General features: G+C 30.1%; 115 protein-coding genes, 11 tRNA genes and 1 riboswitch (2 of these 127 running past the window's edge). Of the genes, 29 read left to right on the forward strand and 97 right to left on the reverse strand.

Annotated features, from left to right (window positions below; all coding sequences use genetic code 11):
- The 3 genes from I0K12_RS02690 to I0K12_RS02700 all read left to right on the forward strand — a co-directional run.
- On the forward strand, nucleotides 1-900 hold the 3' portion of the coding sequence (locus tag I0K12_RS02690) for a DUF58 domain-containing protein (protein WP_196885351.1). Its footprint begins 24 nt before the window's first position; 900 of the gene's 924 nt are visible here — the last part of the coding sequence; the start codon falls outside the window, past its left edge; it ends in the stop codon at nucleotides 898-900.
- 64 nt (nucleotides 901-964) lie between these two features.
- Nucleotides 965-1,038: transfer RNA gene (locus I0K12_RS02695), tRNA-Asp, on the forward strand.
- 240 nt (nucleotides 1,039-1,278) lie between these two features.
- Complete coding sequence (locus tag I0K12_RS02700) at nucleotides 1,279-2,574, forward strand: anthranilate synthase component I family protein (protein WP_196885352.1); 1,296 nt, start codon at nucleotides 1,279-1,281, stop codon at nucleotides 2,572-2,574.
- Here I0K12_RS02700 and recJ read toward each other — a convergent pair.
- The 9 genes from recJ to I0K12_RS02745 all read right to left on the reverse strand — a co-directional run bounded on the left by recJ (nucleotide 2,571) and on the right by I0K12_RS02745 (nucleotide 12,032).
- Entirely contained in the window at nucleotides 2,571-4,274 is a 1,704-nt protein-coding gene (recJ, locus tag I0K12_RS02705; protein WP_196885353.1) for a single-stranded-DNA-specific exonuclease RecJ, read from the reverse strand. The two genes, I0K12_RS02700 and recJ, sit on opposite strands and share 4 nt — an antisense overlap.
- A gap of 103 nt (nucleotides 4,275-4,377) precedes the next feature.
- Nucleotides 4,378-5,427 (reverse strand): tRNA preQ1(34) S-adenosylmethionine ribosyltransferase-isomerase QueA, encoded by a 1,050-nt coding sequence (gene queA, locus I0K12_RS02710; RefSeq protein WP_196885354.1) that lies wholly within the window; start codon nucleotides 5,425-5,427, stop codon nucleotides 4,378-4,380.
- A 90-nt stretch (nucleotides 5,428-5,517) separates the two neighbouring features.
- Nucleotides 5,518-6,726, reverse strand: a complete 1,209-nt coding sequence (locus tag I0K12_RS02715; RefSeq protein ID WP_196885355.1) for a 3-phosphoshikimate 1-carboxyvinyltransferase — start codon at nucleotides 6,724-6,726, stop codon at nucleotides 5,518-5,520.
- Nucleotides 6,727-7,066: 340 nt separating this feature from the next.
- On the reverse strand, nucleotides 7,067-7,321 hold the full coding sequence (locus tag I0K12_RS02720) for a hypothetical protein (protein WP_196885356.1): 255 nt from the start codon (nucleotides 7,319-7,321) through the stop codon (nucleotides 7,067-7,069).
- Between the two features lie 4 nt (nucleotides 7,322-7,325).
- Nucleotides 7,326-7,652: a nucleotide pyrophosphohydrolase gene (locus I0K12_RS02725; RefSeq protein WP_196885357.1), complete on the reverse strand. Its 327-nt coding sequence runs from the start codon at nucleotides 7,650-7,652 to the stop codon at nucleotides 7,326-7,328.
- 4 nt (nucleotides 7,653-7,656) lie between these two features.
- A complete protein-coding gene (gene aat / locus I0K12_RS02730; protein WP_196885358.1) occupies nucleotides 7,657-8,325 on the reverse strand; it encodes a leucyl/phenylalanyl-tRNA--protein transferase in 669 nt (222 codons plus the stop codon).
- A 145-nt stretch (nucleotides 8,326-8,470) separates the two neighbouring features.
- Nucleotides 8,471-8,836: a DUF3127 domain-containing protein gene (locus I0K12_RS02735; protein WP_196885359.1), complete on the reverse strand. Its 366-nt coding sequence runs from the start codon at nucleotides 8,834-8,836 to the stop codon at nucleotides 8,471-8,473.
- An 11-nt stretch (nucleotides 8,837-8,847) separates the two neighbouring features.
- Nucleotides 8,848-9,708: a flavin reductase family protein gene (locus tag I0K12_RS02740; RefSeq protein ID WP_196885360.1), complete on the reverse strand. Its 861-nt coding sequence runs from the start codon at nucleotides 9,706-9,708 to the stop codon at nucleotides 8,848-8,850.
- A 137-nt stretch (nucleotides 9,709-9,845) separates the two neighbouring features.
- The gene (locus I0K12_RS02745) at nucleotides 9,846-12,032 is read right to left on the reverse strand and encodes a glutamine synthetase III (RefSeq protein WP_196885361.1); all 2,187 of its coding nucleotides are present in this window, start codon (nucleotides 12,030-12,032) and stop codon (nucleotides 9,846-9,848) included.
- 407 nt (nucleotides 12,033-12,439) lie between these two features.
- On the opposite strand from I0K12_RS02745, the gene I0K12_RS02750 reads away from it, so the two are divergent.
- Together I0K12_RS02750 and purE are read left to right on the forward strand one after the other, a co-directional pair.
- Entirely contained in the window at nucleotides 12,440-13,588 is a 1,149-nt protein-coding gene (locus I0K12_RS02750; RefSeq protein WP_196885362.1) for a 5-(carboxyamino)imidazole ribonucleotide synthase, read from the forward strand.
- 35 nt (nucleotides 13,589-13,623) lie between these two features.
- Nucleotides 13,624-14,112, forward strand: coding sequence for a 5-(carboxyamino)imidazole ribonucleotide mutase (gene purE, locus I0K12_RS02755; protein ID WP_196885363.1), 489 nt, complete (start codon nucleotides 13,624-13,626; stop codon nucleotides 14,110-14,112).
- Nucleotides 14,113-14,187: 75 nt separating this feature from the next.
- Here the strand turns inward: purE and I0K12_RS02760 are convergent, their stop codons facing one another.
- From I0K12_RS02760 to I0K12_RS02790, 7 genes are all read right to left on the reverse strand, one after another.
- A complete protein-coding gene (locus I0K12_RS02760) occupies nucleotides 14,188-14,859 on the reverse strand; it encodes a hypothetical protein (RefSeq protein ID WP_196885364.1) in 672 nt (223 codons plus the stop codon).
- A gap of 321 nt (nucleotides 14,860-15,180) precedes the next feature.
- Complete coding sequence (locus I0K12_RS02765; RefSeq protein WP_196885365.1) at nucleotides 15,181-16,101, reverse strand: SDR family NAD(P)-dependent oxidoreductase; 921 nt, start codon at nucleotides 16,099-16,101, stop codon at nucleotides 15,181-15,183.
- Between the two features lie 179 nt (nucleotides 16,102-16,280).
- Nucleotides 16,281-16,871 carry an SRPBCC family protein gene (locus I0K12_RS02770; protein WP_196885366.1) on the reverse strand — a complete coding sequence of 197 codons (591 nt, stop codon included), beginning with the start codon at nucleotides 16,869-16,871 and terminating at the stop codon, nucleotides 16,281-16,283.
- 21 nt (nucleotides 16,872-16,892) lie between these two features.
- Nucleotides 16,893-17,291 carry a DUF4345 domain-containing protein gene (locus I0K12_RS02775; RefSeq protein ID WP_196885367.1) on the reverse strand — a complete coding sequence of 133 codons (399 nt, stop codon included), beginning with the start codon at nucleotides 17,289-17,291 and terminating at the stop codon, nucleotides 16,893-16,895.
- 82 nt (nucleotides 17,292-17,373) lie between these two features.
- Complete coding sequence (locus I0K12_RS02780) at nucleotides 17,374-18,213, reverse strand: helix-turn-helix domain-containing protein (RefSeq protein WP_196885368.1); 840 nt, start codon at nucleotides 18,211-18,213, stop codon at nucleotides 17,374-17,376.
- A 112-nt stretch (nucleotides 18,214-18,325) separates the two neighbouring features.
- On the reverse strand, nucleotides 18,326-19,087 hold the full coding sequence (tpiA, locus tag I0K12_RS02785) for a triose-phosphate isomerase (protein WP_196885369.1): 762 nt from the start codon (nucleotides 19,085-19,087) through the stop codon (nucleotides 18,326-18,328).
- A 30-nt stretch (nucleotides 19,088-19,117) separates the two neighbouring features.
- Nucleotides 19,118-20,194, reverse strand: coding sequence for an ABC transporter permease (locus I0K12_RS02790; protein WP_196885370.1), 1,077 nt, complete (start codon nucleotides 20,192-20,194; stop codon nucleotides 19,118-19,120).
- Between the two features lie 112 nt (nucleotides 20,195-20,306).
- Here I0K12_RS02790 and pyrF point away from each other — a divergent pair, with 112 nt between their 5' ends.
- Both pyrF and fabD read left to right on the forward strand, forming a co-directional pair.
- Nucleotides 20,307-21,131, forward strand: coding sequence for an orotidine-5'-phosphate decarboxylase (gene pyrF / locus I0K12_RS02795; RefSeq protein WP_196885371.1), 825 nt, complete (start codon nucleotides 20,307-20,309; stop codon nucleotides 21,129-21,131).
- 496 nt (nucleotides 21,132-21,627) lie between these two features.
- Nucleotides 21,628-22,521, forward strand: coding sequence for an ACP S-malonyltransferase (fabD, locus tag I0K12_RS02800; RefSeq protein WP_196885372.1), 894 nt, complete (start codon nucleotides 21,628-21,630; stop codon nucleotides 22,519-22,521).
- A 60-nt stretch (nucleotides 22,522-22,581) separates the two neighbouring features.
- Here fabD and I0K12_RS02805 read toward each other — a convergent pair whose 3' ends face one another.
- Nucleotides 22,582-23,004 (reverse strand): Rieske 2Fe-2S domain-containing protein, encoded by a 423-nt coding sequence (locus tag I0K12_RS02805; RefSeq protein ID WP_196885373.1) that lies wholly within the window; start codon nucleotides 23,002-23,004, stop codon nucleotides 22,582-22,584.
- Between the two features lie 155 nt (nucleotides 23,005-23,159).
- Here I0K12_RS02805 and greA point away from each other — a divergent pair, with 155 nt between their 5' ends.
- Entirely contained in the window at nucleotides 23,160-23,636 is a 477-nt protein-coding gene (greA, locus tag I0K12_RS02810; protein WP_196885374.1) for a transcription elongation factor GreA, read from the forward strand.
- Between the two features lie 244 nt (nucleotides 23,637-23,880).
- Nucleotides 23,881-24,279 (forward strand): HIT family protein, encoded by a 399-nt coding sequence (locus tag I0K12_RS02815; RefSeq protein WP_196885375.1) that lies wholly within the window; start codon nucleotides 23,881-23,883, stop codon nucleotides 24,277-24,279.
- Between the two features lie 28 nt (nucleotides 24,280-24,307).
- Here I0K12_RS02815 and I0K12_RS02820 read toward each other — a convergent pair whose 3' ends face one another.
- The 8 genes from I0K12_RS02820 to I0K12_RS02855 form a co-directional block, all read right to left on the reverse strand.
- Nucleotides 24,308-25,489, reverse strand: a complete 1,182-nt coding sequence (locus tag I0K12_RS02820) for a sensor histidine kinase (protein ID WP_196885376.1) — start codon at nucleotides 25,487-25,489, stop codon at nucleotides 24,308-24,310.
- 136 nt (nucleotides 25,490-25,625) lie between these two features.
- Nucleotides 25,626-26,840, reverse strand: coding sequence for a hypothetical protein (locus I0K12_RS02825; RefSeq protein ID WP_196885377.1), 1,215 nt, complete (start codon nucleotides 26,838-26,840; stop codon nucleotides 25,626-25,628).
- A 152-nt stretch (nucleotides 26,841-26,992) separates the two neighbouring features.
- Nucleotides 26,993-28,537, reverse strand: a complete 1,545-nt coding sequence (locus I0K12_RS02830; protein WP_196885378.1) for a hypothetical protein — start codon at nucleotides 28,535-28,537, stop codon at nucleotides 26,993-26,995.
- 47 nt (nucleotides 28,538-28,584) lie between these two features.
- Nucleotides 28,585-29,448, reverse strand: coding sequence for a hypothetical protein (locus tag I0K12_RS02835; protein ID WP_196885379.1), 864 nt, complete (start codon nucleotides 29,446-29,448; stop codon nucleotides 28,585-28,587).
- Between the two features lie 332 nt (nucleotides 29,449-29,780).
- Nucleotides 29,781-33,434 carry an efflux RND transporter permease subunit gene (locus tag I0K12_RS02840; RefSeq protein ID WP_196885380.1) on the reverse strand — a complete coding sequence of 1,218 codons (3,654 nt, stop codon included), beginning with the start codon at nucleotides 33,432-33,434 and terminating at the stop codon, nucleotides 29,781-29,783.
- 20 nt (nucleotides 33,435-33,454) lie between these two features.
- Nucleotides 33,455-34,621, reverse strand: a complete 1,167-nt coding sequence (locus tag I0K12_RS02845) for an efflux RND transporter periplasmic adaptor subunit (protein WP_196885381.1) — start codon at nucleotides 34,619-34,621, stop codon at nucleotides 33,455-33,457.
- A gap of 19 nt (nucleotides 34,622-34,640) precedes the next feature.
- On the reverse strand, nucleotides 34,641-35,987 hold the full coding sequence (locus tag I0K12_RS02850) for a TolC family protein (RefSeq protein ID WP_196885382.1): 1,347 nt from the start codon (nucleotides 35,985-35,987) through the stop codon (nucleotides 34,641-34,643).
- Nucleotides 35,988-35,994: 7 nt separating this feature from the next.
- A complete protein-coding gene (locus I0K12_RS02855) occupies nucleotides 35,995-36,594 on the reverse strand; it encodes a TetR/AcrR family transcriptional regulator (RefSeq protein WP_196885383.1) in 600 nt (199 codons plus the stop codon).
- A 144-nt stretch (nucleotides 36,595-36,738) separates the two neighbouring features.
- On the opposite strand from I0K12_RS02855, the gene I0K12_RS02860 reads away from it, so the two are divergent.
- The 3 genes from I0K12_RS02860 (at nucleotide 36,739) to I0K12_RS02870 (ending at nucleotide 38,244) form a co-directional block, all read left to right on the forward strand.
- Nucleotides 36,739-37,710, forward strand: coding sequence for a polyprenyl synthetase family protein (locus I0K12_RS02860; RefSeq protein WP_196885384.1), 972 nt, complete (start codon nucleotides 36,739-36,741; stop codon nucleotides 37,708-37,710).
- Complete coding sequence (locus tag I0K12_RS02865) at nucleotides 37,703-38,068, forward strand: hypothetical protein (protein WP_196885385.1); 366 nt, start codon at nucleotides 37,703-37,705, stop codon at nucleotides 38,066-38,068. Before I0K12_RS02860 ends, I0K12_RS02865 begins: the two co-directional genes overlap by 8 nt.
- A gap of 102 nt (nucleotides 38,069-38,170) precedes the next feature.
- A tRNA-Ile gene (locus I0K12_RS02870) sits at nucleotides 38,171-38,244 on the forward strand.
- Between the two features lie 178 nt (nucleotides 38,245-38,422).
- Here I0K12_RS02870 and I0K12_RS02875 read toward each other — a convergent pair.
- Nucleotides 38,423-39,286, reverse strand: a complete 864-nt coding sequence (locus tag I0K12_RS02875; protein WP_196885386.1) for a hypothetical protein — start codon at nucleotides 39,284-39,286, stop codon at nucleotides 38,423-38,425.
- Entirely contained in the window at nucleotides 39,283-39,816 is a 534-nt protein-coding gene (locus tag I0K12_RS02880) for a hypothetical protein (RefSeq protein ID WP_196885387.1), read from the reverse strand. The genes I0K12_RS02875 and I0K12_RS02880 overlap by 4 nt, the downstream gene beginning before the upstream one ends.
- A gap of 339 nt (nucleotides 39,817-40,155) precedes the next feature.
- Here I0K12_RS02880 and I0K12_RS02885 point away from each other — a divergent pair, with 339 nt between their 5' ends.
- Nucleotides 40,156-40,944 (forward strand): sensor histidine kinase, encoded by a 789-nt coding sequence (locus I0K12_RS02885; protein ID WP_196885388.1) that lies wholly within the window; start codon nucleotides 40,156-40,158, stop codon nucleotides 40,942-40,944.
- Between the two features lie 211 nt (nucleotides 40,945-41,155).
- Here I0K12_RS02885 and I0K12_RS02890 read toward each other — a convergent pair whose 3' ends face one another.
- The 27 genes from I0K12_RS02890 to I0K12_RS03020 form a co-directional block, all read right to left on the reverse strand.
- On the reverse strand, nucleotides 41,156-41,965 hold the full coding sequence (locus I0K12_RS02890; protein ID WP_196885389.1) for an ABC transporter substrate-binding protein: 810 nt from the start codon (nucleotides 41,963-41,965) through the stop codon (nucleotides 41,156-41,158).
- A gap of 122 nt (nucleotides 41,966-42,087) precedes the next feature.
- A complete protein-coding gene (locus I0K12_RS02895) occupies nucleotides 42,088-42,279 on the reverse strand; it encodes a hypothetical protein (protein WP_196885390.1) in 192 nt (63 codons plus the stop codon).
- Nucleotides 42,280-42,334: 55 nt separating this feature from the next.
- Nucleotides 42,335-43,615, reverse strand: coding sequence for an argininosuccinate lyase (gene argH / locus I0K12_RS02900; RefSeq protein ID WP_196885391.1), 1,281 nt, complete (start codon nucleotides 43,613-43,615; stop codon nucleotides 42,335-42,337).
- Nucleotides 43,616-43,619: 4 nt separating this feature from the next.
- On the reverse strand, nucleotides 43,620-44,687 hold the full coding sequence (locus I0K12_RS02905; protein WP_231372687.1) for a M20 family metallo-hydrolase: 1,068 nt from the start codon (nucleotides 44,685-44,687) through the stop codon (nucleotides 43,620-43,622).
- 2 nt (nucleotides 44,688-44,689) lie between these two features.
- The gene (gene argB / locus I0K12_RS02910; protein WP_196885392.1) at nucleotides 44,690-45,463 is read right to left on the reverse strand and encodes an acetylglutamate kinase; all 774 of its coding nucleotides are present in this window, start codon (nucleotides 45,461-45,463) and stop codon (nucleotides 44,690-44,692) included.
- On the reverse strand, nucleotides 45,444-46,400 hold the full coding sequence (locus I0K12_RS02915; protein ID WP_196885393.1) for an N-acetylornithine carbamoyltransferase: 957 nt from the start codon (nucleotides 46,398-46,400) through the stop codon (nucleotides 45,444-45,446). The genes argB and I0K12_RS02915 overlap by 20 nt, the downstream gene beginning before the upstream one ends.
- Entirely contained in the window at nucleotides 46,397-47,530 is a 1,134-nt protein-coding gene (locus tag I0K12_RS02920; protein WP_196885394.1) for an aspartate aminotransferase family protein, read from the reverse strand. Before I0K12_RS02920 ends, I0K12_RS02915 begins: the two co-directional genes overlap by 4 nt.
- Nucleotides 47,531-47,539: 9 nt before the next feature.
- Nucleotides 47,540-48,514 carry an N-acetyl-gamma-glutamyl-phosphate reductase gene (argC, locus tag I0K12_RS02925; RefSeq protein WP_196885395.1) on the reverse strand — a complete coding sequence of 325 codons (975 nt, stop codon included), beginning with the start codon at nucleotides 48,512-48,514 and terminating at the stop codon, nucleotides 47,540-47,542.
- Entirely contained in the window at nucleotides 48,511-49,707 is a 1,197-nt protein-coding gene (locus I0K12_RS02930) for an argininosuccinate synthase (RefSeq protein WP_196885396.1), read from the reverse strand. Before I0K12_RS02930 ends, argC begins: the two co-directional genes overlap by 4 nt.
- Nucleotides 49,697-50,317 carry a GNAT family N-acetyltransferase gene (locus I0K12_RS02935; protein ID WP_196885397.1) on the reverse strand — a complete coding sequence of 207 codons (621 nt, stop codon included), beginning with the start codon at nucleotides 50,315-50,317 and terminating at the stop codon, nucleotides 49,697-49,699. Before I0K12_RS02935 ends, I0K12_RS02930 begins: the two co-directional genes overlap by 11 nt.
- A 452-nt stretch (nucleotides 50,318-50,769) precedes the next feature.
- Nucleotides 50,770-51,753: a hypothetical protein gene (locus tag I0K12_RS02940; RefSeq protein WP_196885398.1), complete on the reverse strand. Its 984-nt coding sequence runs from the start codon at nucleotides 51,751-51,753 to the stop codon at nucleotides 50,770-50,772.
- 234 nt (nucleotides 51,754-51,987) lie between these two features.
- Nucleotides 51,988-52,176, reverse strand: a complete 189-nt coding sequence (locus I0K12_RS02945) for a hypothetical protein (protein ID WP_196885399.1) — start codon at nucleotides 52,174-52,176, stop codon at nucleotides 51,988-51,990.
- 321 nt (nucleotides 52,177-52,497) lie between these two features.
- Entirely contained in the window at nucleotides 52,498-53,562 is a 1,065-nt protein-coding gene (locus I0K12_RS02950; protein WP_196885400.1) for a Fic family protein, read from the reverse strand.
- Nucleotides 53,563-54,100: 538 nt separating this feature from the next.
- On the reverse strand, nucleotides 54,101-54,577 hold the full coding sequence (locus I0K12_RS02955) for a hypothetical protein (RefSeq protein WP_196885401.1): 477 nt from the start codon (nucleotides 54,575-54,577) through the stop codon (nucleotides 54,101-54,103).
- A gap of 190 nt (nucleotides 54,578-54,767) precedes the next feature.
- Nucleotides 54,768-55,196: a hypothetical protein gene (locus I0K12_RS02960; RefSeq protein ID WP_196885402.1), complete on the reverse strand. Its 429-nt coding sequence runs from the start codon at nucleotides 55,194-55,196 to the stop codon at nucleotides 54,768-54,770.
- Between the two features lie 11 nt (nucleotides 55,197-55,207).
- Nucleotides 55,208-55,696 carry a hypothetical protein gene (locus tag I0K12_RS02965; RefSeq protein ID WP_196885403.1) on the reverse strand — a complete coding sequence of 163 codons (489 nt, stop codon included), beginning with the start codon at nucleotides 55,694-55,696 and terminating at the stop codon, nucleotides 55,208-55,210.
- Nucleotides 55,697-55,706: 10 nt separating this feature from the next.
- Nucleotides 55,707-56,195, reverse strand: coding sequence for a hypothetical protein (locus I0K12_RS02970; protein ID WP_196885404.1), 489 nt, complete (start codon nucleotides 56,193-56,195; stop codon nucleotides 55,707-55,709).
- 11 nt (nucleotides 56,196-56,206) lie between these two features.
- Nucleotides 56,207-56,692, reverse strand: a complete 486-nt coding sequence (locus I0K12_RS02975; protein WP_196885405.1) for a hypothetical protein — start codon at nucleotides 56,690-56,692, stop codon at nucleotides 56,207-56,209.
- Between the two features lie 10 nt (nucleotides 56,693-56,702).
- Nucleotides 56,703-57,191, reverse strand: a complete 489-nt coding sequence (locus tag I0K12_RS02980; RefSeq protein WP_196885406.1) for a hypothetical protein — start codon at nucleotides 57,189-57,191, stop codon at nucleotides 56,703-56,705.
- A gap of 88 nt (nucleotides 57,192-57,279) precedes the next feature.
- Complete coding sequence (locus I0K12_RS02985) at nucleotides 57,280-57,747, reverse strand: SMI1/KNR4 family protein (protein ID WP_196885407.1); 468 nt, start codon at nucleotides 57,745-57,747, stop codon at nucleotides 57,280-57,282.
- 93 nt (nucleotides 57,748-57,840) lie between these two features.
- On the reverse strand, nucleotides 57,841-58,278 hold the full coding sequence (locus I0K12_RS02990) for an SMI1/KNR4 family protein (protein WP_196885408.1): 438 nt from the start codon (nucleotides 58,276-58,278) through the stop codon (nucleotides 57,841-57,843).
- Between the two features lie 93 nt (nucleotides 58,279-58,371).
- Nucleotides 58,372-58,755: a hypothetical protein gene (locus I0K12_RS02995; protein ID WP_196885409.1), complete on the reverse strand. Its 384-nt coding sequence runs from the start codon at nucleotides 58,753-58,755 to the stop codon at nucleotides 58,372-58,374.
- 63 nt (nucleotides 58,756-58,818) lie between these two features.
- A complete protein-coding gene (locus I0K12_RS03000; protein ID WP_196885410.1) occupies nucleotides 58,819-59,190 on the reverse strand; it encodes a hypothetical protein in 372 nt (123 codons plus the stop codon).
- 501 nt (nucleotides 59,191-59,691) lie between these two features.
- Entirely contained in the window at nucleotides 59,692-60,126 is a 435-nt protein-coding gene (locus I0K12_RS03005; RefSeq protein WP_196885411.1) for an SMI1/KNR4 family protein, read from the reverse strand.
- Between the two features lie 139 nt (nucleotides 60,127-60,265).
- Nucleotides 60,266-60,700: an SMI1/KNR4 family protein gene (locus tag I0K12_RS03010; protein WP_196885412.1), complete on the reverse strand. Its 435-nt coding sequence runs from the start codon at nucleotides 60,698-60,700 to the stop codon at nucleotides 60,266-60,268.
- Between the two features lie 262 nt (nucleotides 60,701-60,962).
- Entirely contained in the window at nucleotides 60,963-61,991 is a 1,029-nt protein-coding gene (gene galE, locus I0K12_RS03015) for a UDP-glucose 4-epimerase GalE (RefSeq protein ID WP_196885413.1), read from the reverse strand.
- 3 nt (nucleotides 61,992-61,994) lie between these two features.
- Nucleotides 61,995-63,131: a DegT/DnrJ/EryC1/StrS family aminotransferase gene (locus I0K12_RS03020; protein WP_196885414.1), complete on the reverse strand. Its 1,137-nt coding sequence runs from the start codon at nucleotides 63,129-63,131 to the stop codon at nucleotides 61,995-61,997.
- A 451-nt stretch (nucleotides 63,132-63,582) separates the two neighbouring features.
- Between I0K12_RS03020 and I0K12_RS03025 the strand changes: the two genes are divergently transcribed.
- The 3 genes from I0K12_RS03025 (at nucleotide 63,583) to I0K12_RS03035 (ending at nucleotide 66,787) form a co-directional block, all read left to right on the forward strand.
- On the forward strand, nucleotides 63,583-64,098 hold the full coding sequence (locus tag I0K12_RS03025; protein ID WP_196885415.1) for a DinB family protein: 516 nt from the start codon (nucleotides 63,583-63,585) through the stop codon (nucleotides 64,096-64,098).
- 65 nt (nucleotides 64,099-64,163) lie between these two features.
- Nucleotides 64,164-66,542: a penicillin acylase family protein gene (locus I0K12_RS03030; protein WP_196885416.1), complete on the forward strand. Its 2,379-nt coding sequence runs from the start codon at nucleotides 64,164-64,166 to the stop codon at nucleotides 66,540-66,542.
- A 5-nt stretch (nucleotides 66,543-66,547) separates the two neighbouring features.
- A complete protein-coding gene (locus I0K12_RS03035; protein WP_196885417.1) occupies nucleotides 66,548-66,787 on the forward strand; it encodes a CDGSH iron-sulfur domain-containing protein in 240 nt (79 codons plus the stop codon).
- A 37-nt stretch (nucleotides 66,788-66,824) separates the two neighbouring features.
- On the opposite strand, the gene I0K12_RS03040 is transcribed toward I0K12_RS03035, so the two are convergent.
- Complete coding sequence (locus I0K12_RS03040; RefSeq protein WP_196885418.1) at nucleotides 66,825-67,301, reverse strand: hypothetical protein; 477 nt, start codon at nucleotides 67,299-67,301, stop codon at nucleotides 66,825-66,827.
- A gap of 209 nt (nucleotides 67,302-67,510) precedes the next feature.
- Between I0K12_RS03040 and I0K12_RS03045 the strand changes: the two genes are divergently transcribed.
- Nucleotides 67,511-68,128: a porin family protein gene (locus I0K12_RS03045; RefSeq protein ID WP_196885419.1), complete on the forward strand. Its 618-nt coding sequence runs from the start codon at nucleotides 67,511-67,513 to the stop codon at nucleotides 68,126-68,128.
- A 58-nt stretch (nucleotides 68,129-68,186) separates the two neighbouring features.
- On the opposite strand, the gene thiH is transcribed toward I0K12_RS03045, so the two are convergent.
- The 4 genes from thiH to I0K12_RS03065 all read right to left on the reverse strand — a co-directional run bounded on the left by thiH (nucleotide 68,187) and on the right by I0K12_RS03065 (nucleotide 71,783).
- Nucleotides 68,187-69,296 carry a 2-iminoacetate synthase ThiH gene (gene thiH / locus I0K12_RS03050; RefSeq protein WP_196885420.1) on the reverse strand — a complete coding sequence of 370 codons (1,110 nt, stop codon included), beginning with the start codon at nucleotides 69,294-69,296 and terminating at the stop codon, nucleotides 68,187-68,189.
- A 344-nt stretch (nucleotides 69,297-69,640) separates the two neighbouring features.
- Nucleotides 69,641-70,411, reverse strand: coding sequence for a thiazole synthase (locus I0K12_RS03055; RefSeq protein WP_231372688.1), 771 nt, complete (start codon nucleotides 70,409-70,411; stop codon nucleotides 69,641-69,643).
- Nucleotides 70,408-71,031 (reverse strand): thiamine phosphate synthase, encoded by a 624-nt coding sequence (thiE, locus tag I0K12_RS03060; protein WP_196885421.1) that lies wholly within the window; start codon nucleotides 71,029-71,031, stop codon nucleotides 70,408-70,410. The genes I0K12_RS03055 and thiE overlap by 4 nt, the downstream gene beginning before the upstream one ends.
- Nucleotides 71,028-71,783 (reverse strand): hydroxymethylpyrimidine/phosphomethylpyrimidine kinase, encoded by a 756-nt coding sequence (locus tag I0K12_RS03065; RefSeq protein WP_196885422.1) that lies wholly within the window; start codon nucleotides 71,781-71,783, stop codon nucleotides 71,028-71,030. Before I0K12_RS03065 ends, thiE begins: the two co-directional genes overlap by 4 nt.
- 198 nt (nucleotides 71,784-71,981) lie before the next feature.
- A riboswitch (TPP riboswitch) is annotated at nucleotides 71,982-72,074 on the reverse strand.
- A 358-nt stretch (nucleotides 72,075-72,432) separates the two neighbouring features.
- Here I0K12_RS03065 and I0K12_RS03070 point away from each other — a divergent pair.
- Together I0K12_RS03070 and I0K12_RS03075 are read left to right on the forward strand one after the other, a co-directional pair.
- Nucleotides 72,433-73,086: a response regulator gene (locus I0K12_RS03070; protein ID WP_196885423.1), complete on the forward strand. Its 654-nt coding sequence runs from the start codon at nucleotides 72,433-72,435 to the stop codon at nucleotides 73,084-73,086.
- A gap of 141 nt (nucleotides 73,087-73,227) precedes the next feature.
- The gene (locus I0K12_RS03075) at nucleotides 73,228-74,919 is read left to right on the forward strand and encodes a tetratricopeptide repeat-containing sensor histidine kinase (protein WP_196885424.1); all 1,692 of its coding nucleotides are present in this window, start codon (nucleotides 73,228-73,230) and stop codon (nucleotides 74,917-74,919) included.
- A gap of 2 nt (nucleotides 74,920-74,921) precedes the next feature.
- On the opposite strand, the gene I0K12_RS03080 is transcribed toward I0K12_RS03075, so the two are convergent.
- The gene (locus I0K12_RS03080; protein ID WP_196885425.1) at nucleotides 74,922-75,416 is read right to left on the reverse strand and encodes a metallophosphoesterase family protein; all 495 of its coding nucleotides are present in this window, start codon (nucleotides 75,414-75,416) and stop codon (nucleotides 74,922-74,924) included.
- A 120-nt stretch (nucleotides 75,417-75,536) separates the two neighbouring features.
- On the opposite strand from I0K12_RS03080, the gene truA reads away from it, so the two are divergent.
- Genes truA through I0K12_RS03095 form a run of 3 tightly spaced genes read left to right on the forward strand, consistent with a single transcriptional unit; the run spans nucleotide 75,537 to nucleotide 78,328 of the window.
- Nucleotides 75,537-76,289, forward strand: a complete 753-nt coding sequence (truA, locus tag I0K12_RS03085; RefSeq protein ID WP_196885426.1) for a tRNA pseudouridine(38-40) synthase TruA — start codon at nucleotides 75,537-75,539, stop codon at nucleotides 76,287-76,289.
- Nucleotides 76,282-78,051 carry an ABC transporter ATP-binding protein gene (locus I0K12_RS03090; protein WP_196885427.1) on the forward strand — a complete coding sequence of 590 codons (1,770 nt, stop codon included), beginning with the start codon at nucleotides 76,282-76,284 and terminating at the stop codon, nucleotides 78,049-78,051. The genes truA and I0K12_RS03090 overlap by 8 nt, the downstream gene beginning before the upstream one ends.
- Nucleotides 78,052-78,058: 7 nt before the next feature.
- The gene (locus tag I0K12_RS03095) at nucleotides 78,059-78,328 is read left to right on the forward strand and encodes a hypothetical protein (protein WP_196885428.1); all 270 of its coding nucleotides are present in this window, start codon (nucleotides 78,059-78,061) and stop codon (nucleotides 78,326-78,328) included.
- A 21-nt stretch (nucleotides 78,329-78,349) separates the two neighbouring features.
- Here I0K12_RS03095 and I0K12_RS03100 read toward each other — a convergent pair whose 3' ends face one another.
- The 4 genes from I0K12_RS03100 to I0K12_RS03115 form a co-directional block, all read right to left on the reverse strand.
- A complete protein-coding gene (locus I0K12_RS03100; protein WP_196885429.1) occupies nucleotides 78,350-79,030 on the reverse strand; it encodes a hypothetical protein in 681 nt (226 codons plus the stop codon).
- A 119-nt stretch (nucleotides 79,031-79,149) separates the two neighbouring features.
- Nucleotides 79,150-80,067 carry an LLM class oxidoreductase gene (locus I0K12_RS03105; protein ID WP_196885430.1) on the reverse strand — a complete coding sequence of 306 codons (918 nt, stop codon included), beginning with the start codon at nucleotides 80,065-80,067 and terminating at the stop codon, nucleotides 79,150-79,152.
- Between the two features lie 7 nt (nucleotides 80,068-80,074).
- On the reverse strand, nucleotides 80,075-80,548 hold the full coding sequence (locus tag I0K12_RS03110; protein ID WP_196885431.1) for a RidA family protein: 474 nt from the start codon (nucleotides 80,546-80,548) through the stop codon (nucleotides 80,075-80,077).
- Nucleotides 80,549-80,620: 72 nt separating this feature from the next.
- A complete protein-coding gene (locus tag I0K12_RS03115) occupies nucleotides 80,621-81,646 on the reverse strand; it encodes a zinc-binding alcohol dehydrogenase family protein (RefSeq protein WP_196885432.1) in 1,026 nt (341 codons plus the stop codon).
- A gap of 94 nt (nucleotides 81,647-81,740) precedes the next feature.
- Here I0K12_RS03115 and I0K12_RS03120 point away from each other — a divergent pair, with 94 nt between their 5' ends.
- Nucleotides 81,741-82,601, forward strand: a complete 861-nt coding sequence (locus tag I0K12_RS03120; protein WP_196885433.1) for a LysR family transcriptional regulator — start codon at nucleotides 81,741-81,743, stop codon at nucleotides 82,599-82,601.
- Here the strand turns inward: I0K12_RS03120 and I0K12_RS03125 are convergent.
- Nucleotides 82,595-83,317, reverse strand: coding sequence for a hypothetical protein (locus I0K12_RS03125; protein WP_196885434.1), 723 nt, complete (start codon nucleotides 83,315-83,317; stop codon nucleotides 82,595-82,597). The genes I0K12_RS03120 and I0K12_RS03125 overlap by 7 nt on opposite strands.
- Before the next feature lie 91 nt (nucleotides 83,318-83,408).
- Here I0K12_RS03125 and I0K12_RS03130 point away from each other — a divergent pair, with 91 nt between their 5' ends.
- Nucleotides 83,409-83,633 carry a hypothetical protein gene (locus tag I0K12_RS03130; protein ID WP_196885435.1) on the forward strand — a complete coding sequence of 75 codons (225 nt, stop codon included), beginning with the start codon at nucleotides 83,409-83,411 and terminating at the stop codon, nucleotides 83,631-83,633.
- An 86-nt stretch (nucleotides 83,634-83,719) separates the two neighbouring features.
- Here the strand turns inward: I0K12_RS03130 and I0K12_RS03135 are convergent, their stop codons facing one another.
- On the reverse strand, nucleotides 83,720-84,259 hold the full coding sequence (locus I0K12_RS03135; RefSeq protein WP_196885436.1) for a hypothetical protein: 540 nt from the start codon (nucleotides 84,257-84,259) through the stop codon (nucleotides 83,720-83,722).
- A 208-nt stretch (nucleotides 84,260-84,467) separates the two neighbouring features.
- On the opposite strand from I0K12_RS03135, the gene I0K12_RS03140 reads away from it, so the two are divergent.
- Nucleotides 84,468-85,676, forward strand: coding sequence for a multidrug effflux MFS transporter (locus I0K12_RS03140; RefSeq protein WP_196885437.1), 1,209 nt, complete (start codon nucleotides 84,468-84,470; stop codon nucleotides 85,674-85,676).
- A 61-nt stretch (nucleotides 85,677-85,737) separates the two neighbouring features.
- Here the strand turns inward: I0K12_RS03140 and I0K12_RS03145 are convergent, their stop codons facing one another.
- The 5 genes from I0K12_RS03145 to I0K12_RS03165 all read right to left on the reverse strand — a co-directional run bounded on the left by I0K12_RS03145 (nucleotide 85,738) and on the right by I0K12_RS03165 (nucleotide 88,340).
- On the reverse strand, nucleotides 85,738-86,058 hold the full coding sequence (locus I0K12_RS03145; protein ID WP_196885438.1) for a heavy-metal-associated domain-containing protein: 321 nt from the start codon (nucleotides 86,056-86,058) through the stop codon (nucleotides 85,738-85,740).
- Between the two features lie 10 nt (nucleotides 86,059-86,068).
- Nucleotides 86,069-86,431: a hypothetical protein gene (locus tag I0K12_RS03150; RefSeq protein WP_196885439.1), complete on the reverse strand. Its 363-nt coding sequence runs from the start codon at nucleotides 86,429-86,431 to the stop codon at nucleotides 86,069-86,071.
- A gap of 10 nt (nucleotides 86,432-86,441) precedes the next feature.
- Nucleotides 86,442-87,416 carry a permease gene (locus I0K12_RS03155; RefSeq protein ID WP_196885440.1) on the reverse strand — a complete coding sequence of 325 codons (975 nt, stop codon included), beginning with the start codon at nucleotides 87,414-87,416 and terminating at the stop codon, nucleotides 86,442-86,444.
- A gap of 7 nt (nucleotides 87,417-87,423) precedes the next feature.
- The gene (locus I0K12_RS03160) at nucleotides 87,424-87,663 is read right to left on the reverse strand and encodes a thioredoxin family protein (protein ID WP_196885441.1); all 240 of its coding nucleotides are present in this window, start codon (nucleotides 87,661-87,663) and stop codon (nucleotides 87,424-87,426) included.
- 83 nt (nucleotides 87,664-87,746) lie between these two features.
- Nucleotides 87,747-88,340 (reverse strand): sigma-70 family RNA polymerase sigma factor, encoded by a 594-nt coding sequence (locus tag I0K12_RS03165; protein ID WP_196885442.1) that lies wholly within the window; start codon nucleotides 88,338-88,340, stop codon nucleotides 87,747-87,749.
- A gap of 139 nt (nucleotides 88,341-88,479) precedes the next feature.
- On the opposite strand from I0K12_RS03165, the gene I0K12_RS03170 reads away from it, so the two are divergent.
- A complete protein-coding gene (locus tag I0K12_RS03170; protein ID WP_196885443.1) occupies nucleotides 88,480-89,391 on the forward strand; it encodes a helix-turn-helix domain-containing protein in 912 nt (303 codons plus the stop codon).
- Between the two features lie 70 nt (nucleotides 89,392-89,461).
- Here the strand turns inward: I0K12_RS03170 and I0K12_RS03175 are convergent, their stop codons facing one another.
- The 9 genes from I0K12_RS03175 to I0K12_RS21935 form a co-directional block, all read right to left on the reverse strand.
- Nucleotides 89,462-90,283 (reverse strand): MipA/OmpV family protein, encoded by an 822-nt coding sequence (locus I0K12_RS03175; protein WP_196885444.1) that lies wholly within the window; start codon nucleotides 90,281-90,283, stop codon nucleotides 89,462-89,464.
- A 33-nt stretch (nucleotides 90,284-90,316) separates the two neighbouring features.
- Nucleotides 90,317-91,546, reverse strand: coding sequence for a metallophosphoesterase (locus tag I0K12_RS03180; protein ID WP_196885445.1), 1,230 nt, complete (start codon nucleotides 91,544-91,546; stop codon nucleotides 90,317-90,319).
- Between the two features lie 171 nt (nucleotides 91,547-91,717).
- The gene (locus I0K12_RS03185) at nucleotides 91,718-92,809 is read right to left on the reverse strand and encodes a cytochrome-c peroxidase (protein WP_231372689.1); all 1,092 of its coding nucleotides are present in this window, start codon (nucleotides 92,807-92,809) and stop codon (nucleotides 91,718-91,720) included.
- A gap of 26 nt (nucleotides 92,810-92,835) precedes the next feature.
- Nucleotides 92,836-94,359, reverse strand: coding sequence for a DUF6850 family outer membrane beta-barrel protein (locus I0K12_RS03190; protein WP_196885447.1), 1,524 nt, complete (start codon nucleotides 94,357-94,359; stop codon nucleotides 92,836-92,838).
- 101 nt (nucleotides 94,360-94,460) lie between these two features.
- Nucleotides 94,461-95,792, reverse strand: coding sequence for a DUF4876 domain-containing protein (locus I0K12_RS03195; RefSeq protein WP_196885448.1), 1,332 nt, complete (start codon nucleotides 95,790-95,792; stop codon nucleotides 94,461-94,463).
- Between the two features lie 21 nt (nucleotides 95,793-95,813).
- Nucleotides 95,814-98,528: a TonB-dependent receptor domain-containing protein gene (locus I0K12_RS03200; protein WP_196885449.1), complete on the reverse strand. Its 2,715-nt coding sequence runs from the start codon at nucleotides 98,526-98,528 to the stop codon at nucleotides 95,814-95,816.
- A 265-nt stretch (nucleotides 98,529-98,793) separates the two neighbouring features.
- A tRNA-Arg gene (locus I0K12_RS03205) sits at nucleotides 98,794-98,867 on the reverse strand.
- A 102-nt stretch (nucleotides 98,868-98,969) separates the two neighbouring features.
- Nucleotides 98,970-99,203, reverse strand: a complete 234-nt coding sequence (locus I0K12_RS03210; protein ID WP_196885450.1) for a putative signal transducing protein — start codon at nucleotides 99,201-99,203, stop codon at nucleotides 98,970-98,972.
- Between the two features lie 13 nt (nucleotides 99,204-99,216).
- Complete coding sequence (locus tag I0K12_RS21935; RefSeq protein ID WP_231372697.1) at nucleotides 99,217-99,366, reverse strand: SsrA-binding protein; 150 nt, start codon at nucleotides 99,364-99,366, stop codon at nucleotides 99,217-99,219.
- Nucleotides 99,367-99,493: 127 nt separating this feature from the next.
- Between I0K12_RS21935 and I0K12_RS03215 the strand changes: the two genes are divergently transcribed.
- Complete coding sequence (locus tag I0K12_RS03215) at nucleotides 99,494-100,426, forward strand: calcium/sodium antiporter (protein WP_196885451.1); 933 nt, start codon at nucleotides 99,494-99,496, stop codon at nucleotides 100,424-100,426.
- Between the two features lie 78 nt (nucleotides 100,427-100,504).
- Here I0K12_RS03215 and I0K12_RS03220 read toward each other — a convergent pair whose 3' ends face one another.
- From I0K12_RS03220 to I0K12_RS03285, 14 genes are all read right to left on the reverse strand, one after another.
- Entirely contained in the window at nucleotides 100,505-100,942 is a 438-nt protein-coding gene (locus I0K12_RS03220) for a hypothetical protein (protein WP_196885452.1), read from the reverse strand.
- A gap of 181 nt (nucleotides 100,943-101,123) precedes the next feature.
- Complete coding sequence (locus I0K12_RS03225; RefSeq protein WP_196885453.1) at nucleotides 101,124-102,365, reverse strand: hypothetical protein; 1,242 nt, start codon at nucleotides 102,363-102,365, stop codon at nucleotides 101,124-101,126.
- A 19-nt stretch (nucleotides 102,366-102,384) separates the two neighbouring features.
- A tRNA-Cys gene (locus tag I0K12_RS03230) sits at nucleotides 102,385-102,456 on the reverse strand.
- 6 nt (nucleotides 102,457-102,462) lie between these two features.
- Nucleotides 102,463-102,535, reverse strand: a tRNA-Val gene (locus I0K12_RS03235).
- A gap of 6 nt (nucleotides 102,536-102,541) precedes the next feature.
- Nucleotides 102,542-102,613: transfer RNA gene (locus I0K12_RS03240), tRNA-OTHER, on the reverse strand.
- 47 nt (nucleotides 102,614-102,660) lie between these two features.
- Nucleotides 102,661-102,730, reverse strand: a tRNA-Gly gene (locus I0K12_RS03245).
- Nucleotides 102,731-102,802, reverse strand: a tRNA-Glu gene (locus I0K12_RS03250).
- 5 nt (nucleotides 102,803-102,807) lie between these two features.
- A tRNA-Glu gene (locus I0K12_RS03255) sits at nucleotides 102,808-102,879 on the reverse strand.
- Between the two features lie 9 nt (nucleotides 102,880-102,888).
- Nucleotides 102,889-102,961 (reverse strand) — tRNA-Gly (locus I0K12_RS03260).
- Nucleotides 102,962-103,040: 79 nt separating this feature from the next.
- Nucleotides 103,041-103,113 (reverse strand) — tRNA-Gly (locus tag I0K12_RS03265).
- 45 nt (nucleotides 103,114-103,158) lie between these two features.
- Entirely contained in the window at nucleotides 103,159-104,535 is a 1,377-nt protein-coding gene (locus I0K12_RS03270) for an SDR family oxidoreductase (RefSeq protein WP_196885454.1), read from the reverse strand.
- Between the two features lie 271 nt (nucleotides 104,536-104,806).
- Nucleotides 104,807-105,796 carry an ABC transporter ATP-binding protein gene (locus tag I0K12_RS03275; protein WP_196885455.1) on the reverse strand — a complete coding sequence of 330 codons (990 nt, stop codon included), beginning with the start codon at nucleotides 105,794-105,796 and terminating at the stop codon, nucleotides 104,807-104,809.
- 1 nt (nucleotide 105,797) lies between these two features.
- Entirely contained in the window at nucleotides 105,798-107,423 is a 1,626-nt protein-coding gene (locus tag I0K12_RS03280; RefSeq protein ID WP_231372690.1) for an ABC transporter permease, read from the reverse strand.
- Between the two features lie 117 nt (nucleotides 107,424-107,540).
- A complete protein-coding gene (locus I0K12_RS03285) occupies nucleotides 107,541-108,593 on the reverse strand; it encodes a Fe(3+) ABC transporter substrate-binding protein (RefSeq protein WP_196885457.1) in 1,053 nt (350 codons plus the stop codon).
- A 160-nt stretch (nucleotides 108,594-108,753) separates the two neighbouring features.
- Between I0K12_RS03285 and I0K12_RS03290 the strand changes: the two genes are divergently transcribed.
- Nucleotides 108,754-109,509 carry a DUF4145 domain-containing protein gene (locus tag I0K12_RS03290; protein ID WP_196885458.1) on the forward strand — a complete coding sequence of 252 codons (756 nt, stop codon included), beginning with the start codon at nucleotides 108,754-108,756 and terminating at the stop codon, nucleotides 109,507-109,509.
- An 86-nt stretch (nucleotides 109,510-109,595) separates the two neighbouring features.
- Entirely contained in the window at nucleotides 109,596-110,255 is a 660-nt protein-coding gene (locus I0K12_RS03295) for a helix-turn-helix domain-containing protein (protein WP_196885459.1), read from the forward strand.
- A gap of 118 nt (nucleotides 110,256-110,373) precedes the next feature.
- Here I0K12_RS03295 and I0K12_RS03300 read toward each other — a convergent pair whose 3' ends face one another.
- The 3 genes from I0K12_RS03300 to I0K12_RS03310 all read right to left on the reverse strand — a co-directional run.
- Complete coding sequence (locus I0K12_RS03300; RefSeq protein WP_196885460.1) at nucleotides 110,374-112,836, reverse strand: TonB-dependent receptor domain-containing protein; 2,463 nt, start codon at nucleotides 112,834-112,836, stop codon at nucleotides 110,374-110,376.
- Nucleotides 112,837-113,583: 747 nt separating this feature from the next.
- Nucleotides 113,584-114,684, reverse strand: a complete 1,101-nt coding sequence (locus tag I0K12_RS03305) for an imelysin family protein (RefSeq protein WP_196885461.1) — start codon at nucleotides 114,682-114,684, stop codon at nucleotides 113,584-113,586.
- Nucleotides 114,685-114,794: 110 nt separating this feature from the next.
- Nucleotides 114,795-115,343 carry the 3' portion of a DUF4856 domain-containing protein gene (locus I0K12_RS03310; protein WP_196885462.1) on the reverse strand. Its footprint extends 663 nt past the window's final position, so only the last 549 of its 1,212 coding nucleotides appear in the window; the start codon falls outside the window, past its right edge; the stop codon is at nucleotides 114,795-114,797.

A 115,343-nucleotide genomic window follows, 5' to 3' on the forward strand; every position in this document is an offset into this window, starting at 1 on the left:
ATTTCCGAACTAAAATATCTAGACCTTCTAGCAAAACAAGTTGTAGAAGGATTTATTACAGGAATGCATAAAAGTCCATTTCACGGATTTTCTGTAGAATTTGCCGAGCATAAACTTTATAATAAAGGAGAAAGCACAAGGCATATTGATTGGAAATTATTTGCAAAAACAGGAAAGCTTTACACTAAAAGATACGAGGAAGAAACAAATCTGAGATGTCATATTATTGTTGACAATTCGGCTTCGATGCATTATCCTGATATCAAAAATCCGAACATCAAGAATTTGAATAAAATCAGTTTTTCTGCAATTGCAGCTGCTGCGCTTACAGAAATATTGAAAAGACAAAGAGATGCTGTAGGATTGAGTGTTTATAGCGATAAATACGATTATTATGCTCCAGAAAAAGGAAGTGAGCGTCATAGACGAATGTTATTGACCGAACTTTCTAATATGATTTCTAAAAAATCGACTGCAAAAACGGATACGTATAAATTTTTACACCAAATTGCAGAAAACATCCATAGAAGATCTCTGATTTTTCTTTTTACGGACATGTTTCAGGTGGATAAAGACAAAGAAGAATTATTTGAAGCACTTCGTCATTTGAAATATAATAAGCACGAATTAGTACTTTTTCATACGTACGACGGAAATTTAGAATATAATTTTGATTTTGATAACAAACCGAAGAAATTCGTGGATGTAGAAACAGGAGAATCTATCAATTTATTCGCTGAAAACGTAAAAGAATCCTATAAAGAATTGATAGATAATTACTTCCAAGACTTAAAAATGACTTGTATGAAGTACAAAATCGATTACATTCCGGTAGATATTCACCAAGGTTTTGAACAAATTCTAATCTCATATTTGATTAGTAGAAAAAAAATGTTGTGATTTTTTTCAAAAAGCCTTGCAGATATAAAAAAAGCTTGTATATTTGCACCGCAATCAAGCAAACGGTCTGGTAGTTCAGCTGGTTAGAATACCTGCCTGTCACGCAGGGGGTCGCGGGTTCGAGTCCCGTCCAGACCGCGAAAAGCTCCTCAATTTTTGAGGAGCTTTTTTTTGGTTTAAAGATTCCCTTTACTTCAAATAATCAAAACTTATCATTCCCCCTACTCTCATTAAAATTTTCCCCAGCCAAAATACTTTTTCAAAGCAATTAAAGTTTCAGATGAAAATTTGAACAGATATTCATTATTTTTTAGAATAAAAAAATCGTACTTTCAAATTAGTTTCTAATTTTGCAGTCTGAAATCTAGCGAATCGTATATGGAAAGAATTTGGTTGAAGAAAGAACTTTCAGAGGTTTCTGAGTTTAAAGAGAAAATGTTGTTTTGGGCACAAAAGTTTGCCCATATTTGCTGGTTGGATAGTAATTCACATCAGGCGAAATATGGTTCTGTAGATGCTGTTTTGGCTGTAGATGCTGAAAGAGTATTAGATTGCAATTATCAAAATGCTTTTCAAAAACTGACTGATTTTAGAAATGAAGTAAACGACTATATCTACGGATATTTAGCTTATGATCTAAAAAATGATGTCGAAAAACTTACTTCCTCTAATTTAGATGGATTACATTTTTCCGATTTAGTTTTTTTTCAACCTAAAAAAATATTTTCACTACAAGGAAATACGCTTTCTATTGGATATTTAAATCCACAAGAAATTGAAAAAGATTTGGAAGAAATCTCAAACATTTCTTTACCAAAGAATCAAAAGATTTCAGAGAAACAAATCGAAGTACAACAAAGAATTTCGGAAAGTGAATACAAAGAAAAACTAGAACAAGTTTTATATCATATTCATCGTGGTGATATTTATGAAGCTAATTTCTGTATGGAGTTTTTCGCTGAAAATGTAGATTTAAATCCATTTGCTGCTTATCAAAAATTAAATTCGATCTCTACACCTCCTTTTGCTACTTTTTTCAAAACAAAAAATAATTATCTAGCCTCTGCATCGCCTGAGAGATTTGTAAAGAAAAAAGGGGGGCAAATAGTTTCGCAGCCAATAAAAGGAACTTCAAAACGTGGAAAAAACAAAGAAGAAGATTCGAAATTAATTTATGAATTAGAAACCAATATCAAAGAGCGAGCTGAAAACATCATGATTGTAGATTTGGTTCGAAATGATTTGTCTAGAAAAGCAAAAAAAGGAACTGTAGAAGTAACGGAACTTTGTAAAATATACACATTTGAGCAAGTACATCAGATGATTTCTACAATCGTTTGTGAAGTGGAAGAAAAAGAGGATGTAGTTGGAATTATTCGTGATTTATTCCCAATGGGAAGTATGACTGGAGCTCCAAAAATTTCGGCAATGCAAATCATGGAACGACTGGAAGAATCTAAGCGTGGATTGTATTCTGGAGCTGTTGGATATTTTACACCTGATGGAGATTTTGATTTCAATGTGATTATTCGAAGTATTTTGTACAATGCAGAAAATAAATATGCATCCTTTTCTGTTGGTGGTGCAATTACAGCAAAATCGATTATCGAAAAAGAATACGAAGAGTGTTTTGTAAAGGCAAATGCCATGAAAAAAACGTTGGAAGAAGGTTAAATTTCTTCCAAACTATTTTCTTTAATATCTTTTAAAATCAACTGTAATTCCTGTTTTCCATTCCAAGTATTCAAATCCACTTGAAAAGCTGCGGAAAACTCTGAATTCTCAGCAATATCTAATTTTTCTCCTAAATTAAAACCTACTGCTTGTAGTTCTAGATTTTTCTGAAAATCGGCTATTTGTAATTTTAAATGATTTGCATCTGCTCCTATTTTTCTAGCAATATTCGCTTTCAAATGCGAACATTTAAAAACAGGTTTCATATTCGCAGGTCCAAAAGGTGCAAATTGCCTTAAAACAGCATAAAATCGTGGTGTAATCTCCTCAAATTCGATTTCTGCATCAATACTTATTTCTTCAGTTTTTAATTCTTCTGGAAGCGTTTCAGAAACTACTTGTTCAAATTTATTTTTAAAACTCTCATAGTTTTCTTCCAAAATAGTCAAACCAGCAGCGTATTTATGTCCTCCAAATTGCTCGATAAACTCTGAACATTGATCAATTGCTTCATACACATCAAAACCTCTTACAGAACGAGCAGAAGCAGTTAGTTTCCCATTACTTTTTGTAAAAACAATCGTAGGACGATAATAAGACTCAATCAATCTTGAAGCAACAATTCCAATAACCCCTTTATGCCAGTTTTCGTCATAAACTACTGTGGTCATCTTTGAGGTTTCTTCATTTTTGACAATTTGTAAAAGTGCTTCTTGCGTGATTTGTTTATCTAAATCTTTTCTTTGTTTGTTGAAATAATTGATTTCTTTTGCAAAAATTCTAGCATCGTCTTCATTTGTTTCTGTCAGAAGCTTCACAGCATTTAATCCATGTTTGATTCTTCCTGCTGCATTAATTTTAGGAGCAATTCCAAAAACAACATCTGTAATCGTCATTTTTTTATTTGAAACATCTTTTAAAGCTTTAATTCCAATTCTTGGCTGCTCATTTATTATTTTTAAACCAAAATGCGCTAAAGTTCTATTTTCTCCAGTCATCGGAACAATATCAGCTCCAATACTCACAGCAACCAAATCCAAATAAGGATATACTTCATCAAAACTTTGTTTATAACTTTCATTCAAAGCTTGAATTAATTTAAAACCAACACCACATCCCGAAAGCTCATCATAAGGATAATGACAGTCTTTTTGCTTTGGATTTAAAATAGCATCTGCATCTGGCACAATTTCTCCAGGCCTATGATGATCACAAATAATAACAGAAACGCCATTTTCTTTTGCATATTTGACTTTATCCATTGCTTTAATTCCACAGTCAAGAGTGATCATTAAAGAAAAATCATTGTCTATCGCAAAATCAATTCCTTGAAAAGAAACTCCATAACCTTCCGTATATCGATCTGGAATATAACTAGCAACATTTGGTGTCAAAGTTTTTAAATAAGTAGACATTAAAGAAACCGCCGTAGTTCCATCCACATCATAATCTCCATAAACCAAAATATTTCCATTTTTAGAAATCACTTCTTGAATAAGATTTACAGCTTTCTCCATATCTTTCATTAAAAAAGGACTGTGTAAATCTTCTAAAGATGGTCTAAAAAACTGTTTTGCTTGCTCAAAAGTTTCAATTCCTCTTTGCACCAATATTTTAGCTAAAGTATTACTTACATTAATTTCTTTCGAAAGTTGTTCAATTTTTTCAGGATTTGGTTCTTCTTTAATAGTCCAACGCATATTTTTTAGTTTTTGCAGAAATCCGAAGATACTTAATATTTTACATAAAAAAAACTCTAGAATTGTCTAGAGTTTTTTAAATAATTTATGTTGTAATGAATGATTATAAAATCAACATTGCATCACCGTAAGAATAGAAATTATATCCTTCTTCTACAGCTTCTTTATAAGCTCTCATTAATAAATCATAACCAGCAAAAGCAGCAGTCATCATCATTAAAGTAGATTGTGGTGTATGGAAGTTTGTAATCATACAGTTTGCGATACTAAACTCATAAGGAGGGAAAATAAATTTATTTGTCCATCCAGTATAAGGATTCAAATGTCTATCTGCAGAAACTGAACTTTCGATAGCTCTCATTACTGTTGTTCCAACAGCACAAACTTTTCTTTTACTATCAATAGCACTATTTACAACATCCGCTGTATCTTGTAAAATTTCGATTTGCTCAGAATCCATTTTATGTTTAGATAAATCTTCAACTTCTACTGGGTTGAAAGTTCCTAAACCAACATGAAGTGTTAATTCTGCAAAGTCAATTCCTTTAATTTCCAAACGCTTCATTAAGTGCTTAGAAAAGTGCATTCCAGCAGTTGGTGCTGCTACAGCTCCTTCATGCTTTGCATAAATTGTTTGATATCTTTCTTCATCTTCTGGCTCAACATCTCTTTTGATATATTTTGGAAGAGGAGTTTGTCCTAACTCCTTTAATTTAGCTCTAAACTCTTCGTATGAACCATCATATAAGAAACGTAATGTTCTTCCTCTTGAAGTAGTATTGTCGATTACTTCTGCAACTAAACTTTCATCTTCTCCGAAGAATAATTTATTACCAATTCGGATCTTACGAGCAGGGTCTACTAATACATCCCAAAGTCTTCCTTCTGCATTAAGCTCTCTTAATAAGAAAACTTCAATACGAGCTCCAGTTTTTTCTTTCAAACCATATAGCCTTGCAGGAAATACTTTAGTATTATTCAAAATCATTAAATCTCCCTCATCAAAATAGTTGATCAAATCCTTGAATGTTTTATGTTCAATTGTTTGTTCTTTTCTATTTAAAACCATTAAACGAGCTTCGTCCCTGTGTTCTGCAGGGTGCTCAGCTAATAATTCTACAGGTAGATCGAATTTATAATCTGATAATTTCATAAAATGAATGTTTTTTCAAAATGTGAGCAAATATACAACTTCAAAATAGGCGTTGTCAAGTGTTTAGGCTTAAAAATTATTATAAATTTTTTATTTTGTTAATTTACTAAAATCTTTCCAGAAATCCGTATATGATTTCGTTACAACTTCTTGATTTTCAACAAACAAACTATTTTTTAGACAAAGAGGTGCAAAAGCCATTGCCATTCTATGATCATTATACGTTACTACAGAAACATCAGAAAGCATTGTTTTTGAGTTTTTTAGCTCTAAACTTTCGTCTGTAATCATTACTTCTGCTCCAAATTTCTCCAATTCTGTTTTCAAAGCAACCAAACGGTCTGTTTCTTTGATTTTTAACGTATGTAAACCTGTCATTTTAGTCGCAATACCTAAACCAAAACAAGTTACAGCAATTGTCTGTGCAATGTCCGGCGCATTACTCAAATCTAATTCTAAAATCTCTGGAAGTTCAAAATTTTCAACTTTTTCTAAATGCAAAGTATTTTTCTCAAAACAACTTTTCACACCTAATTTCTCATAAATATCTACAAGAACACTATCACCCTGTAAACTTTCAGGTTTATAGGTTTGTAGCGAAACTTTTCCTTTTGCGCTTAAAGCAATCAAACTAAAATAATAAGAAGCAGAGCTCCAATCAGATTCTACCGCAAAATCTTCTATTTGATTTTCTTTCAAAGGAAAAACCTGAATACTATCTTCTTTCCATTCTAGAGAAACACCTAAACTCTCCAAAAGAGAAGTTGTCATTTTGATGTATGGAATCGAAGTTAATTTACTTGTAAAATTAATTTTTAAACCATTTTCCAACGAAGGTGCAATCAATAAAAGCGCAGAAATATACTGACTCGAAACATTTCCTTGAATCGAAACTTCTTTTTGCTCAATTTTCCTTCCTTTAATTCGAATTGGCGGATATCCTTCTTCTTTTTCATAAGAAATCTCCACACCAAGACTTCGCAACGCATCTACCAAAATTCCAATTGGTCTCTCTTGCATTCGCTTCGAACCCGTCAGAACTTTTACAGAATTTTCTCTAGAAGCAAAAAAAGCAGTCAAAAATCGCATTGCAGTTCCCGCATGCCCAATATTAATCACTTCTTCTGACTTTAAAGCCTTTTGTAAAAGTTTCGTATCATCCGAATTCGATAAGTTTTCTATCTTAATTTCAGGAAAAAGTTGTTGTAAAATCAACAAACGATTCGATTCACTTTTAGAACCACTAATCGTAATTTCTCCATCAATTTCTCCATTATATTTTGGTAAAAATACAGCCACTTTCTAAATGTTTTTTCTTTTAAATAATTTTCTTCTTCATTTGGAGCTTCCCTTTTCTTCGTTTAAAAAAACTCAGAAAAGGTCGGGCTTTCCGCTATATCTTTTGCTCCGTACCTCCGCAAAAGGATGCCGCTGCAATCCCTAAGCCACATTATTTCGTTCATCAATAATTTCTCCATACAAATGAACTTATAATACAAAAACAATAAGCACACTTTACAAAAGTGCGCTAGAGTTAATTAAATAATATGACTCACTTTAATAATATACAGGTGAATTTCTTAATTTCTAATAAAAAGTAACACACCCCTTAATCCCCTCTCAAGAGGGAAAGTGAAATTTATTTATTTCCTTTTGCTTTAAAAAACTTATAATAACCAGTCATAAAAGCTCCATAAAACAAAGAAAATATAGCTTGATTTCTTGCAAAATATTTCCATTTTCCATCTGCGAAATATTCATTGATCATTCCGTCAAAACCTCCTTTAAAAACCATTGCAGAAAGTAACCTGATGATAGTAACAACTACCAAGAAAATCAATGTAAATCGAATGAATAAAGAAACAGCAGAAGCATTTTTATATGGATCGTTCATCTTCTTATTTTAGTTTTTCGTTATTATGATGTCTATCGTGATCTCTTTTTGTTTTAAGATCTAATTTTTTATCAAATGAGTCCTGTAAATCAATTCCTGTTTGATTTGCCAAACAAAGTAAAACGAATAAAACATCCGCAAGCTCTTCACCTAAATCTTTGTTTTTATCACTTTCTTTCTCGCTTTGTTCACCGTATCTTCTTGCAATAATTCTAGCAACTTCACCAACTTCTTCTGTTAGTTGCGCCATATTTGTCAATTCGTTAAAATAACGAACTCCATGTTCTTTAATCCAATTATCAACAGCTAATTGTGCGTTTTTAATGTCCATTTGATTATTTTTTGTTCAAATTATGATTTGATTGTTTTCCTTTTTTTAAATACTCTTGAAATTCTTCTCTCGAAATTTCAACAGCTCCCAAACTAGCAAGATGATTGTTATATACCTGACAGTCGATAAGTTCATATCCTTTATTTTGATAATATTTAGCCATTTCAATAAATGCAACTTTCGAAGCATTACTCATTTTACTAAACATACTTTCGCCACAAAAAATAAAACCTAAATCTAAACCATATAAACCTCCAACTAATTTTTCATCTTTCCAGACTTCAAAAGAAATTGCGATTCCAAGCTCGTGAAGTTTGATAAAAGCATTTTCTAGCTCGTCTGTAATCCAGGTTCCAAGTCCATCACCTCTGTCAATTGTTTTACAATTTCGGATAACATCCTGAAAACATTGGTTCATTGTAACTTTAAATCCTTCTTTTCTAAGAACAGAACGCATACTTTTCGAGATTTTCACTTCTTCAGGAAAAAGCACCATACGCTCATCTGGACTATACCAAATAATTGGTTCATCTTCTGAATACCATGGAAAAATACCGTTATTATATGCTAAAAGAAGTCTATCAATAGACAAATCACCTCCGATGGCAAGAATACCATAAGGATCTGTTCTATCCACAGGTGGAAACTCTAATTTTTCGTTTAAAATTACCATGTAATATTTCGCTCTTTTCTACAAAAATAATGAGAAAAACGTCAATTTATTCTTCTCAAAATCTTAAAATGCAAAAAGAAGTTACCTACGGATAGATAACTTCTTTTCTCAAAATATTTTAATAAAACCTTATATTGTTTTAATATTAAAATGGTAAGTCATCTGGTTCATTTGATCCGAAATCAGATGGAGCTGGTTCAAAACCTGCAGTAGAACCTGAATCTGGAGCATCTTGTACTAAATTCTCGATCTTCCATCCTTGAATAGAATTGAAATATTTAGCTTCACCTTGTGGATTAATCCATTCTCTACCTTTTAAGTTGATGTAAATTTTCACATCTTGTCCTACTTGAAAATTATTTAAAACATCACATTTGTCTTGAATAAATTCAATCATTAACATTTGTGGGTACTGCTCATCAGTAGTTAAAACTAATTCTCTCTTTCTAAATCCGTTTGCACCAAATGTTTGTGTTTCGTTGATGATTTTAATTTTCCCTGTTACTTCCATTATATTTTTACTTATTTAATTAACAGAACCTTCCAAGCTTTTTCAATTTCTTCATTTGCTAAAAAGTTCTGTGCAAATTTATGTCTTTTATTTAAATTAATACCAACATATTCAGGATATTCGTTTGCAAAATTTTCTAAGTCCGCTTCAGACGGTAAAGTTTCAACATTTCCAAGCATTCCTAAATCGTTTCCTGTCAATACTTCACTTGTACGAATTTCTTCTGGTAAAGCATCTACTCCTATTCCATGTGTTGTCAATGGTTTTGGAATTTCGAAGAATCCTTCTTTTGCTCTCGAATAGTAACTTCCTCCCATTCTTGCAACCAAATCAATCTTTACTTGGTCAATTGCTCCATTTTCATCCAAAACATCTTCGTTTACATGAAGTTTTACAACCTCACAAACGATTAAGTTTCCTGCTCCACCTTCATTTCCTAGCTCAATTACCTCGTTTACTTTACATTCAAATTGTACTGGAGATTCTTTTACTCTAAATGGCTTTACAATATCAGAAGGCTCCATTGTCAATCCTGATTTTAAAAACTCATTAATTCCATCAGGATATTCTGTAGAAGAAAGTGACATTTGGTGAACGATATCATAATTTACAACATTAATTACAACCTCACCAGTTGCTTTTGCATTTTCTAAAGTATGTTTTGTAGTGTTATTTCTCACTCTTCTTGCAGGAGAAAAAATCATGATTGGTGGATTTGCACTAAATACATTGAAGAAACTAAAAGGAGAAAGGTTTGGATTCCCTTCTTCGTCAATCGTACTTGCAAATGCAATAGGTCTTGGGGCAACAGCTCCTAATAAATAGCTATGAAGCTTTGCAGTTGGTATATCTTTTGGATTTATACTTAGCATAATTTTTCAATTTTAGGAAAACAAAAATAGGTAATTTTTATGGCACCAAATAAAACTGCATAAAAAAAGCACAGAAGAAAATCTTCTGCGCTTTAAACTAGTATATAATAAATTACAAAGCTATTCTTATCCTAGTGTTATTTTGTGAATAATAATTCTCTGTACTTAGTTAATGGCCATAATTCATCATCAACAATTAGCTCCAATTTATCACAGTGGTAACGGATTGTATCGAAGAAAGGTAAAACCTGGTCGCAATATGCAGCAGATTTCTCTTCAATATTTTCAATTTTATTAGCAACTTTTCTCATATCGATCATTTCACTAATCTGAGAGTTGATTGCTTCGATGTGCTTAGAGATCTTTTTGATTAGAATAATTTGCTCTTGTGCTAATTCTTTAAACTCATCTCCAAAGATTTTCTTTAATCCAGCTACGTTTTCAATCAAAATATTTTGATATTTAACCGCAGTTGGAACTACATGATTTCTTGCGATATCTCCTAAAACTCTAGATTCAATTTGAATTTTGTGTGTGTAGTTTTCTAACTCAATTTCATAACGAGCTTCTACCTCCACTTTATTCATAACAGCAATATCTTCAAAAAGCTTGATTGCTTTATCAGAAACTTTTGATTTAAGAGCAACCGGAGTTGTTTTGTTGTTACTTAATCCTCGTTTCTCAGCTTCTTTTTCCCATTCGTCTCCATATCCATTTCCTTCGAATAAGATATCTTTTGAAGATTTGATGTACTCTCTCAATACATTGAAAATAGCATCATCTTTCTTCATTTCTTTTTCTTCGATTAACTTATCAACAGCAACCTTGAAATCTTTTAATTGCTTAGCAACAATAGAATTTAAGATTGTCATCGGATCTGCACAGTTCGATTGAGAACCTGGAGCTCTAAACTCGAATTTATTTCCTGTAAATGCGAAAGAAGAAGTTCTGTTTCTATCACAGTTATCTAACAAGATAGAAGGAATTTTCCCTACCACATTTAATTTTAAATCTGTTTTTTCTTCAGGAGTTAATTTCCCTTTACTTACACCTTCTAATCCAGCTAAAACATTTGTTAATTGCTCTCCGATAAATACAGAGATAATTGCTGGTGGAGCTTCGTTTGCACCTAATCTATGATCATTTGATGCAGAAGCAACTGTTGATCTTAATAAATCTTCATAGGTATGTACAGCTTTAATTGTATTAATGAAGAAAGTTAAGAATTGAAGGTTACTCATTGGAGTTTTTCCTGGACTTAATAAGTTTACACCTGTATCTGTAGAAAGAGACCAGTTGTTGTGTTTTCCAGAACCATTTACTCCTTTATATGGTTTTTCGTGTAATAAAACTTTAAAGTTATGTCTGTTTGCAACTGCTTGCATTACATCCATCAATAAAGAGTTGTGATCCACAGCTAAGTTTGCTTCATCAAAAATTGGAGCTAACTCAAATTGCGTTGGCGCTACCTCATTATGACGAGTTTTTGCTGGAATTCCTAAACGCATACATTCTTGCTCTAAATCAGACATGAATGCCATTGCTCTTCTAGGAATTGTTCCAAAGTAATGATCATCTAACTGTTGTCCTTTTGCAGCAGAGTGTCCTAATAATGTTCTACCAGTAAGTACGATATCTGGACGACTTTGAGCTAAAGCAGTATCTAATAAGAAGTATTCTTGCTCCCATCCTAATGATGAGTTTACTTTCTTTACATTCTTATCAAAATACTTACAAACAGCAGTTGCATGTTCATCTACAGATTTTAAAGCTCTTAATAATGGCGTTTTATAATCCAAAGCTTCACCTGTATATGAAACGAATACTGAAGGGATACTTAAAGTAGTACCGTGGATGAAAGCAGGAGAACTTGGATCCCAAGCTGTATAACCTCTTGCTTCGAAAGTGTTTCTAATTCCTCCATTTGGGAAACTAGAAGCATCTGGTTCTTGTTGAACTAATTCGCTACCTCCAAATTTTTCAATAGCCAATCCTCCTCCGATTGTTTCAAAAAATGCGTCGTGTTTTTCTGCGGTTCCTCCAGTAAGAGGTTGAAACCAATGTGTGTAGTGTGTTGCCCCCATTGAGATTGCCCATTCTTTCATTGCAGCTGCAACTTGATTAGCTAAAGAACGATCAATTTTCTCTCCAAGTTGAATGGCATTCATTACACCTTTGAAAGCTTCCTTTGTCAAATATTGACGCATTTTAGTTTCATCGAATACATCTTCTCCGAATAACTGAGAGCGTCTTTTTTCTTCTTTAATAGGGACTGGCTTACGATCCAAAGTCTCTTTTAATGCTTGAAATCTGATTTTTGACATTTTATAAAAATTAGTTGTGTTGTTTTGTTGTATGCAAATTTATAAAAAAAATAAAATAACCCTATTTTTTTTAGGGTTATTTATATTTTATTTATTCTTTTCCAATTTTAACCCCTACAAAAAATAGAGTGTAAAATATATTTTATAATTTTGTATGAAATTTACGCAATATAGTCTGAGTAAATTTTAACAAATAAACAATTAAAGATAATCAACATTTAAAACACTGATTTTTATTTTATTATAAAATTTTTCTTAAAAATCGAATTAAAGAGAAAGAATATAAAATTGAATTATTTGGACTAAAATTATAATTCTTGACTATTTTTGCTTCGTTTTAAAGTTTAAATAGAAATAAAACAAAGCTTTAAACCAAAACAACAACACACAACACAACTAAACATAAAATGAAAAAATCGTATTTCTCTACTGATTTTAAACTAGGAGTTCTAGGAGGAGGACAACTAGGAAGAATGCTTTTGTCTGAAACGCAAAAGTATGATGTATTTACAAGTATTTTGGATGCAAGTGCTGACGCTCCATGTGCAAAATTTTGCAATGAATTTGTACAAGGAAGTTTAATGGATTTTGACACTGTTTACAATTTTGGAAAAACGGTAGATGTCTTAACTATCGAAATTGAGCATGTAAATATTGAAGCTTTAGAACAATTGGAAAAAGAAGGAAAAACTATTTATCCTCAACCAAATGTTTTAAAAACAATTCAAAATAAAGGAAATCAAAAAGATTTTTATACAAAAAACAATATTCCAACTGCTCCTTATAAAAGGTATGAAACTGTTGAAGAATTGAAAAATGATTCTCATGAATTTCCTTTTGTTTGGAAATCTACACAGTTTGGTTATGATGGAACTGGAGTAAAAGTAGTTCGCACAGCTGCAGATTTAGAAAATTTACCAGAAACACAATGTATCGCGGAGCAAATGATTCCTTTTAAGCATGAATTAGCGGTTATTGTCGCTAGAAATGCTGATGGAGAAGTAAAAACATATCCTGTAGTAGAAATGGAATTTCACCCAGAAGCAAACCAAGTGGAATATGTAATTTGTCCGGCAAGAATTTCAGATGAAGTTGCAGAGAAAGCTCGTGAAATCGCATTAAATGTTGCAGAAGCTTTTGATCATGTTGGGCTTTTAGCTGTAGAAATGTTCCAAACGGAAGATGATTCTATTTTGGTAAATGAAGTTGCACCAAGAACACATAACAGTGGACATTATAGTATTGAAGCTTCTTTCACTAATCAATTTGAACAACATCTTCGTGCAGTTTTAAATTTACCACTAGGAAATACAGACAGTAAAGTTGGTGGAGTAATGGTAAACCTTGTTGGTGAAGAAGGTTACACAGGAAATGTTCATTATGAAAATATTGAAGAAATCATGCAATTAGATGGTGTAACACCACATATTTATGGAAAGAAAATGACAAAACCTTTCCGTAAAATGGGACACGTTACAATTGTAAATAAAGACATCAATAAAGCGAGAGAGATTGCACAAGAAGTAAAGAAGAAAATTCGTGTGATTGCTGAATAATTGAAAAAATAATAAAAGAACAACACAACAAAAATATGGCACAAGTAGGAATTATTATGGGAAGTAATTCAGATCTTCCTGTAATGCAACAAGCAATTGATTTTTTAAAAAGTATCGAAATTGAAGTAGAAGTAGATATCGTTTCTGCACACAGAACTCCAGAAAAATTAGTGGATTATAGTAATAATGCACACAAAAGAGGAATTCAAGTAATCATTGCAGGAGCTGGAGGAGCAGCGCATTTACCAGGAATGGTAGCTTCTATGAGTCCGCTTCCAGTTATTGGAGTTCCTGTAAAATCAAGAAATTCAATCGATGGTTGGGATTCTGTATTATCTATTTTACAAATGCCAGGAGGAGTTCCTGTTGCAACAGTTGCTTTAGATGGAGCTTTGAATGCAGGAATTTTAGCTGCACAAATTATTGGTGCTAGCGATGCTAAAGTTTTAGATAAAATTATTGCTTACAAAGAAGGATTAAAACAAAAGGTTTATAAAGCTTCTGAAGAAGTTAAAAATATTTAATTAAAATATTTACAAAAAAAAGCGTCATATTTACTTGTTAAATATGACGCTTTTTTATATCTCTTTTAGAAAATGTTACTCTTCAATAGTTAATTTTTGGAATTCTCCTGTAAATGTTTTTTGGAAACATCTATTTTCAGAAAAACTAAAATAAACATCAAAACATATTGAATATTGGTTTTCACCTAGTTTCTCAATAGAAGCAACACCATTTCCAATATCTTCAACTGTTTCACAGTCTCCTGTTTCATAGTCACAATTAACTTCAAAATCAGATAATAAAACACTTAAATATGGTTGTTTTAAATCATTAAGATTAATTGTAGGATAATCTCCTGGTTGTAGACCTGATAATCCAGCAGAATAAACTTCTAGTTTTAAGTAATATGTATCGTTTTTAAATGTAGGGTTTTGAAAATCATTAAATTTATCAAATTCACCATCTGTTAAGTAAACTTTAGTACTTGACAAATCATCTACTCCATCATTATCTACATCTGAAGGGTAAGAATCTACAGTGTAAACATTATTAATTTCTAAGTGATTATACTCGCTATAATCACAATCTAATTTTTGATTAAAAACATCAAGCATATAAATATCATTACAACCTATACTTTTTGTATTATCAACATTATTATTGTTATTTTCTTCAATAACTTGTTCTGTTGGACTATCATCTTTTTCACAGCTAAAAATTGATAAGGTTAAAACAGACGCTAAAAGTACTTTTAAATAATTTTTCATAATTTTTATATTTTTCCACAAAAGTATAATGCATTTAGTAATTATTATATCTTTAATATTAAATTATTGAATATTATGTTAAATAATAAGCAATTAAAATCTAAAAACAATAATAACTATGTACATAAAAACAAAAACATCAATCATAAAAACCTGATTTTCATTTTTTTAAACCAAAATAAATAGTAAATTTAGGAAGAAATAAAACGTTTGTGGAGACCAGTGTAAAACTGAAAAAATAAAACCTCATTGTAGTTGACTACTTTGAGGTTTTTTCCTTAAAAAGGACATTGTAATAGAAAAAAAAGAATTAAAGAAATATCAAATAAAACTTTGTATTGCCGTATAAGCGTTTTCTTGATATTGTTCGTTTTTTAAATCTTGAAATATAACACTCTGCTCCATTATCGGTCCTGTAAGAACGTTTTCTTTACTTGCATAAAAATTTCCACTTTTCAAGCTTGGGTTACTGATACTATCTACAAAACGTTTTGCTCCTTTTGGCAAACTATGCGATAATCCCATCAAAGGCATAAAAATTGGCATTCCGATATATTTGAACATTATTTTCTGTAAAAAAGGTAAATTATCAAAACCTTCAGTTCCTCTAGTTCCTCCTGGGCTAATACTTAAAAATTTGATATGTGGATATTTTCTAGCCATTGCTGACATCCAAAGTGTTCCTCCATATTTGATTACACCATAAACTTGAAGTGCATCAAAATCATTTCCAAAATACTCCCCATTAAAAACTCCTATAAAATCTTCAACAGATGAGTTTTTCAACTCTGGACGTTTCATCCCTGTTTTCTTGATTCCTCTTGCTGCTTCCGAACTTGCAAAAAGAACCGTTTCTTTTAATTTATTCGATTTCAATAATTCATTTACCAAAACCACATGTCCTAAAAGATTAATTGCAGTAATCGTTGTTACACCATCTTTTGTCAAAGCTCTAGGTGTTTTTCCTCCAACTCCACCAGCATTCAAAATAATTGTATCAATTGGTTCCTTCAAATGATTTACAGCTTTCTTCACAGAATCTGTATCCGAAACATCTAGAATAATAATCTCGAAAATTTTCCTTCCTGTTATTTCTTCCAAATCTTTTTTTGCTGCTTCTGCTTTTGCTCTGTTTCTACAAGCTAAATATATTTTTTGTGTTTCGTTTTTTAATGCTAATTGTCTTGCTGTATCTTTTCCAATTCCTGTATTGGCTCCTGTTATCATTACGATCTTGTTCATCACTTTTCTTTTTAAAAATTAGAATAAAACACGGTTTTGAGTAGAAAATAATTTTTGAAAAACCCCTCTCAATTAAAAGAGGGATTTGGGGATAATAATACATGTACAGATTTCAAAAATTCAACCGTGATGTTTTTAAAATATTAATTACGTTTTTAAAGATTTAATCCAAAAAAAGTCTAACCTTTATACTTCTTTTTTATCTCTTTAAAATTTTCTTTGTTCACGATTTCACCCGTAAGTACATGATGTTCTACAGCCAAAAGATAATCCGCGATATCTTTTTTGAACTGACCTTTTGCAATCCACCCTAAAAATGCTGGTTTTGTTCTTAAAATCATGGTCATTTTTAGTTTCGATTGTTTTTCAGAAATTTTCTCCACTTTATAAATTCCATAAGTATAATCTGTATTTAATGGAATTCCATCTGTGTGGTAAATTTTCACTTTGAAAGTGTGGTTTACAGCATCAAATTCGATCTGTTTTTCTTCCAAATACTTTGTTCCTTCCTCATTGAAATTACATCTTCTAGAAGCATTAACTCCTCCTGTAATATGCCCTTGATTGTATTCTGAACTAACAATTTTCGGATGTGAATTTGCAATTGCTCCAAAATCTTCACCAACAACTCTCCAAACATCTTCTACTGGAGCATTAATGATTCTTTCTACAGAAAATTCAATTACTTTTTTATCCTTTTTTTGTGCGAAAATTTGTGTGGAGAATGCAATAAGAATTAAGGATAATCCTATTTTAAAAATCGATTTCATCATATTTTGTTTTAAATTTTACTACTCTTGTTTATTACGATTTTTTAGAAATAGAATTAATCCAATAATTCCTAATACAAACTCTAGTCCCGTAGCTTTTTGCAAACTGTCCACTGGCATTCCGTCTACGATGATACTTATTAATCTTCCTAAGCCTAATGTTAGAAAAAGCAAAGAAGATGTTAAGTTAGAAGTGAAAGTCAATTTTTTATTAAATGCTCCAGAAATTGTCAAAATCCCTACAGAAAGAACTAACATCCCGAAAGCTCTCACATCATTTAATAAATTTACATTTCCATTGATTTCAATTGCAGCAGTTGTTTTCATTTCTGTTGGAATAATCAACGTTGAACCTCCTATAAATGCGAGAATTAATCCCGAAATAACAAGGAAGATTTTTAATACTTTTGAATTCTTCATGATTTTATCTTTTCAATTACATGACAAAGTTCCTGAAAAGACGTTGGCTGAATTTCTTGTTTCAGCTCAAAAACTGATCATTTTAGCTCAAACGGTATTCTGAAGGTGTTTTTTTGAAAATTTTAGTGAAGTTTCGGTTAAAAGTAGCCAAAGAATCAAATCCAACATCAAAGGCGACATCAGAAATTCTCAACTCTTTATTATGTAAAAGCTCGGCAGCTTTTTCTACTTTTTTCTTTAAAATATATTGTTTTGGACTGTCATTAAATACTTCTTTAAATTTTCTTTTAAAAGAAGAAACACTTAAATGACAAAGCGTAGCTAATTCATCTAGCGACAAATTTGCGTATAGATTATTTTGAATTGTAGTTTTAAAAGCAACTTCATTTGGCTTAAAAAGTGCAGCCAAAAAATCAAGTTGCGAAGGAATTTCTTGAGATTTTGTAATCAATAAGATAAATTCTTTCAATTTAGTTTTAATCATACTTTCATCGGCAAGTTCTGGATTATCCAAAAGAAGATCAATACTAGCTCGATAATTTTCCAGAAGTTTATCAATCTGAATTTGCTTTAAATTATAATCCAAAGAATAATTGGAAGAATTTATATCGAATTCAAAAAGATCTTTAATCAAAGAAGGATAAAGAAAAATTCCAACAGATTCAATCTCATTATCACATTGATTTTTCTTTCCATTTATTGGTTCAAAAAAGTAGTTCATACATTTTGCCAATAATCCTTGATTTTTGTTTAAAGTGATTAAATTTTCTTGAGAACGAATATTCACTTCTCCTTTATTTACAAACATAAAACATGCTTCATCTTCCACATAATGTTTCAATGTTCTGTTGAAATAAGGCATCGAAAGTTTGATAAAAACAACTCGATCTTTATAAGTAATTATTTGTTCTTTAAATTCCATTTAATCTTATAAAATCCTATTATTTCCCCTCTTGAGAGGGGCTAGGGGTGTGTAAATTATTTTATAAAATGAAAACCCAAAGAATAGAAATTCTCTGGATTTTCTTTATTTTTTAAATCGTAGCATTCACAATTGCAGTAAAATCATCTGCTTTTAAAGCTGCTCCACCAATCAATCCTCCATCTACATCTGGCTTAGAGAAAATTTCTTTTGCATTTCCTGGTTTTACACTTCCTCCGTATAAAATAGAAATTGTTTCCGCTAATTCAGAAGAATAATTTTCAGCAATAAATTTACGAACATACGCATGAATTTCTTGTGCTTGCTCAGGACTTGCAGTTTCTCCTGTTCCAATTGCCCAAACTGGCTCGTAAGCTAAAACGATATTTTTCCAGTTTTCAGCATCCAATTCGAAAAGTGCTTTTTCAATCTGAGAAGCAACAACTTCAAAGTGTTTCCCATCTTTTCTTTCTTCTAATTGTTCTCCAAAACAAAAAATAACTTCTTGATTATTTGCAATCGCTTTTTCTACTTTTTTCTTTAAAATTTCGTCTGTTTCTCCGAAATAAGTTCTTCTTTCAGAATGTCCAATAATAACAGAATTCACATCGATTTCTTGTAACATTTTTCCTGAAATCTCTCCAGTGAAAGCTCCATTATCTTCAAAGTGCATATTTTGTGCAGCAACTTCAATGATTGTATCTTCCACAGCTTCTGTAGCAGCGTATAAGTTCACAAAAGTTGGAGCAACGATTACTCTTGTATTTGGTAAAGAATCTGCGTTGATTTTCGTTTTTAATTCTTTGATTAAGGAAACAGATTCAGAAAGTGTCAAATTCATTTTCCAGTTTCCTGCAACAATATTTTTTCTCATCTCTATTGAGTGTTTATTTTTATATGAAATTTAGTTTAATCGAACTTTTGGATCTAGCCAAGTATAAATGATATCCACAAAAATATTAATTATAATAAACATAGTAGCTATCACCAGAACACTTCCCATTATTACTGGTAAATCGGAAGTATTTAATGCATTTACAACTTCTTTCCCTAAACCATTCCAGTTGAAAATATATTCTACAAAAACAGCTCCTGCAAGAAGCGAAGCAAACCATCCTGAAATTGCTGTAACCACAGGATTCATCGCATTTTTTAATGCATGATTTTTTATTATTTTAAAAGAAGAAAGTCCTTTTGCTTTTGCTGTACGAATATAATCTTGGTTTAAAACATCTAAAAGTGAATTTCGCATCAACTGTGAAACCACGGCAAGTGGACGAATTCCTAGAACAATAGCCGGTAGAATCAAGTTTTTCCATTGAATAAAAACTCCATTTCCAAAATCATCTACTTCATACAAACTTCCTGACATATTTAGATTTGTGTATTTATGCAATACGAATCCGAAAAGCCAAGCAAAAAGAATTGCAGAAAAGAAAGAAGGAATTGACATTCCGAAAGTACTGATAATGGCTATTGTTTTATCAAAAACAGAATCTTTATACAAAGCAGAAATTACTCCGAGAATTACTCCGATAAATAAAGCTATAGAAATAGCAGCAACGGCTAGAATTGCTGTATTTGGCAAAGTTTCGGCGATAATAGAATCAACGCTTTTTCCTGTTTTCTGAAAAGAATCTCGTAGATATGGTGCTTTTAAAACCACATCAAAATCGGAAACATGTAATAGTTTTGTATAAGAATAATCATGTGCTTCTAGATTTGTAAAGGATTCTTTGTTGTCACTATGAAAAGAAATTGGAGATAAATCATTTAAATAATAAAGATATTGCGTAGACTTAGGTAAGTCAAATCCATATTTTTTTCGAAGAATTTCTAATTGCTCACTATCTTCTCTTTCGCTCAACATCATCCTAGCAGGATCTCCAGGAAGAATATAAAACAATAAGAAAATAACCGTCACAACTCCCCAAAGAGTGAAAATTCCGTAAATAACTTTATTAAATATAAATCTCAACAATGTTTCTCCGTTTTTAGATATACAAATATCAGATTATTTTTGAATTAAAGATATTTTGAAAGGCATTTTTCCAGCACATAAGAAAACATTAATTTTGCACAAACCACACAACATGACAAAACAAGAATTAATCGCAGAGATAAAAAAGAAGAAATCTTTTCTTTGTATCGGACTGGATGTAGATTTAAATAAAGTTCCTAAACATTTATTAGAAACAGAAGATCCAATTTTCGAATTCAACAAACAAATCATCGACGCTACACATCATTTGGCTGTAGCTTATAAACCAAACACCGCATTTTACGAAGCATACGGAATCAAAGGTTGGAAATCTTTAGAGAAAACTATCCAATATTTGAACAAAAATTATCCGGAAGTTTTCACTATAGCGGATGCAAAACGTGGAGATATCGGAAATACTTCAACGATGTATGCAAAAGCATTTTTTGAAGATTTAGAATTCGATTCTGTTACTGTTGCTCCTTACATGGGAAGCGATTCTGTAGAGCCTTTCTTAGCTTTTGAAAATAAATTCACGATTCTTCTTGCTTTGACTTCAAACAAAGGAGGTTTGGATTTTCAAGGTTTAAAAACACCAGAAAATACTTTTATTTATCAAGAAGTTTTAAAAACTGCTACAACTTGGAAAAACTCGGAGCAATTAATGTTTGTAGTTGGAGCTACAAAAGCGAGTTATTTCGAAGATATTCGTAAGATTGTTCCAAATCATTTCTTATTAGTTCCTGGAGTTGGAACGCAAGGTGGAAATCTTCAAGATGTTTGTAAATATGGATTAACGGACGAAATCGGTCTTTTAATCAATTCTTCTCGTGGAATTATTTATGCGGATAACACAGAAAATTTCGCTGAAGGAGCAAAACAAAAAGCAGCTGAGCTTCAAAAAGAAATGGAAGAAATTTTGGAGGCAAAGTTTTAGGGAAATTAATATTAAAGAGTAAATATTGTCTTGTTTGAAATCGAATCAAATTATTTGTTTTGATTTGAAACACACCCCTAGCCCCTCTCGAGAGGGGAATTTGGTAATTTTCTTCTTTGAAAATATTAAAATTAAAGCGGTAAAATTCATTATATATACTAATGGATTTATCGCTTTTTTTGTGTTTATATGGAATGTTTTTTTGCGTTAGGGATTGGAGTGGTTAGCTTTTGTTTTTCAAAAATTAGAAGTTCTTGGGAAACGGAGGCGACCAACGGAAGCCCACGGATGACCTAGAAATTCTTTTTTTGAAGAACAAAACTAAAAACGGAAAGCCCAACCTGAAGCTGGAGCGTAGAGGAAGCGAAAGGGAACGCCCATAGAATAAGCATAGTGAGTTTATATTTGCTAAACTTTGTTAATAACTATTCTTTAAAAAACAGCTCTTTAAAATTGTTTTGCTATTTTTGTCAATCAATAATTTAAATTAAAATTGATGAAAGCATATATTTTCCCTGGTCAAGGGGCTCAGTTTTCGGGAATGGGTCTTGACTTATATGAAAATTCAACAATAGCACAGGAATTATTCGAAAAAGCGAATGATATCTTAGGGTTTTCTATTACGGATACCATGTTCGAAGGAAGTGCAGAAGATTTAAAACAAACTAAAGTTACGCAACCTGCAATTTTCTTGCATTCTGTAATTTTAGCAAAAACTTTAGGAGAAGATTTTAAACCAGAAATGGTAGCTGGACACTCTTTAGGAGAATTTTCGGCGTTGGTAGCAAGTAATGCTTTATCTTTTGAAGACGGGTTACGTTTGGTTTCTAAGAGAGCGATGGCGATGCAAAAGGCTTGTGAAATGCAACCTTCTACAATGGCTGCTGTTCTTGGATTAGAAGATGCAGTTGTGGAGGAAGTTTGTGCTTCTATCGATGGTGTAGTAGTTGCTGCTAACTATAACTGTCCTGGACAATTAGTAATTTCTGGAGAAATCGAAGCAATCAACAAGGCTTGTGATGCATTGAAAGAAAAAGGAGCTAAAAGAGCTTTAGTTCTTCCTGTAGGTGGAGCTTTCCATTCACCAATGATGGAGCCTGCTCGTGAGGAATTAGCTGCTGCAATTGAAGAAACAAACTTTGCAACTCCGTCTTGTCCAATTTACCAAAACGTGGTTGCTAGTGCTGTAACAGATCCTGCGGAGATTAAGGAAAACTTAATTAAGCAATTAACTGCTCCTGTAAGATGGACGCAATCTGTACAACAAATGGTAGCTGATGGTGGTTCTGAGTTTATCGAGGTTGGTCCTGGTAAAGTTTTACAAGGATTAATGCGTAAAATCGATAGATCTGTAACTGCAAGTGGAGCTACTTTCCAAGTTTCAGAATAATTTTCGAGAAGAAATAAAAAAGAAAAGCGACTTAGATATCTAGGTCGCTTTTTTATGTTTTTAATTTGTGATTCGCAACATATCGGTTGCTTGGTTATAAGTTGCTCGGTATTCTCTTGCGAAAGATGTAATACCTTCTGAAAGTGGCGAACCATTTAAAATATTAAACTCACTATCATCACATGGACAAAGTAATCTTGTACTTCCTTTTACAGTCATTGCATTACAAGAATTCACATCCAAATGTGGGCAAGCTCTTTCGAAAGCTTTAAAAGTTTTTCCGTTTACATTATAAATAATTATTCCTTGAATTCCTCCTTGCGCATAAGCTATTCCTCCTGGAGTTCTTAGAGAAATAAATTCTGGATTTCTTAGGTTTAAATTCAGGTTTACGTTATAATTTGGTAAGTTATCATTCGTTTCATTTTCTTCGCAAGACATGAATAACAAACTAAATATAAATACAATAAATACGTTTTTCATTTTTTATAAATCTATTAAATTCTAAATAAAATTTTGTGTAAAACAAATACACTTTCTTAGAACGCTGCAATTTACAAATTATTTGTATATTTGGTTTTTTGGTCCTATTCTGAACGATTCAGATGGGATTTTCTATTTTAATAAAAAGACGAGTTATGAGTAAAGTTTCATATTATACAGAAGAAGGATTTAAGAAATTAAAAGAGGAATTAGAGCATTTAGAAAATGTTGAGAGACCAAGAGTTTCTCAAGAAATCGCAGATGCAAGAGATAAAGGAGATTTGAGTGAGAATGCAGAATATCATGCTGCAAAGGAAGAGCAATCTCTTTTAGAGTTTAAAATCGCTCAATTAAAGCAAGTAGTATCAAGTGCAAGAATCATTGATGAATCACAATTAGATACTTCAAAAATTTTAATTCATTCTAGTGTTAAGATTAAAAACACTACAAATGGAATGGAATTCAATTATACATTAGTTGCGGATTCTGAAACAGATGTTCGTGCTGGAAAAATTTCTGTAAACTCTCCTATTGGAAAAGGTCTTTTAGGAAAGAAAGTTGGAGAAATCGCTGAAATCAAAGTTCCTAGCGGAATGATGAATTTCGAAATTATGGAGATTTCAAGAGCATAAAATTAAATCCTTTCGAGAATGCAAAATATCAAGTCCTTTATGGAGCTAATTTAAATTTATATCAAAAACTTTTATACACTTCTTTAAATCTATTTTTTGTCTTTTTATTTCGTTCGTAGCCCAGCTATGAACTCAAAAAAAGCCTTCAAAATATTATTTCAATAAGCTATAAAACAATTCCGATACAAATTTAAATTAGCTCTTAACTAAAGGACTTTTTTTATTTTTACAAAAAACCTAAAAAATGAGTTCAATTTTTACTAAAATAATCAACGGAGAAATTCCTTGTCATAAAGTTGCAGAAAACGATCAGTTTATTGCATTTTTAGATATTAACCCAAATGCTAAAGGACATACATTAGTGGTTCCTAAAAAAGAAATCAATAAGATTTTTGATATGGACGAAGCGCATTATTTAGATTTAATGGCTTTCAGTAGAAAAATCGCTTTAGCAATGAGAGAAGTAATTTCTTGTGAAAGAATCGGAATGACAGTAATTGGATTGGAAGTTCCTCATGTACATGTTCATTTAATTCCTTTACACAAAATGGAGGATGCACAGTTCATGAAAAAAGAAAAATTATCTGATGAAGAATTTAAAGAAACAGCTGCTTTAATCGCTGAAAAATTTAATTCATTATAGAGAACATATTTCAAACAAAAAGGAGCTTTTAAAGCTCCTTTTTTAATATGATACTAAATGTAGTTCCCTTTCCTACTTCTGATTTCTTTATGGATATTTTTCCTTTATGATAATCGTTTATAATTCTTTTCGCTAGGGAAAGTCCAAGACCCCAACCACGTTTTTTTGTTGTAAATCCTGGAGAAAAAACTTTCTTTCTTAATGCTTTTGGAATTCCTTTTCCGGTATCTGTAATTAATATTTCTATAAATTTTGAATTTTCTGTCATATCAATATTTAGTGCACCTTTTCCTTGCATTGCATCAATTGCATTTTTCACTAAATTCTCGATAACCCAACCAAAAAGTTGTTCGTTTAATTTTATCTGAGTTTCTGAACGACAATTTAAATTCAACGTAAACTTCACTTGTTTAGAAACTCTCGATTGTAAATATTCAATTGATTTTTGGGTAATTTCTTTTATTGGACGATTTTCTAAAACAGGTACAGAACCAATCTTAGAAAAACGCTCTGCAATTGTATTTAAACGATTTACATCTTTTTCTAATTCAGGAACTATAGTTTCGTCAATATCTTCAAATTTTAATAATTCAATCCAAGCAACCAAAGAAGAAAGTGGTGTTCCAATCTGATGTGCGGTTTCCTTTGCCATTCCTGTCCAAAGTTTGTTTTGTTCCGCAATTTTAGATGATTTGAAGAAAAGATATATAACTGTCGAAAACAGGAATAAAATAAAAATTAAAGCTATAGGGTAGAATGTCAGTTTATTTAATAGATCTGAATTTCTGTAATAAATAATTTGTTCTTTATTTTCAACAAAACTTATATGAATTGGCTCATTTTCATTCTGCATTTTACGAAGTTGAGAATTCAAATATTCTTTTGAACTTTCATCCAATTCCGTATAATACTTATTTTCAGTAATTTTCAAATTTCTCCAGATATCGATTTGGCCATCTATATCTGTTACAATCATAGGAATATTGATATTCTTTTTGATAATAAATTCATATAAACTTACATCTGCATCTAAATCTTCTATAGTATTTATTTTTTCAAATGCTCCTGCTAGAATTTCCATCTTACTTCTTTCTTCTTGTTTAAATTTTTGAAAAAAGTCATAAGTGTTCCATAAAATTAAAGCAACAACAATTAATGATATAAAAGCAACTATTTTTCTTGGAGTAAATATTTCTTTAAACCTATCCATAAACCTTAATTAATAATCTCTCGAAAGATATAACTAAAAAATAAAGATTCTATTATTCTAAATAATTATTAAAACAAAAAAGAGGCTATCTGTCGATAGCCTCTCGGTTGTCAAAAATTAATATATAATTGGAAAATTAAATATTATCTGTATCCTGAGTTACTGTAGCAGTGTTTCCTGTTCCATTTTGGTTTACAGTACTCATGTTACCAGCAGCAGTACCATCTTGTAATTGATTTACATCAGCTGAATTATTATCTCCTATCTGGAAAACACCACTTTCATTTGCATTTCCAAATTGCTCAACATTAGAATAATTATTACCTCCTGTTTGATCAATATCACTCATATTATCAATTCCTTCTTGTAAATTCATAGCAGTATTATCGTTTCCTAATTGATCGATATAAGATTCATTAGTATCACCTAACTGAGTTTGTGCTGCTACATTTCTATCTCCTGTTTGGTCAACATGAGCATGATTTGAATCTCCTGTTTGAGTTTGAGAGAATGTATTGAAATTTCCTGTTTGGAAACCTTCTGCATAATTTGAATCTCCTGTTTGAATTTGTGTTGCTGTATTTGAATCTCCTACTTGAGCTGCTATTGCAAAATTTGAATCTCCTGTTTGTTCTTGAATAGAAGAGTTTAAATCTCCATCTTGATAAGTGTAAGTTAAATTTGAATTACCAACTTGATTCTGTGTTGTATTATTAGAATTTCCAAATTGATAATTATATCCATAATTGTTATCTCCATTTTGTTTTTGATCAGCAGAATTATCATCACCACTTTGAAGAGTATAAGTCCAGTTTCCGTTTCCATCCTGCTTTTGATCCGCCCAGTTTCCATTTCCTATTTGATCAATATCTGCTGTATTCCCAGCTGACTGATTAGGTCCTGAATTTTGACGTTGTCTTGCCCAGTTTTCATCTCCTGTTTGATCAATAGTTGCTACATTATTATCATAATACTGAGTTTGAATAGATTGGTTATCAAGTCCTGTTTGGTTTGAAGAAGCCATATTATCTTCAGCATTTCCTGCTCCTTGTAAGATATAAGCGTCATTTCCTGAACCTACTTGATTCACAGTCGCATTATTACGATCTCCTAAAGATTCAATAGAAGATTTGTTTGAATCTCCTGTTTGGGTTACAGTAGCAACATTTGCGTCACCTCCTATTGCTAATATATCTCCATCTTGATTTACATCTGAATCATTGTTTTCACCTGTTTGAGTAATTGTTGCACTGTTTGCATTCCCTCTTGATGAAACATCACTTGTATTCTGAGCACATACAAATCCTGTTGCACCGAATAAAACTGCTAAACTTAAAACTGTTTTTTTCATAATTAATGTTATACTAATCAAATAGTATTTTTTTGTTTTTATTTAAATTGGTTATTTTCTTAATGGGTAGTAATTTCTTCTTTTTCATATTTTAAAGAGGTTATCAGGTGATAACCTCTTTAGTTGTCAAAAATTAATATATAATTGGAAAATTAAATATTATCAGTATCTTGAGTTACCACAGCAGTATTTCCAGTTCCATTTTGGTTAACAGTACTCATGTTTCCAGCAGCTGTTCCATCTTGTAACTGGTATACATCAGCAGAGTTATTATCTCCTGTTTGGAATACCTCACTCATGTTATAATTTCCAAATTGCTCAGCTTCTGTATAGTTATCATTTCCTGTTTGATCAATATCACTTTCATTGCTCATTCCTTCTTGAACATTTATAGCTTCATTTCCATTTCCTAATTGATCAACATAAGACATATTTAAATCTCCAACCTGAGTTTGAGTTGCAATATTATCATCTCCTGTTTGAGAAGAATATGTCATATTATCATTACCTGTTTGAGTTTGAACAGTAACGTTACTAGCTCCAGTTTGATATGTTCCTGCATTGTTTAAATCTCCAATTTGTGATTGAGAATTCACATTTAAAGATCCTACTTGATAAACATCTGCGTAGTTTTCATTTCCAGCTTGAGTTTGTGTAGAAACGTTTGTTACTCCATCTTGAATAGCATAAGTTTCATTAAAATCACCTACCTGAGTTTGAGTTGAAACATTTGTTGTTCCATTTTGCTCTGAATAGTTATCATTTTCGTTTCCAACTTGAGTTTGAGTTGACACATTGAATGATCCTATTTGATGAGCATCATTGTCGTTATCATCTCCATTTTGAGTCTGAGTAATAGCATTAGAATTACCATCTTGATCAGCATGAGCATAATTAGAATCTCCTAATTGAATTTGAGAAGCTACATTTGTATTTCCTACTTGATCAATACCAGCCTCATTAAAATCTCCTGTTTGATTTAATGTTCCTGTATTAGCATCTCCTACTTGATAAGAATAAGCATCGTTTGAATTTCCTGTTTGTACTTGTGTTGAAGTATTTAATGAACCCATTTGATCAACACCTCCAAAGTTAGAGTCTCCTTCTTGAATTTGATCAGAAGTATTTCCATCTCCTAATTGATAAGAATATACATCATTTGAATTTCCAACTTGCTTTTGATCTGCCCAGTTTTCATTTCCTACTTGATCAATTTCAGCATAATTTCCTACTGATTGATTTGGACCAGAGTTTTGACGTTGTCTTGCCCAGTTTTCATCTCCTGTTTGATCAGTATAAGCTTCATTATTGTCAAAAGTTTGTTTTTGAAAAGATGTATTATCAGCTCCAATTTGGTTTGAAATGGCAAAATTATCTTCTGCATAACCTGAACCTTGTCTGATTTTTGCATCATTTGAAGTTCCTGTTTGATTTACTAAGGCATCATTAGTATTTCCAAAAGATTTGATTGATGATTTATTAGCACTTCCAATTTGACTAACTTCTGCATTATTAGAATCTCCACCAATAGCTAACATATCTCCATCTTGATCCACATCTGAATCATTGTCTTCTCCTAACTGAGAAACAGTAGCATTATTCGCATTTCCTCTTGAATTAACATCACTTGTATTTTGAGCATACATAAAACCTGAAGCCCCTAATAAAATAGCTAAACTTAAAACGTTTTTTTTCATAATTAATGATTGTTACTAGTTATATATTAAATTTTTATTGTTGTTCATTAAATAGTATCTTGATCAACATCTGCAGTATTTTCAGTACCTTCTTGATAAATTATACTTTCGTTTCCTAAAGCATTTCCGGCTTGATGTTGATAAATAATCGAGTTATTAGAATCCCCTAATTGATTGATCAAAGACTTATTATTATTCCCTAATTGTTCTCCTTGATTCGTATTCAAATTTCCTTCTTGATTTACAGTAGAATAATTCAATTCACCCTCTTGCCTATGATTTGAAAAATTTGAGTTTCCGAATTGCGTTTGATAAGACAAATTTTGATCACCAATCTGTTGTAGATTATTAAAATTATGATCTCCTTCTTGGTATTGATCTTGGTAGTTGTAATCTCCCATTTGCGAAGAATTACTTTCGTTATTATTTCCTATTTGAATAATCGAAGAAATATTACTCAATCCATTTTGAATAGAAATACTTTGGTTTAAATCTCCTATTTGCTCTTGATCTGAGAAATTTTGAGCATTTTCTTGGGTATTTATAGCAGAATTAAAATCTCCTATTTGCTCTTGTTCAGATTCGTTATAATCACCAATCTGGTTTATATCTTGAAAATTATGATCTCCTATCTGTTCTTGATTAGCATCATTATTATCTCCTGATTGATAAATTGAAGCAGAATTAGAATTACCTATTTGTTCTTGATCTGAATCATTATAAATACCAACTTGTACTGCATGTGAAAAATTTGCATCACCAAGTTGATTAGTGGTAATTTGATTATTTTCTCCTAATTGATCAGAAACAATATCATTATCATTTCCTTCACTATTTGAAGAATTTATATTTTGAGAATATGTAAAAATTGGTATTAATAAAAATATTAATGCACAAATCAATCTATTCATGATATTAATTCATAAACATGACCTATGTAATAAATTTATTGTGGGGAAGCTTATAAAAAAACTTTATAAATTTAAATCAAGTCAATTGCGTTAAACAATTGTTGCGGGGAGCTACTTATTTTGATTTTGATGTGACAAATCTACATTTTTTTTTTTAATATCAAACATTAAAAAAATGTTATCTCATTGAATATCAGCTATTTCACCAATTACATTAATTAATATCACTGAAAACAGTTAAGCAATTTAATTTCAAACCTTTATAAAATAGAAAAAGGTCACTTCTATAAAGAAGCAACCTTTTTCCAGACTCACTAACTAAGAATTTAATTCTAACTTTCTTTGAATCTAACCTTAGCTCGATTTAATAAATAGAACATAACAGGTACGATAACTAAAGTCAAGAAAGTAGCGAATGTCAGACCATAAATAATTGTCCAAGACATAGGCTTCCAGAAAATTGAATTATCTCCTCCAAAATAAATCTTAGGATCAAACTCAGTGAATAAGCTAAAGAAATCGATATTAAATCCAACAGCTAAAGGAATCAATCCAAGAACTGTAGTGATGGCAGTCAATAATACAGGTCTTAAACGTGATTTACCTCCTGCAACGATAACTTCAAAATAGTCGTCAACGCTTAATAAATCGTCATCTCCTAAGTTTAACTCTTCTTTCTTTCTATCAATTAAAAGTTGTGTATAATCAATCAGTACGATGGCATTGTTTACAACAATTCCGGCAAGTGAAATAATACCAAGCATTGTCATAATTACTACGAAACTCATTCCTGAAAGAACTAATCCAAATAACACACCTATAAAACTCAAGATTACTGCAGTAATAATAATAACTGGTTTTGAGATCGAATTAAACTGTGCTACAATAATCAGCATGATAAGTGCAATGGCAATAAGTAACGCTTTTGAAAGGAAACTCATATTTTTCTGCATCTCTTCTTGTTCCCCTGTAAATTTATAGGTTACATTATTTGGAAGTTTGTAGTTCTTGATTGACTTATCAATTTTACCAACAACTTCAGTTGCATTAAACCCACCTAATACATTCGAGTAAACCGTAATTAAACGTTTTGTATTCTTACGCTTAATTGAACTAAAAGTAGCTGTTTTTCTTTTCGAAATTACTGAAGAAATTGGTACACTGATAAGTTTTCCTTGATTATTTCTAAAAGTGATCGATTGGTTAAATAATTTATCCTCGTTATAACGACTATCATTATCAAAACGAACATAAATATCATGATCATCTTTACCATCTTTATATGTTGAAGCATCAATACCATAAATTGCCTGACGAAGTGCCATACCAATTTGCGCTGTACTTACGCCTAATCTTCCTGCTTTTTCTCTGTCTACATAAACTTCCAATTCTGGTTTATTTACGTTTACATCCAGTTTTAACTCTTCAATTCCAGGAATATTTTGTTGATTAATGAAATCACGCATTCCAGATGCTACTTCCATTAATTCATTATAATCTTCTCCACTAATCTCTAAGTTAATTGCATAACCTGGAGGTGGTCCATCTTGATTTTTATCTACAATTACAGAAACTCCAGGATAACCTTTTACAGCTTCACGAATATCTTCCATAACTTCTTTACTGTCCATTCCTCTACGGTATTTAAACTCGCGGAACATAACAGTAACTTTTCCTTTTTGAGGCATTTCATTAGAAGCTCCTCCATCAGTTTGTGGATTTCCTGCTCCTTGACCAACTTGAGAAATGATAGATTCTGCCATATAATTATATGGTTTTCCATCTTTCTCAACATCATATTCACTAAGTACATCAATTACTTTTCCTTCAATACTTTCTGTAACTTCTCTTGTTTTTTCAATATCTGTTCCTTCAGGGTATTCGATATAAACAATTACCTGATTAGGATCATTTGCTGGGAAGAATTCAGTTTTAATATTTGAAATTCCAAATACTATAAAAGATAAAATTAACAATCCAAAAGTACCAAAGAAGAATTTATAAGAGTTACTTCCTCTTAAAGCAAATTTCAAGAAAGACTCGTATTTATTTTCTAAAGCTGGTAAAAGTTTAAACTGGAACGTTTCTGATGCTGGTAGTAAGAAATATTTATGAATCCAAAGTAAAATAGCTAAAAGGATAAATAAGTTTCCAAATCCAAAGAATGTTTTAGCTGAACCATTACTTACTAAAATTAATAGTAAAGCCATTGCAATCATTCCCATTCCTTTCTTTAATAAAGCTGTTTTAGAACGGTTTTTCCAACCAATAAAACTTGAAACTAATCCTACAACTAATAATAAAGAACCAATTCCCATCAATAATATATTGAATTCTGAATCTCCATCTTTATAAGTTAAAGCTTCTGCAAATAACCCTGAAACTGTCAATAAGATTCCAAAGATCCCTAAACCTCCACTGATTCTAATCAATGATGCTTTTGTCATTTCTTTTTCCTCTGTTTTCATGAATACAGAAGTCAACATTGCATTAATAATTAAGGCAACGAAAAGAGAAGAAGCTAATACTGTACCTAATGTTAATGGGAAATAAATCATGAATTTACCCATTACACCTGGCCATAAACCTAAAGGTAAGAATGCTGCAAGTGTTGTTGCTGTAGAAGCAATAATTGGCCAAGCAATTTCTCCAACTCCTTGTTTTGCTGCTTCCATACGAGGAACTCCTTGATCCATCAAACGATATACGTTTTCAACTACCACAATTCCATTATCTACAAGCATTCCAAGCCCCATTACAGATGCGAAAAGAACCATTGTATTTAATGTAATATTCATATCCATTGAACCTCCAATCATTGGAAGAATCATAAATGACATTAGCATAGAAAGTGGAATCGCAATTCCTACGAACATTGCATTACGGAACCCTAAGAAGAACATCAGAACTCCAACAACTAAAAGAATACCAAAAATGATACTATTTTCTAATTCTGCTACCTGTGCTTCAATCTTTGTAGACTGATCATTCGTAATAGAAATATTTAAATGTTCTGGGAAAGTTTCTGCTTTTGCTTTTTTAACAATATCACGAATCTGCTCCGCAGCAACAATCATATTTTTACCACTTTTCTTCTTCACATCCAGCATCACTACTGGTTGTTCATACTCACGTGCATACGTTGTTTTATCTTTTTCTCGATAAATTACTTTTGCAATATCTTTAACGAAAACTAATCCGTTTTCTCTTTTAACTACAAAATTTTCAATTTCTTCAGGTGATTTAATTTCTCCAATTACACGAATATTTCTTTTAAGATCATTCGTTACAATATTACCTCCAGAAATTGTTACGTTTTCATTTTTAATAGCCTGAATAACTTGCCCTAAAGAAACATTTGCTGCTGCCATTTTATCAATATTAACAGCTACCTCAACTTCTTTATCTTGAACTCCAAGAATATCTACCTCTTTAATTTCTGGTAAATCCTCGATTTCATCTTCTAAAAACTCTGCGTAATCTTTTAATTGTTGTTTTGTAAAATCTCCAGTTAAGTTGATATTCAACATTGGCGTTGCTTCCGAAATATTCAAGTCAAACACATTTGGTTCTACTTTCGCTCCAGAATCCAAAGTAGGCCAATCATCCTTACCCTTAACAATATCAACTTTATCTTGAACTTTTAATTTTGCTTCTTCTGGTGTAATATCTTGATCAAATTCTACCATGACCATTGAATAATCTTGTAAAGAATTTGAAGTAATTTTATCCACACCACTGATATTTTTAATCTCGTCTTCAAGTTCTTTTGTAATTAACTTCTCAACGTCTTCTGCCGCATTTCCTGGATAAATAGAACTAACGTATATTTTAGATTCTACAATCTCAGGGAAAGCCTCACGAGGAAGATTCATATAAGACATCAAACCACCGATTAAAAGTATTGCCATAATTACAAATACTGTCATTCGGTTGTTGATTGACCAAGATGAAATTCCGAAATATTTTTTTATGTTATTTTCCATTGAAATAAATTCGATTATTATTATTTAACCTTTACCGTTAACCCTTCACGCATCGATTTTGCTCCTTCTTCTACAACAGCTTCATTATTTGCAACACCTTCGATCACTTCAATAAAGTCATTATAATTTTCTCCTGTCTTAATCTTACGTTTTTCTAAATTTGCTTCATTCTTAGCATTCTTATCCTTTAATACAAAAATGTATTTTTCTCCATTTGCATTTTCTTGGATAATATTATCAGGAATAATAATTGCATTCTCATTTGTATAATCATTGATTTTTAAACTTGCAATTAAGTTTGGTTTAATCATATGATCATTATTTGGTAATGCTACCTCAACAGTAAAAGTTCTATTATTTGGATTGATATAGTTCCCTACTAATCTAATCTTTGCAGGAACCTCTTTTCCTAGAGAAGGGAAAGAAACAATAACTTCAGTTCCTTTTTTAATTTTACTTAAGTAAGTTTCAGGCACCTCAGCTTTTGCATACATATTATCCAAATTAATAATACGAATTAACTGACTTTGCCCTGGAGCTACAACATTTCCTTGCTCTGTAATTACATCATCTACAATCCCAGAAATTGGAGCTTTAATAGTATTTTTTGCTAACTGAATTTTAATTTGCTCAATCGCTTTTTGTTGTGCTTCGTAGTTACTTTTTGCTTGTAAATATTGAATTTCAGAACCAATTTTTTGATTCCATAATTTCTCTTGTCTTTCAAAAGTAGTTTTTGCTAAAGCAGTTTGCACTTCTAACTGTGCTAATTGTTGGCTTAAACCTCCATCATCTACAATAGCAAGCGTTTGTCCTTTTACTACTTTTTGTCCTTCAGAAACTAAAACTTGTCTTAAAATTCCAGAAGTTTCAGGGTAAATTACAATATTCTCCTTTGTCTGAACATCTCCTTGAATGTCAACATAGTGTTTAAATTCTTGAGACTTTATTTGATATGAAGTTACAATCGGGTGTTGTTTTACAGTATCTAATTTAGCTACTGCCTCTTCTAATTTTGCAATATCTGTATAAAGAGCATCATACTTTTTCATGATTGCATCTTTCTTAGCATTGATTTCTTTTAAATCTTTGCTTTTTATTACTTCATCAACAGTCTTCTCACCATCTTTAGATCCACAAGAAGCTAATAAAGCCGTTAATAAAACTACGCTATATATTTTTTTCATTTTTTCCTAAATTAAATTTTTATTGAACAGTAACATTTAAAGCTTTTTCCAATGCTGCTTTTTTAGAAATAACTTCTAGCATTGCTTGCAGTAAATTTTGTTGTTGTGTGTATAACTGATTTTGAGCTTGTAATAAATCAAAACTAGTAGAAATCCCTTCGAAGAATTTTGTTTGTTGCTTCGTCTCAATTCTTTCTGCTAATTTTAAATTTTGCTTAGAAGTATTAAATTGATCAATACTAAACTGGTATTCTGTTCTTGCCTGATCTACTCCTAATTTTAATTGTTGTCTTACATTCTCCAATTTAATATCAGCAGTATTTAAAGCAATCTTAGCTTGTTTCGTTTTAGCATCTCTACCAAAACTACTGAAGATTGGTACATTTAATCTTAAACCAAGTGCTGAAGCATCAAACCATTTTTGCTCTTTTTCATGAAAATTAAACTCATTTGAGTTACCAGAATATCCAAAATTTAAAAATCCTGTAAGTGATGGTAACGCTCTACTCTTTTCTAATTTCAATAAAAGTTCTTTTGATTTACGATCTGTTGAAGCAATTTTATAATCAATTAAATCTTCTAAATTATAATCTGTAGTCATCAAACTGAAATCAATATTCTCAACAACTAATACGTCAATGTTTTCAGTTAAAGAAAGAGGAGTATTTACATCTTGTCCTAAAGTGATGTTTAACATTTGATATGCAATATCACGTAAACGATTCGCTCTGTTCAATTGATTTTCTACCGTAGAAAGTGTAATTTGTAACTGCTCTACGTCTTCCTCTTCGTTCAATCCATTTTTGAAAATTTCCTTAGCCTGAAAAAGATTCTTTTCTAAAGCTTCTTTGTTATTTTCTAAAATAGTAATACTTCTTTCAGCAATTAAAACATTTCCATAAGCATTAATTGTAGCCTCACGAATCCCTAACTTCGTTTTTTGCTTCGCTTGCTCTGAAATTTGTAAATACGTCTTTGCTGATTGTAAACCTACAATATAAGAACCATCAAAAATCAACTGATTTAAAGTTGCAGTAGCTCCCATTGTATATTTAGTTCCAAAAGTTACTTCCTCAAACTGTCCAGGAGTACCACCAAAAGCTTCTGCCGGAATCAACGATACTTGTTGTTTAAGGTTGTTTGTAAAGTTTCCGCTAATATCAATTTGCGGTAAACCTGTTGCCGTAGTTTCCCACTTCTTTTTCTTTGCTGCTTTAATATCATTTTCTGCAACACGAATATCAAAGTTATTTCTCAATGCTAAATCAACAGCATCATTTAATGATAAACTTTGAGATCCTTGTGCGAAAACTGACATTTGCATGAAAGCAAATAGAATAAAAATGTATTTTACGTTTTTGCGCATTTTATAGTTAGTGTTTATTTAATTGTTCTACTAATATTTTCAATCCTTTTTCTGTTGCAATAGCTCTCGTATGATATTCTAATGCTTCAGATTCTAAATGTGCTAAATCATATTTTTCATGATCATGATATTCTGCTTCATGAATACCAAAAACAATAGAAAAATAAAATCTAGATATTACATCAATATCAATTTCTTTTCTGTAAAGTCCTTGTTCAATTCCTCTCTGAATATTACTCTGCACACAATCCGAAAACATACACCACTCTCTCTCAATTAACTTTGCATAAGTCTTCGGGTAATATTTTTTCAACTGATACATTGGAGAAGTTTTCGAATTTTTAAACAATTCTTTAAACATCTTCTTAATCTCAAAATTTTCCTTTATCGGATCAAAACCTTGAGAAGTCATCGTTGTAATAATATTATTTATTTGAACGTGCACATACTCAGTCGATGCATCTACAAGCTCTTCTTTGTTTCCAAAATACTTGTAAATCGTCTTTTTAGAAATCCCCAATTCTTTGGAAATATCATCCATGGTTACACTCTTAAACCCGTAGTTTAAGAACATAAATCCTGCTTTATTTAATATTTCATCCTTCACAATTATTTAAATTGATTTAAAATAACGGGGCAAAAGTACAACAGGAAACTTTAAATACCAAAAAAGTTTCCAAAGTTTTTTTAGAATAATTTATATGTCTAAAAATGTATCTATATTTGTGTACTATTTTAAACAGAAGATACTTTGAATATAGAACGATATAAATCGATTTTTCTAACGCATTTGGAAGGAAAATCTATAGAAAAAGAACCAGTAAATCTTTATGCTCCAATTAACTATATCTTAAATTTAGGAGGAAAAAGACTTCGACCGATTTTAGCACTTTTAAGTACAGATGCCTTTGGTGATGACCCTAAAAAAGCACTTGATGTAGCTCTTGCAATCGAAGTTTTTCACAATTTTACTTTGATTCACGATGATATCATGGACGATGCTCCTCTACGTAGAGGAAAAGAAACTGTTCATGAAAAATGGGATATCAATACTGGAATTCTTTCTGGAGATGCAATGCTTATTTTAGCTTACCAAATTTTAGAAAGTTACGAACCTAAAATCTATAAAGAGCTAATGCGTGTTTTCAACCAAACGGCTCTAGAAGTTTGTGAAGGTCAGCAAATGGATATGGATTTTGAAACAAGAACAGATGTAACGCTTTCAGAATACATGAAAATGATTACACTTAAAACTTCTGTTCTAGTTGCTGCTGCCCTACAAATGGGTGGAATCATTGCTGGTGCATCTGAAGATGATAAACAACGTATTTATGATTTTGGTTTAAATCTAGGTTTAGCTTTCCAATTACAAGATGATTATTTAGATGCTTTCGGAAACCCTGAAACTTTCGGGAAACAAGTTGGTGGAGATATCATCGAAAACAAAAAGACTTATCTTGTTTTAAAAGCATTGGAAAATGCTACTTCTGAACAAAGCGAAAATTTATTAAATTTATATACAGAAGAAAACCAAGATCAGGAAACTAAAATCGAAGCAGTAAAAAATCTGTTTGAAGAAACTGGTGCTGTAAAAATGATTCAAGATGAAATCGAAAACTATACGCAAAAAGCTTTCGAATATCTAGAGCAAATGCAGATTGACACAGAGAAAAAGCAAATTTTGATCGACTTTGGAAATTTCTTGATGAAAAGAAATGTATAATTTGAACAAAGAAGAAAAAAATACTTTACAATCTATACACCATCTACAAGCTGAAAATTTGTATGAAATTTTGGTAAAACAAATCATCAAAGATTTTCAGCTTGTAAATGTTTCTATTTCTATAGAAAACGAAACTTCCCCAGAAGATTTAGTAAAAGAACTCTACCAAACGATTCATCATTTACTAATTCATGACTACACAAATTATTTGAACCTACTCTACCGAATTGATGTTTCGGAAAAAGAACTAAAAAATAGTAGTTCTAGCGATAGTATTGATTCTTTTTGTAAACATATATGCTTATTAATCTTAAAAAAAGAAATACAAAAGATTTATTTTAGGAAAAAATACAAATAATACATATTGTTTATCAAATAGTTAGTAAAAATGATAAAAAAAATCAATAAAATAGTTGGTTGAATTAAAAAAATGTCATAATATTGCAACCGCAATACGCAGGGACCCATAGCTCAGCTGGTTAGAGCACCTGACTCATAATCAGGGGGTCGAAGGTTCGAGCCCTTCTGGGTCCACAAACTGAAATTGTCTAAAGCCTCTTAGCTTCCAAATAAGAGGCTTTTTTTTATTCTGAATTTTTCCCTTTTCGTTAATAAATCTTACACAAAATAATTATTTATACAAAAATCGTTTTCCTGAATCCGTTAGAGATTATACTTTGTAGAAAATTATTTGTTAACTTTTAAATGATTGTTAGTCTTTTTTTCTACTTAATTGTAATCTATAATCATTTACATATTCTTTATTAAATTTATCTATAAATAATTTATTCTCTGCAGTACGCAATTCTTTATATTCTTTATAAAAACAAAAACTACATAAACTTTTCAAAATTTCATTAACTATAAGCATATTAAGAAGATTTGTATGCTCGAAAAAAAATCTAACTGAACAAATATTATCATTATTATCATATATTTTTTGTTCTATAACATGTTGTTCTGTATATCTTATTCTTAATTTATTTTCAACCTTTGCCATTTTTGGTAATACTTCTCTTAATAAAGTTATAATTTCGTCCTTCTTTAAAATACCACCTTCCAACTCTTTATGATATTCTTCAATAGCTTTCTTGACCTGGTAGAATGTTTCTATTATCTTATTTACATCATCTGATATACCATTAATATTTAAATATCTAGGAGAATTATCAGGGAATAAAGAATGATACAACTCAGTTTTATCAAAAAAAGAAATTCCAAATTTCTCTTCAAGTTTTTCTAATCTTTTTTTGAACTCTTCAAGATGTCTGTAATAGTTATTAAAAGTATTTTGAGATTGTGCTAATTCAATGTTTTTTTGAGCTGTTTCAATACTTTTATGCATTTGTTTTGCTCTAAAATTAGATACAGCAAAAGCACCCAATGGAAATGCTAAGGCTGCTGTGTAAAGTGGGAATTGAAACCATTCCATAAAATTTTTAAACCCATCTTTTGTAAGACTTAAATACATGGTTTCTTCATAAATTAAAATGACTGAAATAATAGAAAAAAATAATGGTAAACCTATAAACCATCTTACAGTTCTATCCTTGAATACATTTTCTTTATCTTTCATATATTATTTCCTTGATCAATCACTATGTTAATATTTCTCTCTAAAATTAGTTTTAAAAAAACATTGGCAAATTTAAAATTTAGACTTTGTGTGTTTAAATTCACAAAATTCTTAGAACCATGAAAAAGATTATTTCTGTATGCTTTTACAATAACAGCTACACAATAAGCTTTTTCATTTACATTTAAACTTTCTGAGTTTAAAAAATAATTTTTTAATAATTCTTGTGAGTTTGGATGTAAGTTTAGTTTGCTAAATCTCAATTCTCTAAGCTCACATCCAAAAACATAACGCTCTTTAAAGTAATTAAAACACTCATCAATATCATTATCGATTAAAGAAGTACCTAAAATCACTTCTTTTAATTTGCTATAATGATAATCTCTATTGAATAATCTATCTTCGTATATATTCCATAATAAAGTAAAATCCTTTATTGGTAATATGTCTTCAGTGTTTAATTCTGTATTAAAACTACTGTTTATCCAATTTTCTATGGATTGGTTTTGGCTTATTATGTTTTCATCCATAATTCATTCAATTTTTTAATTTTATTACTGTAAATTAACTAAAAATATTCATCTCTTTTTCAAGCATTTTACTTTTTTTATAAGTTTAATTTCAAACTTCATTTACTACAATTTTTTCAAAAAAATTATTGCACAAAACTTGAGAATATCATATTTTAAGGTTTCTTTAACATTTAACATTTTTTTTAATAAATACTAAAAACTTGCTTTTTAAGAATAAAATATTCAAAAAACTACCGTGTATTAGTTATTTTTTCATGAATTTTTGATATTTTTCTCACTTTAATATAATTACTTACATTTAATCTCTTTATATTTACTTTTTAACCCACATTAAATATGATTACTAACCAAGCCCTCGAAGAACACCTGCTTACTATCATTATTGGTAGTATTGTTTTCATCTTATTATTATCTACTTTGGTTGTAGTCTTTTTCTTTTTATCTAGAAAAAAAATCTTAAAAGAGCAGTTAGATAAGGAGAAAATAAAAGTAGAACACAAAACCAAGATTCTACACCAAACTATTCTTACTCAGGAAAAAGAACGTAAACGTATTGCAAAAGATTTACACGATGAAGTTAGTTCCACGTTAAATGCTGTGAAGCTAAATTTACAATCGTATAATATGCAAAATCCTGAAGTAACGAATACACAAATTCTTACTGCAATAAGTACAATTGACAAAACAATTGATTGTTCAAGAAAGTTAGCTCATGGTTTATTACCTCCAGTTTTAGAGAAATTTGGTCTAAAAACTGCGCTAGAACAGATGCAAGAGGAGTTTAATAATAGTAATCAAGTGGAAATTATTCAAATTCTTGATTATGAAAACAAGCAATTGAATTCTAATTTTGAATTAAATATTTATAGAATGTTTCAAGAGATGGTAAACAATTCTATTCGACACGGAGAGGCTGGAAATATTTTAATCAAAATTTCATCCAACACAAAAGAATCTATTGATATTATGTACAAAGATGATGGAATAGGTTTTGACTCTAAAGAAACAGAAAAAGCAAAAGGCCTTGGGATGAGTAATATTATGAGTAGAGCAGAATTAATCAATGCTGATTTTTCATACAAAACTGCACCCGGAGAAGGTTTTCAAGCATATATTAAAACATAAAAAAAGAGGCTAAAAAAAGCCTCTTTTTTATTTCCTAATTTGTAGAACTTATAATTTTTGAATAAATAATGTTTTTCTTAATTCAGTAATCTTGGGGAAAAGAATTAATCATCTACAAATTAAAAAGCTATCACTCTTGAATTAAAATTCGGGAGCAAAAGTATCCTTATTATAGTTTTATTTCTATGATATTTATCAAAGACGAAGATAATTATTTTTCTCTAATTGTTAGTCTTTCATGTATTTGCTTAAAATACGAAAAAGATTTGATCATCCTAGAACCAAACCAAGAAAACATTTCTCCATCCACAAAAACAGTTTTCCCATGATGCGTAAATCTCCCTAATTCAAAGGCGTGTTCGTCTTTAAAAGGAAATGGTTCTGAAGAAAGCATTACAACTTCCGGATCTCCTTCTAATCGAATTTTCTTTATTTCAACTTCCGGATATCTTCCTTTTGTTTCATAAATATTTTTAAATTTATTCAACTTCATGATTTCGTTGATAAAAGTGTCTTCTCCTGCAACCATCCAAGGTTTTGCCCAAATAAAATAAGCTGCTTTTCGCTCAGGCTGTGTCTTCATGAATTCTTTAAAATCATTCAAATGGAAATTGATTTTGGAAACAATTTTCGTCGCCTCAAATCTTCTATCCAGAAGTTCACCAAGATCCGTAATCAAATTCAGAGAATCCTCAATAGTTTTTACATCCGAAAAATAAACTGGAGCTATTTTCTCCAATTCTTCCAGCATATCTTGCGCATTTTCTTCTTTATTACACAAAATAAAATCTGGATTTAAATCTCGAATTTTATCATAATGTACTTTCTTAGTCCCTCCTACTATTTTTTTTGTAGACTTAAAATGAAACGGATGTACACAAAATTTTGTAATCCCTACTATTTCATCTTCCAATCCCATATCATATAATAATTCTGTCTGAGATGGTACTAATGTTACGATGCGTTTTGGTGTATTTTCTAAAGTTATTTCTCTTCCAATCTGATCTTTTAAAGATTTCATTTCGTTGGTTTAGTTTTTTGTCAATGATAAAGTTTTACATTTTTCTACCTGCAAAACGTTTCAAAGGTAAACATATTTTAGTGTTTTAAAATCTTATTTCTTTTCCGTTTTTTGTTTAAAAACTATTTTGATTCCAAAATATATTCTTTCCCAATCATTGTATCATTCGGGAAATAATAAATAGTATCAGATCCTACTTTTATTATTTCATATTCTTCATATATACCTTTTGGTTTCATCTGAATATGATTGTTATTCTCTGAACAGTTTACAAATAATAAAACTAAAATTAATAGATAAAAATATTTTTTCATTTTCATGATTAGTTAGATATGAAATATAAGAAAAGAATATTTTGAATTAAATACTTTAAAAAACTTTCTCAAACTTCTCAACAATTTCCTCCAAACACAAATTCCCGATACTTCCTTCATGTGTATGATTTATTTCTTTTGTTGGTTTAAAATTTCCTTCCAAAATTTCTTTTCCTAAAATCTGATATGCATCTCTGAAAGAAATTCCATTCAAAACCATTTTATTGACTTCTTCTACACTATATAAATAATCGTACATTTCATTTTCCAAAATCGAATCTTTCACCTGAATATTTTGCAACATAAATTCAGTTACTTCCAAAACTTCTTTGATTTCATCGATACTAAACATCAAATTTTCTTTCAAAAGTTGAAAATCTCTATGATAGCCACTTGTCAAATTATTCGTAATCATCATAATTTCTGATGGAATATTTTGCAGCTTATTACATTTTGCTCTTATTAATTCAAAAACATCTGGATTTTGCTTGTGTGGCATAATACTCGATCCAGTTGTCAATTCTTTTGGAAAAGAAATAAAATTAAAATTCTGACTCATATACAAACAAACATCCGAAGCGAATTTAGAAAGTGTTCCTGCAAGTGAAGCAATCGAAAAACCTATTGATTTTTCCAATTTCCCTCTACTCATTTGCGCTGCAACAACATTATATTTCATCGTTTCAAATTCCAATAATTCGGTAGTCATTTTTCTATCAATAGGAAAAGAAGAACCATAACCAGCAGCCGAACCAAGCGGATTTTGATCTGAAATTTGATAAACTGTATTTAGAAAAAGTAGATCATCTACCAAACTTTCTGCATAACTCGAAAACCACAAACCAAAAGAAGATGGCATCGCAATTTGCATATGCGTATATCCTGGAAGTAATTGTTTTTTATGCTTTTCTGCTAAAGAAATCAAAGTATAAAACAGCTTTTTTGTAAGCGATTTAATCTCCGAAATTTCTTCTTTCACATATAAATGTAAATCCACCAAAACCTGATCATTTCTAGATCTTGCCGTATGAATTTTCTTTCCTGCTTCTCCAATTAATTTCACCAGTTCAAATTCAATTTTAGAATGCACATCTTCAAATTGCTCTTCTATTTCAAAGTTTCCATTTTCAATTTGTGTTTGAATAATTTTTAAACCATCTAAAATTTTTGTCAATTCTTCTTTTGATAAAATCCCTATTTTACACAGCATTTTCGCATGTGCGATATTTCCTAAAACATCAAATTTTGCTAGTTTTTCATCTAAAATTCTATCATTTCCAACTGTAAATTTTTCTACAATATTTTCAGTTGCATATCCTTTCGCCCAAAGTTTCATCTTCTTAAATTAAAATCTTACTTAATAATTCGATATAAATATCGATTCCCTCTTCAATCTCTTTTACATAAATAAATTCATCCGCACTGTGTGATCGTGTCGAATTTCCTGGTCCTAATTTCAAAGAAGGGCATTTCAAAAATGTCTGATCTGAAATGGTTGGAGATCCATAAGTTTCTCTACCAATTTCAATTCCTGCTCGCACAATCGGATGATTTTCGGAAATAGAAGAAGAATTCAACTTAAACGATCTGGCAGTAATTTCGCTTTTGGTATTTTCATCAATTATTTTAAAAACTTCTTCATTTGTATAACAGTCATTCACACGAACATCTACTACAAATTCACAAATTGCTGGAACCATATTATGCTGATTTCCTGCTTGAATTTGCGTCACATTCATTTTTACTTTTCCTAAAGTTTTTGACACTTTCAGAAACTCATAATTTTGAAACCAAAGAATATCTTCCAATGACTTATAGATAGGGTTTTCTGTGTTTTCATGTGCTGCATGTCCTGGAATTCCATCCATTTTCGCATCTAAAACCAACAAACCTTTTTCTGCAATTGCCAAATGCATTTGCGTCGGCTCTCCTACAATCGCAAAATCAATTTCTGGAAGCAAAGGCAACAAACTTTTAATTCCATCATCTCCAGAAATTTCCTCTTCGGCAGTGATTGCGATGATTAAATTATAGTTAAGATTTTCTTTTTTATAAAAATGAACAAAAAGCGTCAACAAAGAAACCACACAACCTCCAGCATCATTACTTCCTAAACCAAATAACTTTCCATTTTCAATTTTTGATTCAAACGGATTTCTTGTATAAGCTTTGTTTGGTTTCACTGTATCATGATGTGAGTTCAGTAAAATCGTAGGTTTATTTACATCAAAATGGTAATTTTTCGCCCAAATATTATTTTTCAGACGATTTGTTTTTACACCAAAACCTTGCAACCAATTTTCAATTAAATTTCCTGTTTTAGCTTCTTCTTTAGAAAAAGAAGGCGTTTCAATCATTTGTTTCAGCAAAGCAACTGCTTCTAAATATTTTATATCTGAATACATCATTTTTAAAGAATTATGGAAGTGAATTCATTACTATTAAATTTAACTAAATCAATATTGCCAACACAGACTTTTTGCACATTTTGCTCTAAAGCCTGAAAACAGTTTTCCAATTTTGGCAACATTCCATTGTGAATAATTTGTTTGTTTTTTAAGTCTTGAAATGTTTTTTTGTCTAAAGTTTTAAAGAAAGAATTCTCATCTTCCACATTTTTTAAAACTCCTTTTTTCTCAAAACAGTAATACAATTCCGACTCGTATTTTTCATTCATTCCAATGGCAATTTCCGACGCAATGGTATCTGCATTTGTGTTTAGTAGAAAACCATTTGCATCGTATGAAATTGCGCAAAATACAGGTGTTATTTTTTGCTCTAAAAGAACGGAAATCAAATCCGAATTTATTTGTTCAACATCACCAACCCAACCAAAATCGATTGGCGTTTTTTCTCTTTTTTTGGATAAAACACTTTTCCCATCTGCACCCGACAAACCAAGAGAATTACAACCAAAAGACTGCAATTTTGCAACAATCTTTTTATTGATTAAACCTGCATAAGTCATCGTAACAACTTCCAAGTTTTCTTCAGATGTAATTCTCCTTCCCTGAAACATTTTGGTTTCGTACCCAAGACTTTCATTCATTTTTGTAGCAATATTTCCACCGCCATGAATCAGAATTTTTGGTTCGTCAATTGCAGAAAAATCTTGAAGAAAAGTATCTAATAAAACCTCGTTGTTGATAATGTTTCCTCCAATTTTAACTATTTTCAATTCCATCCTGAAGTATTTTATATAAAACAGCTTGCGCTGAAAAAGTTCTATTATTTGCTTGCTCTAAAACCAAAGAAGCTTGACTATCGATCACTTCATCCGAAACCACTACATTTCTTCGGACTGGAAGACAATGCATGAATTTTCCATGATTGGTTTTATCCATTTTTTCTTGTGTCAACATCCAATTTTCATCTTCTAAAGTTTTCCCATAATCTTCATACGAAGACCAATTTTTCACATAGACAAAATCAGCATTTTCCAAAGCTTCTTCTTGATTATGCAAGACAGGAATTCCTTTTGTAATCTCTGGATTTAAATCAAAACCTTTCGGATTTGCAATCACCAATTCTGCTTCTGTTTCTTTGATCCATCCCACAAAAGAATTGGCAACAGCTTGTGGCAAAGCTTTTGGATGCGGAGCCCAAGTCAGAACAATTTTCGGTTTTTTCTTGGTTTTATTTTCTTCAATTGTCAAAACATCTGCGAAAGATTGCAATGGATGTTTAGTGGCACTTTCCAAAGAAATTACAGGAACGGAAGCGAATTCAATAAATTTATTTAAGATTTTTTCTTCATAATCTTCTTGTTGATTTTTCAAGTTTGCAAAAGCTCTAATTCCAATCACATCACAATATTGAGAAAGTACTCCAGCGGCTTCTTTAATATGTTCTGAAGTCCCTTGATTCATCACCGTTCCGTTTTCCAATTCAATCTGCCAACCATCCGAATTTACATTCATCACCATGATTTGCATTCCCAAATTCATCGCAGCTTTTTGCGTACTCATTCTTGTTCTCAAACTTGGATTGAAAAACAATAATCCTAAAGTTTTATTTTCTCCCAAATGCTTATTTACAAAAGGATTTTCTTTCATTTTTTGGGCTAAAGAAATCATTTCTTCTAAAGAATCGATATCTTTTACAGAAGTGAATTGTTTCATGATAAAATAGTTTTTAAAGCTTTTACAAAAAGTGCTAAATCTTGTTTTTGAATGTTTAATGGAGGAAGAATTCTCAATAAATTCGGATTTGCCGAAGCTCCTGTGAAAATGTGATATTTTTGTAATAGTTCTTTTCTTAAATCAGAAATTGGCGCATCGAATTCAATTCCCAACATCAAACCTTTTCCTTTGATCTTTTTGATTTTTTCTAAAGATTTTAATTCTTCTAAAAAGTATTTTTCTATTTCTAAAACATGATTCAGAATATTTTCTTCTTTCAAAACTTTTAGAACAGAAAGCGAAGCTTCACAAGCCAAATAATTTCCTCCGAAAGTAGTTCCCAACATTCCTTTTTTAGCTTTAATTTTTGGAGAAATCAAAACTCCAGCAACCGGAAATCCATTTCCCATTCCTTTTGCCATCGTTACTAAATCCGCTTGAATTTCTCCGTATTGATGTGCAAAGAATTTCCCAGTTCTTCCAAATCCGCTTTGAATTTCATCTAAAATCAACAAGACATTTTTTTCTTCTGTGATTTTTCTCAAAAATTTCAGAAACTCAGGAGTTGGAGTATCTAAACCACCAACTCCTTGAATTCCTTCTAGAATAACAGCAGAAACATCGCTCTTTTTTAGTGCCTGAACAATCTGCTCTTTATTGTTCAGTTCTAAAAATTCGACATCGAAGTTTTTTATGTTAATTGGAGCCGAAAGATTTGGATTATCAGTAACATTTAAAGTTGCCGCAGTTCTTCCGTGAAAACTATTTTTAAAAGCAATTACTTTCTTCTTTTTTGTATGAAATGAAGCCAATTTCAAAGCATTTTCATTCGCTTCTGCTCCACAATTACAAAAAAATAATTCATAATTTTTATAATTACATTGTTCCAAAATTTCAGCTGCAAGTTCTTCTTGTTTTGGCATCAAAATCGAGTTGGAATAAAAACTGATTTTGTCCAATTGTTTTTTCAGATTTTCAACAAAAACAGGATGTGAATGCCCAATAGAAATCACGCCATGTCCTCCATATAAATCCAAATATTTCTGTCCATTTTCGTCAAAAACGAACGTACCTTTCCCTGTCACAAGGTTTATCTCAAACCTCGGATATACATCAAAAATATGTTTCATGATTACTTTTTAAAAATAAGTGGCTTTCAATTCTAATCCCGTTTTCTCAGGAAAATCAAATAATAAATTCATGTTTTGCACTGCTTGTCCGGCAGCACCTTTTAGTAAATTATCAATCACAGAAGTAATCAATATTTTTCCGTCTATTTTTTCTAGTTGTAAGAAGCAATTGTTTGTGTTTACAACTTGTTTTAAATGTACTTTTTGCTTTGTAACAAAAACAAATTCACTCTTTTGATAATAGTTTTCAAAAAGAGAAAAAACTGCATCTAATTCTAAATCGGTTTCAAGATATATACTGGCAAAAATTCCTCTTGTAAAATCTCCTCGAATTGGTAAAAAATGAATCTTCGAATCGAAATCTTTCTGAAGCGAATTCAAGGTTTCTGAAATTTCTCCAAGATGCTGATGTGTAAAAGCTTTATAACTCGAAACATTATTATTTCTCCAACTAAAATGTGAAGTTTCCGAAAGTTTTTGTCCAGCTCCAGTTGCTCCCGTGATCGCATGAATATGAAGATCTTTTTTCAATAAATTCTTTTCAGCCAAAGGAAGCAAAGCAAGTTGTATCGCAGTTGCAAAACATCCAGGATTTGCAATAAAATCTGCTTTTTTAATTTCCTTTTTCTGAAAATCTACCAAACCATAAACAAAGTTTTTATCTTGAAAAAAAGCATCTTCTTTCAAACGGAAATCATTACTTAAATCAATAATTTTTGTTTGTTTTGAAAAAGTATGATTTTCTATAAATTTCTTCGAATTTCCATGTCCTAAACAAAGAAAAAGAACATCAATATTTGGATTAATTTCCGATGAAAATTTTAAGTCTGAAAACAATAAATCTTGATGAATTTCGCCAACTTTTTTCCCAGAATTTGAATGACTAAAAAGAAAATCAATTTCTACATTTGGATGGTTTATTAAAAGTCTGATTAACTCTCCTGCAACATATCCGCTACTTCCTACAATTCCTACTTTTTTCATGAGTTCTGAGCATTTACATTGTTATAAATTTTCATCGAATTTGCCATAATTTTGGTAAATCCTTTTACATCTTCTCCTCTCCAATTCTTATTCATTTCACCATAATCTCCAAAATCTGATTTCATTAAATCAAAGTCAGATTCGATGCCGTCTACCGTAAAATGATAAGGTTTTAAAGTTACCATCACAGCACCAGAAACTGTTTTTTGTGTATGTTCCAAAAATTGCTCAATCGAACGCATTACAGGTTCAAAATACTGTGCGTCATGAATAAACATTCCGTACCAACTTCCTAATTGCTCTTTCCAATGCAATTGCCATTTTGATAAAGTATGCTTCTCCAAAGTATGATGTGCTTTGATAATAATAGCAGCAGCAGCAGCTTCAAAACCAACCCTTCCTTTAATCCCAATAATCGTATCGCCAACATGAATATCTCTACCAATTGCAAACTTATTAGCAATTTCTTCCAAGGTTTGAATTGCTTTTACAGCAGACATTTTTTCATCATTGATTCCACAGATTTCTCCATTTTCAAAATGTAAAATGATTTTCTCATTTTCTGTTTTAAGCAATGGACTTGGAAAAGCTTTTTCAGGTAAAGTTAGGTTAGAAGTCAACGTTTCTGCACCACCAACACTTGTTCCCCAAAGCCCTTTATTGATAGAATATTGTGCTTTTTCCCAAGGAATCGAAACATTGTGTTTTGCTAAAAAATCGATTTCTTCTTTTCTCGAAAGTTTTAAATCTCTGATAGGTGTCAGAATCTCGATTTCTGGAGCGATCAACTGAAAAATCAAATCAAAACGCACTTGATCATTTCCTGCTCCCGTACTTCCATGAGCGATATATTTTGCTCCAGATTCTTTTGCATAAGTTGCCAAAGCAATCGCTTGATGAATTCTTTCCGCACTTACAGAAAGTGGATAAGAATTGTTTTTTAGAACATTTCCAAAAATCAGATATTTCACGATTTTCTGATAATAATTCTCCGTTTGTTCTAATGTTTTATGTGTTTTCACTCCTAAAAAATAAGCTTTTTGCTCAATTTCTTGAAGTTCTTTTTTAGAAAAACCACCAGTATTTACTATGGCAGAATGAACATCTAAATTCTTTTCGTGTTTTAAATATTTTACGCAAAAGGAAGTGTCCAACCCTCCGCTAAATGCTAAGATTACTTTGTTATTTTTCATGATTTAGATTCGTTAAATTTTCTATTGAATTAAACTCGACCAATGAATTGCTTCCTTCGTTGCTGTGTTGTTTTGTGTGTTGTGTTTTTAAGTCGCAAATCATTCCTGTGCAAAGACACATTGTACGGTTTGTCCGTTTCAAAATGTCATAATTTTTGCAGCTCCGACATCCGTTCCAGAATGTCTCGTCTTTTGTTAATTCAGAAAAAGTAACCGGCTTATAACCTAAATCCGAATTGATTTTCATCACTGCTAAACTTGTGGTAATTCCGAAAAGTTTTGCCGTAGGAAATTTCTCTTTTGACAAATCAAAAATTGCCTTCTTAATTGCTTTCGCAAGTCCTTTTTTCTGATATTTTGGATGAATTATCAATCCTGAATTTGCTACATATTCTTGGTCTTCCCAACTCTCGATATAGCAAAATCCGACAGCTAAATCATTGTCAATCGCAATGATAGCTTTTCCTTCTTCCATCTTTTTTTCGATGTAATGAGGTTCACGTTTGGCAATACCAGTCCCCCTAACACTCGAAGCATTTTCCATCATTTTACAAATTGACGAAGCAAACTTCAAGTGCTTTGAACTAGCATTAGTTATGATTATAGACATAACAAAATGGGCTATGTTAAAACTGTAATTTTTAAAAAAATATAGGTATTCTATCTTGGAAAGGTGATGTACGGAACATCACATAAAAATATTACGCCAAAAGGCGACGTCGGAAATCGAAGCGAAAAGACATAGCAGTAGCTGCAACTAAATTTAGTTGTGCTGAAAAAATGTTTTGTATGTCTTTAATTGATTTCACTTAAATGTATTTCTTTTTGTGTTGTATGTAGAAAACAACGGAACAAAAGTAGATGCTTTTTTTGTTTTTGCAAATTTGAGCATTGTTAAAATGGGTTTCTTAAGGTTATCAACAGTTATTAACAAGTTATCAACAAAAGTATTTTTTAGCGAACTTTTTCAAGAAACCAACAAACAACAATACTTATTCACATAGTTACTGTTAATAAAATTAAAAAAGTATAAATCGTAATTTTCATGTTTTTTTAACGAAATTATTTACAGATAGAATCCAAAACTTGGCAGTTTTCATTGTTTCTATAGAGTATAATTTTCTCTACTTTTTTCTTTTCTAAAATACAAAGTGCCTTACAATTTGTCAAAGAAGGATTGTAAGAAACAATAATTCGAATTCCTTTTCCTTTCAAATTTGCAATGCTTTGTATGTTTTTTAAACTCGGATTTGTTTGGATTAAAATCTTATTTCCAACCTCTCTTAAATCATCCAAACCTTTTAAGTTTTTCAGACGATTATTATAAGAAATTTCCACAGATTTCCCTACGGTTTTTAAACTTGAAATTCCTTGAAGATTGACAATATTTTGAAGAACCATAATTTTTAAGTCTCCTTGAATTTCTTTTAAATTATTTAAACCATCCAAAGAAGCTAATGATTTATTTTGATTGATCACCAAATCACCTTGAATTTGTTTTACATTTTCCAAACCTCGAAGATTCTTCAATTTTTGATTGTTGAAAATCGTCACATTTCCGAAAATCGTATCTAATTTTTCAAAACTATTGATGGAATCTAGCAAAGGATTTTTTTCAATATATAAATAACTATTCAACGTTTTTAAGTTTGGAATTCCTCTCAGAGTTTTCAGTTTTTTGTTTAAACCAACATAAAGATATCCGCCAATAGAATCTAAACTATCTAAGCCTTCCAAAGATTCTAAACTAGGATTGTGATACACATCTAAAAAACCACCTACTTTTTTCAGATTTGACAAGCCTTGTAAAGATTTCAGACTATCATTATTATTAATCAAAATATAACCTTGTACTCTTTCCAGAAGTTTTAATCGTTGTAAATCATGAATTTCTTTTCCAGAAATAGAAAGATTTCCTTCAATGATTTGATACGAAAAATTATCTACATCTTTTTGTGTAGAAAGTACAACATCTCCTTTGGAAATTTTTGATTGTGAAAAACATAAAATAGGAATAAAAAATAGGATTAGTAAAACTCTGTGCATGACTTTTTCTTTTAATAACATGAAATTACGGATTAAAAAAATAGAAGAAAATAGCACTATTTATTTTTAGTAAAAAAGTAACATTTGACACAAAAAATAGAGTTAATATTTCAAGCTTTAAATATTATTTTTTAATGTAATACTTTCCATCGTTATTTTTACCTATAAAATAAACTCTATGTTTGGTTTGATAAAACAAAGGTTCACCTGTTTTATCTGAAATAACTAAAAAATCTAAAGACTCAAAAATTTGTTTTTCTTCAATTGGAAGTGTCCATACATTAATAAATTCTTCTTCATTATTTTCATTTCTAATTTGTTTTTACTATAAATCAATTTTAAATCTTCCTCATTTAATATTAAATCAAAATCATTTAATATTTCTTTTACTTTATGTAAAATTTGTTCTTTTGTAAATTTCATCCTTCTATTTTTATTGAATCTTATCCAAATTTGTTTTTAACTTTATTAGTATAATTGAAAGTATCTTTTAATTCTGCTTCAATCGCCCAGCTAGCGCTCAAATCCTTCCAAGTGACACACAACAATTGGAAACACCTTTCCTATTAAATCCATTTTATTAAGCAACAAATATTTAAATAGCATTTTCAAAAAGATAATTTCCAATACAGCAATTTCTACTCCATTTTTTCACCTCAAATATAAATTTATCTTACTAGTTTTAATACATAAAAAAACCAGTAAAATAAATAATTACTGGTTTGATTTTCAAAACTAAACTCTTTAATGCAAAGATAAAAGTTCATATAATTTCACATTGATATAAAAATTCTCTTTTCCTATTTTTTCTTTATGTAAGATTCCTTTTTTCTTTAATTCTTCTAAATATTTTACTGCCGTAATCCTAGAAACATTTAATTCATCCATCATAAAATGAATTTTGGTATATGGATGTTTAAAAATATTATTCAGCAGATCTTGGCTGTATATTTTTGGTAACTCTTCTCTTATTTTATTTTTATGGAAAAGCATTAATTCTTTAATCTTATGAATCAGACGAATCGTTTGTTTTGATGTTTCGATCACTGCTTCTAGAATAAAAAGCACCCAAGATTCCCAATCTTTTTCATCTCTAACTTTTTGCAGCAAGGCATAATATTGCTGCTTGTGCTGGTTGATATATCTACTTAAATATAAAATAGGACTTTCTAATAAATCTTCTTTCACTAAATATAAAATATTAATAATCCTCCCTACTCTTCCATTTCCATCATAAAAAGGATGAATACTTTCAAATTGATGATGAATAATTGCCATTTTCACTAAAGGGTCTTCATCGGATAACATTTCGTCATTAATATATTTTTCCAAATTAGACATCAGAATAATTATTTCTTCTTGAGTTTGCGGTGGCGTATAAATAACCTCTTGGGTTTTCTCATTTTTGAGTGTAGTTCCTGCTTGCTTTCTAAAACCTGAATTACTTTCTTTTATGACGGATTGTATCCTTATAATATCTCTATTCAACAACAAACCTGTAGCTTTTACAATTTCATACCCTCTCTTCAAAGCCGTATTATAATGATATATTTCTTTTGAAGCTAATGATTTATAATTTTCTGCAAGACTATCTGATTGGTACAATTCGTCGTGTGTCGTAATAATATTCTCTATCGCAGAACTATCTTTTGCTTCTTGTAAAGATAAAGTATTCACCAAAATATGCTCGTTTGGAATACTCAAAGCAGTTCCTTTTAATTCTGCTAATGCAGCTCGTGCAGCAGCTGTCTTTTTCAGTACTTTCTTGTTTTCTATCTCTATTGCTAAAGGTAAGTTTACATATTTCATTCGATTATTTTTTAGAACATATATAGAAAAGTACGATTTTCTATACATATAATCAAAACATGTATAGAAAAACACTATTTCCTATATATGTTATCCGAACGTATATAAAAAATTTGAAAAGAATTTCCCCTGTTAACGCTCGAATCCTTTCGAGTGCCACACAACAATTGAAAACACCTTTTAAACATAAAAAAATATATTCTTAATTTAAAATTCGTAATTATTAATTAAAACACCCTCCGCTATCGCTAAATTGTATTTAGTGGTTTCCACAACAACATTAAAAGTATTTAAATATCAATTTCAAAAAGGTAATTTTCACAAGCATAATTTCTTACACTAGAATACTTCCATTCTATAGCTTCTAAAACAAAACTTGATTCTATTGAATTTTGATGGATATATTCTATTTTTTTGTTTTAAATATAAGTTTATTTCACTAATTTTTATTCATAAAAAAACCAGTAACTATAAATAATTACTGGTTTAATTGTTATTTACGCTACGAACTTTAAGTTCACAAAATATGATAAAAAAACTAATTCCTTCTATAATACTTTTGCTCTGATATTATAATTTCGATATGGTTTTTTATTAATTTTGAAAGCTCACAAGCTCTTGCATAAATAAATTGTTCTTCATATTTTTCATCAAAATATGGATCGCAATGGTAAACGAAAGGATCCTCTTCATTAGTATCTAGGTATATAAAACTGATTGTATCTAAACCATTAAGTTTACTTACTACAAAATAAGGGCGCCCTATGTGATTTCCATATTTTGAGAATATTTTTTTTGCTTTTTCTTGAAGATCTTCAATTCCTTCAGATGTATCAAAACCAAAACCATTATAATCACCTGCTAAATATAAAAATTCTCGTAACGCTTGTGGAAATTTTTTACCATTATTGTATTTCTGCTCTATCAACTCTATTTTTTCTATTGAAAATCCAATGTTTGCTGATATACCTATATTTGGATTTTCTTCTACAATTTTTAAATATTTTATTTCCATCTTTTAATTTAATTTTAATGCCTTTTTTAAATCTGGATAACCCGCTAACGTTCGAATCCTTTTGAATAACACAAAATTTAAACATAAAAAACAGTACTTCTATTAAAAAAATATTGGTTTTGTTTTTTTGAGTAGCTGATACGCCACGAACTAAAAGTTTACGGAAGTGGAGGATTTTTAACACAACAAATTATCGTTTAATCCGTCTCCCTGAACCTTTAAAAATTTTTAATTTATAATTATCTAATATATATTTTTTGATTTCATTTAACACTTCATTATTTAAATTTTCTGCCCACCCTAAATAATCATCTCCTAAATAAAATATTTCAGAAATTTCAGGACATTCTTCAAAAAGAATTCTTATATTATTTGTGATCGGATCATTTACAACTAATTCAAGACCACCTTGTGCTGCATATCCTTTTTGAGAATCTCTACTCCATCCTAAAATTACTTGAATCGCTACACTTAAATATGTATTTATTGGCGCATATTCTACCATTTCTAAATATTTATTTCCTATTACGGTTTCTGCATTTTTTAAATATTTAATTGATTTTCCTTCCTCTAGAAAAAGAATCAATTCGTCTAAAATTTCTTTAATTGTTTCATCCATATTTTTTTATTTTACCTCAAATACTTTTCGTCAATATCTTCATCCCACTGTTCCTTAAATCCTTCTATGTAATGCTTTATTACCCAATCTTTTTCATCTTCTGTAAAATGAAATAGCTCCATAGCAGTTTTCACAATATCAGGTTCCGTATAACTTATATATCTTTTTAAAATAGTACCATCTTCATCAAAATAAAAATAAGCGATATCAACATAATCGGAATAAGCTAAGGATAACTCTTGTAATTTTCCATTCGGATAGTATTCAGAAGAATATCCTCTTGATGGCTCCCCATCATTAAATTCTTCTTCTTGTGCAATGGTACCATCTTCATAAACCAATTCTACCTTAAAACCATTAAAAGGTTTTCCATTTAGCATTGATAAATTCCCATCTTGTTTCAATTCTTTTGCAAGGTGTCTTGATTTTTGCGGTCTTATTAATTCATTTGTTTTACTCCAATCATATTTTTTGGTTGGGTGGTATTTTTTATCATCCATAATTTTTGTTTTACCTCAAATACTTCTCGTCAATATCTTCATCCCACTGTTCCTTAAACCCTTCTATGTAATGCTTTATTACCCAATCTTTTTCATCTTCTGTAAAATTAAATAACTCCATAGCGGTCTTCACAATATCGGGTTCCGTATAACTTATATATCTTTTTAAAATAGTACCATCTTCATCAAAATAAAAATAAGCGATATCAACATAAGAAGAATAAGATAAAGTTATATCTTTTAATTTTCCATTTGGATAATAATCAGGTGACCAACCTCTTTCTGACTCTCCATCGTTAAATTCTTCTTCTTGAGCAATTGTACCATCTTCATAAACCAATTCTACCTTAAAACCATTAAAAGGTTTTCCATTTAGCATTGATAAATTCCCATCTTGTTTCAATTCTTTTGCAAGGTGTCTTGATTTTTGCGGTCTTATTAATTCATTTGTTTTACTCCAATCATATTTTTTAGTTGGGTAATGTTTTTTTTCATCCATATTTTTTTATTTTACCTCAAATACTTTTCGTCAATATCTTCATTCCATTGTTCCTTAAATCCTTCTATATAATGCTTTATTACCCAATCTTTTTCATCTTCTGTAAAATGAAATAGCTCCATAGCAGTTTTCACAATATCAGGTTCGGTATAACTTATATATCTTTTTAAAATAGTACCATCTTCATCAAAATAAAAATAAGCGATATCAACATAATCGGAATAAGCTAAGGATAATTCCTGTAATTTTCCATTTGGATAATATTCTGGGGAATAACCTCTTGCTTCCCCATCATTGAATTCATCTTCTTCCGCAATAGTTCCGTCTTTATAAACTGCTCCTACACTAAAACCATTAAAAGGCTTTTCATTTAATATTGTTAAATTCCCTTCATATGTAAATTCTTTTTCAAGATGCCTTGATTTTTGCGGTCTTATCAATTCATTTGTTTTACTCCAATCATATTTTTTAGATGGGTAATGTTTTTTTTCATCCATATTTTTTGTTTTACCTCAAATACTTCTCGTCAATATCTTCATCCCATTGCCCCTTAAACCCTTCTATATAATGCTTTATTACCCAATCTTTTTCATCTTCTGTAAAATTAAATAACTCCATAGCGGTTTTCACAATATCAGGTTCAGTATAACTAATATATCTTTTCAAAATAGTACCATCTTCATCAAAATAAAAATAAGCGATATCAACATAAGAAGAAAATGATAAGGATAATTCCTGTAATTTTCCATTCGGATAGTATTCTGGAGACCAACCTCTTTCCGCCTCACCATCATTAAACTCTATCTCTCGTGCAATAGTTCCATCTTTATAAACTAATTCTACCTCAAAACCATTAAAAGGCTTTCCATTTAACATTGTTAAATTCCCTTCTTGTGTAAATTCTTTTTCAAGATGCCTTGACTTTTGTGGTCTTATCAATTCATTTGTTTTACTCCAATCATATTTTTTAGATGGGTAATGTTTTTTTTCATCCATAATTTTTGTTTATTTTTTTTAAAAGCAATTTTTAAGAAAAGAAAACAGTATTTATGAGAATATTACTCTCTTTAAGTAACTTTAAATTTTATAATTGAGGTCTAATTGTTCCAACAATAAAATCACTAAAAGTTTTAAAAATTAAATGAAATTTTTTTTCATCTGCATCCATATAATAAACCGGTGGATTTTCAGGATCTTCAGCTTGTGGATCATTAAATTTAAAAGCATAAAATTGTTCACCTCCATCTAAATCTGCAATAACCCAATAAGAATTATCTAATTTAAAATTAAAATACTCTAATAAATTTTCTCTAACATATTTTTGCCTTCTTAAACCAGCACCTTCTGATATCCAACCATTAATTCCACTATCCCATATCATAGGTTGACCTATAGATAAATAAATAAACTCTTTATAGGCTAATGGAAAGGTATAACCTATTTGAATTTCAATTTCAGTTTCCAAATTTTCTTTAAAAGGTACAACATATTTTCCTCCATTAATCTTTTCTAAATTCTCTTGATAATATTTTAAATATTGAATGTTCATCATATTTTTTTTAGTTTTTTTAAAGCAATTTATAAGAAAAGAAAAAGGTATTTTTTAGGATACTATTTTCTTTAATTCTAGTATAATAAAAAACTCTTATTGATCTTTTGATAAAAACAATCTATCTAAAAACTCTGTAAAAGAAGAAGCAATATCTATACGTTCTTCATCCGCATAAAATGCATATATAGAACCATGTTTCGCCCCTAATGACATACATAAAGAACCTCCTAAAACACTTCCTATATAGATATCTGTTTCAGGTAGGACACCTACTCTATTTTCCAAACTATCTTCTAAACTTAGCCCGTATTGTGTATTATCACGCAGAGGATCAATCCCATCAAACGGAATATCATCTTCATCTTCATGATCATCTATTTTTATACTATATAATTCACGTGTTGAACCGCCATTGTAGATTAACATGAATTGTTTAAAATCTTCTGGAAGTCTTAGCCCGTTTAATTTTTGTTCAAACTCTTTTAAATCATCCGATGTTATTAGTTCTTTTGTTCTATAAAAATTTATCATAACGTTTTAATCTATTAATTTAATCTTAAATTTTATTTAGTGAATTCCATAACAACATAGAAAAAAGCAATTTTTATAATCTGCTATAAATTATTATTTAAACCACTCAGGTATATTTCCACTAATTATATCATCATAATTATAGAAATCACTATATGCTTCATTACTCATGAAAACTTCAGAGTATTTTTCCATAATTTTCTTTGCTAAAATATTTGCATGCGAAGATAACTTAGTGTCATATTCAATCTCTAAATAAGCAAAATACTCCTCATTATTTATATTAAATAAATGTTTTTTTTCTTTAAAAAAATGAAAATTAATTTCAACAAAATCTTTAATGATTCTAATACTTAAATCTAATCTGGTTTCTATGTTTTTTATTTGATAATTATCCTTTATTGCAAATTTCTCAATTTCAATTAACACCTCTTTTTTATCAAAACTTTTTTTGGTGTAAATTATTATTCCTCTCATTTTATATATCTGTTTAAATATATCTTTAAATTATATTCCTATGCTAGTCTTCAAATTAAAGAATTACAATAAACCTTCTTTTCTTAAATAATCATCTCGAGTCAAATCATCAATCAATACATCTGGAAAAAAATTGACTAATTCTAAAATTAAAGGATAAAAATATAAATCCACTTCATCCTCTGTTCTCATATTAGTCGTTATCGTAAATAAGAGACCATAATCTAAATTATAAGATCGATCATAAAAATCGTCTAAACTATAAATATCAAACTCAATAAATACAAGTGTTCCTAAAGGATTGATTGAATAAGTATGATTGCTACTTTTACTAATTTTGAATTTTAATTTTTTACAGCATTTTTCTATTTTACTTTGAATTATTGATGAATCTATAAATTTTTTAGCAGTAAAACACGTTATTATTTCTCCCATTTTTAATTTATCGTAGTACTATGAATTACCCATTTTTAAATAATAGATAATATCACGATTTAGTATAAATATTTACAGATTATCAAATTCCCCTCTTGAGAGATAGAGCTGTCAAGTTCTAGTTTGATTTATCGATTTTTGATGATCGCTGGCGCGATTTTGTAAATCGTGACCGCACAAATACTAGAAACAATGGGCACACTTTACAAAAGTGCGCCAGATTTTTATTATATATTTTAAAGAACATGACGACCCTACTCTTGAGAGGGGCTAAAGGTGTGTTTTAAAATAATTAAAACTCTCTCATAAGATTTCAAACGTGATAATGTTTAATATCTGTTTAATTTTTTTTCAAACTAGTGTATTCTTCTTCATACCCAAGAGTGTCTGTAAATGTGTAGTTCATAGTTTTTAAATTAGTATTAAAAATCATCACAAAGCTCCCAACCTTTTAGAAACTTTGTGATGAATGAAAATAGGAATCATAATAATTCCAAAAAATTAATATTCTTCATCAGACACTAATAAACTTAAAAACTCATCATAGTCTTTTGCTACCTCCTCATAATCAGAACCTCCATCCATAGGACAAAAATATATTTTCCCATAATTTTTCCCTGGAGTTAAATCAAAACAAAAAGGATTCCCTCCTCCATCAGAAACAAAACCAACATAGTTTTTTTTGGGATACAAATCATAACAAGACCTTAAATGAGAACTAATCCTTACCAGTGTATAGTAATAATGTAATCTTTTCCCTGTATTTATTAAGATATCTTTCTTAGGTGTTCCTCCATGGATCTCAACAACATGCTTTCTAAAACTTTCAGGAAATCTAGGATTTTTTAAATCTTTCATATATTTGGTTAATACTTCTTTTTCAAATTTTTCTACGTCGTCTGACGTAATTGTTGGTTTTACGCTTATAAATTCCATTGTTTATTTTTTTGAGAAGTTGACTTATACTATAAATTCAGGTTTATAGATATTATTTGTAGTATAGCAACGGTTTTTTGTAATCTATTTTATTTGTGTAAAAAATCTAAGTCTTAAAAATCATAATAATTCCAAAAAATTAATATTCTTCATCAGAGACTAATAAACTTAAAAACTCATCATAATCTTTTGCTATTTCTTTGTAATCAAAACCTCCATCCATAGGACAAAAATATATTTTTCCATAATTTTTCCCTGGAGTTAAATCAAAACAAAAAGGGTTTCCACCTTGATCTGAAACAAAACCAACATAGTTTTTTTTGGGATATAAATCATAACAAGATTCTAAATGAGAATCAATCCTTACCAAAGTAAAGTAATAATGTAATCTTTTCTCTACATTTATTAAGATATCTTTCTTAGGTTTTCCTCCATGGATCTCAACAACATGCTTTCTAAAACTTTCAGGAAATCTAGGATTTTTTAAATCTGTCATATATTTGGTTAATACTTCTTTTTCAAATTTTTCAACATCGTCTGACGTAATTGTTGGTTTTATGCTTATAAATTCCATTATTTATTTTTTTGAGAAGTTGACTTATACTATAAATTTAGGTTTATAGATATTATTTGTAGTATAGCAACTTATTTTTTTCTGCAATATAGCTATTTATAGAAGAAATTTAAAGCTTAAATATTATAGCAATTTTATTTTCTGGCTTAGGGATTGCAGCGGCATCCTTTTGCGGAGGTACGGAGCAAAAGATATAGCGGAAAGCCCGACCCGTATCTGTTAAGATACGGGGAAGCTCCTAAATATTTTGAGTAATGGAGAATTATTCTACCAAAGTGTTTTCATGAATTTTCTTTTGCCAATTCCAGGCAGAAAGTAGGCAGTCTTCTAAAGTAAGTTCTGCTTTCCAGTTCAATTCTTTTTCAGCTAAAGTAGTGTCCGCAAAAGCAGCAGTAATGTCTCCTGCTCTTCGCTCTACAATTTTATAAGCTAAATCTTGATTGGTTGCTTTTTCAAAAGCTTTTACGATTTCAAGAACTGAGCTTCCGCTTCCTGTTCCAACATTGAAAACTTCGTATTTTTCTTTATTTCTGTTTTCAATCAATCTTTCTAAAGCTTTTATATGTGCTTTTGCCAAATCTACAACGTGAATATAATCTCGAATTGCAGTTCCGTCTTCGGTTGGATAATCGTCTCCGAAAATAGAAAGCTCTTCGCGAATTCCGATAGCAGTTTGTGTGATATATGGAATCAAATTTTGTGGCACTCCGATAGGCAACTCCCCTATTTTTGCAGAAGCATGTGCTCCAATCGGATTAAAATATCTTAAAGCAATTCCGTTAAGATTAGAAACTGTTGTTGTTTCTTTTAAAATTTCCTCACCAATTTGTTTCGTATTTCCATACGGAGATTCTGCTGTTTTCACTGGTGCAGATTCTGTAATTGGTAATTCATCTGCTTGACCATAAACAGTGCAAGAAGAACTAAAAATGAAATTCTCTACTTGGTTGTTGTTCATCGCTTTCAGAACATAAACCAAAGTATTGATATTATTTTCGTAGTATTTTAAAGGTTCATTTACACTTTCTCCTACAGCTTTGGATGCTGCAAAGTGTATCACTCCATCAATTTTTTCTTGCTGAAAAAATTGATGTACTTTTTCTTTTTCTTTCAAATCAAATTGATGAAAATCTGGTTTCATCCCTGTGATTGAAGTGATTCTGTCTAAAACAGAAAGTTGAGAGTTAGATAAATCATCAATGATTACAACATCATAACCTGCTTGCTGTAATTCCACAACAGTGTGCGATCCGATAAAACCTAACCCTCCTGTAACTAATATTCTTTGCATTTACTAAGAATTATTATTTACAAAATCATTTATAGTTTTCGTGATAAACGCTAATTGCTCTTCGTCTAGCTCTGTGTGCATTGGAAGGGAAATTACTGTTTTCACCAATTCATTCGTTACTTTAAAATCATCTTCATTATATCTTTCGTCTGCGTAAGCTTTTTGTGAGTGAAGTGGCACTGGGTAATAGATTGCATTAGGAATTTTATTCTCTAATAAATGTTGGTGTAATGCATCTCTATCTACATTTTTCACTTTTAAAGTATATTGGTGAAAAACGTGTGTTGTGAAATCACTTGTAACTGGTGTATCAATATTTTCGTTAGATGCGAAAGCTTCGTTGTAGTAAGTTGCTGCTTTTCTTCTAGCATCACAATATCCGTCTAATAGTGGAAGTTTGATTCTTAAGATTGCAGCTTGGATACTATCTAAACGAGAGTTTACTCCTACTACATCGTGGTAATATCTTTTATACATTCCGTGGTTTACGATTCCACGAATTATGTGAGCTAATTCATCATCATTTGTAAAGATTGCTCCTCCATCTCCATAACATCCTAAGTTTTTAGAAGGGAAGAAAGAAGTTGTTCCTACATTTCCGATAGTTCCAGCTTTTTTAGTTTCTCCATTAGAGAAAGTATAGTTTGCTCCAATTGCTTGTGCAGTATCTTCAATTACGAATAAATTGTGCTCTTCTGCTACTTTTAAAATAGCTTCCATGTTTGCACATTGTCCGAATAAGTGTACTGGTACGATTGCTTTCGTTTTTGGCGTGATTGCTTTTTTCAAAGCTTCGATATCCATGTTGAAAGTATCTGCTTCTACATCGATTAATACTGGAGTTAAGTTTAATAATCCAATAACCTCAACTGTTGCAGCGAAAGTAAAATCTACTGTGATTACTTCATCACCTGGTTTTAAACCAAGTCCCATCATTGCAATTTGTAAAGCATCTGTTCCGTTTGCACATGGAATTACATGTTTTACTCCTAAATAATCTTCTAAGTCTGCTTGAAATTGTTTTACTTCTGGACCGTTTATATATGCTGACGATTCTACAACGTCAATAATTGCTTTATCTACTTGTGATTTTATATTTTCGTATTGACTCTTTAAGTCAACCATTTGAAGTTGTCTCATATCGTATTATCTTATGAATTTCACAAAAATACGAATAAATAGGATGTCTACAACCAATTAAAATACATTTAGAGCCTGTTTAAATTTATATCAAAAAAATTATATGCTTCTTAAAAACTCTTTTTTGTCTTTTTTCTCGTCCATAGCGATGCTATGTACTCCAAAAAAGTCGGCAAAATAGCAATTTAATAAGCTATAAAATAAATTATGATACAATATTAAACAGGCTCTTAATATTGGTTTTACTTTCGAAATGAATACAAACAAAAAAGAGACTGAAAAAATCAGTCTCTTCCTATTTACTTACCCCTTCATAAGCAAACAAAAATTATATTTTTTGACCTATAAAAAATACTATTTCTTGGATTAATTTATATTACACACTCATAAGACTCTTTTTTCCGTAAATTGTTACAAAAAATATTCACTTTTTTTATTTAAAAATTTAAATATGATTTTAACACAAACTGAATACGCACCATTCTATCAAAAATATTTCGAACTAAACACGGAAAATAATATTCTAGAAGCTCTACAGAATTCTGAAAAAGAACTTACTTCTCTGTTAGACTCCATTTCAGAAGAAAATTTCAATTTTTCTTATGCTGAAAATAAATGGACTATTAAAGAACTAATGCAACACCTAATCGATAATGAAAGAGTTTTTGCATATCGAGCGATGCGATTTTCTAGAAATGATCAAACTCCTTTAAACGATTATGATGAAAAAACTACTATTCCTTTCAGCAATGCAAATCATAAATCAAAAGCAGATTTGATGGAAGAATACACTACTTTGAGAAAATCTTCTATTTCGCTTTTTAAATCTTTTTCAGAAGAAATGTTGCTAAGAGAAGGAATTGCTAGTAATAATAATATGTCTGTTCGTGCTCTTGGATTCTTGATTTCTGCACACCAAAGACATCATCAAAATGTTTTGAGAGAAAGATATCTTAGTTTGTTATAAACTATTTATTCCTTGCTCTTTACTTATTAAAAAAAAGCGTTTATCTTTAATAAAAAACAATAGATATGCGCTTTTTCAAAAAATTATTCAAAGGTTTACTGTTTCTAGTTGTCATTTTATTTGTGCTTGGTTTCTTCTTTCGAGAGTATTTAAAACCAAATTATAAAGGACATTTAAGATTGGATAATCTCAAAGATTCTACATCTGTATATTTTGATGATTATGGTGTTCCGCATATCTATGCTAACAATGAAGAAGATGCAATGCGAGCTCTAGGTTTTGTACATGCACAAGATCGTCTTTGGCAAATGGAATTGATGCGAAGAATTGCTCCTGGAAGATTATCAGAAATTTTTGGAAAAGACATGCTAGAAGTAGACAAAATGTTTTCTTCTATGGAAATCGCCGAAACTTCTAAGTTTTGTGTACAGCAATTAGATAAAAACAGCAAACACTACAAATTAGCAAACGCATATCTAGAAGGTGTTAATCAGTTTTTGATGGATGGAACTACTCCTGTAGAATTTTATCTTTTAGGAATCCAAAAAGAACGTTTCACTATGGAAGATGTTTATAATATTTATGGTTATATGTCTTTCAGTTTTGCTTTGGGTCAAAAAACAGATCCGCTGATGACTGCTTTGAAAGAAAAACTTGGTGAAGCTTACCTAAAAGAACTTCCGCTTGTAACTCCTAAAAATTACACTAAAATTCCTGTTTGGAATACAGATAATATCAAAAAGAACTTCACTTCAAAAGTAAATAAAGTTTTAGACGAATCTCAAATTCCTCTTTTTATGGGAAGCAATAGTTGGGTTTTAAATTCAAATAAAACAAAAAGTGGAAAAGTACTTTTTGCTAATGATCCACATATTAGTTATTCACAACCTGCAGTTTGGTATGAAGCGCATATTGTTACTCCAAACCACGAAATGTATGGTTATTATTTAGCTTGTTCTCCTTTTCCGCTTCTGGGTCATAATCGTGATTATGCTTATGGTCTTACAATGTTTGAAAACGATGATTTGGATTTTTATGCGCTTGAAAATAATTCTAAAAACAAAAATGAATACCAATCAGAAATGGGTTGGGAAAAATATACGATTAAGAATAAAGAAATCAGAATCAAAGGTGGAGATGTTTGTGTGCATTCTGTAAAATATAGTGATTTGGGACCAATCATAAATGATATTTTTCCAGATGTAGAATTAAAATCTCCCGTTGCGATGTGGTGGATGTATACACAATTTCCTGGAGAACTTTTAGAAGCTGTTTATACAATGTCTCATGCTAGAAATAGTGATGATTTTAGAAAAGGAACGCATTTAATTAATGCTCCTGGTTTAAATGTAATGTATGGAAGTAAAAACGATACTGTTGCTTGGTTTGCTACAGGAAAGCTTTATGAAAATAATAAAGGAGTAAATCGAAAATTTGTATTGGACGGAACTACAGATTATGATTATCCAAAAAGATATTTAGATCGAAACGAAAATCCTTACGCTATTAATCCTCCACAGAACTATGTTTATTCTGCCAATAATCAACCAGCTGCCGTAAACGGTTTTTTATATCCTGGATATTATGCTCCTGACAATAGAGCTCGTCGTATTGAACATTTTTTAAATACAGATGAAAAATGGGATTATTCTAATGCAAAAAAAATGGCTGTTGATGTTACCTCAGCAGTTACTCCTACGATCATTGAGCATCTTGGAAAATCATTAGACACCACAGAATTTTCTATGAATGAAAAAAAAGCTTGGCATATCTTAAAAACTTGGAAAGGAGATAGTCCTCTTAACAGTGTTGCTTCTACTATCTATTATAAATGGGAATATGATTTTCTTAGAAATACTTATGAAGATGAAATGGGGAAAGATTTATTCTTAGAATTTTTAAGGACTTTTACTTTAAAAAAATCGATTATTCTTCAAGCAGAGAAAGAGAATTCTATTTGGTGGGATAATGTGCATACAATCATGAAAGAGCCTAAAAAAGATATTGTAACCAAAGCTTTCAAAGAGTCAATTGCATTTCTAGAAAAACAACTCGGAGATGATATTGACAAATGGGAATGGAAAAAAGTACAAACTGTAGAATTTCAGCATCCTCTAGGAAAAGTAGCTGCTTTAAGACCAATTTTCAGTGTTGGGCCTTTTCCTACACATGGAGCAAGAGAGGTAATTAACAACCAAGAAACAAGATATGACAGTACAGGAGTTTATAAAGTAAAAGCTGGACCTTCTACTCGTAGAATTATTGATTTTAATGATGTAGAAAATGCAGTCAGCATCTCTCCTACTGGACAATCTGGAAACCCTTTTAGTCCTCATTATAAAGATCAAACAGATATGTATTTAAAAGGAAAATTCAGAAAAATGTTGTTGAATAAAAATGAAATTCAGAAATCGGAAAATAAAATAATCTTCACTAAAAACTAGATCTTATGGACTTGCCTAAAATACATCAAAAAGAGCCATCAAAAGTAGAACTGAAAGAAGGGAAAAATTATGCTTGGTGTTCTTGCGGTCTTTCCAAAAGACAACCAATGTGTGATGGTTCGCATCAAGGAACAAAAATGTCTCCGACAATTTTTAAAGTAGAAGAAACAAAAGAATACTTTTTATGTAATTGTAAACACACCAAAGACCATCCGTTCTGTGATGGTACTCATAATAACATTTAAAAAAACCTTCTCAAAAGAAGAGAAGGTTTTTAGTTTTTTATTGTTTTGTGAAAACGTAAGTAATCTCTGCCGAATTATCATTAGTGATCTCATGTGCAGTAACACTTAATTCTAAAGTATTATCTTTTATAATAAAATTAGAATTCACAGTTTCTTTCTCAGATATTCCTCTATCAGCTTCTGCTGTAAAAGCGATTCCATTTCCAGCAACTGTATAAGTCCCATTTAATAATTCTAAACCACAAGCCCAGCTATAATAATTATCAAAATGTGTTGCATTTGCAATATTTCCTTCTGAAAAAGAAATCGTAAGTGACAAACTTCCACATTCTTTAAAAATATCTGTATCCGAATCTTGGTCTCCATTCAAATCTATAGGATTGTTTGCAGTAGCTGAAGTTAATTTATAAGTTCCAATTACTGAGTTTTCAGTTGGCTGAGAAGAACTATCATCTTCTTCTGAACATGAGAATAGTGTCCCTACTATAGCTAGGGATAAAAGTAATTTTTTCATCAAATTTCTTTTCTTTTAAATAATACATAGCGCCTTTTAGAAATATTTTTTCAAACAATTTCTTTAAAGCAATTCAAATTTGCTGCAAAAGTATAATAAAATAACACATATCTAATATTTTAACTTATTATTTTAATTTTTAAAACTAAAAAAGATATATACACTTATTTATATTAGTTTTACCAAAATTTTTAAAAACAAAAAAATACATGAAAAAAATATTATTAAGTAGCCTAATTGCTATTACAAGTTTTTTTTCAGCAAATGCACAAAAAGATTTTGGTGAAATAGAAGTAGGTTTTTCTTTTGGATATAACACTTCCATTTTAAGAAACTCTAATGAGGATACTGAATTCAAAAGATCTACTAATTATCTTGGCTCTGTAGAGTTTTTCTTAAATGACAGATGGGGGATTAAATCTGGTTTAAACTTTGAAAAAAAAGGATGGAAATCAAATTCTATATCCTTTGGAGTATTAGAAGGTAATTATAAAGAAAACAATGTAGAATATGATTTATCTTATTTATCTATACCACTAATGGCTAACTGGCATTTTGGCTATGAAAGAAACTGGAATTTAAATTTTGGATTTTATACTGGGTTTCTTTTAAAAGCGGAAGAAGGAAGTAAAAATATAACCAAAGAATTCAATACTGTCGATTTTGGTTTAGCTTATGGAATAGGATATAAAAGACGACTTTCGGATCGCATTAAAATATTATTCGATTTTCAAAGTCAAAGTGGATTTACAAAAATCTTCAAAGAAAGTTTAAAAGCTAAAAATTGGAGAGGTGGTGTAAATGTTGGTATATTATATGGATTTTAAAAAATACAAAAACCTTCTCAAAAAAAGAGAAGGTTTTTCTTTTAAGCTTTCCTAATTCTTAAACAAACACCCGATCCCAATCTTTCCAAACAACATCAAAACCACTATTTTGCAACATTTTTGAAATCTCTTCTGTAGATCTTTCATCCGAAATTTCAAATTGCTCCAACGATTGAGGCTCTACAATATATCCTCCAGGATTTGTTTTAGATTCTGCACTCATCGAAGTCACACCAAGATGAATCACATTATTTCTAAAATCTTCACTTTCTCTTGTTGATAAAGACAATTCCACATCTTCATCCAACAAACGAAAAGCACAAATTAACTGTACCAAATCTGAATCCGTCATTTCTACTTTTGGCTGTACTTCTCCTTCATGTGGTCGCAACCTCGGGAAAGAAATAGAATACTTCGTTTTCCAATATTTTTGTTGCAAATATCTTAAATGCAAAGCTGTATAAAAACTATCCGTTCGCCAATCTTCCAAACCAAACAAAGCTCCAATTCCTATTTTATGAATTCCAGCTTTTCCTAATCTATCAGGCGTTTCTGCTCGAAATCTAAAATTAGATTTTCTTCCCTTCGGATGATGCGTTTTATAAGTCGCCTCATGATACGTTTCCTGATATACCAAAACCGCATACAATCCTTCCTGAATCAACAATTCATATTCATGTTGTTTCAAAGGCTGCACTTCTATAGAAATATTCGAAAACAAAGGCTTCAACAAACGAATCGCATTTTGCAAATATGGCACTCCAACAGTTCTATTCGCTTCTCCAGTTACCAACAAAATATGCTCAAATCCTTTTGCTTTCAAAAACTCTGCCTCTCTAATGATTTCTTCATCTGTCAGCGTTCGTCTCGGAATTTTATTCGTCATACTAAATCCGCAATACGTACAAATATTCTGACATTCATTCGACAAATACATCGGCGCATACATCTGCATCGTATTTCCAAATCGTTTTCTTGTCAAAAGCCTACTTTCTTGCGCCATTTCCTCCAAAAATGGTTTAGCCACAGGAGAAATTAAAGCCAAAAAATCTTCTAAATTTCGCTTTCTTTTCCGCAAAGCACTTCGAACTTCTAGTTCAGAAATCGAATATATTTTCTCAGTAATGGTATCCCAATCGTATTTTTCAAATTCTTCTAAAAAAGACATAGTTTCGGTTTGTGTTTTAGTTTTCACTAGCACGAGTTCAACTCGTTTTTATTTAAATTCTAGGATAAAACCACAATTCATTTCATATTACTATTTTGTAATTCCCCTCTTGAGAGATGTGTTTTTTACAACACAAAATCCTATCAAAATTTAAATCGTGATTAAATCTATTACATTAAATACTTTCTTAATAATCATGGCGCTCAAGCGGGCTATCCGCTACAAGTCCTCAAAAAATCACCAAGCACTGCTAGCATGGGCGTGGGCTTCTTAGGTCGCCTCCGACAAGCAAGCATTGCTAAGCGATTTTTTTCCGGGCTTTTCGCTACTATCCCTAGCGCAGTTTATGATAAAAACGAAGTAAGTGGACTACTTGCTTCTGCTTGTTTTCTCACAGGAGCCAATTTCGCATTATACGCCATTCTTCCAGCTTGCACCGCCATTTTGAAAGCATTTGCCATCGCCACAGGATTTTCTGAAACAGCAATTGCAGTATTTACCAAGACAGCATCCGCTCCAATTTCCATTGCGTGCGCAGCATGAGAAGGACTTCCAATTCCAGCATCCACAATCACAGGAACGTTACTTTGTTCAATAATAATTTCTAAAAAATCCAGTGTTTTCAACCCTTTATTACTTCCAATCGGAGCTCCAAGTGGCATCACACATTGCGCACCAACTTCTTCCAATCTTTTACACAAAACAGGATCCGCATGAATATATGGCATCACTACAAAACCAAGTTTTACTAATTCTTCCACAGCTTTCAAAGTTTCTACGGCATCTGGCAATAAATATCTAGGATCTGGATGAATTTCTACTTTTACCCAATTTGTTTCCAAAGCTTCTCTTGCCAACTGTGCTGCAAAAACTGCTTCTTTAGCATTTCGAACTCCAGAAGTATTTGGTAATAAATCAATCGTTTTATCAATAAAAGATAAAATCTGATCGTTTTCATTTTTAACTTCTACTCGTTTTAAAGCTACAGTTGTCAATTGACTTTCAGAAGCTTTCAATGCTTCTTGCATCAATTCTGGATTACTAAATTTCCCTGTTCCTGTAAATAATCTTGATTGGAATTCTTTGTCTGCGATTTTTAAAATGTCTTGATTCATTTTAATTGATTTTTTAGTTGTGAAATAATTTTTTCTACTGCAATTTCATTAGTCAACAGACCAGAAACTGCAATTCCAAAAACTCCTGTATTTCTAATTTCAACAACATCATTTTCTGTGATTCCTCCAATAGCAATAATTGGAGTTTTCATATTTCTTTCTTCTAATTGTTCAATGATTTGTTGATAACCTGAACTTCCTAAAACAGGACTCAAGTTTTTCTTCGTTGTGGTAAATCTAAAAGGGCCTAATCCGATATAATTTACATTTTTTTCTATCAAATTCAGACAATCTTCCAAATTATTTGCTGTTCCACCAATTATCGTGTTTTCAGAAACAATTTTTCTCGCTTCCAAAACATCCATGTCGTTTTTTCCAAGGTGTAAAGCATCCGCATTTGCATATTTTGCAACAAAAGGATTGTCGTTGATGACTAATTTTGCATTGTATTTTTCACAAATTCCTTTTAATTCTTTCGCTGCTTCTTTATAAGTTTCTTCTGATACATCTTTTAATCGAAGTTGTACCCAATCCACTCCATTTTGCATCACTTTTTCTGCATTTTGCAAATGTTCTGCAACCGAGTTTCCTTGTGTTATATATTGTAAGTTCGAAATCATAAATTATGATAACCTAATAAGTTTTCTGTTGAGTTTAAAAATTGATATGTATAGTCTTTTGCCTTTTGACAAGCTTTTCCTATTGGTAATTTTTTAGCCAAATTCGCAGCAATTCCCGAAGCTAAGACACAACCACTTCCATGTTTTTCAGAAACATGATTTCCTTTTGGTTTAAAAATAAATTCTTCACCGTTTTTAAGATACAAAATATCTTCACCAAGCGCAGATTCTTTATGTCCACCTTTTAGAAAAATATTTGTAAACTGATTTAAATAAGAAATCGTTTCTTCTACATTTTTATCTGGAGAAATCTGTTGAATTTCCTGATAATTTGGGGTAATTAAATAGCATTTTTGTAGAACTTTTTCAAAAACAGAATCATTTTCTTCTGAATGAAAAACAAAATTGCTACTACTTTTTAAAACAGGATCTAAAATGATTTTAGGTTTTTCTACTTTACTTTCAATAAAGTCTAAAATCTCTAATAAAATCTCCCAACTTTCCACAATACCAATTTTAAAAACAGAAATAGGGAAACGTTTTAGAAGAATTTCTAGTTGGGCAATGATTTTTTCTTTCGAAATCCAATCACAAGATTGAAATTCTATATCATTTTGGACAGTAATTGCAGAGCAAACCGAAAACCCATACACTTTGTGCATTTCAAAGGTTTTTAAATCTGCTGAAAGTCCAGCACCAGAACTTGGATCAAATCCTGCAATGCTTAGACAATAGTTTCTGTTTTGGTTCATGATTATTTTAATTTTTCTCCCTTAAAACACAGATTAATATGTTAATTCCCCTCTTGAGAGGGATTAGGGGTGTGTTTTTCTTCTAGAATAAGATAAAACTCATTCATAGAAATAGTACTTATACTTTAATTAATAACCATAAACTTTAGCTGAAAACTTGTTCTTGAAAAAAGAACAAACTGAAAAGAAGTTCCGTGTAAAAACGGTTGCACTTTTCCCTACGGTAGGATCACCTACATCAGGTTCAAAGGGTATTTCTCAGTCTATTTAAAGACACCCCTAAAGTTTACTGAAACGAAGATAGGATTTTTTTTTGTTTTATGTAGTTGAATTTAATTTTTCTACAATTTTTAAAAAGAAAACAAAATTGCAAACCAAAATTAAACTAATACAAGACTCTTTTTTTTAAATAAAATAGATATATTTTTTATTAAAAAAATTGAAAATAGATGATTTTTAGCGTTTTAATTTATATAAACAGACATATTTAGTTAAATATATTTTTTTATTTAGATTTGTATTTTAATGAAAACTAAATAATTAACAAACTATTTAATTGACAGTAACTGAAAACGGTGACACCAAAAAAACCCATTATTTGTGTATTGTACAGAATTCAATTATAGTATAGTTTTGAAAACGGGAAAAGATGAGAAAGATAAAAGTTCACATTGCTGATGACCATAAGATATTAATTGACGGAATCAGTGCAGTTTTAAATTCACAAGAGGATATCGAAATCGTTGGATATTCTCTTGACGGTTCTCAGACCGTTAAATGGTTTGAGGAAAATGATGCAGACGTGCTGGTTTTAGACATTAACATGCCAAATCTTAATGGTATTGATGTAATGCAAGCGTTCCAAAAAAAGAAGAGCATGCCTAATATAGTTATTTTATCTAGCTATGATGAGATGAAATTAATTAAGGAAGTTCTTAAAATTGGAGCAAAAGGTTTTTTGACTAAAAAATGTGCTGGAGAAAATATTGTTGAAGCTATCAAATCAGTTGATCAAGGAAAACAATATTTTAGCGAGAGCATCCAGAAAAAAATGGTAGATTACCTATCTGGTGCCGGAGAAGAATCTAATAATCCAGAAAGTACATTTTTTAGTCCACTTACTGAAAGAGAAAAAGAGGTATTAAAGCTAATTGGGCACGAAATGAGCACAAAAGAAATAGCTGAAAAGCTATTTATAAGCGTTAATACTGTAGAAACACACCGAAAAAAACTGATGAAAAAGTTAGGGGTGAAAAATGTAGTAGGATTAGTGATTTATGCAATGAAACATAAAATTATATAAAAATATAGTAAGATAGTATTTGGGGGAAGGAGAGGCATTCTTTAATTTATAGAAAAACCTCTCCTTTGTTATTTTATTATAAATGAAAGTTATATCTCTTAAATAATTTCAATAAATAATATAAATTGTAAAGAAATTAAAATGAAATTATATTTTCATTTTCTGATTTTACTTTTTTGTTTTGGTTTAAAGTCTGCATATGCTAATTATTCTGTTATTCAGGATGAAACATTGACTTCAAAAAATGGAATTGTAAATGATGAGAAAATTACTAGATTACTGGAGAAATTATCAGAAGCAAAGAGAGCTGATGATAATCAATTAATAAATGAAGCTTTAGATTCAATTACGGATATTTTTACAAAAAATATGCTTTATCAAAAAGCTATTTTTTATTTAAAAAAAGCGGACTCATATTCTAGCGATAGTTTAAGAAAAGGTGTCATAAAGTTTAAAATTGGTTCTAACTTCTATGCGCAAAGTAAATTTGATTCAGCTAGATATTACTATGACAAGGCTTTAACTGCTCTACCTGAAAACAGCAAAGACTATCATTCTAAAATCTATAATAATTTAGCTGCAATACACTTCTATTCTGAAGAATATAATTTATCAGCAAATTATTTTGAAAAAGCTCTTGAAATACAAAAAGAACAAGGAAATGTAAAAATACAAACGGCTTTATTAAACAATATTGGTGGAATTCATTATATGAATGATAAATACCATAAAGCCAAAAATTGTTATTTAGAAGTAATTCGCATTTTAGATACTATTCAACCTCTTGATGAAGATTTCTTAAACACTAAAAAATTAGCCTATTTTAATCTAAGTGATGTTTATGAAGATTTAAAAAATTATGAAAAAGCTTTATTCTACAAAAATGAATTTCTAAAGTTAAAAGAAGGTCTTGAGAAAGATATTCGTAGCTCACAAGTTTCTGAAATTGAAAATAAATACAAAGAAGAAAAAAGTAAAAATGATTTAGAAATTGCTAAAAACAAAAGAATTGAAGCTCAATATATGTCTTTAATATTCTTATTAGCTTTAGTAATTATTTGTATTTTTTTATGGGCATTGATTTATTATAAAAAACTAAAAATCTCAAATTTAAATCTTCAAAAATCGAGAGAAAACATAAAAAAAATCAACAAAAAGGGGCAAATTGAAAAACAAAAAGTTGCTGAAGTAACAAGTTCTACTTTGGACAGAAAAGAAGTAGAAAGAAAAGTAATAGCACAAACTTTACATGATAGTATCAGTGCTTTATTAGCTTCTGCAAACCTGCATTTGACTGCTTCTGTTTTTCAAATGCAAAATCAAGTTCCTGATGAAATATTAAAAACTCAAAAAATAATTGAGGAAGCATCTGAAAAAATAAGCGAATTATCACACAGTTTATTTTCTGCAGTTTTATTAAATTTTGGTTTAAATCATGCTATTCAAGATTTAGTAGATAAATACTCCGATTCGGATCTTGAAATTTTATATAAATCCGCTATTAGTGAGCGTTACTTCCAAAGTTTTGAGTTTAAACTTTATCATATTATTGAAGAATTATTAGATAATATTAAACAACATAGTGAAGCTTCTCATGCTTTGATTACCATAAGAGAAATTGATTCGAGTCTTGAAATTAAAATTTCGGATGACGGAAAAGGTTTTGATAAAGATGAAGTAGAATTAAAAGAAGGAATTGGGCTAAGTCAAATCAGCCTTCGAATTAAAGCTATGAAAGGTGTAATTGCAATCAATTCTGAAGTTGGGTCTGGAACCGTAATTTATATTTCAGTTCCAGTAGAAAAAGAATTAGAAATGGAAGAATATATTTAAAACTAGCGTTTTCCTAATTCTATAATCTCCATATTTTCGATTTTTCCTTTGTCTAAAGTAAAACGAAGCATGGTTCTAACTTGGTGAAATCCATATTTCCCTGCTGCTCCTGGATTTAAATGAAGTAAATTTAAATCTTTATCAAATATTACTTTTAAAATATGTGAATGTCCACAAATGAAAAGTTTTGGAGGATTTTTTGTTAAAATTTCTTTTATTCTAGCATTATATTTTTTAGGATAACCTCCAATATGTGTGATGAATACATCCACATTTTCAACTGTAAATCTATTATCTAAAGGAAATTCTTTTCGAGCTTCGGTTCCATCAATATTTCCATAAACAGCACGAAGTGGTTTCAATTCTTTTATAGTGTCCGTAACTTTCAAATCACCAATATCTCCAGCATGCCAAACTTCATCTGCTTGTTTGATATATTTCAACATTGCATCATCAATATGACTATGAGTATCAGAAAGTAAAAGAATTTTTTTCATAAGATTTGGTTTAAAATCATTGTTTTTAAGAAAATATTTAGAAAAAACCATAAGAGCACAACCTACAAAAACGGTCAATAATTTCTTATCTTTGCTCATTCACAAAAGTAATTTATTCCTTTGAGATATTTTATAGAACTTGCATATAACGGGAAAAATTTTCATGGTTGGCAAATTCAACCAGATGCTATTTCAGTACAAGAAGTAATTGAGAAAGGTTTATCCAAAATTTTAAGAGAAGAAATTCAAATTGTCGGAGCAGGACGCACAGATACTGGTGTTCATGCCTCGCAGATGTTTGCACATTTTGAAACGGATAAAGATTTATCCAAAGAAGATTATGCGTATAAATTGAATGCTGTTCTTCCGGATGAAGTAGTAATTTATGAAATTTTTCCAGTGACAGACGAAGCGCATGCTCGTTTTGATGCGACAAGTAGAAGTTATGAATATCGAATTTTCTTAGGAAGAGATCCTTTTTGTATAGATACGACTTTACAATTTCATCATAAAAAATTAAACGTTGAATTAATGAACGAAGCTGCAAAAGTTTTGTTTAATCATATTAATTTTAAATGTTTTTCAAAAAGTAAGACAGATGTTCGAACTTATAATTGTAAAATCTATGAAGCAAAATGGGTTTTAGAAGAAAAACACTTAACTTTTCATGTTAGTGCAGACAGATTTTTGAGAAATATGGTTCGAGCAATTGTTGGAACTTTATTAGAAATCGGACTTGAAAAGAAAAAAGTAGAAGATTTAGAAAAAATTATTTTAAGCGAAAATCGTTCTAAAGCAGGAGTTTCAGTTCCAGCAAAAGGATTATTTTTAACAAAAGTGGAATATCCATCAACTATCAGAAGAAATGAGTAGTAAAGTAACAGGAAAAGCATTTGATGCAAAAATATTCAATCGTTTATTAAAATATGCTTTGAAATATAAATGGAAATTTTATATTTCAGGTATTGCAGCAATTCTACTTTCTGTTTTTGCAGGAATTAGATCTATTTTAATTATTGATTCCGTAGATGATTATATTGCAAAAAAAGATGCAGAAGGACTTTTATTTTATTCTGTTCTTTTATTGATATTTCTTTTAGGTGAAGTCATTTTACAATTAATTTTTATTTACATATCGAATTGGCTTGGACAAAATGTTATTAAAGATATTCGTACAAATTTGTTCAAACATTTAATGTATTTCCGAACTTCTTATTTTCATAAAAATGCTGTTGGTAAATTAGTTACCAGAGTAGTTTCAGACATTGAAACTATTGCTGCTTTTTTCAGTCAAGGATTATTTATGATTTTTAGTGATATTCTAAAAATGGGAGTTGTAGCGGTTATTATGCTTTATCAAAACTGGAAATTAGCTGCGATTACTTTCTTGGTTTTACCAATTTTGATTTATGCTACAAAAATCTTCCAAATTGCAATTAAATCTTCTTTTCAAGAAGTTAGAAATCAAGTTTCAAATCTAAATTCTTTTGTTCAAGAAAGAGTTACAGGAATGAAAATTGTGCAACTTTTTAATCGTGAAAAAATCGAATATCAAAAGTTCTACGAAATCAACAACAAACATAAAAAAGCATATATCAAAACTGTTTGGTATTATTCTATTTTCTTTCCAATTTCTGAAATTTTAACTTCGATTGCCATTGGTCTTTTAGTTTGGTACGGTGGTTTAAATGCTGCTGTAGATAGTTCGATTACAGTAGGAGAAATCATCGGATTTATTACCATGGCACAAATGCTTTTCCGTCCACTGAGGCAAATTGCAGATAAATTCAATACGCTTCAAATGGGAATGGTTGCAGGAGATCGAGTTTTTGAAGTAATGGATACAGAAGAAACACAACCTGATTTAGGAACGAAAACTGCTCCACATTTTAGAGGAGATATCACTTTTGAAGATGTTCGATTTAGTTATATTAAAGATGAAGAAGTGTTGAAAGGAGTTTCTTTTGATGTGAAAGCTGGAGAAACTATCGCAATTGTGGGAGCAACTGGAGCTGGAAAATCGACGATTATTAATCTGATTAATCGTTTTTATGAAATTGATTCTGGAGAAATAAAAGTGGATGGAAATAACATTACAGAATACACAATGGATTCTCTAAGAAATCAAGTTTCTGTAGTACTTCAAGATGTTTTCCTTTTCTCTGATACGATTTACAATAATATTGTTTTAGGAAATAAAGATATTTCATTGGAAGAAGTTCAAGAAGCTGCAAAAGAAATTGGAATTCATGATTTCATTATGTCTTTACCAAAGAATTACCACTACAACGTGAAAGAACGAGGTGTGATGCTTTCTGCTGGTCAGCGACAATTAATTGCATTTTTGAGAGCTTATTTAAGCAAACCAAGTATTTTGATATTGGATGAAGCAACTTCTTCGATTGATTCTCATTCAGAAAAACTTTTACAAAAAGTAACGAAGAAAGTAACAAAAAATCAAACTTCGATTGTGATTGCGCACCGTTTGGCTACAATTAAAAAAGCTTCGAAAATCATTGTGATGGACAAAGGAAATATTGTAGAACAAGGAAGTCATAAAGAATTATTGAAAAATCCTGAAGGTTATTATAAAACACTTTATGATATGCAATTTGCAAACGAAAAATCAGCTTAGTTTTTTTATGAAAGAAAATATTCTAGACTTTCTATATAAAATTGAAAAGGGAGAAATTAAGATATCTTTTGAAAAACCTATTTATGATGGAAATCTAGTTTTTAAAGCTGAAAATAATTGGGAAGTAACAATTTTTGTAGATACTGGAAAGTGGGATTATATAGACTCTATAAAAACATCTGATGGAGAACAATATGATTTTGAAGATTTAGATGAAATAGTAGAAATCAGAAACTATTATCCTCCAAAAGATGTATGTAAAATATTTACCAATTAGAGTTTGATGCATGATTTTAAATTAAAAATTAAAGTCTAATTCCAATAAAACAGCACCTTCAAAAATTAATTCATCTGTAGCTGCACTAATATCTTTTCGCCAATGCTGATAATCAAATTGGAGATTCAAAATTCCCAAACCTTTTCCTTCAGGAGTTTCAGCGAAATCAAAATAACTATAACTCGCACGTTCTGGAGTTAATTTAAAAAAGAAATCATTCTGAAAATTATGATCTTCTTCTGGAAAACTCCAAGAAGTCCAATAATGTGAATCTTCATAAGGGTTTTCACCATTAAATTCATTCGCTTCAGAAATATAAACTTTCTTATTTGCTACATCGGAATTATCTAGAGTAATCAATAAATCACCTCCATCAATCACTTGTCCTTCCTGATATCCAACAAAATATTGATTCAAAAGATTCTTCACACGATACGTTGCAGCAATCGTATCCAACTCTTCATTTATTTCATAAGATTCCAACTGAAAATCAGCTTTTGTTGGATATGGAATACTCATATTAAAAAATTCATCTCCTCCTGCTTGTCTGTCAAAAACACCTGGTTTAAAATCAAAATAAATTTTAGATTCATTATCAATTTTTACCATGCTCGTAGTATCATCATCGCTTAGACAGGAGGAAAAAAGCAATGGTAAAAGGAGTAAATAACTCCATTTTAGTTTGTTAAAAAGACTTTTCATAATAATTTGGTTTTAAAGAGTAAACCTCTCAATAATTAAACCTAAAGAAATAATCATTTGTTTTTTATGAGTAAATTCACTCTTTTAACATAAAAACGTTAATTTAAAGTTTAAATATTTTATTGAAAATGAGGTAAAACGTATTTCCCTAAATCATCTAGAACTTTTTCTGCAGACCTTGAACCGTATTTTAAATTCAAAATAACATGATTTACACCAAAAGATTCTAAAATCTTCAAATGCTCTATTAAATAATTTGCTCCAAGCTGAAAACCTAAATGAATAATAGATGGTTTTGCAGAAGGATCTTCTAATAAATCAATGTATAATGACTGAAAAAAAGGTTTCCAATACTGCTCTTTTTTATTCAAACTTACCTCCCATTTTTCCAAAGACTGCTTTAAGAAAGTATAGTTTCTTGGATAATAAATCCATCCATCTCCATGTTCTGCAATCCAATCTAAAGATTGTCCAGAATGACCTGTAATCAAAAATGGCGTTTTAATATTTGTTTTAGGCAACAAATCAACATCTCCTTTTATTTCTCCAAAATGATTTGAAGAGTACGATGGATATGAATTTTCTAAAGATTTTATGTAATGAAAATTTTCTCTAAAGAGTTCAGATTTTAATTCTAAGTCTTTATTAAATGCTGGAAATTCAATTGGTCTATCACCAGAAGCTACTCCTAAAATCAATCTTCCATTTGATAATTCTTGAAAACTAGAAATAGATTTTGCTGTATGTATCGGATGTCTTAAAGGTAAAACTAAACTACCTGTAGCTAATTTAATCTTCTTTGTATGGTTCATAATATGTGTCATATAAACCCACGGATCATACAATTGGCCAGCGTCTCCAAAACTCGGAACATGTAATGGGACATCTCTAAACCATAAAGCCTTAAAACCAATCTGTTCTGCTTTTTGAGCTAATTTTATTTGATTTTTCATCCTTGGAACAGAACCTTTATAAGATTCTATTGGAAGAAAAATCCCTAAAGTTAATTTTCCTTTTTTTGCTATATTTTCTAACATCTTTTTCTTATTTAATTTCAACAATCACTACTAACATCAAACATGCATCGTACGGAATTGCTAAAGAACCCGATACAGTTCTTGCATGTTTTTTATTTTCTCCTTCAAAAATTTCTGTAACTAAATCAGAAGCTCCATTCAACATTTTTGGTAATTGAGATCCATTTTTATGAAGAAAAAAACCATCAATTCTTACTATAGATTTCACTTCATTTATTTCTTCAGAATAAACTAATTGTTTAAGAACATTGGCCATTGTCAACTTTGATACTCTATAACCATATTCTAAAGTCGTTTCATTAATTTTCCTTTGAAGTAAATTATTATTTTTAGTCATTGGCATTTGACCAGATATATATGCTAAATCCCCCACTCTTTTAACAGAGACATAGTTTCCTGCTGGTTTTGGAGGATCTTCGTCTATATCAAAATTCTCAATTTTGATATTTTTTAATTTTGTGTATAAACCTTTTCTATCCATTTTTTTTATGTTTTAAAATGGAGCAAACATTTTACTATCTACTCCATTTATTGATAAATCACTACGAAATAATTAAGGAATAAGTACAATATTTCCTTTCACTTTCCCATTCACCAAAATATCATGCGCTTTATTTGCATCGGATAATGGTAAAGTTGTATCTAAAAGAGGTTTGATCTTTCCTTGTTTCACTAGCTCAATTGCAAACTCAAGATCTTCTTTTGTTCCCATAATAGAACCTTTAATACTTATCTGTTTAAAGAACAAACTTCTTACATCAAAACTCACATTTGGACTATCTACAAATCCCATAGAAACTAAAATTCCTTTTGGTTTCAATAGTTCTATACTTTGGTTTAAAAATTTTCCTCCCAAATTATCTATTACAACATCTGCTCCTTTACCATTTGTCCATTTTTGAACTGAAGAAATTAAATCCTCTTTCTTTGAATTAATTACTACATCCGCACCAAGATTTTTTATAAAATCTATATTAGTATCCGATGTTGTTGTTGATAAAACTTCTGCACCTAAAGCTTTTGCTATTTGTATATTAAAACTTCCTGTTCCAGATGCCCCTGCAAGCACAACTACTTTATCTCCTTTTTTCACTTCACCAACTTCTTTTACAGCTCGTACACCTGTAACTGCCACCATCGGAAGAGTCGCAATTAGTTCTGGGCTCAAATTCGTAGTGTCTTTTATCACAAATTTCGCAGGTACTTTAATGTATTCTGCATAGGTTCCATGATTTGCTGCCCCAATGATTCCATAAGAAGAAGCAAGCGTCATAGGATTTATATTTTCTTCTTCTTTTTTCATAGGATAACCGGGTACAGGAATTACTCTTTCTCCTATTTCAAAATTATTTACATCTACCCCAATTTCTAAAATTTCTCCAACAGCATCTGATCCTAAAATGTGTGGAAAAGGAATATTAGGCATCATTTTCCCTTCTCTTAAATAATGATCTAAACGATTAACTCCTGTAGCTAAAATTTTAATTAAAACTTCATCTGAAGCTGGTTTTGGAGTGTCTATTGTTGTGTATTCTAATACATCTGTATCTCCAAATTTTCTAATTATGGATGCTTTCATCTTTATTATATTTTTGTTTTATGAAGCAAAATTATTGTAAATTTACATATTGAAAAAACAGATTAAAACGATTAAATAATCTAAATTTACGATAATGAATTTACAACACATTAAATATTTTATCGCTTTAGCAAATACCAAAAACTTTACAAAAGCAGCTGAACAAGTGTTTGTTGTTCAGTCTACTTTTTCGGCTGGAATCAAAAAATTAGAAAGTCATTTGGGGGTAAAATTATTTGAAAGAGATAAAAGAAATGTTAGTCTTACTTCTGCAGGAGAGATCTTATTACCTAAAGCAATGGAAATAATGAATAATTGGTATTCGATTGAAAAAACGTTTGAAATTCAATCTAGTTTAGAACTTAGAATTGGTTTTGTCCAAAATATTGATGTTAATGTAGTTTTACCTTTTATAAATGAATTTAAAAAGCAATACATCAACTCAGAAGTACAAATTTTTGAAGAAAAACACGACGTACTTTTAAATAAATTAGACACTAATGAAATTCACGCATTCTTTACCGAAGAAAGAAAAATTGATCTAGAAAAATATCATATTTATGATATAGCAGACGAAGAATTATTCTTTGCTGTAAATTATAAACATCCTTTTGCAAAGAAAAAATCAATCAAACTTTCTGCTTTAGAAAATCAACCTTTTATTGAAAGAAGTCATTGCATGTTATACAATGATGTTTTCTCAGTTTTAAAAGAAAGAAATATTCAACCTAAAAAAGTTTTTACAGCTCATAATAATGAAACTGTTGGAGCTTTGATTACTTCGGATATGGGAGTAACACTAATGCCTAAACCATTTTTTGAAATGCCTGAAGTTAAGTTTCTAAAAATAGAAGATGCTGTATTAGCAAGGAAAATAATTTTAGTTACAAAATCATCGGGAATTTTGAAAGAAGTGAAAGATTTTCTAAGAGTCATAAATTCAAATGATCAATAAGGCAGCAAAACAGGCCCTAAAATTTTAAACCAAAAAACATAACCAACTAGACTTCCAAAAAATCCACTTAAAAGTAATGTGAATCTTGTTTTACGCGGGATAATTATAAAAAATAAATAAGAAAGAATAAGTAAACCTAATAAACTAGTAAGAATTGTAATAAAACCATCGTATAAATTTAAATAATGAGATATTTTAATTTCATCACTATTTCCATTAAAAACACCTCCTCTCGACGTTAAGGTTTCAGAAATAACTCCTGTCAGAAAATTAAAAATTGGTCTTAACCAAAAAAGCGTCAGAAATACGAAAATCCAATCGATGAATTTTATTCCAAATTTTACAATATTCTTCCTGCGAAAAAATAAAAAAACAATACCCAAAGTCCCTGTCAGCATTGTTTGAATAGGTCCTCCAAGAATAACAAGAAATGATTTAAAATTTCTTTCTTCTGTTATTTCATTATAATAATCTGCTTCAGGAAATGAAACTCCATTATCTATAAAATATTTATTATTTGAATAAATTTCGAAAATTTCTGGGTCACAATCTGGATCATGATAAATCATTCTTCCATAAAAAAGCGTCGTATCAAATCCTAAATATTTTGCAATTAAAATGTGTCCATATTCATGTGAAAGTGTTCCAAATATGGTGAAAAATACAAATCCTAAAGAAAGAAAAATCGCTTGTTTTGTGTTGAAGGTAAATTTCATGTTTTTCCTTCAAAGAAATTAAAAGCAAAGTATATTTCAAAATATATTTAACTGAATTTCAAGACTAAAATATATTTTTTATGCTACAAAAATGAATAAACTAATTGGTGTGATAAAAACGATTAAGGTCAAAATAGCTAAAAACAAAGCAAAAAATCTTCTTTTGTTTTTATTTATAATTCCAAGTATTGCAAAAATCAAGGAAATTAAAAAAGGAAGTGATAGAATTATTATAGCACTTTTTATTCCTCCTGCAACAACTGTTGGTGATACATCTCCTGAAGTTTCAGAGAAATTTTCGGTTAATTCAGTATAAAAATAAATTTCAATAATCAGCTTAACCAATAAAATGATTGTTGAAATAATAATAGATATTCTAGAATAATTGTTTTTCATATTTTTTTAATTTTCCTTTTTTAAAAATAAAATAATTTTAGTCAGAAATAAAATTAGAATTGTTACAACTGACAAGAATACAAAAATCCATTTACCCTGTGTTAACATGGAAGTAATTTCTACATCATGCGAAGTATAATTTGGATATTTATTGATTAGTTTAATAATATATTTATTTTCTATATAATCGAAAAACACAGCTATAATCGGTAAAACAGCTAATAAATAAGCTTTATTTTCCATTTTTTTAGTCAAATTCAAAATAATAAAGAAAAACAGAAAACCATAAATCAAAGGATAAACCGAATCAATAATTCCTGACATAAATAGATAGGTTTTTCTCCCCTCTTCTCCCATTGCTTCTAAAAGATTATCCACATCCGACTTTCCATAATCAAACAAAGCATCTAGAATCACAATTGGTTCATGCGCTTGTTCGTCGATAATTTGCTGATATTTTGGAAAAAGATAAAAATTGAATATTCCAAAAAAGATAAATAATGGCAGAATAATTTTCCAGTTTGCAATTTGCTGTAGTTTTTTCATGATATGAATTCGATATTAAACTTTTAAATCAGTTCTCTATCTAAATTTAATTATAAAAACTTGTTTTTTAAAACCTTCTATTTCTTTTATTTATCAAAACCTAGCTTTGTATAATTTAAACCTTGGAAATAACTCCTTTTCAAAAATGAAACTGTCGTACCTTTGCAAAAAATAACTCAGCCGAGTTATTTTCATAAAACATGATACGATGGAGAATACAAATACGAACAAAGTCAATATTGAGTTTGTTGCAATGATGGCGTCTTTGATGTCAATTGTTGCGCTTTCTATTGATGCATTACTTCCTGCTTTGTCTGAAATTGGTTTAGCAATTCACACTACTGACAATGCAGATAATCAACTTTTAGTGACCATGATTTTTCTTGGTCTTGGTTTTGGTCAATTGCTTTTCGGACCACTTTCGGATAGTTTTGGTCGAAAACCAATCATTTATATCGGGTTTTCGCTTTATACACTTGCTAGTTTTCTTTGTGTCGCAGCAGACTCTCTTGATCTTATGATTATTGGAAGAATCCTACAAGGAATCGGACTTGCAGCACCTTACACGCTTTGTATTTCCATTGTGCGAGATTCTTATAAAGGCGATTTTCTTGCGAGGGTAATGTCGTTTGTGACGGTAATTTTCATTTTAGTTCCTATCATTGCTCCTTCTTTGGGAAAAATTATTTTGAACTATTTTGATTGGAAAGCAATTTTCTATTTTCAGATTTTATTTGGGATTGTAATTTTATTTTGGTTCTGGAAAAGACAGCCGGAAACGTTAAAACCTGAATTCAAAAGAAATTTCAATTTAAAGATTTACAAACATGGAATTAGAGAGTTTTTCAAATTCAGAGAAACTGTTGGCTTTACCTTAATTTCTGGTTTTATCACAGGTTCTTTCATGACTTATATTAGTTCTTCACAACATATTTTTGAAAATCAATATGGATTAAAAGACGAATTTCCTTTTGTTTTCGCAGGAATGGCGCTTACAGTTGGTATTTCTACTTTTACAAACGGAATGTTAGTAATGAAACTTGGAATGCACAAATTAGCTTTAATTGCCTTAGCAATGTTCTCTATTTTACCAATAATCTATTTGATTTCATTTTCTGATTCTGGAAATCCTTCTCTAATAATTTTGATCGCTTTTATGGTTTTACAATTCTTAGCAATCGGATTTTTATTTGGAAATATTAGAGCAATTTCGATGCAACCGATCGGACATATTGCTGGAATTGGAGCAGCAATCAATGGATTTATTTCAACAATCGTAGCTGTACCAATTGGAGTTATTTTAGGAAGATATATCGATATTACAGTTTATCCACTATTCATCGGTTTTGCAATTTGTGGAATTCTTTCTTTCATCACATTTTTTATAGCTAGAAAACCTAAAGAAATAGAAGCTTAAACAAAAAACATAAAGTAAAACAGCAATAAACTTTAAGACTTATTGCTGTTTTTTTATACTTTTATTTCACGATTTTATAAGGTGTTTTATTTATTGCTTCTTGAATTTTTGCTTCATCACATTTACTCGAATCATACCAAACAGACAAGGTTTGATTTTTCACATCTGCCTCTATCTTTTCCAAACCATCAATTTTCTTCAAAGAATAATCCACAATTTTGATACAACAAGATTGTTTAAATTGATCTAATTTATATGTTTTTTGCACAATTCCAGTTTGTTGTTTTTCAGTTTTGATTGTTTCTTTTGGTTTCGTTTCTTTTGATTGACATGAAAAAAATAAAGAAGCGAATATTAAGATAAAAAAATATTGAATTTTCATAATTTGATTTTTAAAGGTTTAAATATGGAAGTATTAAAATGATTAAAGTAAGTATTGCAATTGTCCACAAAAATGTTTTTGATTGTAAAAAAGAAAGAACTTTTGATTCTCTTTTATCTAATTTTTGAACTAATTCTTGTTGGTTTAAATCGCAACATTCTTCTGTTTTTCTGGGAAAATAAGCTCGATATAAATTGTAGCTAATCGCCAATAAACTGAAGAAAATTAAATAGTTTTTGATGCTTGCTAGCCAAACTAAATTTGAAGTAGAAACTCCTAATAATCCAGCTAAACTCAAAAATGGCCCCACACAGCAAACACAAGATAAAAGTGCTGCAAAAACAGCACTTATCGATGATAAAAATGATTTCATAGCTTTTGTTTTAAAAAATTAGATTAAAAAAGAATCCAGAGATGATCATTCCAATTCCTATGGTTGAAAAAAATGCGAAAATCAGTTTTTTGTTCATTACTTTTTTTAGCAATAAAGCTTCTGGAAGTGACAATCCGATTGAAGCCATCATAAATGCAATTGCTGTTCCTAGCGGAACTCCTTTGCTGACCAAAGATTCGATAATTGGCAAAACTCCAACAGCATCAATATAAAGCGGAATCGCAGTAATTACGGCAATTGGAACCGCAAAAGGATTCGATTTTGAAATATAAGTTTCGAAAAAAGATTGCGGAACATAACCATGCACAAACGAACCAATCGCTAAACCAATAAAAATATATGGAATCAGTTTTTTCAAAGTTTTTATAGCTTCTTCATTGATTTTTGGTAAACGAACCATGAAACTTCTCTTATCTTCTGCAACTTCCACTTCTGTTTGATGCAAATTTTTAATCCAATCTGCAACATGTGCTGACATTCCTAATTTTTCTAAAATAATTCCTCCTAAAACTCCTAAAACAATTCCAGAAAGAATATAAATCAACGTCACTTTCCAACCATAAGTCACCCAAAAAATCGCAATTGCAATTTCATTAACCAAAGGCGAAGTAATCAAGAAAGAAAGTGCAATTCCAAGTGGAATTCTGGCTTGCATCATTCCAACAAATAATGGAATCGAAGAACAAGAACAAAATGGCGTAATTGCTCCCAAAAGTGAAGCAAGAATATTTCCAATTCCTGATTTTTTATGTTTTTCTAAATAAAATCGGATTTTATCCATTGGCAAATAACTCGTAATTATTCCCATCAGATAAGTCACTAAAATCACTAGAATTACAATTTCGGTGAATCCAATCAAAAAATAATGAAGTGCATTGCCGAATACACTTTCTGGAGCTATTTGAAATAAATCATAAACCAAATAATCGGCAATGCTTGAAAGAAATTTTGTTAGTTTTTCCATGATAATTTCACTTTAGAATTGCTAATAATTTTGAATCCTCTTCATAAAGTTTGTAGTCATAAACTTTTCCGTTTACCACAATCGAAGGAAAAATCATGGTTCCATAAACCATAGTATCTTTCATATCGGAAAACTCTTCAATCGAAAGATCAAGTTGATTTTCGTTTGCAAGTTTTTCCAATTGACTTTTGATCTTATTTGATTTCGTACAACAAGACGCATGTAAAATTTTGATTTCAGTACTCATAATTTTGAATTTTTAAATTATTCTTTATTAAGAAGTCTGAAGTCAGTTCTAAAAAGTCACATGTTTTTTAAAAAAAGTGAAATTTATTTTTGAAGCTTATTTAATTTACTTGTGATTTTGTGTAAATCATCACAAGAATTTCGGATAGAACAACCAACAAAAGCGCCATTTTTATCATATTCAATCACACAACATTCGATAAATAATTGGTGCAATTGTACTCTCGCTCTTTTGATTCGCATTTTTGTAGCGGAAAGTCCTAAATCTAATTTTTCTGCAATTTCTTTTTGTGAAATATTCTCAATATCACTCATTTTTAGAGGAAGAGAAAATTTTTCAGGAAGTAAATCTATCATCGGAATGATATAATCTGTAGTCATTAATTTTGATTCAGAATCTTTTATTTCATCAAATAAATTAATGTTTTCTTCTAAATCAATTTCCAATTTATGACTTTTAAAATAATCATAAATTGTATTTCTTGTCACTTTAAAAAGCCAAGCTTTTACATTGGTAATTTCAATTTCTTTCTGATGCGATTCCACAAGTTTTACCATTACTTCTTGTACCAAATCTTCGGCAAGTTCCTTATTATTTACTTTGCTTAAAATAAAAGCTTTCAAATAATCATAAAAATGCTGTACAATCTCGTTGATATTTAAATTGTTTTTCGCCATCGTAGAAATATTAAAACACAAAATTACGATTTAATTGGTAATTCTATTTTTCAAAAGCTTAAAATATCACTTGTTTTTAAATCTAAAACTATTAATTTCTAGGTTTAAGAGTTATTTTTGTAATTCAAAGCTGGATAATATGAAAACGAAAAAACCTATTCGATTTAAAGGAATTAAAGAACTTTTAACCATAATGAATTTAGAAGATTTTCAAAAAATAGAAAATTTTCATATTATCAAATTTGAAGATCATCCAAGAGAATTGAGTAAGGAATTTTTTGGTATTCCTGAAGATTGTTTTTCTATTTCTATTTCAAAAAGTATGGATGTTACTATCGGAATAAATGGTGAAAAATTTCAAAATAACATCCAACGATTAAGTTTTGTTTCTCCAGGTCAGTCAGTTTATATCAGTGAATCTAAAGTTGTTGGAAAAGGTTTGGGTTTTCTTATTTTTTTTAAACCTAATTTTTTACAATTCACTCCAACATATTTCAGTATTATTCAAAAATTCCCGTATTATAGTATTCATTCCAAGCCTGTTTATTTTATTGATGAAGAAAGCTACCATCTATTTTATACAAAAATGGAGAAAATATACACTGAGTTTAAAAATTTAGATCAAGATAATATTGAAATTATTCAAGCTTATTTGACAATTATTTTGTTTGAAACAAAGAAACTACTAAAAACTAATGTTTTAAATAATTCCAATAAAAACAGAGCAGAAGAAGTGACTTATCAGTTCGAAACATTATTAAAAAGTACAGAACAAAAAAAACAGAAATTATCTTTTTATGCTTCAAAATTAAATATCAGTGATGTTTATTTATCAGAATGTGTAAAGAAAACTACAGGAAGTTCTGCAAAAAAATTAATGTCCGAATATATTCTTTATGAAGCGAAATATTTGTTATCTATTTCTTCAAATAAATTAGATACCATAGCATTAAAACTTGGATTTAAAGAAACGCCAAACTTCATTAGTTTCTTCAAAAAAAACACTTCTTTTACACCAAATCAATATAGAAAAAGCTTAGATGAAGAATAAAAAAGAGCTCTAATCATTAAGAAAAAAGAGCTCTTGGGATTTTCATTAATTCAAAATGAAAAACGGTTTTTTAGAATCGATATAAAGCAAACAATGCGGTTACAAATTGATGTTCGCTTCCTTGAGAAACAATTGGACTATCTGCAACATCACCAATTAATAAATTATAACGAACAGCAGTTCCTAACATCCATTTTTGGTTTAAAGCATAAATAAAACTAGACGATAATCCTACATTTTTAAATCCTGCTTCCAAATTATAAACTGGTAAATCACTTAAAAGACTTCCTGTTTGAGTAACTCCAAAATAAGTGTTCAAATAATTTGAAGTTGCATAAGAACTTTGAATTGTACTTCTTGAAATAATTTTTCCTTTTCTGTAATTATATCCCAATTCTAAATTCGCCAAACCTCCATTACTTACATCTGTAATATCATAAGTATAACTTGCTTTAAAATGAAATCTTTTATAATTGAATTTCCCGAAAAGTCCTGCTCCAAAAGCAAAATCGATTTCTGGTAAACGAGATATCACTGAATTAGAAAGAGAATTATCACGATCGATTTTTGCAGTAATCATTGGACCAAAATTCCATTTTCTATTTTTAAGAATATTCGCTTCTGTATTTAAGCCGTTCACTCGAATATAGCGACCATTCATCCAATTTGCAGAAAAATTCACCAAAGGTAAAAGTCGATAATCATTAGAACCTTCAAACTCAGGAATTACAGCAGCTCCAGCTCCAACACTATAAAAAACTTTCTTCATCATTTTCGCTTGTTGTTGCTGTTTTGGATCTTGTTTTTTAGAATTTTGTTGTGTTTGTGCAGTTGATTTTTCTGTATAGAAAATGCTTCCTATCAAGAATAGGACTAAAACATATTTTTTCATAAAATTATTATTAGGAGTTAAATTTTCTCTTTTTTAGCTCGGTTTTGAACCTTTTTTTAAGTTGATTACTGTAATTTCTGGCCAAACTCCAACTCTTCCTGGATAAGCTAAAAAGCCAAATCCACGATTTACGTTTAAGTATTGTCCTTTTTCTTTATAAATTCCTGCCCAATATTTGTAGCGCCATTTTATTGGACTCCATTTGATAAAACCTGGAATTTCAATTCCCATTTGCATTCCGTGTGTATGTCCGCTTAATGTTAAATGGTAATGATTTGAATCTGAAATCACTTTTTCTTGCCAATGCGTAGGATCATGACTCAGTAAAATTTTAAAATCAGAAGCAGCAATATTTTCAGAAGCTTTGTTTAAATCTCCTTTTTGAATAAAACCATTTCCCCAATTTTCTACGCCAACCATCGCAATTCTTTGATCATTTCTTTCAATAAAACGATTTTCATTTAGTAACAGTTGAAAACCCATTTCTTTTTGAATTTGCTTTAAATTTTCAAGGTTTTGTACTTTTTCTTGTGGAGAATTCCATTTTACATAATCACCATAATCATGGTTTCCTAGCACAGAAAAGATTCCGTCTTTTGCTTGTAGTTTTTTGAAAGTAGATTTCCAAGGAAGCATTTCATCTGCAGAAAGATTTACCATATCTCCAGTAAATAAAATTGCATCCGATTTTTGTTGATTAATTAAATCAATTGCATATTCTATTTTTTCTTTATTATCAAAACTTCCGCTATGAATATCGCTGATTTGTGTCAATTGATAACCATCAAATGCTTCTGGAAGATCTTCAAAATAAAGTGTATAATTCAACACTTTGAAATTGTATTTTCCTTTAATAATTCCGTATAACAAAGAAGAAAACGGAATAGCTGCCAAACCTAAAGCTAATTGTTTCGTAAATTTTCTTCGAGACGGAATATGGAAAGATTTTTCATCTGAATTATTCGTAAAAAAATTAAAAACAGCTTTAAAAATTCTAAAAATATCATCGATAAAAAATACAAGGGCAAAAGTCAATTTAGTCACATAAACCAAGACAAAAATTCCTGTAAAAATATTAGAAGTTGGGATTGATAAATTTTGTCTTCCAAAAGTATACGTATAGAAAGTAAGACCAAGAATGATAACGCTAGACAAAACATAAGTTATTTTTGTCCATCTATTGTCAAAAGTGGTTTTTATAAATTGATAACCATAATAATCAATCAAAAATATAGCGAAACAAAATGCAATAAATTTGAACATATTTTTCTGAAAATTTTATTTTCTAATTCGTTAATTCTCTTTTTGTTTTCCTAAAAAAGGATAGAGGACAAAATTGAGATAAATGAAGTCTTTAAACGTGAAACTAATTTCAGAAATCAAAAAAGCCCAACCGTTAAGTTGAGCTTTCTATTTTTAAGATATAAATCTATATTATTTTGGTAATTCAGGATTTCTAATTCTAAATGCTGGTGCAGTAATTGCTCCTAAAAATGCTTTTAAATCTTGTATTTCTTCTTCTGTAAGATTTGTTTTCTGAATCAATCTAGAAGTTGTTGGAAAAAGCGTATCATTCATTTGATGTTCTCTTCTCTTTGGTTGCGGCATTCCGTTGCTATACATTGTTAAAACACCATCCATATTTCCAAACAATCCGTTGTGCATCCAAGGACCAGTTAACATTACATCACGTAAACTTGGTGTTTTGAATTTTCCAACGTCTTCCGCTTTGTTTGTAACATTATATCTTCCTAAATCTTCGTATTTTTTTCTTCCATAATAAGTCAAACCAATATTATGGAATTTTCCATCTGTTAGAAGTGGCCCATTATGACAATTCATACATCTAGCTTTTGTTCTGAATAAATGTAAACCTTTCAGTTCACTCTCAGAAAGTTCTTGTTTTCCAGCTAAGAAATAATCAAATTTTGATTTTCTACTTATTAAAGAACGCTCAAAAGTGGCAATTGCATGTGCAACATCATCGATTTCAATTTGATCTTTCCCAAATTCTTTTTTGAAAGCTTTTCTATATCCAGCAATTTCACTTACTCTTTTTACAACTGTGTCCAAATGTGTATTCATCTCCACTGGATTCTGAATTGGTCCTAGCGCTTGTTCTTCCAAACTGCTTGCTCTTCCATCCCAGAAAAAAGAAGTATTATACGAAAGATTCATCGCTGTAGGAGCATTTCTGTTCCCTTCTTGTAAATTGTGTCCCAGAGAAAGTTCTCTGTTGTCTGTATAGTTTTGGTCTGTATGGTGACAAGAAATACAAGCGATTTGCTTTGATTGCGAAATTCTGTTATCAAAAAATAGTTGTTTCCCTAATTGAATCAATCCCTTTGAAGGCTCTACTCCTCCTGGATAATTTGGTTTTGGAATCATTCCCAATTCCTTATGTACAACACTACTATCCAATTCTGGCTTTGGCCATAAATCAGGAGACTTTTGATACATTTCCTTCAAGCTTTCATATTCACTTTTCTGTTCTTTTTTACAAGAAAAAAGACATAGAATCGTCATTAAAATCAAAAAGTTTCTCATTATTATTAGTAATTAAAAGATAAATAAAATTGACTTGTTAAGTTAGTAGTGTTTGAAACTTCGATAGACTTGTCTAGATCTAAATAGAATTCTGGACGAACTTTGATACCGAAATTTAAGTAGTTAGATTTTTTAACTTTTGTTTGAAATCCAATATTTAATTCCGCATCTACAACAGCTGCAGTATTCATTAAAAAGTTTGGATTTGCAATTTCATTTACGAATCGATTATTTTGAGAAAATATTGCAGATTTATCCAAATTATATCTAAATCCAGCTTTAGAAACAAGATAGATTTTTTTAGAATTTTTAAGGTTAAAATCTTTACTGTAGAATAATGTCAATTTCAAATTTGAAAACTCACTTTGGTTTACAGCCTGAAAATCTTTCTTCATCAAATTATAGTAATTCAATTCTAATCCATAATTATAAGAAACCAAATTCTCTGAAGTTTTTTTGATTTTCTGGTAAGAAGCATTCATTTCAATAGAACTACTTTCGTAATTCTTTCCTCTTGTACTTTCCCTGTAGTTTTCTCCAAAAGTATAAGCTCCTGAAAGATTGAAATTTTGATTTCTTTTAAAATCATATAAACCAATTTCTCCAGAATATTTGTCTGTTGTATAAGTTGCCAAAGTAATTGCTTCAACTCCGTCAACATAAGCAAATTCATTTTCTGAAGATTTGTAATTAAATTTAGAAAAGAAAAAAGAAGCATCTTTTTGTAAATAATAAGAAAGACCAAAAAGCGAATTTTTGATTTTTTCTTCATTGTTCAAACCTTTTCCAGATTCTATAAGACCATATCCGAAAGAAGAACGAATATAAAGATCTTCTCTTGCAGGAATATTAAAATAATTGGAATCTCCATCATATCTAATATTCGTTTCATTATCTATTTTTCCTGTTCCAGCAGTGAAACCGAAATAACTATTTTTCACCTTTAAAAATAAACTTAGATCTCCCTGAATATCTAAATATTTTAGTTTTGCTTTTGGTTGAATTGTTCCGAAATATTCGCGAGTGATATAATCTACTTTTAAAGAAGTAAATAAACGATCTTCTAGGATTGGGAAAATAACATTTCCTCTAAGGTTGTAAAATTGATTCTTCCAAGAACCTTCTCCGTAAGCTAAATTATAATGCGGAGATTTTTCTACATCATTTCCGTTGTGATATCTATTCGTAAGACTGAAGGCAGTACCTTCTTGCTGATTTCTATTATAAGAAAGTCCTCCAGCAAATAATGATTTATTTTTTCTGTAAATCCCTTGTCCTTTCAACCCAAAATCCGTTTCCTTTTCTCCTTGTTCTAAATTATAAACACTACTATTTTGATTTTGATAAAACAAATGAATAGAAGTAAAATTCTCCGTTGGAGTGATATAATATAAAAAAGGGTTTTGGTTAAAATCTTCAATCATTTTCTCATAATAGCTATGTTCAAAATTTTGAGAAACGGCATTATTATTTTGAGCAAAACTGATACTCGAAATAATTAATATTAAAAAAGTTGAAAGATTTTTCATGTTTTATGTTTTTGGAATCAGATTTAGGAAAATCCAGAATTTTATAAACTAGGAAAGAGCAGTATTCAAAAAATACTGCTCTTGTTATATTTTGTTATTTGTTATTTCCAAGCTCCAGGAACAGGAACGTTTACTACTTCAAAATCATTTTCAGAATTATTCGTGTCTTGTAAAACTTTTCTATCTCCGAAAGTTTTAGCTACTTTTCTGATGATTGCCTGAGAAGAATAATGTCCTAGAGGAACAGAAGCAACACCTCCATCCACAGAAGTATCTAATCTTCTTGGACTTCTTGAAGTTGGATCTGGCTTGTTTGTTTCAACACCATCAATAATTGCACTGTTTGGAATTTGAATATATCTTTTAGTTCCTTCTACGATTTCTGTAGTCTGCGGAGTTGGTAATTTATCAAAAGACTCGATTTCATCAGTACTGAAAATAATGAAAGAATCTCTTCCTAATGGATCTAAAATTAAATCTTTAGCATTTGTATGGAAAACAACATCTAAATTTGGTACAGCTGGATTATCAACATCAGAATCTAATGGTGTTTTTCCAATAGAATTTAAATAATTAACCATATTAATTTCGAAATCAGCTCCACTTAAATCTACTGTTAAACTTGGATCGTTTACAGAATAAGTTTGATCACCAACAACTAAAGGTTCTTTGTGATTAATTGCTGTTGCAGCAACTACAATACTCTCTCCTGGATTGATTGGATATTGATTTCCAGTTCCAGGAATTTTGAATACGTGATCCGCATATGTGTAATTTGTATTTGAACCAGCTCCTTTTGTTTGTCCAATTGATTTTGACCAATCAAATTGTCCATTAGCTAAAGTATATTCTTTTACAGAAGTTGTAGTTCTTCCATAAACTTGTCCGAAATATAAATTATCAGCATAAATTACTTCGTTTGAGTTATTATAAATTTCGAAAAACATATCTCTAAATCCAGCTCCGTCAAAAAGACTTGATCCAGCATAGAAAATTTGTTTGAATAATAAATTTCCAATTCTTGAAGTTTTTAAAGAAACTGTGTGTTCGTTTACATCAAGATTGATAGAAACTCCTTCTACAACTCCACTAAAGTTTACAACATCTTCTGAAGTAGGAATTCCGAAGAACTCTTCATATTTTTCTTTTGTAAATTGAATTGTTGCTTTTACATTATAAGTTCCAGGATTTACAGCATCAAAAGAAGCTTTTCCTTCTGTAGTAGTATTAGCAGTATAAGAATCTGTTCCTCCTACACTTTCTAATTTTACTTCAATATTTTCAATTGATTTATTATCGAACTCTTCACCAAAATTTGCATTAATAGTAGCTGCAACTGGCTCAATAACGTTTACATCATCATCTTTGCTACAAGAAGCAAGAACAGTAATCATTAACATCGTAATGAAACTAAAACGAAATAATTTATTCATAATTTATGGATTAATTTAATTTTAAAATTTATATGTAATACTACCTCCAAATGAGATAGGTCTATTTAGTTCTCGAATACTAATGGTACCATCGCTATTAACTTCTTCCAATTTTGGTAAATGGTTTAAAAAGTTTACAGCATAAAAAGAAACACGAAGTCCGTTATCGAATTCTTTTGCAAGTTTTAAATGGTAGTTTGCAAAAATTTTAGATCTGTTAGAATTCACTCCTCCAGCACTAGAAGCACTTCTTCGGATAGGTATATATTTATCATTTCCTCTTTCACTTTCAGGAATTTCAAAATAATTCAGATCTCTATCGTAATAAGCAAATGGATTTACATTATAACTGCTTGACCTATAATTTGACATCCAAAATTGTTCTGCTGTAAGCGTAATGACTAAACCAATACTTGAAATATGATGTGTTGCTGTAATGCTACTATTGATTGTTTCATAAGTATTTGGTGTAGCTTTATGTACTCCAATAAATGCTTCAGAATCTGACTCTTCAGAAAAAACATACCCATCTAAATCTGAAAATGTATTCGTATATCGGTAAGAACCTGATAAACTAAATCTTGTATTGATGGCTTTTATTTTTCTAGTACCAATTAATAACTCTAATCCTAAGTTTTTTGAATTTAAAGCATTTGTTGGTTTAGAATATCTTAAAACTGTCGGTGTAGTTCCTGTTTGAACATAATCTGGCTTTCTGTCTTCATAGAAGGTATATTCATAAACTGGTAATTCAGCAATTTCGAATGTAGATTGATTTGTAAATCCATCGTATTGTTTATTGAAATATCCCGTTACAGAAGCATGAAAATATTCGTGATTATAATCAAAACCTGTTTCATACTTTATCGTTTTTGAAGGTTTAATATCTGGATTTTCATATTCTCTTACGAATGTATGTGCCAAAGCAAAAGAATATTGATTTGTTCTATAATCTGCTAACACATAATCATAATAAACTTCTCCAGGAAACAATGTTTGTAAAGCAGGAGATTTTGCAAATAATCCAAACCCAAATCTTGCTTTAAATTGATTATTAAATTTTAGAGTTGTATTAAACCTTGGACTAAAAGTTCCTATTTTATTGTAATTATCATAACGCAAACCAAGTTCTGAAGCCCATAGTTTTCCAAATAATGTAGATTTTATATTTGTGGTTAAATAAGTACTTATTTTTTTATCTGCTGGTACAATATCATTGAAATTTACATTTCTAAAAGCACTTCCTCCACTAGAACTCGAATTCCCTAATAACTTTTGATCTGCTTCGTTAAAGTTTCCTCTACCAAAATTTTTATCAATACCAAAAGTACCTCCTAAACTAATTTTGAATTTTGTTTCATTCAAAGAAAATACTTTTGATGCTTCAATTTTAGTAAAAAATGAAAAAGGTTTGTTCTCTATGTTTTCATGTGCTCTAAAAGCTACAGGAGTATAAGTTGCTTCATAAGTTCCTTCTGTATAACTATTCAAAACTGGCTCTCCTCCATTATTTTTTCTTACACTATTAAATGTTTTATTAATACTATAATCCAAAGAAACCAATGCTTCTAGCTCATTTACAAAAGAGTTTTTATAATATCTTTTATGATTATTACTTATTCTAAATCTATTATTATCAACTTTTTTACGTCTGTCTGAAATAGAATTTGCAACCGAATTATCTGCATTTAAATGCTGCCCGTAAGAAAAAGATAAAGTATTTCTATATTTTCCTTTTTCTTGTTTAAACCAACTTGAACTAAAGTTTATTCGATCAAAATTTGAAATCGAATTTCTAGGATCACTATCCGATTTTAAATAATCCAAACCTAGATTTAAAAAACCTGTATTTTCTCCTAAAGAAACTCCTTTTGAAAGCGAAGCTCCAATGGAACCTCCACGTAGTGTAGAACTAAACCTAAAAGGTGTATGTCCGTGTGCTTTATTAATTTTAATCAATCCAGTATTATGATCTCCATATTTTGCAGAAGAAATTCCCTGAACAATATCTATAGATTCAATGTTTTCTAAAGAAAGATTTTTTAAGTCTAATCCCATTCCAACGCTGTTATTTGCTGTAGCATTATTAAAAATTCCTAAATAAGAACCTCTACCTCCACTCAAAGAAACATTGTTGTTTATAGGAACTCCATCGATTACATATCCAACACCAAAAGAATTATTAATTAAATATGGATTATTTGATGCTCCAAGACCTTTATCTGTATTATTTGCTTGTCCTTCATCAAAAATAGCTGTACGAAGTGTCAGAATTTGTCTTTCATGAAGATTCGATTCTGAAATAGATTTCCCAGGAATCAATTGCATTACATCTGCCAAACTTTGTGCTTGTACCAATTCTATTGCTTGTTTTTCTAAGACAATATTGGATCCCGTACTTTTTTTACTTCTTTTTGCTGTAACAACTACTTCATCAATTTTTAAATTGTCTTCTTTTAAATAAATGATATTTTCTTTCGGAAGACTTTTATAAGTTTTTATAACATCTACTTTTCCTAAAAGATGAAATTTAAACGTAATTGGATAAACTTTTACCGGAAATTCAAAATACCCATTTTCATTCGTTACAGTCCATCTCAGAGATCCTTGATCTTTTACAAGAACATCTCTCAATGGTTGTTTCGTTTCATTATCTAGCACTTTCCCTCTGAACTGACCAAAGGAATTTATTACTATAAAAAAGAAAAAAATACTAAAGCTGATTTTAGCCTTCATGGGTTGAAATATTTTGAAGGCGCAAAACTATATAGAATTAGTCTAAATAAAAATTATATTAACAAGAGGAAAGTTAAGATGGATTTTACTTTATAAACAAGAATAAAAATATCATTGATTATTTCATTTTTTTTTCACATAAACAGTAAAATAAAACTCTTAAAACAAATTGATTTTTAAATTATATTTTTTTTGTTAAAATTTTAACTTAAGAAAAGTATAAAAATAAAAAAAGCTCAACGTAATGTTGAGCTTTTTGTTTCTGTGACCTCGGCAGGATTCAAACCTGCAACCTCTTGAGCCGTAATCAAGTGCACTATTCAGTTATGCTACGAGGCCTATTGCTTTGTTTTTGCGGTTGCAAATATACAAGCTTTTTTATTACTACCAAACATTTTTAAAAAAAATATAAAACTTTTTTTATCAAAAATATTTAAGCAGCTATTTATCAGATTCTTGTATTTTTAAAAATTTATCAATTATTGGCTTTGCTTTGTCCAAATCTTCATCTAGTATATAAATTTCAACAAAATCAGCCATTCCTGTAATTACTCCACCTTCTACATCATTTTGAACTAAAGAAGAAACTCCAATCTCTTCCAACAAAGTTTTTAAATGATGTACAGCAATAAGAGAACCCGTATATATTTTGATATGTTTTGAGTGATCGATCATAATATGTTTTTTTTTAAAGAGAGTTTTTAGTAATATAATAACGCCAAGCGATTATCATTAATTGCATTTTGGAAGCTTTACTTAAATCTAATTGCTTTTTCGAATAAGATGGTAAGAGTAATTTGTTCGCTTTTGCAATAAATTTGAAAAATGTTTTAGTCATCATCCTTAAAAGTAATAAAAACTTTATAAAAGTAAGAGAATAATAGATTTATTATTTCTAATTTCATGTTAAAGTAAAATTTTTATACGGCGGATATTCTCTTATCTTTGCCTCAAAAAGGAAATAAATGATTGATTTTTTATATATCGTAATAGGACTTGTCTTATTAGTTTTTGGTGGTGATTTTTTATTGAAAGCTGCTGTAGATTTTTCTTATAAACTTAAAATTCCAAAAATTGTAATTGGAATGACTGTAGTATCTTTTGCTACTTCTGCTCCAGAACTTATTGTTAGTATCAAATCTGCACTAGAAGGTCATGCCGATTTAGCTCTAGGTAATGTAATTGGTTCCAACATTGCAAATATCGCCTTAGTTCTTGGTGTTACCGTTTTGATTACTAAAATCAATGTTGCAAAAGGTTTTATGCAATCCGATTGGTTATTCATGATGTTATCTTCTCTACTTTTATTTGGAGTTTTGACAGTAAATGGTGAAATCGGATTATACACAGGAATTCTTTTTGTAGCATTATTAATTGGATTTTTATTTTATCAATTTAAATTCAAAAAAAGCGATTTAGAAGAAGAAACAGAAGACAACGAAAGCTTACCATTATTAAAAAGTTTTATGTTCTTAGTCTTAGGAGGATTTGGTCTTTGGGCTGGTTCAGAGCTTTTAATTAATGGAGCAACAGGTTTAGCTACAGATTTAGGAGTTTCAGAGCGTGTGATCGCCGTTACCGTTGTTTCTATAGGAACAAGTATTCCGGAGCTTGCTGCTTCTGTAATTGCAGCTATCAAAAAAGAAAAATCAATTTCTTTAGGAAACCTAATCGGATCAAATATCTTCAATATTTTAGCAGTTTTAGGAATAACTTCTATCGTACAGCCAGTTGTAGCACAAGATCAACGATTATTAAATTCAGATATCTACTGGATGCTTGGAGTTGCAGCAATTTTGATTCCATTAATTTTAATTCCAAAGAAAATGGAATTAGGAAAGAAAGAAGGAATTATTCTTTTACTGACATACGGAGCATTCGTTTACATGACTTTATAATACAAACAAAATATATTCAAAAAGCCTCTTTCAGATATTTGAAAGAGGCTTTTTTATTAAATATGTTTTCTAAATGTATTAGTTATTAATACACTTACTCAATGCTAATTTACTACAAGGAACTCCTTGTGCCCAAGTCCAATCATTTTTTGCTCTACGGATTTCATCTGAGTCATATCGATCTTCATAAAAAATCGCAATATCTTCATGAAGTCCGTCTAAATCATCTTCTTCCAATATTTCAACCAAAGGTTCCCAAGAATAAGTACGCATTTGCTCACCATCTGTTTTAAAAGTTATGATAAACTCTTCATGATTGTCATTTGGAATTTTATATTTCTTATCCAAGTTCAAATTTCGAACAGCAGCTCTCAAATCTTCATTCGTTTCCTTAGCTTTTTCATGTATTTTAGCGTCTTCATTTACTTCTGTCGGAACTTTTTGATATCCATAATATACTGCACTTCCTACAATTACCAACAATAAAAAAACAAATCTATTCCTTCCTACTTTCATCCTTTCAACTATTTATTAAATTACTGATTTACATAAAATTAATAAACATATCCTCAAACAGCAATCTCGCTAAATATTTTAACTTAAAAATTAAGAAGTTCTTTTATTTAATTCAAAAATGTTTTTTCTTCAAATAACAATATAAATTCAATCGAATGGACGGAACCCAACTATTAATTTTTCATTTTTTAAATGTTATATCTTTTAAAAGAACTTTATAAAAATCAAGATGACGTTTATATCTATAATCGAAAAAACGTTCAGGTCTATAATCATAACATCTTTTATATTTATAAATAGGAATCACTTCAACTTTATAAGAATCAATATTTAAAGTTTCGATTGTATCTCTAATTCCTCTATAGAATTTTTTCTCAAATTTTTTCGGATTTGTTTTGAAATACTTATAAGATTCATTTCGATGATTTTCTGTTTTAATTTTACCGATATATTTCAATTTCTGAAGACCTGAAATTGCTTTATACACTAACATACCATCAACTCTTTCCAATTTTGGTAAATGTAAAAAATTAGCATCTGATTTTTTCTTGATATGTTTTAACTTTGGTAGATCTAATCCTATATCTAAATCTCTATTGAAATATGGATTTTCCTTAGATCTTATTAAATCACCATGAATAACCTCTAAATTATTTAATTTCAATTCAATAACTCCAGAATCAATAAATAATGTGTTTAGTTCACGTAATTTTAAAAAATGTATGCAATCATGTTCTCTCACCCTTAAATTCCCTCCAATCTTTTCTAATTCATCAAAAAAAACTTCTTTCGCAGAAACTCTACAATAACCTCCAATAAATTTTAATTTAGAAAAACTAAAAACTTCAGGATACTCTTTTTCATTTGACAAATTCCCTGAAATATATTCTAACAAAGGAAAACGAACATTATCCAATCGAACAATATGTAAACTCCCATTTATTTTTTTCAAAGGAAAATTAATTGGCTCTTGCGCATCAACAATTAAACTATAAAAATTATCTTCAGGAAGTTTTTGTAAATCTTGATTTGTTCTTATGGTAAATGTTAATCCTTTTTTTCTTTGCCCTTTCAATTTCATCTCACGAAAATTCTTCAATTTAGGCAAGTCTAAATTATTCTTATTGTAAATCGTACCATTGACAACTAATAATTCTGGCAGAAAACTATCAAACTCATGAATTCTTAGATCTCCATTTATTTTCTTCAATTTAGGTAATTGAATTCCTGAAGCATCCAAAGAACAAAAGCTATGAATTATTTCTAAATTCGGAAAAGAAACATACTTCGCTCGAACTTTACAAAAACCAAAAATTTCTTTTAGTGGAATTTCAACATTTTCAATATAAATCTCCAAATTAAATTTTACATTCTTTGGTAAATCTTGAACTTCTTCCTTTTTATATATTTTAATTGTTTTCATGCAATTTTATTTAAAAAAACACGGTATATGGGATTCGAACCCATGACCTACAGCTTTGCAGGCTGCTGCATTTCCACTCTGCCAATACCGTATATTGGGTAATGTATTGGACTCGAACCAATAACCTGCACCGTGTCAAAGTGCTATTCTTCCAGTTGAACTAACATTACCTTGCTAACAACATACCAGATTCGAACTGGCAACTTTAGTCTAAAAACTATTATTTTTCCAATTAAAACTAATGTCGTTAATTTTTAAACTTGTAAAAGAAATTTGAAACTATAAAATTTCATTTGGTAATGTATTGGATTCGAACCAATATCTTAGATTGGCAGTCTATGTTTTTCCAGTTAAACTAACATTACTGCAGCGCATCAGACTCGAACTGATAACTTAAGCTTGAAGAGCAAATGTTTTTCCAATTAGAACTAACGCTGACTTAGAGTCCCCACTGGATTCGAACCAATAACTTTAGAATGAAAATCAACTGTTTTTCCGGTTAAACTAGAGGACTATTTATTAGTACAGCATATAGGAGTCGAACCTACAACCTTCCGCAAGGAGGGCGAATGCTCTTCCATTTGAGCTAATGCTGCATCTATTTTTTTACTAATATAAAATTACTTTAAAAGCAAATCTCTTTCTAATTAAAACTAAGGCTATTTTTTAGTCAAACGTGGCACACAGGACTCGAACCTGCGACATTCAGCTTGGAAGGCTGACGCTCTTCCATCTGAGCTAATGCCACGTTTCTTTTAAATATTTTTAGGTATGAAATTACATTTTTGGATTTTTACCAATCAGCAATCTTATAATTTTTTAACATAACAGCTGCAATATTACTATTTTTATTTAAAATATCAATAATTGGATGTAAAATTCTTGCTGCACCATCTACAGAATCTAGTGGCGGAATATATCCAATCTCAAATTGTTTCTTTCGCAAAGGTTCTATAGCTCCTGTAGAAACCCAACCAACATCCACAGCATTCATATAAATATTCTTCTCAATATATTCCAAACCAGAAGTCCTTGTAAGCATGTTCAAAGAAGCTTTGGTCATATTGGTATGCGGATGAAATTTCGTTTTATTATGATAACTAAAAATCCCTTCTGAAGAAGTTACATTGATGATAAATCGTTTTTCAAACTTTGAATTTTCTAACAAGGGAGTCAATTTTTGAATCAAATAATAAGGAGAAATCTGATTGATTAAATTCACTTCCAATAATTCAAAAGTCGAAATTTCCTCCAAAGTAGAATTCCAACTTGTTTTCTCTCTTCGATCCACTGGTTGTCCAAATCTTGTCAACTCTCCCGATGTATTCAAAGAAGTTTCCAACAAAGCAGTTTCTTCCAAAACAGGAGTTTTATTCTCAATAAAAAGTGAACTTTCTTTATATTTCTCAATTAAAACATTTTCTTTTTGAATCAATGGCGTGTAAAAATTCACATCATATTTAATCGTTTGCGCAGCATTATTCACCAAAATATCTAAAGCTTCATTTTTTGAAGAATAATATTGAATAAACGCATCCAAAGCTGCCAAATTCCTTAAATCTAAACCATAAATATCCAATCGATCTTTCCAAAGCTCATAATCTTCTTCTTTCTGATAAATCTCCAAAGCCGAAGCAGGAAACCTTGTTGTAATCGTCACATTCGCATTCGCTCGTAAAAACTTCAAAGCCGTAGCATACCCAATTTTCACTCTTCCTCCAGTGATGATTACATTTCTACCCGTAAAATCAAACGTTCTAAATCGGTGCTCGTAGTTTTCTGTTGCACAATTCGGGCAAAGTCTATTATAAAAATAATGCAACAACGTAAATTTTTCATTACAGCAATAACAATTTTTCGCATAATTCAATTTGGTAAAATCTCCTTCCTGAAACGAATCATTATAAAGCGTTTTTTTCTCCAAAGCATTTTTCGAAATAACCGTTTCCTTTATTGTTTCATAATCTTGCTGCTTCAATTCATCTCTCGTCGGAAACCTCTTTTCTTTATGTGGATTTTGCGATTTTTTAGCTTTCTTAGAAATTTTTGCAATCAATCCTCCAAACAATTGATTATCCGGATTATTATACGGATCTTCCTTTAATTCCTGCAAAACTTTTAAGCAATTTTCCCATTCTTCCATCGTAAATGGGTAATCTTCAGTATTCATTTTTTTAATTTTTGCCTAAAATATAAAAAACATTTCAAGCTCCTCACAAATAGAAATGATTTTCAGGGCGAAACCTTTTTCTTCCGTAAAAACTACAGAAAAAAGGTCGGGCTTTCCGTTCCAAGTTTTCTTTTTCAAAAAAAGTTCACTAGGCAAGCCGTGGGCTTCTTAGGTTGCCTCCGTTTGCCAAGTTCCACTAATTTTTGAAAAAAGAAAAGCTTTCCACTACAATCCCTTTCGCAAAAACAAAACAGAAAATTCGAGGTAAAATCTAAAAAACCAACAAATCCTTCTCTTCAAAGCCAACAAAAACAGTTTCTGTATCTAATTTTTCTTTAGAATACACCTGAAAAAAGTTTTCATCATTTAAAACTAATTTCAATTGGTAATTTTCTCCAAGGAACGTTGTGTTCTCAATTTTTGCTTGTGATTTAAAAGAAACTTCTACCGAAAGTTTTAAGTTTTTATTTCGAATAGCATATTCTTTATTTTCTTCTGCTTTGAAGTGAAATTGTGCTAAAACATCTTTTTTCAAAGAAACAACTTCTCCAAAAAGTGAAGCAACATATAAGTTTTTAGGAACTTTATACAAAGTTTCCGCATCTGCTTTTTGAATCAGATTTCCATGTTTTAAAATCAAAATTTCATCCGAAACTGCTAAAGCATCTTGCGTATCATGTGTCACGAAAATTGCCGTAATTCCTGTTTTCTTTACAATTTCAAAAATCTCATTTCGAAGCTGGATTCGCAACATTGCATCCAAATTACTAAAAGGCTCATCCAAGATCAATAATTCTGGTTTTGGCGCAATTGCTCTTGCCAAAGCAACTCGTTGCTGCTGTCCTCCTGACAATTCATGCGGATATCTTTCTTCAAAACCATTTAAACCAACCAAATCCAAAACCTCAGCAATTCTATTTTTTGCTTCTTTTTTGTCTTTGTGTAAACCATAAGCAATATTTTTTGCAACCGTCATATGTGGAAACAAAGCATATTCTTGAAAAACCATTCCGATATTTCGTTTCTCAGGTTTTACAAAAGTTCGATCTGAAGAAACCAAATTATTATTTAAATAAATCTCTCCAGCATCCGAACGCTCCAATCCAGCAATCATTCGAATTAAAGTCGTTTTTCCACTTCCACTTTCTCCAACAAATGAAACTATACTTCCTTTCGCAATAGAAAAATCAATTTCATTTAAAACGTTTGTTTTTCCTCCATCAAAAGATTTTGAAAGTTTTTTTATTTGTAAAATTTCCATGTTAGTCAATGATTAATTTATTTAAAAATATTACAGGTAAAATTCCTGTAAAAATGATGAATAAAGAAGGAATTGAAGCTTCCATGATTAATTCATCACTGGCAAATTCATAAGCTTTTACAGCCAAAGTTTGTACGCTATATGGTTTTAAAATCAAGGTTAAAGGCAATTCTTTCATCACATCTACAAAAACCAAAAGCATAGCGCTTAAAATTCCTTTTTTCAACAAAGGAAATTCCACTTTAAAAAATGTTCTAATATTTCCAATTCCCAACATATTTGAAGATTCTGGCAAAGCATTTCCAATTTTCAAACTTGTGGCTTCAATTGGATTATAAGCAACTGCTAAAAATCGAACGATATAAGCATAAGTCAATCCGATGATACTTCCATTGATGATTAATCCAATCGATTCGGAAGTGAAGTTTTTTGCTACGCCAATCATCCATTTATCTAAAGCTAAAGTTGGAATCATCACACCAACAGCAATTACTGCTCCTGGAATTGCATAACCCAAAACACTAATTTTCGATAAATTCCCAATAAAAGGAATTCGATTCCATTTTGTGAAATAAATCAAACAAATTGCAATCAAAACAGTTCCAATTGCTGCTAAAATCGCAATTCCTAAACTCTGAAAAGCTGTAGTAAAAAATTCGGAAGTAAAGACTTCTTCATAAGTCAACGTTGCCCAATAAATCAATTGGGAAACTGGTAAAAGAAAACCTAAAAACACTGGAACACTTACCCAAGAAAAAACCAACCATTTTTGTCCTTTTGGCAAAACGATCTTCTCTTGTTTTCGCTCTGATTTTACACTATTGGAATACGATATTTTTCTTCTTTGGTATTTTTCTAAAAGTAATAATCCAAAAATAATTGCAACTAATAAAGCTGCTAAATACACTGCTGTTTCTGGTTCTTCTAAAGCAAACCAAGAACGAAATATTCCTGTGGTAAATGTACTTACACCAAAATATTTTGCAGCTCCATAATCGTTTAAAACTTCCATCAAAACCAAAACCAAACCTCCAACAATTGCTGGACGAGCCATTGGCAACAATAGTTTGAAAAAAGTTTTGAACTCTCCTACTCCTAAAAGCTTGGAAACTTCAATTAAATTCGCAGATTGGTGTAAAAAGAAAGCTCTAGAAGCTACATAAACATACGGATAAAGTGAAACACTCAGAATCAAAGCTAATCCGTGAATATTCATGATATCCATTTTCGGAATCTGAATAGCTATTTGTTTTAAAAGCAATTCTAGAGAACCTCCATAATCAAAAAAACCAGCAAAAGCATAAGCTGTGATATAAGAAGGAATTGCAAGTGGCAAAATCAACAGCCACTCTAAATATTTTTGAAAAGGAAATTTATATCTGGAAACAAACCAAGCAGATGAAACTCCAAAAAGTACGGTCAGAAATCCGCAGACAATAATTAAATAAAGTGAATTACCAACATAAGAAGTCAAGACATTTTTTACTAGATGTGACCAAGTTTCTCCTGGTCCACCGAACAGTTTTATAAAAATGGCGATAATTGGTAATGCGATAAAAAAAACAATGGCCAATAAAAAAATTGACCATCGATTAAAATCTCTTTTAAAATGCGTTGTTTTAAACATAAATAGCATTTAGATTTTTATATTTTTCAATGTTTCTTTACAAATCTTAAGAAACAAACTTAGAGTTTTATTCAGAAATTGAATACACCCCTACCCCCTCTCAAGAGGGGAACAAAATTATTTCCATTTTGCTTCATCAAAGATGATAACAGCTTTTTTGTTGTTTTCTCCTAATTTTGACAAAGGTAATGCATCTTCTTTAAATTCTCCCCAAGACTGTAATAATTCTGAAGGTTGCACTTCTGGATTTACTGGATATTCGTAGTTAGCTTTTGCAAAAACTTCTTGTGCATCTTTAGAAATTAAGTAAGCGATAAACTTCTCTGCATTTTCTTTGTTTGGTGCATGCTTAACAACTCCAGCTCCACTAATGTTAATGTGCGTTCCAGTAGTTTCTTGATTTGGGAAGAAAATAGCAACTCCTTCTCCAGCTTTTACTTCTTCTGGTTTCTTAGAGTTCAATAATTTCCCGATGTAATATGTATTTACGATTGCTACATCTCCTTCTCCATTTACAACAGCTTTTACTTGATCTCTATCGTTTCCTTTAGGATTTCTAGCCATATTCTTAACCATTCCTTCAGCCCAAGCTTTTGCTTTTTCATCACCTTCGTTTGCGATGATTGAAGCTAAAAGAGATTGGTTGTAAATATTATTTGAAGAACGAACTAATACTTTTTTATTCCATTTATCAGAAGTTAAATCTTGGTAAGTAGATAATTCTTCTAGCTTCACTCTATCTTTTGCATAAGCCATTACACGAGCTCTTTTCGTTAAAGCAACCCATTTATTATCTTCATCTTTTAAGTTAGCTGGAACTATTTTTAAGATTTCCTCAGAAACGATTGGTTGTAATAAATCTTTATCTTCAGCTCTTACTAATCTTCCTGCGTCTGCAGTAATTAAAACATCTGCTGGAGAATGCTCACCTTCTTGAATCATCTTTTGGATTAACTCATCTGCTTTTGCATTTACAACATTTACTTTAATTCCTGTCTCTTTCTCAAACTTTGCAAAAATATCCTGATCTGCTGGATAGTGTCTATGTGTATACACGTTTACAACTTGTTCCTTTGCTTCAGGTTTTGCTTTTGTTTCCTCTTTTTTCTTGTTATCTCCACAAGAAATTGCAACCATAGCTAATGCAAATATTGCGATTCTTTTTATCATGATGGTGTTTTTTAATTTTGATTTATTTTGGACAAATATAAAACATTATTTAAATCCAATCTAAATAATGTTTAATTAAAAGTTTAAAAGTAAGGAGAAAAAATTAATCTTAGGATTTTTATGAAATTATTATAATTTTACAATAAGTAATAAAATAAAAATGAAAAATCAAATATGGAAGAAAGGTTCTTTTTTAAAGAAAGAAGACTTAATTATATCATGCCCAAAATGTCAAAAATCTAATCTAAAACTTGAGAAATTCAAAAATTTTATAACAGAAAACGGAAATCAATTAGAAAAACATGGATATCCTTATGGTATTGAACACCTTTTTTTAGGAATATTAAAATGTTTAAATGAAAGTTGCAAAGAAATAGTTTCAATTTCTGGGTTTGTTGAAAAAGATATAGAAAATATAGAAATAGATCATAATAACGAATATCAACAAAATTGTTTTGATTATTTCACACCTAATTATTTTTATCCAAACATAAAATATTTTAAATTGAATGAGCAAATTCCTGAAAATATCAGAAATGTAATAAATTTAGCCTTTCATCATTATTTCTATGATTTAAATGCATGTGCTAATAAAATTAGGACTTCTATAGAATTAATTTTAGATGATATTAAAGCTCCTAAAAAGAAAAGAAATAAAAATGGAGAATTAAAAAAAATTAATAACCTTCATAATAGAATTGAACACTTTTCTAAAAAAAATAAAACTTTAGCTATACATATGTTAGCTAATAAGTATATTGGAAATGATGGAAGTCATATAAATAATGTCAAAAGAGAAGATGTTCTGTTAGCTTTAGATAATCTTGAAGAAATAATAAACATTATCTACATTAAAAAAAATCAAAATTTGATCAGTAAGTCTAAAAAGTTAATTAACTCAAGAGAAAACAATTAACCCCATGTCATAAAGATGACATAAGCATGACGCAAGCAAAATGAGTGATTTAAAAGTAGTTTTGCTTAAATCAAATTTTAGAAAAAATGGATAATCAAAAATTAGCGCAGAATTTAAAAAGCTTTAGAGCTCAAAAAGGAATGACTCAAGAGTTTTTGGCAGAAGAATCCAAAGTAAGTTTAAGAACTATTCAGAGAATTGAAAAGGAAGAAACTTCTAGTCCAACCAATGAAACTTTGAAAAGATTGGCTTTTGCTCTTGGAGTAACTTTTGAAGAACTTATTGGAAATACTATTTCAGAAGAAAACAAAAGTATTACGAATACAATTCTTTTCTTAAAACAACAACTTTCAAAAACGATGGATAAAAAAGAAATTAAAATCTTTCAAAACTTCATCCATATTTTGAAAGCATTACAGGAAAAAGAATTATCTGATGAAGAAGAAACTGCGATAGAATCTTATCTGAATTATTTAGAATTAGATAAAATTCCTTCTTTCAGTAATGAACTTTATAAAAAGAAACTTTCGCAATTCAAGAAATATTTAAAAACAAAACTAAAATTCATTCCTAAAAACTTTTATTTAAAAATTGGTTTGAGTTTTTCTGTTTCTTACATCATTGCTTTTATCATTACAAAAGGTTTAGATTTTACTTTTGTCGGAATTGGAATTATTTTTCTAGTTTTTTGTTTAATTATGGAGTATAAAACAGCTAAAAATGGAAAAGATCTTAATTATTTATAAAATCAAAAAAGCCTACTAAATTTCGTTTTAAGTAGGCTTTTTTTTATATGTTTAAATATTATTCTAGAGATTTTATCATTATAGAAACACACCCCTAGCCCCTCTCAAGAGGGGAATTTTATATTTTAAATTGTAAAGTTGCGTAATATGTTCTTGGAGCTGAAGGAATAATTCCAGGTCCAGGATATCCTGTTGCTCTTCTAGTAAAATAACTCTTATCTAATAAATTATTGATTCCTGTTTCTAGTTTAAATCTTTTATAAGTATAAGAAAAAGATAAATCTAAAATATCATACGAAGGTATAGGTCCAACAATTCCGTTATTTACACTTGTGCTAGCAGCAACAACTGAGTTCTGCGCATCTGTATATTGTTTTGATAAATATGTGTATTGAAGATTTGCTAAGAAGTTTTTGTAACCAAATTTCATCCCAGCACGAAGGTTTACTAAAGGAATAAATTCTACTTCATTTCCTTCTACATTCGTTTCTTCAGACTCTAAATATTCAGAAGATGTAATTGCTAAATTCGAGAAAACATTCCACTGAAACTCTTCTTTCATTTCAAAAGTATTAATCAAATTCCAATCTAAAAGAGACTCAAATCCGTAGATAAAAGCTTTTCCGATATTCTTACGTTCATGATCTCCTTTACTTGGACCTTCGCTCACTAAAACAATTCCAATTCTGTTATCATATAAAAGTCCGAAACCTCCAACATCATAAGAAAAAGCATTATTAATTCTTCCACGAATCCCGAAATCTCCAGTGAAACCTTTTTCATCTTCAATATTTGGATCCACAATAAATGAAGGGTTCACTGTATGAATATCACTAAAAGTTACTGAACGATAATTTTGAGAGAAGTTCCCATACATTTCAATTTTATCTGTTGGTTTATAACTTGCTCCTAAACCTAGTAAAACAAAATTTCTTGTCAACACTCGATTATCTGGAATGATTTCTTCTAAAATTAAATTTCCAGCATTATCAAAAACTCTTTTATAATAAGAACCTTTACTTTGCGTACGAATATGCTCAAATCTTACTCCAGGAGTCAGAGAAAATTTGTCCGTGATATTGAAAATATTTTCAGCAAAAACAGCAATATTTTCATTCGGGAAAACAAACTTTGATTTATTTGGATATTCTGGATATAAATCATCTTTAAAAGTAAAATCAGCTCCTGTTCCTTTTGATCCAGCTCCTTGTTGCTCTGAGTTACTTGCTTTGTAATATTTTGCTCCAATTAAGAAAACTGATTCTTGTTTTCCTAAATTATATCTTGTCAACAAACGAGCTTCTGCTCCCCAGTTTTGATATTTTCCTTTTAACAAATCTCTTTCGTAAATATAATTTCCATCTAAACCAATCGGATCTGGACTATTTACTGGTAAACCTCTATACCCAAGTGCATTTCTTTGTGCATCTAAACCAAAAACTTGTAAAGAAAAATCAGTCTTTTTAGAAAAAGCATGTTCCAATTTAAAAGCATATAATTTCCAATCTACTTGAAACCAGTTTCTACTTCTATTACTAAAATTCGGATCTTCATTAAATTGTGTATCTGTTAGACCTCCTGGTTGCTGTGCTAAATACTTTAAATAAGTAAATTCCCCAGAGATTTTTGTCTTTTCTGAAAGTTGGTAGCCAACATGCGCATAATAATTTTTGGAATTGAAATGAGAATTTGGTCTAAAACCATCTCCTTCTTTGAAATTGAAATAAGTATAGTAACTCACTTTTCCAACAGTTCCGCTTACACTATTAAAACTTGTAAAAAGATTATTTGAACCAACTGTCTGACGAGAAATTAATTCAAACTTTTTATGTGGATTTGGCTTCTTTAAAACGAAATTAATTAACCCTCCGAACTGTGTTCCATATTGTAGCGAAGCAGCTCCACGAACTACTTGAATTTTTTCTAAAGCTTCTGCTGGCGGCGTATAATAACTTTCAGGATACCCTAAAACATCTGCGCTAATATCGTATCCATTTTGTCTTGTATTGAAGTTTGAAGTTCTGTTTGGATCTAAACCACGTCCTCCAACATTTAACTGTAGACCTGCATCATCATTTTCATAGATATTTAAACCAACAACTTGTGAATAAATTTGTCGTGGATTATTTGCGGCAAGATTTCCTACTGTTTGATCTACTAAAACTACTTCTGATTTTTTTCCTGCATAAATTGCTGTCCCTTCTACAGGTTTTAGTTTCGTTAATGCAAAAACTTTTGCTTTTCTTTGATTTAAAACTACTTCTGTAAGCTGCTCCCCTAAAGGATCTAGAGCTATTTGGATTGCTTTTCCAATTTTTAGTGCAATTTTTTCTTCTTTAATTTTGTATTGGTAAGAGAAAAATACCATCTGATAATCTCCAGGTTTTAGATTATCAATTTCGAAAGTTCCATCCGGTTTTGTTGTTGCTAAAAGACCTCCTGTCTTTTTGTAAATTTCAACTCCTTCTACACCTTCGTTTGTTTGTGAATCGATTATTTTTCCTTTATAAACTTCTTGTGCTAAAGCAATTGTCGAAACACATAAAAAGAAAAAAAATAGTTTTAGATCTTTTAAATTCATTCTTGTAAAACTTTATTGTGGTATTATTTCCCTGATCAGAAAATAATTCTTCTTTATTCTAAATAAAAATATTAAGCAAAAATACTAGAATCAGTTTAAATAAAAATAATAATAAATCGTTATTTTTCTAAATAATTCAATTTCATGACATTTCACAGTTTTTTAATCTGTTAAAAAAGATCGTTTTAAAATTTATTTTTCATTTTTTTTTAATATTTTTTTTAAACATATAATATTTATAAAGACTTCACGTTATCAATACATACAATATTTTATTTAGTTTTGATTTAAATCTAAAACGGAAGCATTCTTGTTTCCGTTTTTTTTGTTTTAATAGTAAAACTTCCAAAAAACTAAAACACTTACACTCATGAATAATAAACTCAAAAGAATAATCTGTTTATTTCTTTGCGATTTATGAAGTAAAAAATAGACTCCGATACAGAAAAGAGGAAGCTGAAAAATAAATAAAAAGAAAAGGAATGCTTTTAGAATATGAAAAAGCTGGGTACTATTGAAAAAGACAATATGAAGTGTATAGGATAAAATAAAGAGAAATAATATTCCAAAACTTAAACCTAATAATCTTTTTTCTTTTAATTCTTGTTCCATTTTTTAATTTTAAAACAAGAATACAATAATTTTTAATCATTTGAAAATCAATTACTTATTAATAGTAGTTCAAAATAAAAAAGGGAGTCAAATAATTGACTCCCTCTTATTTTTATAACTATAAACTATTATTTTTTAATCTCCATCAGCATCGCTATAATCAACTGAAATACTCATTGCAGACATCATTTCTACTTTTAATAAAATAACCGCTTTTTGTACCTCATCATATAATCCTAGCATTTTGTTTTTATCAGACTCGATTTGGTTTGCAAAATTTGCATCCACTGACTGAGAAAAAGTTCTTGCTGACTCCCACTGAGAATTAATTGCTGCATCTAGTCCAGCTCCGTCTTTCTTAGCGTTTAAATCTACTAAATAAGACTTTAAGCTTTCTCCAGTTGTATTACTTCCATAATGTTTTCCATTAAAGAAATTTTGTACAGCAGTTAATGCTTCTTCAAATAAAACTTTAGAATTTGTAGCACTATAATATCCTTCTACTTTTTCTGGTAAAGCTGAACTTGAGAAAACTCCTACAGGAATTCCAATTTTTCCAGCTCTTAAGAATTTTTCGTAGTAGAAAACATATTTATTTACCATCACATTTACAGAACTAGAAGCTGTTGAACCACTATTTCCTACAAATGCTTCTCTGAATCCAGTTTCCCAATCTGCAACTACCTCATCCGTTAAAGTTTTCATTCTTGAAACTACAGCAGTAAGATAATCTTTGTGTGCATCTGTTATTACAGTTTCATAAGAAACAGCTGCATCAGAAATACCGTATAATAAGTAATCTAAAGCAGGGAAACCTTGAGCATCAAAAGTGGATGGTAACTGTAGGTTATAATTTCCAGAAGCTACAAATTGTTCAATTTTTGTTGAAGAAGTTGGATAAATATTCATGAAATTTCTAAAAGTCAATTCTTCAGATTTTCCAATCTCATACATAGAAACATGTTGCCAAGCTTTGTAAGCATTAAGCCAAGATGTTCTTAAGTTTTCTAAATTTTCAGCTGACCCATCAGCAACAAAAACTTCTGTTTTAGAATTTAAATCATTCATTTTTGTTTGAAAATCTTCATAAGAAGGAATAATAATGTTGTCTGCCCAATTTTCTAACATTACTTTTCTATCAAATGTATCCGCTCCATTTCCATCAGATCCACTATCGTCAGACCCACATGATATTGCTAAAACAGCAACAAATAAGAATAAAACTTTTTTAATCATTTTTTGAATATTTACCTTTAATTTAATTCACCGAAATTTAAAATTTCTATAAAACAAAAAAACTTGTTCAAAGATACTATCTCTAAACAAGTTTTAAGTTATTTTTTCAATTATTTCGCTTGATCAACAGTAAAGTTAAATTTAGCAGCAATCTCATTAGATAATTCGTCTAACGTTGCTGGAGTTACATCCCATAATCCGTTAGTACCTGCCATTAATTTACTGATCATTGTATCTACTTCTCCTTTTGTGAAGTATGGTTGACCTGTTCCTGATTTTCTTGTAAACTGTAAGCTATAGATAAATCCATATCCTTCAGATAAATCGTGGAATGCAGTTCCCATTTCGTTTCCTTCAACAGCATCTTTTCCAGCTTGTAAATAGTTTACAGCTCTTACTGCGATAACTTTAGAGATTGCTTCTCTAATGATTGAAACTTGCTCATCACGAACACCATATTCTTTAGCTACAATTGCAGCTCTACCTTTTTTAAATGCATTGTAAATTTCATCAGCGATTCCTGCGAAATCTTCATCAGCATTTACTTTTCCAATATATTTGTTTAAGAAACTATCATCATCTCCTATAGTTGCATTTGGAGTTTCAGGGTTTTGAGATGCTCCGTAAACGTATCCGTAAGCCTCATCCCATTTGTGCTC

This window comes from Aureivirga sp. CE67 (assembly GCF_015767245.1).
Lineage (GTDB): Bacteria > Bacteroidota > Bacteroidia > Flavobacteriales > Flavobacteriaceae > Aureivirga.

What these genes read in the sequence shown, in the direction of transcription:
- I0K12_RS02700 (WP_196885352.1), top strand. Translation starts at nt 1,279, where the DNA reads ATGGAAAGAATTTGGTTGAAGAAAGAACTTTCAGAGGTTTCTGAGTTT.
- recJ (WP_196885353.1), bottom strand. Translation starts at nt 4,274, where the DNA reads ATGCGTTGGACTATTAAAGAAGAACCAAATCCTGAAAAAATTGAACAA.
- queA (WP_196885354.1), bottom strand. Translation starts at nt 5,427, where the DNA reads ATGAAATTATCAGATTATAAATTCGATCTACCTGTAGAATTATTAGCT.
- I0K12_RS02720 (WP_196885356.1), bottom strand. Translation starts at nt 7,321, where the DNA reads ATGAACGATCCATATAAAAATGCTTCTGCTGTTTCTTTATTCATTCGA.
- I0K12_RS02725 (WP_196885357.1), bottom strand. Translation starts at nt 7,652, where the DNA reads ATGGACATTAAAAACGCACAATTAGCTGTTGATAATTGGATTAAAGAA.
- aat (WP_196885358.1), bottom strand. Translation starts at nt 8,325, where the DNA reads ATGGTAATTTTAAACGAAAAATTAGAGTTTCCACCTGTGGATAGAACA.
- I0K12_RS02735 (WP_196885359.1), bottom strand. Translation starts at nt 8,836, where the DNA reads ATGGAAGTAACAGGGAAAATTAAAATCATCAACGAAACACAAACATTT.
- I0K12_RS02740 (WP_196885360.1), bottom strand. Translation starts at nt 9,708, where the DNA reads ATGCTAAGTATAAATCCAAAAGATATACCAACTGCAAAGCTTCATAGC.
- I0K12_RS02745 (WP_196885361.1), bottom strand. Translation starts at nt 12,032, where the DNA reads ATGTCAAAAATCAGATTTCAAGCATTAAAAGAGACTTTGGATCGTAAG.
- I0K12_RS02750 (WP_196885362.1), top strand. Translation starts at nt 12,440, where the DNA reads ATGAAAAAATCGTATTTCTCTACTGATTTTAAACTAGGAGTTCTAGGA.
- purE (WP_196885363.1), top strand. Translation starts at nt 13,624, where the DNA reads ATGGCACAAGTAGGAATTATTATGGGAAGTAATTCAGATCTTCCTGTA.
- I0K12_RS02760 (WP_196885364.1), bottom strand. Translation starts at nt 14,859, where the DNA reads ATGAAAAATTATTTAAAAGTACTTTTAGCGTCTGTTTTAACCTTATCA.
- I0K12_RS02765 (WP_196885365.1), bottom strand. Translation starts at nt 16,101, where the DNA reads ATGAACAAGATCGTAATGATAACAGGAGCCAATACAGGAATTGGAAAA.
- I0K12_RS02770 (WP_196885366.1), bottom strand. Translation starts at nt 16,871, where the DNA reads ATGAAATCGATTTTTAAAATAGGATTATCCTTAATTCTTATTGCATTC.
- I0K12_RS02775 (WP_196885367.1), bottom strand. Translation starts at nt 17,291, where the DNA reads ATGAAGAATTCAAAAGTATTAAAAATCTTCCTTGTTATTTCGGGATTA.
- I0K12_RS02780 (WP_196885368.1), bottom strand. Translation starts at nt 18,213, where the DNA reads ATGGAATTTAAAGAACAAATAATTACTTATAAAGATCGAGTTGTTTTT.
- tpiA (WP_196885369.1), bottom strand. Translation starts at nt 19,087, where the DNA reads ATGAGAAAAAATATTGTTGCAGGAAACTGGAAAATGAATTTGACACTT.
- pyrF (WP_196885371.1), top strand. Translation starts at nt 20,307, where the DNA reads ATGACAAAACAAGAATTAATCGCAGAGATAAAAAAGAAGAAATCTTTT.
- fabD (WP_196885372.1), top strand. Translation starts at nt 21,628, where the DNA reads ATGAAAGCATATATTTTCCCTGGTCAAGGGGCTCAGTTTTCGGGAATG.
- I0K12_RS02805 (WP_196885373.1), bottom strand. Translation starts at nt 23,004, where the DNA reads ATGAAAAACGTATTTATTGTATTTATATTTAGTTTGTTATTCATGTCT.
- greA (WP_196885374.1), top strand. Translation starts at nt 23,160, where the DNA reads ATGAGTAAAGTTTCATATTATACAGAAGAAGGATTTAAGAAATTAAAA.
- I0K12_RS02815 (WP_196885375.1), top strand. Translation starts at nt 23,881, where the DNA reads ATGAGTTCAATTTTTACTAAAATAATCAACGGAGAAATTCCTTGTCAT.
- I0K12_RS02820 (WP_196885376.1), bottom strand. Translation starts at nt 25,489, where the DNA reads ATGGATAGGTTTAAAGAAATATTTACTCCAAGAAAAATAGTTGCTTTT.
- I0K12_RS02825 (WP_196885377.1), bottom strand. Translation starts at nt 26,840, where the DNA reads ATGAAAAAAACAGTTTTAAGTTTAGCAGTTTTATTCGGTGCAACAGGA.
- I0K12_RS02830 (WP_196885378.1), bottom strand. Translation starts at nt 28,537, where the DNA reads ATGAAAAAAAACGTTTTAAGTTTAGCTATTTTATTAGGGGCTTCAGGT.
- I0K12_RS02835 (WP_196885379.1), bottom strand. Translation starts at nt 29,448, where the DNA reads ATGAATAGATTGATTTGTGCATTAATATTTTTATTAATACCAATTTTT.
- I0K12_RS02840 (WP_196885380.1), bottom strand. Translation starts at nt 33,434, where the DNA reads ATGGAAAATAACATAAAAAAATATTTCGGAATTTCATCTTGGTCAATC.
- I0K12_RS02845 (WP_196885381.1), bottom strand. Translation starts at nt 34,621, where the DNA reads ATGAAAAAAATATATAGCGTAGTTTTATTAACGGCTTTATTAGCTTCT.
- I0K12_RS02850 (WP_196885382.1), bottom strand. Translation starts at nt 35,987, where the DNA reads ATGCGCAAAAACGTAAAATACATTTTTATTCTATTTGCTTTCATGCAA.
- I0K12_RS02865 (WP_196885385.1), top strand. Translation starts at nt 37,703, where the DNA reads ATGTATAATTTGAACAAAGAAGAAAAAAATACTTTACAATCTATACAC.
- I0K12_RS02875 (WP_196885386.1), bottom strand. Translation starts at nt 39,286, where the DNA reads ATGAAAGATAAAGAAAATGTATTCAAGGATAGAACTGTAAGATGGTTT.
- I0K12_RS02880 (WP_196885387.1), bottom strand. Translation starts at nt 39,816, where the DNA reads ATGGATGAAAACATAATAAGCCAAAACCAATCCATAGAAAATTGGATA.
- I0K12_RS02885 (WP_196885388.1), top strand. Translation starts at nt 40,156, where the DNA reads ATGATTACTAACCAAGCCCTCGAAGAACACCTGCTTACTATCATTATT.
- I0K12_RS02890 (WP_196885389.1), bottom strand. Translation starts at nt 41,965, where the DNA reads ATGAAATCTTTAAAAGATCAGATTGGAAGAGAAATAACTTTAGAAAAT.
- I0K12_RS02895 (WP_196885390.1), bottom strand. Translation starts at nt 42,279, where the DNA reads ATGAAAAAATATTTTTATCTATTAATTTTAGTTTTATTATTTGTAAAC.
- argH (WP_196885391.1), bottom strand. Translation starts at nt 43,615, where the DNA reads ATGAAACTTTGGGCGAAAGGATATGCAACTGAAAATATTGTAGAAAAA.
- I0K12_RS02905 (WP_231372687.1), bottom strand. Translation starts at nt 44,687, where the DNA reads ATGATGTATTCAGATATAAAATATTTAGAAGCAGTTGCTTTGCTGAAA.
- argB (WP_196885392.1), bottom strand. Translation starts at nt 45,463, where the DNA reads ATGGAATTGAAAATAGTTAAAATTGGAGGAAACATTATCAACAACGAG.
- I0K12_RS02915 (WP_196885393.1), bottom strand. Translation starts at nt 46,400, where the DNA reads ATGAAACAATTCACTTCTGTAAAAGATATCGATTCTTTAGAAGAAATG.
- I0K12_RS02920 (WP_196885394.1), bottom strand. Translation starts at nt 47,530, where the DNA reads ATGAAACATATTTTTGATGTATATCCGAGGTTTGAGATAAACCTTGTG.
- argC (WP_196885395.1), bottom strand. Translation starts at nt 48,514, where the DNA reads ATGAAAAAAGTAGGAATTGTAGGAAGTAGCGGATATGTTGCAGGAGAG.
- I0K12_RS02930 (WP_196885396.1), bottom strand. Translation starts at nt 49,707, where the DNA reads ATGAAAAATAACAAAGTAATCTTAGCATTTAGCGGAGGGTTGGACACT.
- I0K12_RS02935 (WP_196885397.1), bottom strand. Translation starts at nt 50,317, where the DNA reads ATGTCTATAATCATAACTAATGCTAGTTCAAAGCACTTGAAGTTTGCT.
- I0K12_RS02940 (WP_196885398.1), bottom strand. Translation starts at nt 51,753, where the DNA reads ATGCACAGAGTTTTACTAATCCTATTTTTTATTCCTATTTTATGTTTT.
- I0K12_RS02945 (WP_196885399.1), bottom strand. Translation starts at nt 52,176, where the DNA reads ATGAAATTTACAAAAGAACAAATTTTACATAAAGTAAAAGAAATATTA.
- I0K12_RS02950 (WP_196885400.1), bottom strand. Translation starts at nt 53,562, where the DNA reads ATGAAATATGTAAACTTACCTTTAGCAATAGAGATAGAAAACAAGAAA.
- I0K12_RS02955 (WP_196885401.1), bottom strand. Translation starts at nt 54,577, where the DNA reads ATGGAAATAAAATATTTAAAAATTGTAGAAGAAAATCCAAATATAGGT.
- I0K12_RS02960 (WP_196885402.1), bottom strand. Translation starts at nt 55,196, where the DNA reads ATGGATGAAACAATTAAAGAAATTTTAGACGAATTGATTCTTTTTCTA.
- I0K12_RS02965 (WP_196885403.1), bottom strand. Translation starts at nt 55,696, where the DNA reads ATGGATGATAAAAAATACCACCCAACCAAAAAATATGATTGGAGTAAA.
- I0K12_RS02970 (WP_196885404.1), bottom strand. Translation starts at nt 56,195, where the DNA reads ATGGATGAAAAAAAACATTACCCAACTAAAAAATATGATTGGAGTAAA.
- I0K12_RS02975 (WP_196885405.1), bottom strand. Translation starts at nt 56,692, where the DNA reads ATGGATGAAAAAAAACATTACCCATCTAAAAAATATGATTGGAGTAAA.
- I0K12_RS02980 (WP_196885406.1), bottom strand. Translation starts at nt 57,191, where the DNA reads ATGGATGAAAAAAAACATTACCCATCTAAAAAATATGATTGGAGTAAA.
- I0K12_RS02985 (WP_196885407.1), bottom strand. Translation starts at nt 57,747, where the DNA reads ATGATGAACATTCAATATTTAAAATATTATCAAGAGAATTTAGAAAAG.
- I0K12_RS02990 (WP_196885408.1), bottom strand. Translation starts at nt 58,278, where the DNA reads ATGATAAATTTTTATAGAACAAAAGAACTAATAACATCGGATGATTTA.
- I0K12_RS02995 (WP_196885409.1), bottom strand. Translation starts at nt 58,755, where the DNA reads ATGAGAGGAATAATAATTTACACCAAAAAAAGTTTTGATAAAAAAGAG.
- I0K12_RS03000 (WP_196885410.1), bottom strand. Translation starts at nt 59,190, where the DNA reads ATGGGAGAAATAATAACGTGTTTTACTGCTAAAAAATTTATAGATTCA.
- I0K12_RS03005 (WP_196885411.1), bottom strand. Translation starts at nt 60,126, where the DNA reads ATGGAATTTATAAGCGTAAAACCAACAATTACGTCAGACGACGTAGAA.
- I0K12_RS03010 (WP_196885412.1), bottom strand. Translation starts at nt 60,700, where the DNA reads ATGGAATTTATAAGCATAAAACCAACAATTACGTCAGACGATGTTGAA.
- galE (WP_196885413.1), bottom strand. Translation starts at nt 61,991, where the DNA reads ATGCAAAGAATATTAGTTACAGGAGGGTTAGGTTTTATCGGATCGCAC.
- I0K12_RS03020 (WP_196885414.1), bottom strand. Translation starts at nt 63,131, where the DNA reads ATGAGACAACTTCAAATGGTTGACTTAAAGAGTCAATACGAAAATATA.
- I0K12_RS03025 (WP_196885415.1), top strand. Translation starts at nt 63,583, where the DNA reads ATGATTTTAACACAAACTGAATACGCACCATTCTATCAAAAATATTTC.
- I0K12_RS03030 (WP_196885416.1), top strand. Translation starts at nt 64,164, where the DNA reads ATGCGCTTTTTCAAAAAATTATTCAAAGGTTTACTGTTTCTAGTTGTC.
- I0K12_RS03035 (WP_196885417.1), top strand. Translation starts at nt 66,548, where the DNA reads ATGGACTTGCCTAAAATACATCAAAAAGAGCCATCAAAAGTAGAACTG.
- I0K12_RS03040 (WP_196885418.1), bottom strand. Translation starts at nt 67,301, where the DNA reads ATGAAAAAATTACTTTTATCCCTAGCTATAGTAGGGACACTATTCTCA.
- I0K12_RS03045 (WP_196885419.1), top strand. Translation starts at nt 67,511, where the DNA reads ATGAAAAAAATATTATTAAGTAGCCTAATTGCTATTACAAGTTTTTTT.
- thiH (WP_196885420.1), bottom strand. Translation starts at nt 69,296, where the DNA reads ATGTCTTTTTTAGAAGAATTTGAAAAATACGATTGGGATACCATTACT.
- I0K12_RS03055 (WP_231372688.1), bottom strand. Translation starts at nt 70,411, where the DNA reads ATGAATCAAGACATTTTAAAAATCGCAGACAAAGAATTCCAATCAAGA.
- thiE (WP_196885421.1), bottom strand. Translation starts at nt 71,031, where the DNA reads ATGATTTCGAACTTACAATATATAACACAAGGAAACTCGGTTGCAGAA.
- I0K12_RS03065 (WP_196885422.1), bottom strand. Translation starts at nt 71,783, where the DNA reads ATGAACCAAAACAGAAACTATTGTCTAAGCATTGCAGGATTTGATCCA.
- I0K12_RS03070 (WP_196885423.1), top strand. Translation starts at nt 72,433, where the DNA reads ATGAGAAAGATAAAAGTTCACATTGCTGATGACCATAAGATATTAATT.
- I0K12_RS03075 (WP_196885424.1), top strand. Translation starts at nt 73,228, where the DNA reads ATGAAATTATATTTTCATTTTCTGATTTTACTTTTTTGTTTTGGTTTA.
- I0K12_RS03080 (WP_196885425.1), bottom strand. Translation starts at nt 75,416, where the DNA reads ATGAAAAAAATTCTTTTACTTTCTGATACTCATAGTCATATTGATGAT.
- I0K12_RS03090 (WP_196885427.1), top strand. Translation starts at nt 76,282, where the DNA reads ATGAGTAGTAAAGTAACAGGAAAAGCATTTGATGCAAAAATATTCAAT.
- I0K12_RS03095 (WP_196885428.1), top strand. Translation starts at nt 78,059, where the DNA reads ATGAAAGAAAATATTCTAGACTTTCTATATAAAATTGAAAAGGGAGAA.
- I0K12_RS03100 (WP_196885429.1), bottom strand. Translation starts at nt 79,030, where the DNA reads ATGAAAAGTCTTTTTAACAAACTAAAATGGAGTTATTTACTCCTTTTA.
- I0K12_RS03105 (WP_196885430.1), bottom strand. Translation starts at nt 80,067, where the DNA reads ATGTTAGAAAATATAGCAAAAAAAGGAAAATTAACTTTAGGGATTTTT.
- I0K12_RS03110 (WP_196885431.1), bottom strand. Translation starts at nt 80,548, where the DNA reads ATGGATAGAAAAGGTTTATACACAAAATTAAAAAATATCAAAATTGAG.
- I0K12_RS03115 (WP_196885432.1), bottom strand. Translation starts at nt 81,646, where the DNA reads ATGAAAGCATCCATAATTAGAAAATTTGGAGATACAGATGTATTAGAA.
- I0K12_RS03120 (WP_196885433.1), top strand. Translation starts at nt 81,741, where the DNA reads ATGAATTTACAACACATTAAATATTTTATCGCTTTAGCAAATACCAAA.
- I0K12_RS03125 (WP_196885434.1), bottom strand. Translation starts at nt 83,317, where the DNA reads ATGAAATTTACCTTCAACACAAAACAAGCGATTTTTCTTTCTTTAGGA.
- I0K12_RS03130 (WP_196885435.1), top strand. Translation starts at nt 83,409, where the DNA reads ATGAATAAACTAATTGGTGTGATAAAAACGATTAAGGTCAAAATAGCT.
- I0K12_RS03135 (WP_196885436.1), bottom strand. Translation starts at nt 84,259, where the DNA reads ATGAAAAAACTACAGCAAATTGCAAACTGGAAAATTATTCTGCCATTA.
- I0K12_RS03140 (WP_196885437.1), top strand. Translation starts at nt 84,468, where the DNA reads ATGGAGAATACAAATACGAACAAAGTCAATATTGAGTTTGTTGCAATG.
- I0K12_RS03145 (WP_196885438.1), bottom strand. Translation starts at nt 86,058, where the DNA reads ATGAAAATTCAATATTTTTTTATCTTAATATTCGCTTCTTTATTTTTT.
- I0K12_RS03150 (WP_196885439.1), bottom strand. Translation starts at nt 86,431, where the DNA reads ATGAAATCATTTTTATCATCGATAAGTGCTGTTTTTGCAGCACTTTTA.
- I0K12_RS03155 (WP_196885440.1), bottom strand. Translation starts at nt 87,416, where the DNA reads ATGGAAAAACTAACAAAATTTCTTTCAAGCATTGCCGATTATTTGGTT.
- I0K12_RS03160 (WP_196885441.1), bottom strand. Translation starts at nt 87,663, where the DNA reads ATGAGTACTGAAATCAAAATTTTACATGCGTCTTGTTGTACGAAATCA.
- I0K12_RS03165 (WP_196885442.1), bottom strand. Translation starts at nt 88,340, where the DNA reads ATGGCGAAAAACAATTTAAATATCAACGAGATTGTACAGCATTTTTAT.
- I0K12_RS03170 (WP_196885443.1), top strand. Translation starts at nt 88,480, where the DNA reads ATGAAAACGAAAAAACCTATTCGATTTAAAGGAATTAAAGAACTTTTA.
- I0K12_RS03175 (WP_196885444.1), bottom strand. Translation starts at nt 90,283, where the DNA reads ATGAAAAAATATGTTTTAGTCCTATTCTTGATAGGAAGCATTTTCTAT.
- I0K12_RS03180 (WP_196885445.1), bottom strand. Translation starts at nt 91,546, where the DNA reads ATGTTCAAATTTATTGCATTTTGTTTCGCTATATTTTTGATTGATTAT.
- I0K12_RS03185 (WP_231372689.1), bottom strand. Translation starts at nt 92,809, where the DNA reads ATGACGATTCTATGTCTTTTTTCTTGTAAAAAAGAACAGAAAAGTGAA.
- I0K12_RS03190 (WP_196885447.1), bottom strand. Translation starts at nt 94,359, where the DNA reads ATGAAAAATCTTTCAACTTTTTTAATATTAATTATTTCGAGTATCAGT.
- I0K12_RS03195 (WP_196885448.1), bottom strand. Translation starts at nt 95,792, where the DNA reads ATGAATAAATTATTTCGTTTTAGTTTCATTACGATGTTAATGATTACT.
- I0K12_RS03200 (WP_196885449.1), bottom strand. Translation starts at nt 98,528, where the DNA reads ATGAAGGCTAAAATCAGCTTTAGTATTTTTTTCTTTTTTATAGTAATA.
- I0K12_RS03210 (WP_196885450.1), bottom strand. Translation starts at nt 99,203, where the DNA reads ATGATCGATCACTCAAAACATATCAAAATATATACGGGTTCTCTTATT.
- I0K12_RS21935 (WP_231372697.1), bottom strand. Translation starts at nt 99,366, where the DNA reads ATGACTAAAACATTTTTCAAATTTATTGCAAAAGCGAACAAATTACTC.
- I0K12_RS03215 (WP_196885451.1), top strand. Translation starts at nt 99,494, where the DNA reads ATGATTGATTTTTTATATATCGTAATAGGACTTGTCTTATTAGTTTTT.
- I0K12_RS03220 (WP_196885452.1), bottom strand. Translation starts at nt 100,942, where the DNA reads ATGAAAGTAGGAAGGAATAGATTTGTTTTTTTATTGTTGGTAATTGTA.
- I0K12_RS03225 (WP_196885453.1), bottom strand. Translation starts at nt 102,365, where the DNA reads ATGAAAACAATTAAAATATATAAAAAGGAAGAAGTTCAAGATTTACCA.
- I0K12_RS03270 (WP_196885454.1), bottom strand. Translation starts at nt 104,535, where the DNA reads ATGAATACTGAAGATTACCCATTTACGATGGAAGAATGGGAAAATTGC.
- I0K12_RS03275 (WP_196885455.1), bottom strand. Translation starts at nt 105,796, where the DNA reads ATGGAAATTTTACAAATAAAAAAACTTTCAAAATCTTTTGATGGAGGA.
- I0K12_RS03280 (WP_231372690.1), bottom strand. Translation starts at nt 107,423, where the DNA reads ATGTTTAAAACAACGCATTTTAAAAGAGATTTTAATCGATGGTCAATT.
- I0K12_RS03285 (WP_196885457.1), bottom strand. Translation starts at nt 108,593, where the DNA reads ATGATAAAAAGAATCGCAATATTTGCATTAGCTATGGTTGCAATTTCT.
- I0K12_RS03290 (WP_196885458.1), top strand. Translation starts at nt 108,754, where the DNA reads ATGAAAAATCAAATATGGAAGAAAGGTTCTTTTTTAAAGAAAGAAGAC.
- I0K12_RS03295 (WP_196885459.1), top strand. Translation starts at nt 109,596, where the DNA reads ATGGATAATCAAAAATTAGCGCAGAATTTAAAAAGCTTTAGAGCTCAA.
- I0K12_RS03300 (WP_196885460.1), bottom strand. Translation starts at nt 112,836, where the DNA reads ATGAATTTAAAAGATCTAAAACTATTTTTTTTCTTTTTATGTGTTTCG.
- I0K12_RS03305 (WP_196885461.1), bottom strand. Translation starts at nt 114,684, where the DNA reads ATGATTAAAAAAGTTTTATTCTTATTTGTTGCTGTTTTAGCAATATCA.